General features: G+C 66.2%; 110 protein-coding genes (2 of these 110 only partly in view). 52 read left to right on the top strand and 58 right to left on the bottom strand.

Features of this window, described 5'->3' with window-relative positions; genetic code table 11:
* Nucleotides 1-1192, bottom strand: partial view of a DNA topoisomerase IV subunit A gene (gene parC, locus HNQ66_RS13080; protein ID WP_184144602.1) — the 5' portion only. 1061 nt of this gene lie to the left of the window's left edge; only the first 1192 of its 2253 coding nucleotides appear in the window; its start codon is at nucleotides 1190-1192; its stop codon lies off the left edge, out of view.
* A 210-nt stretch (nucleotides 1193-1402) separates the two neighbouring features.
* On the opposite strand from parC, the gene HNQ66_RS13085 reads away from it, so the two are divergent.
* Nucleotides 1403-2596: a hypothetical protein gene (locus tag HNQ66_RS13085; RefSeq protein WP_184144603.1), complete on the top strand. Its 1194-nt coding sequence runs from the start codon at nucleotides 1403-1405 to the stop codon at nucleotides 2594-2596.
* 106 nt (nucleotides 2597-2702) lie between these two features.
* Here HNQ66_RS13085 and aspS read toward each other — a convergent pair whose 3' ends face one another.
* From aspS to HNQ66_RS13100, 3 genes are all read right to left on the bottom strand, one after another.
* Entirely contained in the window at nucleotides 2703-4490 is a 1788-nt protein-coding gene (gene aspS, locus HNQ66_RS13090; protein WP_184144604.1) for an aspartate--tRNA ligase, read from the bottom strand.
* 312 nt (nucleotides 4491-4802) lie between these two features.
* The gene (locus HNQ66_RS13095) at nucleotides 4803-5399 is read right to left on the bottom strand and encodes an NUDIX domain-containing protein (protein WP_184144605.1); all 597 of its coding nucleotides are present in this window, start codon (nucleotides 5397-5399) and stop codon (nucleotides 4803-4805) included.
* A gap of 9 nt (nucleotides 5400-5408) precedes the next feature.
* Nucleotides 5409-7523, bottom strand: coding sequence for a molybdopterin-containing oxidoreductase family protein (locus HNQ66_RS13100; protein ID WP_184144606.1), 2115 nt, complete (start codon nucleotides 7521-7523; stop codon nucleotides 5409-5411).
* Between the two features lie 92 nt (nucleotides 7524-7615).
* Between HNQ66_RS13100 and HNQ66_RS13105 the strand changes: the two genes are divergently transcribed.
* Genes HNQ66_RS13105 through HNQ66_RS13115 form a run of 3 tightly spaced genes read left to right on the top strand, consistent with a single transcriptional unit; the run spans nucleotide 7616 to nucleotide 9854 of the window.
* The gene (locus HNQ66_RS13105; protein WP_184144607.1) at nucleotides 7616-8476 is read left to right on the top strand and encodes a 23S rRNA (adenine(2030)-N(6))-methyltransferase RlmJ; all 861 of its coding nucleotides are present in this window, start codon (nucleotides 7616-7618) and stop codon (nucleotides 8474-8476) included.
* Between the two features lie 50 nt (nucleotides 8477-8526).
* A complete protein-coding gene (locus HNQ66_RS13110; protein WP_184144608.1) occupies nucleotides 8527-9240 on the top strand; it encodes a ribonuclease T2 family protein in 714 nt (237 codons plus the stop codon).
* A gap of 23 nt (nucleotides 9241-9263) precedes the next feature.
* Complete coding sequence (locus HNQ66_RS13115; RefSeq protein WP_184144609.1) at nucleotides 9264-9854, top strand: glutathione S-transferase family protein; 591 nt, start codon at nucleotides 9264-9266, stop codon at nucleotides 9852-9854.
* 61 nt (nucleotides 9855-9915) lie between these two features.
* Here the strand turns inward: HNQ66_RS13115 and HNQ66_RS13120 are convergent, their stop codons facing one another.
* Complete coding sequence (locus tag HNQ66_RS13120) at nucleotides 9916-10551, bottom strand: outer membrane protein (protein ID WP_184144610.1); 636 nt, start codon at nucleotides 10549-10551, stop codon at nucleotides 9916-9918.
* 358 nt (nucleotides 10552-10909) lie between these two features.
* On the opposite strand from HNQ66_RS13120, the gene HNQ66_RS13125 reads away from it, so the two are divergent.
* The 6 genes from HNQ66_RS13125 (at nucleotide 10910) to HNQ66_RS13150 (ending at nucleotide 15722) form a co-directional block, all read left to right on the top strand.
* A complete protein-coding gene (locus HNQ66_RS13125) occupies nucleotides 10910-11674 on the top strand; it encodes an SDR family oxidoreductase (RefSeq protein ID WP_184144611.1) in 765 nt (254 codons plus the stop codon).
* Nucleotides 11671-13719 carry an excinuclease ABC subunit UvrC gene (uvrC, locus tag HNQ66_RS13130; protein ID WP_184144612.1) on the top strand — a complete coding sequence of 683 codons (2049 nt, stop codon included), beginning with the start codon at nucleotides 11671-11673 and terminating at the stop codon, nucleotides 13717-13719. The genes HNQ66_RS13125 and uvrC overlap by 4 nt, the downstream gene beginning before the upstream one ends.
* Nucleotides 13720-13779: 60 nt before the next feature.
* Nucleotides 13780-14256, top strand: coding sequence for a hypothetical protein (locus HNQ66_RS13135; RefSeq protein WP_184144613.1), 477 nt, complete (start codon nucleotides 13780-13782; stop codon nucleotides 14254-14256).
* 149 nt (nucleotides 14257-14405) lie between these two features.
* On the top strand, nucleotides 14406-14990 hold the full coding sequence (gene pgsA / locus HNQ66_RS13140; RefSeq protein WP_184144614.1) for a CDP-diacylglycerol--glycerol-3-phosphate 3-phosphatidyltransferase: 585 nt from the start codon (nucleotides 14406-14408) through the stop codon (nucleotides 14988-14990).
* A gap of 1 nt (nucleotide 14991) precedes the next feature.
* Nucleotides 14992-15246: a molybdopterin converting factor subunit 1 gene (moaD, locus tag HNQ66_RS13145; protein ID WP_184144615.1), complete on the top strand. Its 255-nt coding sequence runs from the start codon at nucleotides 14992-14994 to the stop codon at nucleotides 15244-15246.
* Nucleotides 15247-15248: 2 nt separating this feature from the next.
* Nucleotides 15249-15722, top strand: coding sequence for a molybdenum cofactor biosynthesis protein MoaE (locus HNQ66_RS13150; protein ID WP_184144616.1), 474 nt, complete (start codon nucleotides 15249-15251; stop codon nucleotides 15720-15722).
* Nucleotides 15723-15903: 181 nt separating this feature from the next.
* On the opposite strand, the gene HNQ66_RS13155 is transcribed toward HNQ66_RS13150, so the two are convergent.
* Nucleotides 15904-16800 (bottom strand): branched-chain amino acid ABC transporter permease, encoded by an 897-nt coding sequence (locus HNQ66_RS13155; RefSeq protein ID WP_184144617.1) that lies wholly within the window; start codon nucleotides 16798-16800, stop codon nucleotides 15904-15906.
* A gap of 71 nt (nucleotides 16801-16871) precedes the next feature.
* Between HNQ66_RS13155 and HNQ66_RS13160 the strand changes: the two genes are divergently transcribed.
* Nucleotides 16872-17426: a CGNR zinc finger domain-containing protein gene (locus tag HNQ66_RS13160; RefSeq protein WP_184144618.1), complete on the top strand. Its 555-nt coding sequence runs from the start codon at nucleotides 16872-16874 to the stop codon at nucleotides 17424-17426.
* The gene (locus tag HNQ66_RS13165) at nucleotides 17423-17923 is read left to right on the top strand and encodes a hypothetical protein (RefSeq protein ID WP_184144619.1); all 501 of its coding nucleotides are present in this window, start codon (nucleotides 17423-17425) and stop codon (nucleotides 17921-17923) included. The genes HNQ66_RS13160 and HNQ66_RS13165 overlap by 4 nt, the downstream gene beginning before the upstream one ends.
* 229 nt (nucleotides 17924-18152) lie before the next feature.
* On the opposite strand, the gene ndk is transcribed toward HNQ66_RS13165, so the two are convergent.
* Together ndk and HNQ66_RS13175 are read right to left on the bottom strand one after the other, a co-directional pair.
* Nucleotides 18153-18575: a nucleoside-diphosphate kinase gene (gene ndk / locus HNQ66_RS13170; protein ID WP_184144620.1), complete on the bottom strand. Its 423-nt coding sequence runs from the start codon at nucleotides 18573-18575 to the stop codon at nucleotides 18153-18155.
* Between the two features lie 104 nt (nucleotides 18576-18679).
* The gene (locus tag HNQ66_RS13175) at nucleotides 18680-19369 is read right to left on the bottom strand and encodes a glutathione S-transferase family protein (protein ID WP_184144621.1); all 690 of its coding nucleotides are present in this window, start codon (nucleotides 19367-19369) and stop codon (nucleotides 18680-18682) included.
* Between the two features lie 132 nt (nucleotides 19370-19501).
* On the opposite strand from HNQ66_RS13175, the gene HNQ66_RS13180 reads away from it, so the two are divergent.
* The 5 genes from HNQ66_RS13180 to HNQ66_RS13200 all read left to right on the top strand — a co-directional run bounded on the left by HNQ66_RS13180 (nucleotide 19502) and on the right by HNQ66_RS13200 (nucleotide 25023).
* Complete coding sequence (locus HNQ66_RS13180) at nucleotides 19502-20017, top strand: DinB family protein (protein WP_246434297.1); 516 nt, start codon at nucleotides 19502-19504, stop codon at nucleotides 20015-20017.
* Nucleotides 20018-20208: 191 nt separating this feature from the next.
* The gene (locus tag HNQ66_RS13185; RefSeq protein ID WP_184144623.1) at nucleotides 20209-20493 is read left to right on the top strand and encodes a hypothetical protein; all 285 of its coding nucleotides are present in this window, start codon (nucleotides 20209-20211) and stop codon (nucleotides 20491-20493) included.
* A gap of 137 nt (nucleotides 20494-20630) precedes the next feature.
* Entirely contained in the window at nucleotides 20631-21713 is a 1083-nt protein-coding gene (locus HNQ66_RS13190; protein ID WP_184144624.1) for a GGDEF domain-containing protein, read from the top strand.
* Between the two features lie 117 nt (nucleotides 21714-21830).
* Nucleotides 21831-23717: a ribosomal protection-like ABC-F family protein gene (abc-f, locus tag HNQ66_RS13195; protein ID WP_184144625.1), complete on the top strand. Its 1887-nt coding sequence runs from the start codon at nucleotides 21831-21833 to the stop codon at nucleotides 23715-23717.
* A 199-nt stretch (nucleotides 23718-23916) separates the two neighbouring features.
* The gene (locus HNQ66_RS13200; protein WP_184144626.1) at nucleotides 23917-25023 is read left to right on the top strand and encodes a TRAP transporter substrate-binding protein; all 1107 of its coding nucleotides are present in this window, start codon (nucleotides 23917-23919) and stop codon (nucleotides 25021-25023) included.
* 354 nt (nucleotides 25024-25377) lie between these two features.
* Here HNQ66_RS13200 and HNQ66_RS13205 read toward each other — a convergent pair whose 3' ends face one another.
* Both HNQ66_RS13205 and HNQ66_RS13210 read right to left on the bottom strand, forming a co-directional pair.
* The gene (locus HNQ66_RS13205; RefSeq protein WP_184144627.1) at nucleotides 25378-27153 is read right to left on the bottom strand and encodes a TRAP transporter large permease; all 1776 of its coding nucleotides are present in this window, start codon (nucleotides 27151-27153) and stop codon (nucleotides 25378-25380) included.
* Nucleotides 27150-27725 carry a TRAP transporter small permease subunit gene (locus tag HNQ66_RS13210; protein ID WP_184144628.1) on the bottom strand — a complete coding sequence of 192 codons (576 nt, stop codon included), beginning with the start codon at nucleotides 27723-27725 and terminating at the stop codon, nucleotides 27150-27152. Before HNQ66_RS13210 ends, HNQ66_RS13205 begins: the two co-directional genes overlap by 4 nt.
* A 248-nt stretch (nucleotides 27726-27973) precedes the next feature.
* On the opposite strand from HNQ66_RS13210, the gene HNQ66_RS13215 reads away from it, so the two are divergent.
* The 3 genes from HNQ66_RS13215 (at nucleotide 27974) to HNQ66_RS13225 (ending at nucleotide 29994) form a co-directional block, all read left to right on the top strand.
* Entirely contained in the window at nucleotides 27974-28900 is a 927-nt protein-coding gene (locus HNQ66_RS13215; RefSeq protein ID WP_184144629.1) for a Gfo/Idh/MocA family protein, read from the top strand.
* Between the two features lie 184 nt (nucleotides 28901-29084).
* Complete coding sequence (locus tag HNQ66_RS13220) at nucleotides 29085-29291, top strand: hypothetical protein (protein WP_184144630.1); 207 nt, start codon at nucleotides 29085-29087, stop codon at nucleotides 29289-29291.
* Nucleotides 29284-29994: a Fic family protein gene (locus HNQ66_RS13225; RefSeq protein WP_184144631.1), complete on the top strand. Its 711-nt coding sequence runs from the start codon at nucleotides 29284-29286 to the stop codon at nucleotides 29992-29994. Before HNQ66_RS13220 ends, HNQ66_RS13225 begins: the two co-directional genes overlap by 8 nt.
* Before the next feature lie 37 nt (nucleotides 29995-30031).
* Here HNQ66_RS13225 and HNQ66_RS13230 read toward each other — a convergent pair whose 3' ends face one another.
* From HNQ66_RS13230 to HNQ66_RS23715, 3 genes are read right to left on the bottom strand one after another with little or no spacing between them, the layout of a single operon-like run.
* Entirely contained in the window at nucleotides 30032-30481 is a 450-nt protein-coding gene (locus tag HNQ66_RS13230) for a DNA polymerase III subunit chi (RefSeq protein WP_184144632.1), read from the bottom strand.
* 7 nt (nucleotides 30482-30488) lie between these two features.
* Nucleotides 30489-31979 carry a leucyl aminopeptidase gene (locus HNQ66_RS13235; RefSeq protein ID WP_184144633.1) on the bottom strand — a complete coding sequence of 497 codons (1491 nt, stop codon included), beginning with the start codon at nucleotides 31977-31979 and terminating at the stop codon, nucleotides 30489-30491.
* A 3-nt stretch (nucleotides 31980-31982) separates the two neighbouring features.
* Nucleotides 31983-32117 (bottom strand): hypothetical protein, encoded by a 135-nt coding sequence (locus HNQ66_RS23715; RefSeq protein WP_281396984.1) that lies wholly within the window; start codon nucleotides 32115-32117, stop codon nucleotides 31983-31985.
* Between the two features lie 132 nt (nucleotides 32118-32249).
* On the opposite strand from HNQ66_RS23715, the gene lptF reads away from it, so the two are divergent.
* The 6 genes from lptF (at nucleotide 32250) to rsmA (ending at nucleotide 39819) form a co-directional block, all read left to right on the top strand.
* On the top strand, nucleotides 32250-33425 hold the full coding sequence (gene lptF, locus HNQ66_RS13240; protein WP_184144752.1) for an LPS export ABC transporter permease LptF: 1176 nt from the start codon (nucleotides 32250-32252) through the stop codon (nucleotides 33423-33425).
* Complete coding sequence (lptG, locus tag HNQ66_RS13245; RefSeq protein ID WP_184144634.1) at nucleotides 33422-34504, top strand: LPS export ABC transporter permease LptG; 1083 nt, start codon at nucleotides 33422-33424, stop codon at nucleotides 34502-34504. The genes lptF and lptG overlap by 4 nt, the downstream gene beginning before the upstream one ends.
* The gene (locus HNQ66_RS13250) at nucleotides 34504-36840 is read left to right on the top strand and encodes an LPS assembly protein LptD (protein WP_184144635.1); all 2337 of its coding nucleotides are present in this window, start codon (nucleotides 34504-34506) and stop codon (nucleotides 36838-36840) included. Before lptG ends, HNQ66_RS13250 begins: the two co-directional genes overlap by 1 nt.
* Before the next feature lie 126 nt (nucleotides 36841-36966).
* Nucleotides 36967-37902: a SurA N-terminal domain-containing protein gene (locus HNQ66_RS13255; protein ID WP_184144636.1), complete on the top strand. Its 936-nt coding sequence runs from the start codon at nucleotides 36967-36969 to the stop codon at nucleotides 37900-37902.
* Nucleotides 37903-37954: 52 nt separating this feature from the next.
* Nucleotides 37955-38992 (top strand): 4-hydroxythreonine-4-phosphate dehydrogenase PdxA, encoded by a 1038-nt coding sequence (gene pdxA / locus HNQ66_RS13260; protein ID WP_184144637.1) that lies wholly within the window; start codon nucleotides 37955-37957, stop codon nucleotides 38990-38992.
* The gene (gene rsmA / locus HNQ66_RS13265; RefSeq protein ID WP_184144638.1) at nucleotides 38992-39819 is read left to right on the top strand and encodes a 16S rRNA (adenine(1518)-N(6)/adenine(1519)-N(6))-dimethyltransferase RsmA; all 828 of its coding nucleotides are present in this window, start codon (nucleotides 38992-38994) and stop codon (nucleotides 39817-39819) included. The genes pdxA and rsmA overlap by 1 nt, the downstream gene beginning before the upstream one ends.
* 90 nt (nucleotides 39820-39909) lie before the next feature.
* On the opposite strand, the gene gmk is transcribed toward rsmA, so the two are convergent.
* The 7 genes from gmk to fabD all read right to left on the bottom strand — a co-directional run bounded on the left by gmk (nucleotide 39910) and on the right by fabD (nucleotide 46630).
* Nucleotides 39910-40572, bottom strand: coding sequence for a guanylate kinase (gene gmk, locus HNQ66_RS13270; RefSeq protein WP_184144639.1), 663 nt, complete (start codon nucleotides 40570-40572; stop codon nucleotides 39910-39912).
* 3 nt (nucleotides 40573-40575) lie between these two features.
* Complete coding sequence (locus HNQ66_RS13275; protein WP_184144640.1) at nucleotides 40576-41463, bottom strand: YicC/YloC family endoribonuclease; 888 nt, start codon at nucleotides 41461-41463, stop codon at nucleotides 40576-40578.
* 191 nt (nucleotides 41464-41654) lie between these two features.
* Nucleotides 41655-42836: an endolytic transglycosylase MltG gene (gene mltG, locus HNQ66_RS13280; RefSeq protein WP_184144641.1), complete on the bottom strand. Its 1182-nt coding sequence runs from the start codon at nucleotides 42834-42836 to the stop codon at nucleotides 41655-41657.
* 183 nt (nucleotides 42837-43019) lie between these two features.
* Nucleotides 43020-44279 (bottom strand): beta-ketoacyl-ACP synthase II, encoded by a 1260-nt coding sequence (fabF, locus tag HNQ66_RS13285; protein ID WP_184144642.1) that lies wholly within the window; start codon nucleotides 44277-44279, stop codon nucleotides 43020-43022.
* Between the two features lie 115 nt (nucleotides 44280-44394).
* Nucleotides 44395-44631 carry an acyl carrier protein gene (locus HNQ66_RS13290; RefSeq protein ID WP_003531676.1) on the bottom strand — a complete coding sequence of 79 codons (237 nt, stop codon included), beginning with the start codon at nucleotides 44629-44631 and terminating at the stop codon, nucleotides 44395-44397.
* A gap of 293 nt (nucleotides 44632-44924) precedes the next feature.
* Entirely contained in the window at nucleotides 44925-45662 is a 738-nt protein-coding gene (gene fabG, locus HNQ66_RS13295) for a 3-oxoacyl-[acyl-carrier-protein] reductase (protein WP_184144643.1), read from the bottom strand.
* Between the two features lie 23 nt (nucleotides 45663-45685).
* A complete protein-coding gene (gene fabD, locus HNQ66_RS13300) occupies nucleotides 45686-46630 on the bottom strand; it encodes an ACP S-malonyltransferase (RefSeq protein WP_184144644.1) in 945 nt (314 codons plus the stop codon).
* 195 nt (nucleotides 46631-46825) lie between these two features.
* On the opposite strand from fabD, the gene HNQ66_RS13305 reads away from it, so the two are divergent.
* Nucleotides 46826-47869, top strand: a complete 1044-nt coding sequence (locus tag HNQ66_RS13305) for an aldo/keto reductase (protein ID WP_184144645.1) — start codon at nucleotides 46826-46828, stop codon at nucleotides 47867-47869.
* A 414-nt stretch (nucleotides 47870-48283) separates the two neighbouring features.
* Here HNQ66_RS13305 and HNQ66_RS13310 read toward each other — a convergent pair whose 3' ends face one another.
* Complete coding sequence (locus HNQ66_RS13310) at nucleotides 48284-48643, bottom strand: hypothetical protein (RefSeq protein ID WP_184144646.1); 360 nt, start codon at nucleotides 48641-48643, stop codon at nucleotides 48284-48286.
* Nucleotides 48644-48993: 350 nt separating this feature from the next.
* Here HNQ66_RS13310 and rpsF point away from each other — a divergent pair, with 350 nt between their 5' ends.
* The 6 genes from rpsF to HNQ66_RS13340 all read left to right on the top strand — a co-directional run bounded on the left by rpsF (nucleotide 48994) and on the right by HNQ66_RS13340 (nucleotide 54735).
* Nucleotides 48994-49449: a 30S ribosomal protein S6 gene (gene rpsF, locus HNQ66_RS13315; RefSeq protein ID WP_184144647.1), complete on the top strand. Its 456-nt coding sequence runs from the start codon at nucleotides 48994-48996 to the stop codon at nucleotides 49447-49449.
* A gap of 24 nt (nucleotides 49450-49473) precedes the next feature.
* On the top strand, nucleotides 49474-49722 hold the full coding sequence (rpsR, locus tag HNQ66_RS13320) for a 30S ribosomal protein S18 (RefSeq protein WP_097139135.1): 249 nt from the start codon (nucleotides 49474-49476) through the stop codon (nucleotides 49720-49722).
* A 210-nt stretch (nucleotides 49723-49932) separates the two neighbouring features.
* A complete protein-coding gene (locus tag HNQ66_RS13325) occupies nucleotides 49933-50907 on the top strand; it encodes a DUF2232 domain-containing protein (RefSeq protein WP_184144648.1) in 975 nt (324 codons plus the stop codon).
* A gap of 21 nt (nucleotides 50908-50928) precedes the next feature.
* The gene (gene rplI / locus HNQ66_RS13330; RefSeq protein ID WP_184144649.1) at nucleotides 50929-51507 is read left to right on the top strand and encodes a 50S ribosomal protein L9; all 579 of its coding nucleotides are present in this window, start codon (nucleotides 50929-50931) and stop codon (nucleotides 51505-51507) included.
* A 256-nt stretch (nucleotides 51508-51763) separates the two neighbouring features.
* Entirely contained in the window at nucleotides 51764-53050 is a 1287-nt protein-coding gene (locus HNQ66_RS13335; RefSeq protein WP_184144650.1) for a cyclopropane fatty acid synthase, read from the top strand.
* Between the two features lie 185 nt (nucleotides 53051-53235).
* Nucleotides 53236-54735: a replicative DNA helicase gene (locus HNQ66_RS13340; RefSeq protein WP_184144651.1), complete on the top strand. Its 1500-nt coding sequence runs from the start codon at nucleotides 53236-53238 to the stop codon at nucleotides 54733-54735.
* A gap of 80 nt (nucleotides 54736-54815) precedes the next feature.
* Here HNQ66_RS13340 and HNQ66_RS13345 read toward each other — a convergent pair whose 3' ends face one another.
* Nucleotides 54816-55394, bottom strand: coding sequence for a hypothetical protein (locus tag HNQ66_RS13345; RefSeq protein ID WP_184144652.1), 579 nt, complete (start codon nucleotides 55392-55394; stop codon nucleotides 54816-54818).
* Nucleotides 55395-55516: 122 nt separating this feature from the next.
* On the opposite strand from HNQ66_RS13345, the gene alr reads away from it, so the two are divergent.
* The 5 genes from alr to HNQ66_RS13370 all read left to right on the top strand — a co-directional run bounded on the left by alr (nucleotide 55517) and on the right by HNQ66_RS13370 (nucleotide 61311).
* On the top strand, nucleotides 55517-56686 hold the full coding sequence (gene alr / locus HNQ66_RS13350; protein WP_184144653.1) for an alanine racemase: 1170 nt from the start codon (nucleotides 55517-55519) through the stop codon (nucleotides 56684-56686).
* Nucleotides 56687-56754: 68 nt separating this feature from the next.
* On the top strand, nucleotides 56755-58158 hold the full coding sequence (gene radA, locus HNQ66_RS13355) for a DNA repair protein RadA (protein ID WP_184144654.1): 1404 nt from the start codon (nucleotides 56755-56757) through the stop codon (nucleotides 58156-58158).
* Between the two features lie 107 nt (nucleotides 58159-58265).
* Nucleotides 58266-58874 carry a CvpA family protein gene (locus tag HNQ66_RS13360; protein ID WP_184144655.1) on the top strand — a complete coding sequence of 203 codons (609 nt, stop codon included), beginning with the start codon at nucleotides 58266-58268 and terminating at the stop codon, nucleotides 58872-58874.
* Between the two features lie 190 nt (nucleotides 58875-59064).
* Nucleotides 59065-60558 (top strand): amidophosphoribosyltransferase, encoded by a 1494-nt coding sequence (gene purF / locus HNQ66_RS13365; protein ID WP_184144656.1) that lies wholly within the window; start codon nucleotides 59065-59067, stop codon nucleotides 60556-60558.
* A gap of 12 nt (nucleotides 60559-60570) precedes the next feature.
* Nucleotides 60571-61311 (top strand): SDR family NAD(P)-dependent oxidoreductase, encoded by a 741-nt coding sequence (locus HNQ66_RS13370; protein ID WP_184144657.1) that lies wholly within the window; start codon nucleotides 60571-60573, stop codon nucleotides 61309-61311.
* Nucleotides 61312-61505: 194 nt separating this feature from the next.
* Here the strand turns inward: HNQ66_RS13370 and HNQ66_RS13375 are convergent, their stop codons facing one another.
* The 7 genes from HNQ66_RS13375 to HNQ66_RS13405 all read right to left on the bottom strand — a co-directional run bounded on the left by HNQ66_RS13375 (nucleotide 61506) and on the right by HNQ66_RS13405 (nucleotide 71100).
* Nucleotides 61506-62543: an HlyD family secretion protein gene (locus tag HNQ66_RS13375; protein WP_184144658.1), complete on the bottom strand. Its 1038-nt coding sequence runs from the start codon at nucleotides 62541-62543 to the stop codon at nucleotides 61506-61508.
* A gap of 5 nt (nucleotides 62544-62548) precedes the next feature.
* Nucleotides 62549-64210: an MFS transporter gene (locus HNQ66_RS13380; protein ID WP_184144659.1), complete on the bottom strand. Its 1662-nt coding sequence runs from the start codon at nucleotides 64208-64210 to the stop codon at nucleotides 62549-62551.
* The gene (locus tag HNQ66_RS13385) at nucleotides 64207-64662 is read right to left on the bottom strand and encodes a MarR family winged helix-turn-helix transcriptional regulator (RefSeq protein WP_184144660.1); all 456 of its coding nucleotides are present in this window, start codon (nucleotides 64660-64662) and stop codon (nucleotides 64207-64209) included. Before HNQ66_RS13385 ends, HNQ66_RS13380 begins: the two co-directional genes overlap by 4 nt.
* A gap of 147 nt (nucleotides 64663-64809) precedes the next feature.
* A complete protein-coding gene (gene pssA, locus HNQ66_RS13390; protein ID WP_184144661.1) occupies nucleotides 64810-65661 on the bottom strand; it encodes a CDP-diacylglycerol--serine O-phosphatidyltransferase in 852 nt (283 codons plus the stop codon).
* A gap of 10 nt (nucleotides 65662-65671) precedes the next feature.
* Entirely contained in the window at nucleotides 65672-66370 is a 699-nt protein-coding gene (locus HNQ66_RS13395; protein WP_184144662.1) for a phosphatidylserine decarboxylase, read from the bottom strand.
* A gap of 327 nt (nucleotides 66371-66697) precedes the next feature.
* Entirely contained in the window at nucleotides 66698-68593 is a 1896-nt protein-coding gene (locus tag HNQ66_RS13400) for an ATP-binding cassette domain-containing protein (RefSeq protein WP_184144663.1), read from the bottom strand.
* Between the two features lie 134 nt (nucleotides 68594-68727).
* The gene (locus HNQ66_RS13405; RefSeq protein WP_246434298.1) at nucleotides 68728-71100 is read right to left on the bottom strand and encodes a LysM peptidoglycan-binding domain-containing protein; all 2373 of its coding nucleotides are present in this window, start codon (nucleotides 71098-71100) and stop codon (nucleotides 68728-68730) included.
* A 162-nt stretch (nucleotides 71101-71262) separates the two neighbouring features.
* Between HNQ66_RS13405 and HNQ66_RS13410 the strand changes: the two genes are divergently transcribed.
* Complete coding sequence (locus HNQ66_RS13410; protein WP_184144664.1) at nucleotides 71263-71883, top strand: LOG family protein; 621 nt, start codon at nucleotides 71263-71265, stop codon at nucleotides 71881-71883.
* 238 nt (nucleotides 71884-72121) lie between these two features.
* Here the strand turns inward: HNQ66_RS13410 and rarD are convergent, their stop codons facing one another.
* The 9 genes from rarD to cysS all read right to left on the bottom strand — a co-directional run bounded on the left by rarD (nucleotide 72122) and on the right by cysS (nucleotide 79612).
* Nucleotides 72122-73051 (bottom strand): EamA family transporter RarD, encoded by a 930-nt coding sequence (rarD, locus tag HNQ66_RS13415; protein WP_184144665.1) that lies wholly within the window; start codon nucleotides 73049-73051, stop codon nucleotides 72122-72124.
* Between the two features lie 106 nt (nucleotides 73052-73157).
* Nucleotides 73158-73583, bottom strand: coding sequence for a type II toxin-antitoxin system VapC family toxin (locus HNQ66_RS13420; protein ID WP_184144666.1), 426 nt, complete (start codon nucleotides 73581-73583; stop codon nucleotides 73158-73160).
* The gene (locus tag HNQ66_RS13425; RefSeq protein WP_184144667.1) at nucleotides 73583-73822 is read right to left on the bottom strand and encodes a type II toxin-antitoxin system VapB family antitoxin; all 240 of its coding nucleotides are present in this window, start codon (nucleotides 73820-73822) and stop codon (nucleotides 73583-73585) included. Before HNQ66_RS13425 ends, HNQ66_RS13420 begins: the two co-directional genes overlap by 1 nt.
* A gap of 61 nt (nucleotides 73823-73883) precedes the next feature.
* Complete coding sequence (gene cimA, locus HNQ66_RS13430; RefSeq protein ID WP_184144668.1) at nucleotides 73884-75500, bottom strand: citramalate synthase; 1617 nt, start codon at nucleotides 75498-75500, stop codon at nucleotides 73884-73886.
* A gap of 219 nt (nucleotides 75501-75719) precedes the next feature.
* Nucleotides 75720-76679, bottom strand: coding sequence for a prolyl aminopeptidase (gene pip / locus HNQ66_RS13435; protein WP_184144669.1), 960 nt, complete (start codon nucleotides 76677-76679; stop codon nucleotides 75720-75722).
* Nucleotides 76676-77149: a GFA family protein gene (locus HNQ66_RS13440; RefSeq protein WP_184144670.1), complete on the bottom strand. Its 474-nt coding sequence runs from the start codon at nucleotides 77147-77149 to the stop codon at nucleotides 76676-76678. Before HNQ66_RS13440 ends, pip begins: the two co-directional genes overlap by 4 nt.
* On the bottom strand, nucleotides 77146-77628 hold the full coding sequence (locus tag HNQ66_RS13445) for a GFA family protein (RefSeq protein ID WP_184144671.1): 483 nt from the start codon (nucleotides 77626-77628) through the stop codon (nucleotides 77146-77148). Before HNQ66_RS13445 ends, HNQ66_RS13440 begins: the two co-directional genes overlap by 4 nt.
* Nucleotides 77625-78002: an endonuclease domain-containing protein gene (locus tag HNQ66_RS13450; RefSeq protein WP_184144672.1), complete on the bottom strand. Its 378-nt coding sequence runs from the start codon at nucleotides 78000-78002 to the stop codon at nucleotides 77625-77627. Before HNQ66_RS13450 ends, HNQ66_RS13445 begins: the two co-directional genes overlap by 4 nt.
* Before the next feature lie 176 nt (nucleotides 78003-78178).
* On the bottom strand, nucleotides 78179-79612 hold the full coding sequence (cysS, locus tag HNQ66_RS13455) for a cysteine--tRNA ligase (RefSeq protein WP_184144673.1): 1434 nt from the start codon (nucleotides 79610-79612) through the stop codon (nucleotides 78179-78181).
* 407 nt (nucleotides 79613-80019) lie between these two features.
* Here cysS and HNQ66_RS13460 point away from each other — a divergent pair, with 407 nt between their 5' ends.
* On the top strand, nucleotides 80020-80199 hold the full coding sequence (locus tag HNQ66_RS13460; protein ID WP_184144674.1) for a hypothetical protein: 180 nt from the start codon (nucleotides 80020-80022) through the stop codon (nucleotides 80197-80199).
* Between the two features lie 5 nt (nucleotides 80200-80204).
* Here the strand turns inward: HNQ66_RS13460 and HNQ66_RS13465 are convergent, their stop codons facing one another.
* Complete coding sequence (locus tag HNQ66_RS13465) at nucleotides 80205-80984, bottom strand: SOS response-associated peptidase (protein ID WP_184144675.1); 780 nt, start codon at nucleotides 80982-80984, stop codon at nucleotides 80205-80207.
* A 59-nt stretch (nucleotides 80985-81043) separates the two neighbouring features.
* Here HNQ66_RS13465 and HNQ66_RS13470 point away from each other — a divergent pair, with 59 nt between their 5' ends.
* The 8 genes from HNQ66_RS13470 (at nucleotide 81044) to HNQ66_RS13505 (ending at nucleotide 86550) form a co-directional block, all read left to right on the top strand.
* Nucleotides 81044-81478 (top strand): NUDIX hydrolase, encoded by a 435-nt coding sequence (locus HNQ66_RS13470; RefSeq protein ID WP_184144676.1) that lies wholly within the window; start codon nucleotides 81044-81046, stop codon nucleotides 81476-81478.
* Complete coding sequence (locus tag HNQ66_RS13475) at nucleotides 81475-81891, top strand: TIGR02301 family protein (protein WP_184144677.1); 417 nt, start codon at nucleotides 81475-81477, stop codon at nucleotides 81889-81891. The genes HNQ66_RS13470 and HNQ66_RS13475 overlap by 4 nt, the downstream gene beginning before the upstream one ends.
* Nucleotides 81892-81983: 92 nt before the next feature.
* Nucleotides 81984-82253: a hypothetical protein gene (locus tag HNQ66_RS13480; RefSeq protein ID WP_184144678.1), complete on the top strand. Its 270-nt coding sequence runs from the start codon at nucleotides 81984-81986 to the stop codon at nucleotides 82251-82253.
* A 16-nt stretch (nucleotides 82254-82269) separates the two neighbouring features.
* Nucleotides 82270-83043, top strand: a complete 774-nt coding sequence (locus tag HNQ66_RS13485) for a hypothetical protein (RefSeq protein ID WP_184144679.1) — start codon at nucleotides 82270-82272, stop codon at nucleotides 83041-83043.
* A gap of 340 nt (nucleotides 83044-83383) precedes the next feature.
* Nucleotides 83384-84229: a CAF17-like 4Fe-4S cluster assembly/insertion protein YgfZ gene (ygfZ, locus tag HNQ66_RS13490; RefSeq protein ID WP_184144680.1), complete on the top strand. Its 846-nt coding sequence runs from the start codon at nucleotides 83384-83386 to the stop codon at nucleotides 84227-84229.
* 184 nt (nucleotides 84230-84413) lie between these two features.
* Nucleotides 84414-85040, top strand: coding sequence for a YfbR-like 5'-deoxynucleotidase (locus HNQ66_RS13495; protein ID WP_184144681.1), 627 nt, complete (start codon nucleotides 84414-84416; stop codon nucleotides 85038-85040).
* A 2-nt stretch (nucleotides 85041-85042) separates the two neighbouring features.
* Nucleotides 85043-85576 carry a tyrosine phosphatase family protein gene (locus tag HNQ66_RS13500; RefSeq protein WP_184144682.1) on the top strand — a complete coding sequence of 178 codons (534 nt, stop codon included), beginning with the start codon at nucleotides 85043-85045 and terminating at the stop codon, nucleotides 85574-85576.
* Nucleotides 85573-86550 carry an NUDIX hydrolase gene (locus HNQ66_RS13505; RefSeq protein WP_184144683.1) on the top strand — a complete coding sequence of 326 codons (978 nt, stop codon included), beginning with the start codon at nucleotides 85573-85575 and terminating at the stop codon, nucleotides 86548-86550. The genes HNQ66_RS13500 and HNQ66_RS13505 overlap by 4 nt, the downstream gene beginning before the upstream one ends.
* 6 nt (nucleotides 86551-86556) lie before the next feature.
* On the opposite strand, the gene HNQ66_RS13510 is transcribed toward HNQ66_RS13505, so the two are convergent.
* The 6 genes from HNQ66_RS13510 to HNQ66_RS13535 all read right to left on the bottom strand — a co-directional run bounded on the left by HNQ66_RS13510 (nucleotide 86557) and on the right by HNQ66_RS13535 (nucleotide 92908).
* Entirely contained in the window at nucleotides 86557-87069 is a 513-nt protein-coding gene (locus HNQ66_RS13510; RefSeq protein ID WP_184144684.1) for a superoxide dismutase family protein, read from the bottom strand.
* Between the two features lie 60 nt (nucleotides 87070-87129).
* Entirely contained in the window at nucleotides 87130-88035 is a 906-nt protein-coding gene (nadC, locus tag HNQ66_RS13515; RefSeq protein WP_184144685.1) for a carboxylating nicotinate-nucleotide diphosphorylase, read from the bottom strand.
* Nucleotides 88032-88436: an endonuclease domain-containing protein gene (locus HNQ66_RS13520; protein ID WP_184144686.1), complete on the bottom strand. Its 405-nt coding sequence runs from the start codon at nucleotides 88434-88436 to the stop codon at nucleotides 88032-88034. The genes nadC and HNQ66_RS13520 overlap by 4 nt, the downstream gene beginning before the upstream one ends.
* A gap of 211 nt (nucleotides 88437-88647) precedes the next feature.
* Entirely contained in the window at nucleotides 88648-90246 is a 1599-nt protein-coding gene (locus HNQ66_RS13525; protein WP_184144687.1) for an L-aspartate oxidase, read from the bottom strand.
* A gap of 198 nt (nucleotides 90247-90444) precedes the next feature.
* The gene (gene nadA, locus HNQ66_RS13530; protein WP_184144688.1) at nucleotides 90445-91521 is read right to left on the bottom strand and encodes a quinolinate synthase NadA; all 1077 of its coding nucleotides are present in this window, start codon (nucleotides 91519-91521) and stop codon (nucleotides 90445-90447) included.
* Nucleotides 91522-91672: 151 nt separating this feature from the next.
* On the bottom strand, nucleotides 91673-92908 hold the full coding sequence (locus tag HNQ66_RS13535) for an MFS transporter (RefSeq protein WP_184144689.1): 1236 nt from the start codon (nucleotides 92906-92908) through the stop codon (nucleotides 91673-91675).
* A gap of 299 nt (nucleotides 92909-93207) precedes the next feature.
* On the opposite strand from HNQ66_RS13535, the gene corA reads away from it, so the two are divergent.
* Entirely contained in the window at nucleotides 93208-94203 is a 996-nt protein-coding gene (corA, locus tag HNQ66_RS13540; RefSeq protein ID WP_184144690.1) for a magnesium/cobalt transporter CorA, read from the top strand.
* 47 nt (nucleotides 94204-94250) lie between these two features.
* On the opposite strand, the gene HNQ66_RS13545 is transcribed toward corA, so the two are convergent.
* The 6 genes from HNQ66_RS13545 to HNQ66_RS13570 form a co-directional block, all read right to left on the bottom strand.
* Nucleotides 94251-95096 carry an MOSC domain-containing protein gene (locus HNQ66_RS13545; protein ID WP_184144691.1) on the bottom strand — a complete coding sequence of 282 codons (846 nt, stop codon included), beginning with the start codon at nucleotides 95094-95096 and terminating at the stop codon, nucleotides 94251-94253.
* 79 nt (nucleotides 95097-95175) lie between these two features.
* The gene (locus HNQ66_RS13550; protein ID WP_184144692.1) at nucleotides 95176-95829 is read right to left on the bottom strand and encodes an HD domain-containing protein; all 654 of its coding nucleotides are present in this window, start codon (nucleotides 95827-95829) and stop codon (nucleotides 95176-95178) included.
* A gap of 16 nt (nucleotides 95830-95845) precedes the next feature.
* Nucleotides 95846-98596: a DUF2339 domain-containing protein gene (locus HNQ66_RS13555; RefSeq protein WP_184144693.1), complete on the bottom strand. Its 2751-nt coding sequence runs from the start codon at nucleotides 98594-98596 to the stop codon at nucleotides 95846-95848.
* A 93-nt stretch (nucleotides 98597-98689) separates the two neighbouring features.
* Nucleotides 98690-99199 carry a PaaI family thioesterase gene (locus HNQ66_RS13560; RefSeq protein ID WP_184144694.1) on the bottom strand — a complete coding sequence of 170 codons (510 nt, stop codon included), beginning with the start codon at nucleotides 99197-99199 and terminating at the stop codon, nucleotides 98690-98692.
* Nucleotides 99196-99960 carry a DNA repair protein RecO gene (gene recO, locus HNQ66_RS13565; protein WP_184144695.1) on the bottom strand — a complete coding sequence of 255 codons (765 nt, stop codon included), beginning with the start codon at nucleotides 99958-99960 and terminating at the stop codon, nucleotides 99196-99198. Before recO ends, HNQ66_RS13560 begins: the two co-directional genes overlap by 4 nt.
* Nucleotides 99961-100006: 46 nt before the next feature.
* A complete protein-coding gene (locus tag HNQ66_RS13570; RefSeq protein WP_184144696.1) occupies nucleotides 100007-100495 on the bottom strand; it encodes an SRPBCC domain-containing protein in 489 nt (162 codons plus the stop codon).
* Nucleotides 100496-100561: 66 nt separating this feature from the next.
* Between HNQ66_RS13570 and HNQ66_RS13575 the strand changes: the two genes are divergently transcribed.
* On the top strand, nucleotides 100562-100885 hold the full coding sequence (locus HNQ66_RS13575; protein WP_184144697.1) for an ArsR/SmtB family transcription factor: 324 nt from the start codon (nucleotides 100562-100564) through the stop codon (nucleotides 100883-100885).
* 29 nt (nucleotides 100886-100914) lie between these two features.
* Here the strand turns inward: HNQ66_RS13575 and bla are convergent, their stop codons facing one another.
* Both bla and HNQ66_RS13585 read right to left on the bottom strand, forming a co-directional pair.
* Nucleotides 100915-101805: a class A beta-lactamase gene (gene bla / locus HNQ66_RS13580; RefSeq protein ID WP_184144698.1), complete on the bottom strand. Its 891-nt coding sequence runs from the start codon at nucleotides 101803-101805 to the stop codon at nucleotides 100915-100917.
* A gap of 141 nt (nucleotides 101806-101946) precedes the next feature.
* Nucleotides 101947-104256 (bottom strand): Tex family protein, encoded by a 2310-nt coding sequence (locus tag HNQ66_RS13585; RefSeq protein WP_184144699.1) that lies wholly within the window; start codon nucleotides 104254-104256, stop codon nucleotides 101947-101949.
* A 245-nt stretch (nucleotides 104257-104501) separates the two neighbouring features.
* Here HNQ66_RS13585 and HNQ66_RS13590 point away from each other — a divergent pair, with 245 nt between their 5' ends.
* Together HNQ66_RS13590 and HNQ66_RS13595 are read left to right on the top strand one after the other, a co-directional pair.
* Nucleotides 104502-105551, top strand: a complete 1050-nt coding sequence (locus HNQ66_RS13590) for a polyamine ABC transporter substrate-binding protein (protein ID WP_184144700.1) — start codon at nucleotides 104502-104504, stop codon at nucleotides 105549-105551.
* Nucleotides 105538-107898, top strand: coding sequence for an EAL domain-containing protein (locus tag HNQ66_RS13595; protein WP_184144701.1), 2361 nt, complete (start codon nucleotides 105538-105540; stop codon nucleotides 107896-107898). The genes HNQ66_RS13590 and HNQ66_RS13595 overlap by 14 nt, the downstream gene beginning before the upstream one ends.
* A 190-nt stretch (nucleotides 107899-108088) precedes the next feature.
* Here HNQ66_RS13595 and era read toward each other — a convergent pair whose 3' ends face one another.
* The 5 genes from era to HNQ66_RS13620 all read right to left on the bottom strand — a co-directional run.
* Nucleotides 108089-109033: a GTPase Era gene (gene era, locus HNQ66_RS13600; protein WP_184144702.1), complete on the bottom strand. Its 945-nt coding sequence runs from the start codon at nucleotides 109031-109033 to the stop codon at nucleotides 108089-108091.
* An 8-nt stretch (nucleotides 109034-109041) separates the two neighbouring features.
* Nucleotides 109042-109761: a ribonuclease III gene (rnc, locus tag HNQ66_RS13605; protein ID WP_184144703.1), complete on the bottom strand. Its 720-nt coding sequence runs from the start codon at nucleotides 109759-109761 to the stop codon at nucleotides 109042-109044.
* Nucleotides 109758-110501, bottom strand: a complete 744-nt coding sequence (lepB, locus tag HNQ66_RS13610; RefSeq protein ID WP_425503357.1) for a signal peptidase I — start codon at nucleotides 110499-110501, stop codon at nucleotides 109758-109760. The genes rnc and lepB overlap by 4 nt, the downstream gene beginning before the upstream one ends.
* 93 nt (nucleotides 110502-110594) lie before the next feature.
* Complete coding sequence (gene acpS / locus HNQ66_RS13615) at nucleotides 110595-111005, bottom strand: holo-ACP synthase (protein ID WP_184144705.1); 411 nt, start codon at nucleotides 111003-111005, stop codon at nucleotides 110595-110597.
* Nucleotides 111002-111184, bottom strand: the final stretch of a protein-coding gene (locus tag HNQ66_RS13620) for a DUF2062 domain-containing protein (protein WP_184144706.1). The gene runs 387 nt beyond the window's last position; only the last 183 of its 570 coding nucleotides appear in the window; the start codon falls outside the window, past its right edge — the gene reads right to left on this strand; its stop codon occupies nucleotides 111002-111004. Before HNQ66_RS13620 ends, acpS begins: the two co-directional genes overlap by 4 nt.

The following is a 111184-nucleotide window of genomic DNA, read 5'->3' on the forward strand; positions in this document are numbered from 1 at the left end:
GGTTGAGATAGGCGACGAGGTAGCCGCCGAGGATTTCAAGACGCCGGTCGATGGCGGCAAGCCGGTGGCGCGAGCGGCGCTGGAGCACTTCGCGCCGGTGGGCGAGCCATTCGACGAGAACGTCCTTGAGGCCCATGACCTTCGGCACGCGCCCCATGGAGAGCACGTTCATGTTGAGCGGGATGCGGCTTTCGAGTTCGGAGAGCTTGAAGAGCGATTCCATCAGGATCGTCGGATCGACCGTGCGGCTCTTCGGCACCAGCACGATGCGCACGTCCTCGGCCGATTCGTCCCGGATGTCCTCCAGCAGCGGCAGCTTGCGGGCGATCAGCAGCTCAGCGATCTTCTCGATCAGGCGCGACTTCTGCACCTGGTAGGGGATTTCGGTGACGACGATCTGGTAGCCGCCGCGGCCGAGGTCCTCGGTCACCCATTTCGAGCGCACGCGAAAACCGCCGCGGCCCGTCTTGTAGGCCTCGATGATGCTTTCGCGGCTGTCGATGATGATGCCGCCGGTCGGAAGGTCGGGGCCCTGCACGAATTCGACGAGCTTTTCGACATCCGCCTCCGGGTTGCGGATGAGATGGAGCGCCGCGTCGCACAGTTCATGCGCGTTGTGCGAGGGAATGGACGTCGCCATGCCGACGGCAATGCCGGAGGAACCGTTCGCCAGCAGGTTCGGGAAGGCACCCGGCAGGACGACCGGCTCCTCGTCCTCCTCGTTGTAGGTCGGGCGGAAATCGACCGCGTCCTCGCCGATGCCTTCCAGCAGCAGCGAGGCGACCTCGGTCATGCGCGCCTCGGTGTATCGGTAGGCGGCCGCATTGTCGCCATCGATATTGCCGAAGTTGCCCTGCCCGTCGACGATGGGATAGCGCTGCGAGAAATCCTGCGCGAGGCGCACCAGCGCGTCGTAGACCGACTGGTCGCCGTGCGGGTGGAACTTACCGATGACGTCGCCGACGATACGCGCGCATTTCTTGAAGGAGGAATTGGACCGAAGGCCCATTTCGCTCATCGCGTGGATGATGCGGCGGTGCACCGGCTTCAGGCCGTCGCGAACGTCCGGAAGGGCGCGCTGGGTGATCGTCGACAGCGCATAGGCAAGGTAGCGCTCTTCCAGCGCCGCCTTGAGATCGACGGGTTGAATGTGGTCGTCTCCGCCATCGGGCGGCAAAGTGTTTTGTCCCATGGGTCTTGACTAGACCTCCTGCCGATTCGCGGCAAGGAATCGGGGCGATCGGGCTGTGGATAGCGGTTTATAAAGGCTGTTCGAAAACTGTCGCGGCGGGCAGAGAATCCCGTGGAAAGTCCATGCGGCATGAATATATTTGCCGCACCGCCCGTCTAGGAGCGGTAACGGCAAGGCAGCCGTCCAAGAAATCAGAAAGAGAGCCTATCCATGATGCGCACCTCCCACTTCCGCACCCTTCTTGCGGGCGCCGCGCTCGCCACCCTGGCAAGCCCCGCCTTCGCACTCGACGGTGCGGACCTGCTGGCCAAGCTGAATGCGACCTATGCCACGAGCGGCGTCACCCTCACCTCCTCGAACGTCGCCGTCGATGGCTCGACCGTCACGCTGGAAGGCGCAGAGCTGAAGGCCACGGGCTCCGAGGCGCCGCTCAAGCTCGGCACCGTCACCATGGAAGGCGTCGAGGAAGCCGACGACGGCGGCTACACGATCGAGACGGTCTCCTTCGAGGACATCAACGTGACGGAACCCGACACGACGGTTTCGGCGAAGGATATCTCGGTAAGCGGCGTTTCCATTCCCGGCAAGGTCGTTCCCGGCACGCTCGATTCGCTGATGATGTACGAATCGGCCACCACCGGCCCGGTCAGCGTCACCGCCAAGGGCAAGGAAGTCTTCTCCATGTCCGGCGTGGAAGCGAACCTCTCGCGCATGGACGATGATGCCGGCCTCGAATTCGACGCCACGCTCTCCGACCTCAAGGCCGACCTGTCGACGGTCGAGGACCCCAAGACCAAGGACGCGCTGGACACGCTCGGCATCCATTCGCTGGAAGGCGAAGTCACCATGTCGGGGAGCTGGGAACTGGCGAGCGGCAAGCTGGCCGTGGACGAATACGCCTTCGACTTCAAGGATATCGGCCGCCTGAACCTCAGCCTTGCCTTCTCCGGCTACACGCTCGACTTCCTGAAGAACGTGCAGGAAGCGCTGAAGACCGCCGAGGCCAACCCGAACAAGGACGAGGCGAACGCCGCCATGGGCATGGCCATGATGGGCCTCGTCCAGCAGCTCACCTTCAACAACGCCTCCATCACCTTCGAGGACGCCTCCATCACCAAGAAGCTGCTCGACTATGCCGGCAAGGAACAGGGCGTGACGGGCGACCAGCTCGCGCAGTCGCTGAAGGGCATGGTGCCGCTGATGATCGCCCAGCTCAACATGCCCGACCTGCAGAACCAGATCTCGGCCGCCGTGAACACCTATCTCGACGACCCGAAGAGCCTGAAGATCAGCGCCGAGCCGAAGGAGCCGGTGCCGTTCCCGATGATCATGGGCGCCGCCATGGGCGCGCCGCAGACCATTCCGCAGGTCCTCGGTGTCTCCGTCACGGCCAACGCCGAATAAGCCTTCCGGCACCCCACGAAAACACGAAAGCCCGGAGCGTCGCCGCTCCGGGCTTTTTCCTGTCTTGCCGGGGCATGAGGCCGGGCAAGCCCGGCCTTTCGCGGGCTCAGTCCTTCTTGGACGGAACGACGCGGAGCGCGAGTTCCCGAAGCTGCGTCGGCGTTGCCGGCGACGGCGCGTTCATCAGGAGGTCCTGCGCCTGCTGGTTCATCGGGAAGAGCGAGATCTCGCGGAGATTCTTCGCACCGACGAGCAGCATGACCACGCGGTCGATGCCGAAGGCGCAGCCGCCGTGCGGCGGGGCGCCGTACTGGAAGGCGCGGTAGAGGCCGCCGAAGCGCTCTTCCACATCGGCCTGCGAGAGGCCGACCTTCTCGAAGGCCTTGACCATCAGTTCCGGCGACTGGTTACGGATCGAGCCGGAGGCGATCTCGAAGCCGTTGCAGACGGCGTCGTACTGGTAGGCCTTGAGCTCCAGCGGATCCTTGCTGTCGAAGGCTTCAAGGCCCCCCTGCGGCATGGAGAAGGGGTTGTGCGCGAAGTCGATCTTCTTTTCGTCCTCGTTCCATTCGTAGAACGGGAAATCGACGATCCAGCACATTTCGAAGCGGTCGCGGTCGACGAGGTTCAGTTCCTCGCCGGCGCGGGTGCGCGCTTCGCCTGCGAACTTGTAGAACTTGGCCGGATCGCCGGCGACGAAGAAGCAGGCATCGCCGTCATCGAGGCCAAGCTGGGTGCGGATCGCCTCCGTGCGCTCCTCGCCGATGTTCTTGGCAAGGGGACCTGCGCCTTCCAGCTTCTCGCCTTCCTTGCGCCAGAAGATGTAGCCGAGGCCCGGCTGGCCGGTCGACTGCGCCCAGGCGTTCATGCGGTCGCAGAAGGCGCGGGAGCCGCCGGTCCTGGCCGGGATCGCCCAGACTTCCACCTTCGGGTTCGACGCGATCATGTTCGCGAAGACCTTGAAGCCGGAGCCGGCGAAGTGGTCGGTAACGGCCTGCATGACGATCGGGTTGCGCAGGTCCGGCTTGTCGGAGCCGTATTTGCGGATCGCCTCGTCGTAGGGAATACGCGGCCAGTTCTTCGTGACGGGCTTGCCTTCGGCAAACTCCTCGAACACGGCCGTCATCATCGGCTCCATCGTCTCCCAGACGTCTTCCTGGGTGACGAAGCTCATCTCGACGTCGAGCTGGTAGAACTCGCCCGGCAGGCGGTCGGCGCGCGGGTCCTCGTCGCGGAAGCACGGCGCGATCTGGAAATAGCGGTCGAAGCCGGCGACCATCAGGAGCTGCTTGTACTGCTGCGGGGCCTGCGGCAGGGCGAAGAACTTGCCCTCGTGGATGCGGGACGGCACGAGGAAGTCGCGCGCGCCTTCCGGCGAGGAGGCCGTCAGGATCGGCGTCGTGTATTCGGCAAAGCCGGCCTCGCCCATGCCGCGGCGCATGGCGGAGATGATCTGCGTGCGCTTGACGATGTTCCGGTGCAGCGTCTCGCGGCGGAGGTCGATGAAGCGATACTTCAGGCGCACGTCTTCGGGATAGTCCGGCTCGCCGAAGACCGGCAGCGGCAGTTCCTTTGCGGCGGACAGCACCTCGATCTCATGGGCGTAAAGCTCGATCTCGCCGGTCGGCATGGCCTTGTTGACCGTCTCCTCGGTGCGCGCCTTGACGAGGCCGTCGATGCGGATGACCCATTCGCCGCGCACGGCCTCGGCCAGCTTGAACGCCTTCGAATCGGGGTCGGCGACGACCTGGGTGATGCCGTAATGGTCGCGCAGGTCGATGAAGAGCACGCCGCCATGGTCGCGGACGCGGTGGACCCAGCCGGAAAGGCGGACGGTCTCGCCGACATCCGACTTGCGAAGGGCGGCGCAGGTGTGGCTGCGGTAACGGTGCATCGTGGTATCCTGAAATGCTGACGGGCCGCGCGGGAGGAACCCGGCGCAGCTACCCAAGAAAATCGCGCGGAAAAGCGCATGGCCGGGCTCGTTTGTCAAGGCTTGAGGGGTATTCGCCTGCGGAAGCAAAGCGCGTCGTCGCGGATTTACCCCCCTCTGGCCTGCCGGCCATCTCCCCCACAAGGAGGGAGATCGGCTAGAAGCGAAGACGGCAATCAATAACAGCGTCAAAGTTTGGCGAAACGCCCCTACATCCAATCTCCCCCCTTGTGGGGGAGATGGCCGGCAGGCCAGAGGGGGGTGCTACAGCACTCAGCCGGCAAACTCCCGATTGAGCATCAGCCATTGCAGCATCATCATCGTCTTGGCGTCGACGATGCCGCCGGAGGGAACGAGGGTGCAGGCCTCGTCGATCGGCATCTCGACGATCTCGATGTCCTCCCCCTCGCCGTCGACGCCGCCGCCCCGGCCCTCGCGCTTAGCGCTGTCGATATGCGCGGCGAAGCACGAGACGCGCTCCGTCAGCGTGCCGGGGCTCGAATAGGTGTCGAAGAGGTGGATGAGGTCGGAGACGGCGTAGCCGGTCTCCTCCATCGCCTCGCGGGCGATGGCGTCTTCCGGGCTGTCGTCGTCGAGAAGGCCGGCCGGCACCTCCAGGAGGAAGCCGTCCGGGTGGCCGCCGAAGAAAGCGCCGGGGCGGAACTGGCGCACGAGGACGACCGACCGGCGCACGGGATCGACCAGCAGGATCGCCGCGGCCGCACCGTGGTCATGCACCTCGCGGTCGAGCCATTCGACGCGTCCGTCCTTGCGGGTCTGTTCCAGAACGAGCGTGCGCAGGTGAATGAAGCGCTTCCACACCGTGTTCTGCTCGACGATGCGGATGGGCGAAACGGTTTCGGCCGGCATGAAAACTCCTCAGGCCTTGCGCAGCCAGACGCGGTTGTCGTGGAAGGCCGCGCCGCCATAGGGCGCGATGGGATCGGACCCCGTCAGCACGTTGATGCCCTCGCCGTCGAGATGGGCGGAGTTCGGCCAGATGCCCTCGGCGATCAGCACGCCGGGCTTGGCCTCGCCCGTGATGCGGGCATGGAGGCGGATATCCCCGCGCGTGTTGCCGAGGCGCACGACCGCGCCGTCCTCGATGCCGTTGGCCGCCGCATCCTCGGGATGGATCATCACCTCCGGCCGGCCCTCGCGCTCACGCGAAACCTTCGTCTCGCTGAAGGTGGAATTGAGGAAGGAGCGGTTCGGCGAGGTGGCGAGGCGGAAGGGATGCTCTTCGTCCGCCGCCTCGATGACCTCGACATAATCCGGAAGGACCGGCAGCGCCGCGTGCGGGCCGAAGGCGCCGAGCACCTTGGGCGGCTTGTTGGGCGCGGGCGTTCCCGTCCAGTCCGGGCGGAAGCGGAATTTTCCGTCCAGGAAGCCGAAGCCCTTGAGGAAATGCGAGGCCTCGAAATCCGGCTGGCAGTCGATCCACCTTTCTTCCTTCAACCCGTCGAAGTCCGTTTCGTAATAGGGCAGCATGCGCGTGATGTGCTCGCGCTCGGAAAGGCCGAAGCCCGGCATGTCGGCGACGCCGAGGCGTTTTGCCAGTTCCTCGATGACGAAGAGATTGGTGCGCACCGTCGCGGGCGGCTCGACGAGCTTCGGCCCGAGCAGGATATGCTGGTGGCCGCCGCCGCGATAGATGTCGTCATGCTCGACGAACATGGTGGCGGGCAGCACGATATCGGCGAGTTTCGCCGTATCGGTCATGAACTGCTCGTGGACGGCGACGAAAATATCCTCGCGCAGGAAGCCCCGCTTCACGAGGCGCTGTTCGGGTGCGACATTCGCGGGATTGGTGTTCTGGATGAGCATCGCCGTCACGGGCCCTCGACCGCGCAGCGCCACGGGATCCCCCGTCAGGATGGGACCGATCTGCGACTGGTCGAGCACGCGGATATCCGGGTCGACGAGCTTCAGGCCCATCAGCTCGGACCGGCGCAGGTGGAAGATGCCGGAATTGCTGTGGAAGGCGCCGCCGCCCTCATATTGCCAGGAGCCGAGCACGGTGGCGATGGAAAGCGCCGCGTGCATGGAGACCGCGCCGTTGCGCCCGCGCGAAAAGCCGTAGCCCAGGCGGAAGAAGCTGCGCTTCGTGCGCCCGACCAATGCGGCGAAGGCCTCGATCTCCTCCACCGAGAGGCCGGTGATCGCCGCCGCCCAGACGGGATCGCGGCTTGCAAGATGGGCCTCGAGGCCGGCCGGGTCGTCGGCGAACTTTTCCATGTAGGCGCGGTCGGCATGGCCGTCGCGGAAGGCGACGTGCATGACGGCGCAGGCGAGCGCCGCGTCCGTGCCGGGGCGCAGCTTCAGCGCGAGGTCGGCCTGCTTCATCGTCGGGTTGTCATAGACGTCGACGACGACGATCTTCGCACCCCGCTCCTTGCGCGCCTTTACGGCGTGGGTCATCACGTTGACCTGCGTGGAGACGGCGTTCGTGCCCCAAATCACCACGCAATCGGACTTCGCCATCTCGCGCGGATCGGGCCCGCGCAGCGTGCCGGCGCCCATGGTGAAGCCGGTCCAGGCGGGATTGGTGCAGATGGAATCGAAGAAGCCGGAATAGCGCTTGGCATGACGCAGGCGCTCGATGGAATCGCGCTGCACGAGCCCCATCGTGCCGGCGTAGAAATAAGGCCAGACGGCCTCGCTGCCGTGTTTCTGCTCGGCCTTGACGAAGTTCTCGGCGATGGCGTCGAGCGCGGCCTCCCAGGAGATGTCGGCCCAGTCGCCGCTGCCCTTCTCGCCCCGGCGCACCAACGGCTTCATCAGCCGGTCGGGATGGTAGAGGCGGTCGGCATAGCGGGCGACCTTGGCGCAGATGACGCCGGCCGTGTAGCTGTTGTCGGCGCTGCCCTTGACGCGGCCCATGCGGCCGTCCGCGCTGATCTCGACATCGAGCGCGCAGGTGGAGGGACAGTCGTGCGGACAGGCCGAATGGCCGATGCGCGGTTTTCCGAGATTGGGGGTCGCAACGTTCATGGCTTTTCTATAGGACAGAGCCGGAACGGCCAAAAGGCAAAACGTTCGGCCATCGCAACAATTCATCGTCGCATCAGGGCGCGTTATCCCGCATGAACTATCGCCACATCTACCATGCCGGCAATTTCGCGGACGTGCTGAAACATGCCGTCCTCGCCCGCCTCGTCCTCTACATGCAGGGCAAGGACAAGGCCTTCCGCGTGCTCGACACCCATGCCGGCATCGGCCTCTACGACCTTTCCAGCCAGGAGGCGCAGAAGACCGGCGAATGGAAGGACGGGATCGGCCGGCTGCTGGACGGCGACATGCCGGCCGAGGCGGCCGCGATCCTTGCACCATATCTTGAAGCCGTTCGCACATTGAATCCGCAAGGCGGGCTAACCCTTTATCCCGGCTCGCCGAAACTTGCCCGCATGCTCTTCCGCCCGCAGGACCGGCTCTCCGCCATGGAGCTGCATCCGGACGACTACGAGACGCTGCACCGGCTCTTCGACGGCGACTTCCAGAGCCGCATCACCCGTCTCGACGGCTGGCTCTCGCTCGGTGCGCACCTGCCGCCGAAGGAAAAGCGCGGCATCGTGCTGGTCGATCCGCCCTTCGAGGTCGAGGGCGAGTACGAGCGGCTGGTGGACGGGCTCGAAAAAGCCGTTCGCCGCTTTGCCGGCGGGGTCTATTGCCTGTGGTATCCCTTGAAGAAGGGAGCGCCCGTCGCCGCCTTCCACAAGGCGCTGAAGGAGACGGGCATTCCCAAGATGCTCTGCGCCGAGCTTGTCGTGCGGAGCGACCGCGAGACGACGGGGCTCACGGGCTCCGGCCTCATCGTCGTCAACCCGCCCTATACGCTCAAGCAGGAACTCGACGTGCTGCTGCCCTTCCTCAAGGAGCGGCTGGCGCAGGACCGTTTCGCCTCGGCGCGCAGCTTCTGGATCGCCGGCGAGGCGAAGGCCCCTTGACCTTTGCCCGGCGGCGGCAACAATCGCCCGCCGAACCGGAGACCCTGACGATGCCCCTTTCCGCCCGCCTCTTCTGCCTGCTCGCCGCCGGCCTTGCCGCGCTGGCCGCCTGCAGCGAGGAGAAGCCGGCGGAAAAGCCGAAGACGGAGGCAAGCCGCAAGGCGCCGCTGGCAAAGACGGAGGTTCCACGCGGAAAAGGCTTCGACTTCTACGTCCTCTCGCTTTCCTGGTCGCCGACCTGGTGCGCGGAAAACGATGCCGGCGGCCGCACGCAGCAATGCCGGCGCGGCGAGGATCACGGCTTCATCCTGCACGGGCTCTGGCCGCAGAACGACCGGGGCTACCCCGAATATTGCGCGACGCGCGAACCGGACCGCGTGCCCGAAAGCCTCGGCCGCACGCTGCTCGACATCATCCCCTCGATGGGCCTGATCGGCCACGAATGGCGCAAGCACGGCAGTTGTTCCGGCCTTTCGCAGAAGGAATATTTCACCGTCGCCCGCGCGGCCTTCGAGCGCGTCCGCGTCCCGGCGGAGCTCGATGCCGCGCACAAGGCCGCGCGCCTTTCGCCCGATGCGGTGGAAGAGGCCTTCACCGCCGCCAATCCGGGCCTTGCGCGCAACGGCATCGCCGTCACCTGCGCGGGCGGGCGGCTGGAGGAGGTACGCATCTGCATGACGGCCGACCTTGCCTTCCGCCCCTGCCCCGCCGTCGACCGGGCCGGCTGCCGCGCCGGGTCCATCCAGCAGCCGCCCATCCGCTAGCCGCCTCTTTCAGGAGCCGAACCATGAAGATCTTCTATTCCGACGCCTCGCCCTACTCCACCAAGGTGCGCATGGCCGCGCTCTATGCGGGGCTTCCCGCCGAGGCCGTCGCCGTCGACACCTCGACGACCCCGCCGGAGCTTGCCGCCGTCAACCCGCTCGGCAAGATCCCGGTGCTCGTCACCGACGAGGGCCTTTCGGTCTACGACAGCCGGGCGATCATGAACTACATCGACCGCCAGACGCGCGGCGCGCTCTATCCGCGCAATGCCGCAAAGCGCACGGAAGCGGACATCCTGGAAGCGACGGCCGACGGCATCTGCGACTGTCTGCTCTCCATCGTCTACGAGCGGCGCATGCGCCCGGAGGAAAAGATCCACCAGGGCTGGATCGACCGGCAGTGGCAGAAGGTGGAACGGGCGCTCGATCACCTGGAGGCCAACATGCCGCGCCTCGGCAAGAAGCCGAACGGCGGCCATTTCGCGCTTGCCGCCATGCTGCGCTACATCGAGCTGCGCTTTGCCGGCCAGTGGCAGCGCGGCCGGCCGAAGCTGAAGCGCTATCTCTCGCGCTTCGAGGCCGTCTTCCCGGACTACGCCAAATTCAAGGCCTGAGCCCGAACGAAAAAAGGCCCTCCTCGCGGAGGGCCTTTCCTGTCGTGCGGAGCCGTTCGGCTTAGAACTTGACGCCGAGACCGACGCGGACGGCGTGGTCCTTGTCATCGGCGCGAACCGTGGTGGCGCCGAGGTCGTAGTTCTTCTTCTGGTAGTCGCTGTAGCGGTATTCGACGCGAGCCGTGATGTTGTTGGTCACGAAGGCTTCCGCACCGACACCGGCCGTCCAGCCGAGAGCCGTGTGGTCGTCGCTGGCGCCGGCAGCGTTCTTCACTTCGACGTTGGAGGCCGCAAGACCGGCCGTGCCGTAGAGAAGGACCGGGTTGAGGTCGATACCGACGCGGCCGCGCAGCGAACCGTTGAGGCCCTGCTGGGTGGTGATGCCGCCGTTATGGGTGTCGACGCCCGAGTAGTTCAGGTCGGTTTCACCGCCGTAGACGATCTGGCCGCTCTGCATGTTGTAGCCGCCGTAGACGCCGCCGCCGATGGCATTGCCCTTGGCGTCGTTCATCTTGGCGCGCTGCCAGCTTGCCGTACCACCGACATAGGCACCGGCCCAGTTGCCGCTTGCGACCGGCTCGGAATAGTCGGCGGCCGGAGCCTGCGGAACTTCGTCGATGGCGTCGGCAGCCTGTGCGACCTGGAAGGCGGCCAGGGAAACGGTCGAAGCGATGAGGGTTGCGATGAGTGTACGCATGATATTCTCCTTTACTGAACGACGCCCTTTTCTGGGAGGCGATCGGGCATCGTCATTCCAATTCAGTCCCGCCCGGTTGAGGGGAAATTGAATAAAGATTGAGGAAATGGAAGAGCCAAATTGTGATATGATTGTGGCAGCGAGGCGGCACAAATTGGATGTGACTTTTCCACAACATGGAATTTGTTAACCATAATTCAAATATTGAAGGAAACCGGCAGAATATACTTAAATCTACTTCTTCCATGGCTTTGAGGTTAAATTTTCCGAAACCTTTTCTCCGGGGGAGTTTAAGCCTGCGCGCGAATGTCTATATCTTTGGCCGGTCAACCAAGTGAATCGGCAGGACGGACTTTTCTTGAAGCAGCCCCTAAAGACGGCCCTCGTGACGGGCGGCGCGAAGCGGATCGGCAAGGCCATCGTGGACGATCTCGCCGCGCATGGTTTCTCGCTCGCCATCCATGCGAACACGTCGCTCGAAGAGGCGGAAGCCCTCGCCCGTTCGCTGCGGGAGCAAGGCGTGAAAGCGGCCGCCCTTTCCTGCGACCTTGCGGACGAGGCGGCGACCGCCGGGCTGATCGAGGCGGCGGTGGCCGCCGTCGGCCCGCTCGACCTTCTCGTCAACAACGCCTCCCTCTTCAAGCCGGATACGGTCGAGACCTTCGACGCAGCCCTGCTCGACCGGCATGTGGCGGTGCATGTGAAGGCGCCGTCCGTCCTTGCGCGCGATTTCGTGCGGCAGCTTCCCGCAGGCACGGCGGGCTCCATCGTCAACATCATCGACCAGCGCGTCTGGAACCCGACGCCGCGCTATTATTCCTACACGCTCTCCAAGGCGGCGCTCTGGATGGCGACGCGCACCATGGCGCAGACCTTTGCCCCGCAGGTGCGCGTCAACGCCATCGGCCCCGGCCCGTCGCTGCCTAACGAGCGGCAGAGCGACACCGATTTCCAGGCCCAGCTCGACGGATTGATCCTGCGCCGCGGCCCCGATCTTGCGGAATTCGGCCGCACGGTTCGCTTTTTGTTCGACACGCCGTCCATTACGGGGCAAATGATAGCGCTCGACGGCGGGCAGCATCTCGCCTGGGAAACCCCCGACGTCGCGGAGATCACGGAATGAACAGCCGGAAGGTGGAGGATGGCGGCATCCTCTATGACGAGAACGAGACGGACGACGAGGACGAGCTTGTCGAAAGCCCGGCCGAAGGCGGGCCCGCATCCGGCCTCGCCACGCCCGGCATCGACTGGAACGAAGGCGGCGACGTGCCGCAGGGCCTCATCGGCGCCGAGCTGATCCAGCTCTTCGTCAAGCGCCTGCCGAACAGCCCCGGCGTCTACCGCATGTTCAATGCCGACGGCGACGTGCTCTATGTCGGCAAGGCGCGCAGCCTCAAGAAGCGCGTGACGAACTATGCGCAGGGCCGCGGCCATTCCAACCGCATCACGCAGATGATCCGGCAGACGGCGAACATGGAGTTCGTCACCACGCGCACCGAGACCGAGGCGCTGCTGCTGGAAGCGAACCTCATCAAGCGCCTGCGGCCGCGCTTCAACGTGCTTTTGCGCGACGACAAGTCGTTCCCCTATATCCTCGTGACCGGCGACAGCCGCGCGCCGGCCATCTTCAAGCATCGCGGCGCGCGCAGCCGCAAGGGCGACTATTTCGGCCCCTTCGCCTCGGCGGGGGCCGTGGGCCGCACGATCAACTCGCTGCAGCGCGCCTTCCTGCTGCGCACCTGCACGGACAGCGTCTTCGAGACGCGCACGCGCCCGTGCCTGCTCTACCAGATCAAGCGCTGTTCGGCCCCCTGCACGCACGAGATCAGCGACGAAGGCTATGCCGACCTGGTGCAGGAGGCGAAGGACTTCCTGTCCGGCAAGAGCCAGAAGGTGAAGGCGCAGATGGCCGAGGCCATGAACGCCGCCGCCGAGGACCTCGATTTCGAGCGCGCCGCCGTCTATCGCGACCGGCTGGCCGCGCTCTCGCATGTCCAGAGCCACCAGGGCATCAATCCGGCGGGCGTGGAGGAGGCGGACGTCTTCGCCATCCACCACGAGGGCGGCATTTCCTGCATCCAGGTCTTCTTCTTCCGCACCGGGCAGAACTGGGGCAACCGCGCCTATTTCCCGAAGGCCGACCCGCAGCTTACGGGCGCCGAGGTGCTCAACGCCTTCCTCGCCCAGTTCTACGACGACAAGCCCTGTCCCCGGCAGATCTTCCTTTCCGAAACCGTCGAGGAGATGGATCTTCTCTCGCAGGCGCTCACCGAACGCTCCGGCCACAAGGTCGCGATCTCCGTGCCCCAGCGCGGCGAGAAGAAGGACCTCGTCGACCATGTGGTGGCCAATGCCCGCGAGGCGCACGGCCGCAAGCTCGCCGAGACGGCCTCGCAGTCGCGCCTGCTCGAAGGCTTCGCCGCGACCTTCAAGCTGCCTTACGTGCCGCGCCGCATCGAGATCTACGACAACTCGCACATCATGGGCACCAATGCCGTGGGCGGCATGGTGGTGGCGGGGCCGGAAGGCTTCGTGAAGGGGCAGTACCGCAAGTTCAACATCAAATCGACCGAAATCACCCCCGGCGACGACTTCGGCATGATGAAGGAAGTGATGACCCGGCGCTTCTCGCGCCTCATCAAGGAAGAGGGCCTGCCGGACCGCAAGGCCGATCAGGGTGCGGAGGCGGCGGACCTGCCCTTCCCCGCCTGGCCGGACGTCATCCTCATCGACGGCGGCCAGGGGCAGATGACGGCGGTGCGCGCCATCCTCGAAGAGCTCGGCATCACCGACCAGGTGATCGCCATCGGTGTCGCCAAAGGCGCCGACCGCGAGGCGGGACGCGAGCGCTTCTTCATGAAGGGCATTGCCGACTTCTCGCTGCCGCCGCGCGATCCCGTGCTCTATTTCGTGCAGCGCCTGCGCGACGAGGCGCACCGCTTCGCCATCGGCTCGCACCGGGCGCGGCGCAAGAAGGAGATGGTCAGGAACCCGCTCGACGAGATCGCCGGCATCGGCCCGACGCGAAAGCGCGCGCTGCTCCAGCATTTCGGCACGGCGAAGGCCGTCTCGCGCGCGGCGATGGCCGACCTCATGGCCGTCGCCGGCATTTCCGAAAGCGTCGCCCGCCTCGTCTACAACCATTTTCACGAGGATGCGGCGGGTTAGCTGGCCCGGACCCGGGGCGGGTGCTAGCATGGCGGCGGACGTCCTCACCGGGAGAAGCCGATGACCGCCTGCCCCTACCAGACACCTGCCCTTGCCGCCGGCCTTCTCCTCCTGGCAGCGCCCGCCGACGCACAGACCAGGGTGGGCGACGCGCAGATGGTAAGCGTGAGCGGCCGTTGCGGCAAACTCGTCGTCGGCAAAAGGACGCTGACCGATACCTGCACGGGCAAGCTCCTCAACGTCACCTATCCCGATGGCCGCACCGGCTTCTACTTCGTGCTGGCGGACGGGCGCATCGTCACCTTCAGCGGCATGGACGGCGACAATCCGACGCCGGACACCGACGTGGTCGATCTCGACAAGGTGATCATGACCCGCAAGGATACGCCGGACAAGCCGGACGTCCTGTCCGCGACGGGCACCTGCCGCTTCGGCAATCCCATGCAGGGGCCGATGACCGTTTCCTGCGAGGGCAGGCTTTCCAGCGGCGGCGCCTTCTCGGCCACCTTCACCACAGACGGCAAGCCGCCGACCTGACCCGGGCGGTCCGTTTCGGACAAAAGACGGCGGGAAACCGCGACAATACGCGCGGCTCCGTAAATTCGCCAAGAATTGCCGGAAACAAAGGTTGACGGCACAGTCACAAAGACCTCATCTAACCCAAAATCGTAGAGACTGAAGATTCCATGGCTTCCCGCGCATACAGCATCCCGAATCTCCTCACCTATGGCCGGATCATCGCCGTTCCGCTGATCGTCCTGTGCTTCTTCATCGAGGGGCGGCTGGAATCGTCGGATTTCGCCCGCTGGACGGCCTTCTGGCTCTTCGTCGCCGCCTCGGTGACGGATTACCTCGACGGCTATCTCGCCCGCATCTGGAACCAGACGTCGAACATCGGCCGCATGCTCGACCCGATCGCCGACAAGCTGCTGGTCGCCTCGGTGCTGCTGCTGATGGCCGCCGACGGCACCATTGCCGGCTGGTCGATCTGGGCGGCCATCATCATCCTGTGCCGCGAGATCCTCGTCTCGGGCCTTCGCGAATATCTCGCCGACCTCAAGGTCTCCGTGCCGGTGACGCGCATCGCCAAGTGGAAGACGACGATCCAGATGTTCGCCATCGCCTTCCTGCTGGCCGGCCCCGCCGGTGACAAGGTTCTGCCCTATACGACCGAGATCGGCATCGGCCTGCTCTGGGTCGCCGCGCTCATCACCATGTATACCGGCTACGACTATTTCCGCGTGGGCCTGAAGCATATCGTGGACGAATAGCATGACGAAGCTCGTCTATTTCGCCTGGGTCCGCGAGCGCATCGGCAAGGGCGAGGAGGAGATCGACCTTCCCGCCGCGGTGAAGACCGGGGCCGACCTCCTGCGCCACCTCAAGACGCGCGGCGAGGAATATGCCCACGCGCTGGAGCATGAGAAGGTCATCTGCATCGCCGTCGACCAGGAACATGTCGAGCACGACGAGACGATAGCCGGCGCACGCGAGATCGCCCTCTTCCCGCCGATGACGGGAGGCTGACCATGGCCGGCGGCGTTCCGGCTCCGGTCGTCGTGCGCGTCCAGCGCGAGGATTTCGACGCGGCCGCCGAGACCGCGCGGCTGACGGCCGGAAGCGCGGCCGCCGGCGCCGTCGTCACCTTCACCGGCCTTTGCCGCGACGAGGGCGGCCGGCTTTCCGCGCTGGAACTGGAGCATTATCCCGGCATGGCCGAGGCCGAGATCGGCCGCATCTGCCGTACGGCGGTGGAGCGTTTCTCGCTCCTCGGCATCGCCGCCATCCACCGGGTCGGCAAGATCGCGCCGGGCGGGAACATCGTCCTCGTCGTCGCCCTCGCCCCGCACCGCCACGCCGCCTTCGACGGCGCGTCCTTCGTCATGGACTACCTCAAGACCTCCGCCCCCTTCTGGAAGAAGGAACACTTCGCCGACGGTTCCCAAGGCGGCTGGGTCGACGCCAAGGACAGCGACGACCGGGCGCGGGAGAAGTGGTCTTAGACCTCGTTCGCGTTGTGCCGTGTCGGTGGATCCTCGGGTCAAGCCCGAGGATGACGGAGGGGAGGAGAGATTGCCTGCCTCTTGAACGGTTCGGCATGCGGAGCCGCCGCTTTGGTCGCCCCCCTCTCTTCTTCCGTCATCCTCGGGCTTGACCCGAGGATCCATGCCACACGGAACGCCGCTACGGCACCGGCCGCTCCCGGCGGAAGATCACCAGCAGCAGCACCAGCGCGGAAAAGATCACGAGGTCGCGCCAGAGGAAATCGCCGTAGGCGCTCCAGAGCGTTTCGGCGAGCCCCATCGCCGCGCCGCCGAGGGCGGAGAGGAGCGGCGCCCCTGCCCCGCCGATGGCGGCGATGAACAGCACCTTCACGCCGAAGACGAGACCAGCACCGAAATCCATGTTGCCGTAGTAGGAAACGGCGAGGATGCCGGTGATGCTGGCGATGAGCGCGGCAAGCACATAGGCGCCGAGATAGACGCCCGCCGCATCCACTCCGCACAGTTCCGCCGCCTGCCGGTCCTGCGACACCGCGCGCCAGCGCCGCCCCCATGCGGAGCGGACGAGGAAGAGATGGCCGGCGGCGACGAGCGCGACCATCGCCGCCGTGTTGAGGAGCTGCAGCACCGTCAGCACGATCGGAAAGGCCGGATCGCCCCACAGCCGCACCGGCGTGCCGAGCAGCGGCGGCAGCCAGAGGCTGCGCGTTTCGGAGGCAAGCCGCGCGGTCTCCATCAGCACCAGCACGACGCCGAGCGCGGCCACCACCACCGTATTGTCCGAGGAAAAGGCGAGCGGGCGCATGACGTGGCGCCCGACGACCAGGCCGGCACCGACGCCGTAGACCAGCGCCATCGCCGCACCGAGGACGAGCGCGGCCGGCAGCACCAGCCAAAGCCTGTTCCAGCCGTAGCCGGCGAAGAGCACGAACATCTGCGCGGCGAAGGCGAAGAGCGCGCCATAGGCGACATCGGCCCGGCGCGTCACGGCGAAGGCGATCGAATAGCCGAAGGCGAGCGCCGCATAGAGCGCGGCGACAGGCAGGGCATTGGCGATCTGCTGGAGGAAATAGGCCATGGCGCTTTCCGGCGGCGTTTCGTGTGTGAAATTATAACTGGCAAAATTGCTTTTACCAGTTAGAATATCGCATGACCTTTTCCTGGACCCGACATCGCTTCTCCGGCGGGGCGCTTGCGCTGGACGTCGCCAATTCCGTGGTGCTGCGCGCCGATCCCGAACGCCGGGTCGACCGCTTCGCCGACCCGGCGACGCTCGACGCCTTCCCGGCAGGCGCTGCCCGGCACGGCGCGGAACACGGCCTGTTCGGGGCATTGGAGCCGGTGCGAAAGGACGCGCGGGAAGATTTCCTTGCGCTGCGCGAGGCCATCGACCGGCATTTTCGCGCGGAAATCCTCGGTGCGGGCAAGCCGGCCCTGCTCGCCGACCTCCTCGACGCCATCTCGGCGACGCTCAGGCACTCCGGCGAGCGGCCGCAGGCGCTGGATACGGCGACGGCCCGTTCTGCCCTCCTGCTCCTGTCCCGGCCGGAGCCGGAACGGCTGAAGATCTGCCCGAACTGCCACTGGCTCTTCCTCGACCGCAGCCGCAACCGCTCGCGCGCCTGGTGCGACATGGCCGTCTGCGGCAACCGGGTGAAGGCGAGCCGCCATTATCGCCGCACGAGGGAGGAGCCCCGGCCATGAAGCGCGTCCTGTTGTCGATCCTGCTGCCGCTTGCCCTTTCCGCCTGCCAGCGCGAGAGCGGGCCGGACCCGTTGAAGCTGACGGGCCGCATGTTCGTCTTCAACTACCGCCTCGCCTACGCGACCTATATCGTGACGCTCGACAAGGTGCAGCCGCTGCCGGACGGGTCCGTCGTGAAGGTGGAGTTCGAGAACCCGGCGGGCGGCGACCCGCTGCTGCTGGAGCGGAAGGTCTTTGCGAACCAGACGCGCGTCGTGCTGGAAAGCCCGGACATAACCTGCGTGAAGAAGGACCGGCCCTATTCCGTCGCCATCGCCGTGATCGGCCCGGACGGCGCGCGCCTGCAATCGCTGGAGACGAAGGTGACCTCGAACGCCGACCAGGACATCCTGCCGGCAAAGCCCCTGATCGTCGGCCCGGGCTACGACAAGAACCCGGAGGTCTTCAAGGACGGCAAGCCCCCCGCGCATTTCGAAACGGCGAAGTGCCCCATCTGAGGCAGGGCCGAGAGGCATGGATGGTCGGGTCAAGCCCGGCCATGACGAAGGAGAGGTTGGCGGAACGACGGTTCCGGTTTGATAGCCGGCATCGCCGCCTGCACGCCGTCATCCTCGGCCCTGAGCCGAGGATCCACGGCCGCGGATGGGGCGTGGATGGACGGGGCAGCCCGGTCAAAAGCAAGACGGGGCCTTTCGGCCCCGTCTTTTCATGTCGAAGGCGTGCGGATCAGCCGACGATTTCGGTGTCGGAGAACCAGTACTTGATTTCCTGGGCAGCCGTTTCCGGGGCGTCGGAGCCGTGGACGGAGTTCTCGCCGATCGAGAGCGCGTGGGTCTTGCGGATGGTGCCTTCGTCGGCGTTCGCCGGGTTGGTGGCGCCCATGACTTCGCGGTTCTTCAGGATGGCGTTCTCGCCCTCGAGAACCTGGACGACCGTCGGGCCGGAGGTCATGCCTTCGACCAGCTCGCCGAAGAACGGACGTTCCTTGTGGACGGCGTAGAAGCCTTCGGCTTCGCGGCGGCTCATCCAGACGCGCTTGGAAGCAACGACGCGCAGGCCCGCGTCTTCCAGCATCTTGGTGATGGCGCCGGTCAGGTTGCGCTTCGTCGCGTCCGGCTTGATCATCGAAAAGGTGCGTTCAATCGCCATTTTCCCGTTTCCCTTGGTTTTCCGGTGAAAGTGGCGGTTCAATAGCCGCCAACGCCCGGCAAAACAAGGGGGTGGCGGCGTTTGGCGACTTCAGCGGCAAAGTTTCATGCCGCCGTCACGCGATGGCCGATGCCGCCGTGGAGATCGAGGCAACGGGCGAACCAGCCGGCGACCGGGTCGTCCTCCGCCAGCACCTTCGTGCCCGCGGTCGTGCGCAGCCATTGCAGCGCGCCGAAGACGATGTAATCCGGAAAGAGCGGGCCTTCCCCGCCGATGAAGGGCTGCGCCTTCAGCATGTTGCGCAGCGGCTGGAGCCTCTTGGCAAACCCCTCGACCTCGGCCCGCCCGGCCGCCGCGATCTCCTCCAGCGAGGCGCCGAGGCGTTCCTCCCGGCTGCGGCGGAAATAGGCCTGGTCCTTCGGCGCGAGCATGTCGTGGATATCGAGGATGGCGATGCGGGTGACGGCCATGTGCAGCGCCGATTGCGACCAGTTCTCGATGAAGCGGGCCATGGCCTTGCCGCCCTCCCCGCCGAACAGCGAGGGCCGGTCGGGATAGGCCTCGTCGAGATAGAGCGCGATGTCGAAGCTGTCGCGCACCAGCCTCTCGCCGTCGCGCAGGAGCGGCACCGTCGCCGTGCAACCGCCCTCGATGGCCGGGATGTCGGTGAAGGGAACCGGCACCGTCTCGTAGTCGAGACCCTTGTGGGCGAGCGACATGACCGTCTTCCAGACATGGGGCGAGAACTGGCGCGCCGGATCGGCGGCGCAAAGGGCATAGAGCAGTCGCGTCATGAAGGCCTCGTTTGCTGATGTGCCGCATTGGACCGCAGCATTGCGCGCGTGGCAAATCAGATAATTTCATGGATGGCATTCACGCCGCTGACGAAGCCCCGTTCTATAGTCCGGATGAATCAGGAGGCCACGATGCTCGATCAATACCGCATGTTCACCGCCTACAATGCCTGGGCCAACCGCACGCTCTACGAGGCGGTCGGCGCCCTTTCGGACGAGGCACGGCGCAAGGACCTCGGCGCCTTCTTCGGCTCGCTGCACCGCACGCTGAACCATCTGCTGGTGGCCGACCGCATCTGGATGAAGCGCTTCACGGGCGCCGGGGATGCGCCGACGCGCCTCGACACCATCCTTTTCGAGGATTTCGCCGGCCTTCGCCAGGCGCGGCAGGAGGAGGACGCGCGCCTTGCCGCCTTCGTCGATTCGCTGACCGAGGAGAAGATCGCGGCTAACTTCACCTATAGCCCGATCACCAATCCGGGCAGCATCACCCATCCCCTCGGCCCGGCGCTCGCCCATATCTTCAACCACCAGACCCATCACCGCGGCCAGTGCCACGCCATGCTGACGGCGCTCGGCGGCCCGAGCCTTGCGCTCGACCTTCTCTTTTTCCTGCGCAGCGAGAGGCCGGATTTCCTGGCGATTTAGCGGCGAGCGGCCGCTTCGATTCCTGCAATAGCGGTGATACACTCTTCTGCTACGGGAGTATCCGGCATCGGGGCGCGGGGGCGGCTCCGCCTGTCACCCAGGTGACAGGCAGGAAAGGCCGATGCTGGGATAGTCGCTGCCATCGAGGCCGGCGCCGAAGGGCGCCGCCTTGCCCGGAGAGAGGACGAACAATGGCAAGAACGACCGAGGAATGGGCCGCCCTGCTCGGCAGCACCCTTTGCAAGATGGCGCGCGTCCACGGCACCGACGCCCCCGATGCCTACCTGCCGGAGGAGTGCTATCCGGTAATCGAGAAGACCTTCGACGTGGCGCTGGCCGAGGCACGCGCCGAGGGCTATGCCGCCGCCATGCGCGACCTGCAGCACAACCGGCCGGTTCGCGAAGAGAGCCCTCGCCGGCTGGCGGTGATCGGACAGGTCATGCGTGCAATCCCACTCGCCCGCCGTATGGCCTGAGGCGGCCAGAATTGCCGTTCGTCAATTTGTCTCGATTTTTTCTTCAGCACACGTAAAATTAACCGCGCAATCCGATAGTTACGCCAATCGATCCGACCCCGCGCAGGCGTTCCGCCGCGCTCATCCAATGGCGTTTCATGAGCAGCAAAGCCACCTCCGCCCCCAGGGACATACAACCGGCGGTTCCGCCGATCATGGCGCGCATCGCCCATGCCATGGCCAGCCTCGGCATTGCCGCGCTGCCGCGCAACTACGAACTCCTGTTCGAGGCGCTGAACGGCAATGCGGGCGTCGCGCGCGAGATCGCGACGCTCGGCAAGGCGCCCGACCAGGCGATGCTCGATTCGATCGCCCTCAGGCATTCCCTGCCGAGCCATAACGTGCTCGCCGCCGGGCAGGCCGCGGGCGAAGCGGTGCGCGTGCTTTCCGAAATCTCCCGCACGGCGGAGGAGAACCAGCGCCAGCGCGCCGCCGCGGTGCAGGAACTGGAGGAGATCGCCGGGCGGATGAAGGACGACCCGGTGCTCGGCATTTCCGACTTTTCGACCGACACGGGCCGCCTGCTCTCGCTCGTGCGCGGCATTCTCGGCGCCGACCGGGCCACGGCTGCGAAGATGGGCGACCTCCAGGCCCATCTCGACGGCCTGCGCTCGGGCCTTGCCGTCAGCCGCGAGGCGCTGACCCACGACCCGGTCACCGGGCTTGCCAACCAGGCGGCGCTCATCGGCCGCCTGAAGCGCTTCTTCCAGGAGGAGGCCGAGGGCAATACCGCCGCCCTCCTCCTCTTCCGGGTCGAGCAGCTCAAGGAATTCGCCGAGACGCATCCGGCAGGGGCGGCGGAAAAGACGCTGAAGCGCCTTGCCGCGATCTTCCGCCAGTCGGTCAAGAAGAACGATTTCGTCGCGCGGACGGGACCGGACCTCTTCTGCCTGCTGCTCTGCGACGTCAACCGCGAGATCGCCGTCACCATTGCAAGACGTGTCGCCGGGCGCGTGGCCGAACGGCCCTTCCCCTTCCTCGACCGCGAGCTGCCGGCCGGCTTCCTCACGCTGACCGCCGGCGTCTCGCTGACGGATTCGGCCGAAACGCCGATGGCGCTCTACGAGCAGGCCGACCGGGCGCTCGCCTATGCCGCCGACAGCGGCATTGCGCTGCGCATCTATTCGGCCGAGGTCGCCGAACGGTCGGGCCGGCTCTATCGTTCGGGCAACGCGGCCTGACGATCCTCGCCGCAAAGCCGCTTTACACTTTTGCTGGAATTGCCCCCTCTTCGTCCGGCGCAATTCCGGACGCAAAACCGCTTCGCACTTTTGCTGGAATTGCTCTATAGAGCCGGCATGATCACCATTTCCGGCCTCACCGCCCGCGTCGCGGGGCGTCTCCTCATCGACAATGCTTCCGTTTCGCTGCCGGCGGGCACGAAGGCGGGCCTCGTCGGCCGCAACGGCACCGGCAAGTCCACGCTGTTCCGCATCATCACCGGCGACCTTGCGCCCGAGGCCGGCACGATCTCGCTGCCGAAGAACGCGCGCATCGGCCAGGTGGCGCAGGAAGCGCCCGGCACGGACGATCCGCTCATCGAGATCGTGCTTGCCGCCGACAAGGAGCGCGCCGCCCTCGTCAGGGAGGCGGAAACGGCGAGCGATCCGCATCGCATCGCCGAGATCCAGACCCGCCTCACCGATATCGGCGCCCATTCGGCCGAAGCGCGCGCGGCAAGCATCCTTGCCGGCCTCGGCTTCGACCACGAGGCGCAGCAGCGGCCGGCCAAGAGCTTTTCCGGCGGCTGGCGCATGCGCGTGGCGCTCGCGGCCGTGCTCTTCTCCGAGCCGGACCTCCTGCTCCTCGACGAGCCGACCAACTATCTCGACCTCGAAGGCACGCTGTGGCTGGAGGAATACGTGCGTCGCTATCCGCACACGGTCATCGTCATCAGCCACGACCGCGACCTTCTTAACACCGCCGTCAATTCGATCGTCCATCTCGACCAGCAGAAGCTGACCTTCTACCGCGGCTCCTACGACCAGTTCGAGCGCCAGAAGGCCGAGGCCGACGAATTGCAGATGAAGGCGAAGGCCAAGAACGAGGCGGCGCGAAAGCATCTCCAGAGCTTCATCGACCGCTTCCGCGCCAAGGCGACGAAGGCCCGGCAGGCGCAGAGCCGCATCAAGGCGCTGGAGCGCATGGGCACGGTCGCCGCCGTCGTGGAAAGCCATGTGCAGCCGATCACCTTCCCCGAGCCGGAAAAGCAGCCGGCCTCGCCCATCGTCGCCGTCGAGGGCGGGGCGGTCGGCTATGTGCCCGGCAAGCCGATCCTCAGGCAGATCAACCTTCGCATCGACAACGACGACCGCATCGCCCTCCTCGGCTCGAACGGCAACGGCAAGTCGACCTTCGCGAAATTCATCTCCGGCCGACTGGAGGCGGAGGCAGGCGCCGTCAAGCGTGCGCCGGGCCTCAAGATCGGCTTCTTCGCGCAGCACCAGCTCGACGATCTCATCCCCGACCAGTCGCCCGTCGAGCATGTGCGCCGGCTGATGCCGGAGGCCCCGGAAGCCAAGGTCCGCGCCCGCGTCGCCCAGATGGGCCTTGCCACGGAAAAGATGTCGACCGCCGCCAAGGACCTTTCCGGCGGCGAGAAGGCGCGCCTTCTCATGGGCCTTGCCGCCTTCGACGCGCCGAACCTGCTCATCCTCGACGAGCCGACGAACCATCTCGACATCGACAGCCGCCGTGCGCTGATCGAGGCGCTGAACGACTACGAGGGCGCCGTCATCCTCATCTCGCACGACCGCCACCTCATCGAGGCGACCGTCGACCGGCTGTGGCTCGTCAACAACGGCACGGTGAAGAGTTTCGACGGCGACATGGAGGAATACCGCAGCCTCATCGTGCAGTCCGCCCGCAGGGACGACAGGGACAAGCCGGCCGCGGCCGGCGGCGAGGCGAGCAAGGCGGACCTGCGCAAGGCGAATGCCGACCGGCGCGCCCAGCTCGCCCCACTCCGCAAAAAGATCAACGAAATCGAATCGCTGACGGGAAAACTGCAGAAGCAGATTCAGCTCCTTGATGCGGAGCTTGCAGACCCCGCGCTCTACGAGAAGAGCCCGGCCAAGGCCGCCGAGAAGGCGAAGCTGCGGGCGGCGGCGGCCGGAAAGCTCGGCGAGGCCGAGGAGGAATGGCTGGAGCTTTCCGCGCAATACGAAGAGGCGATGGCCGGGTGACCGGCCGGCGCCGGACGATGCTTTTTGCAAGAATCGCACAGAAAACAGGCAGATAGCCGGGTATTCCCCTCTACGACGAAAGTCGTAGTGGGCCTTTCCGGCGATATCCCCTTCCCGGCTTGAAAGCCTCTTCCCGACATGGTTAGGTTTCCGCGATGATACCAGGACGGGCAAGCCGTCCGCCATTGGGAGGAAAAATATGGATCGTCGTTCATTCATCAAGAAGGCCGGTGTCGCCGGCATCGGCGGCGCGGCCGCCTCGGTGCTCGCCGCCCCGGCGCTCGCGCAGAGCAACCCGAAGATCAACTGGCGCCTCGCCTCCTCGTTCCCCAAGTCGCTCGACACGATCTACGGCGGTGCCGAGGTACTGTCGAAATACGTGTCCGAGGCGACGGACGGCAATTTCCAGATCCAGGTCTTCGCGGCCGGTGAACTCGTTCCGGGCCTCCAGGCCGCCGACGCCGCCGCGGCCGGCACCGTGGAAGCCGCCCACACCGTTTCCTATTACTACTGGGGCAAGGACCCGGTCTGGGCGCTCGGCGCGGCCGTGCCCTTCGCGCTCAATGCGCGCGGCATGAACGCCTGGCAGTATCACGGCGGCGGCATCGACCTCTTCAACGAATTCCTCGCCACCCAGGGCCTCGTCGGCTTCCCCGGCGGCAATACCGGCGTGCAGATGGGCGGCTGGTTCCGCAAGGAGATCAAGACCGTCGCCGACATGGCGGGCCTGAAGATGCGCATCGGCGGCTTTGCCGGCAAGGTCGTCGAGAAACTCGGCGTCGTGCCGCAGCAGATCGCCGGCGGCGACATCTATCCCTCGCTCGAAAAGGGCACGATCGACGCGGCCGAATGGGTCGGCCCCTATGACGACGAGAAGCTCGGCTTCTACAAGGTCGCGCCCTATTACTACTATCCCGGCTGGTGGGAAGGCGGCCCGACGGTCCACGCCATGTTCAACAAGGCGGCCTATGACGGCCTGCCGAAAGCCTACCAGTCGCTGCTGCGCACGGCCTGCCAGGCGACCGACGCCGACATGCTGCAGAAGTACGACTACCTGAACCCCTCGGCCATCAAGCGCCTCGTCGCCGCCGGCGCGAAGCTGAGCCCGTTCAGCCAGGAGATCCTGTCGGCCTGCTTCGACGCCTCCAACGAGGTCTATGCCGAGATGGAAGCCTCCAACCCGACCTTCAAGAAGATCTGGGACTCCATCAAGGCCTTCCGCGGCGAGTTCTACCTCAATGCGCAGATCGCCGAATACAACTACGACACCTTCATGATGATCCAGCAGCGCAGCAACAAGCTGTAAGCGCCGGCTGAGACGGAAACGGAAAACCCCGGGGCGGCAGCGCCCCGGGGTTTTTGTTTGGGCGGCGCGGATGCCCGGCTCGGCACTCTGCCCTCGCCCTCGCCCTCGCCTTCGCCGTCTCCCCCTTTACCGCTCCCTCGCCTTGGCTTTCGCTTTTGCTCCTTCTTTCCTCATACCTCCCACCTCTCCGCCGTCATCCTCGGGCTTGACCCGAGGATCCACGCCACAAAGCAAAGCCGTTCCGTTGGGGTGGATCCTCGGGTCAAGCCCGAGGATGACGACGGAGAGCATTGGTATTCCCCAACGAGAAAGGGCCGGCTTTCGCCGGCCCTTCATGGTTCATTCCGTTACCCGTCAATTGAACGACGGCGGTGCGGAAAGGTCCGTCGCCGGCTTCTCGCCGCCGCCTTCGGCGGGCTTCTCGCCGCCGCTGCCGTCCAGCGGGTTGCCGGCGGGCAGTTGCAGGCCGCTGGGAAGGCCGAGGCCCCCGCCGTTGTCGGGCAGGCCCAGGCCGCCGCCGAAGCCGGGGACCTCGATCTTGATGGTCGCCGGGTCGATGCCGGTGCCCTCGCCCTTGTAGTGCATGACCATGCTCGGGAAGAAGATGGTGAGCGCCACCATGAGGATCTGGATGCCGACGAAGGGCACGGCGCCCCAATAGATCTGCCCCGTCGTCACCGGCTGGGTCATCTTGCCCGTCACGCGGTCGAGATAGGGCACCTTGGCCGCGACCGAGCGCAGGTAGAAGAGCGCGAAGCCGAAGGGCGGATGCATGAAGCTCGTCTGCATGTTGATGCCGAGGAGGACGCCGAACCAGATGAGGTCGATGCCGAGCTTGTCGGCGGCGGGCGCCAGCAGCGGCACGATGATGAAGGCCAGCTCGAAGAAATCGAGGAAGAAGGCCAGGAAGAAGACGAGCAGGTTCACGACGATCAGGAAGCCCACCTCCCCGCCCGGCAGCGAGACCAGCAGGTGCTCGACCCACAGGTGCCCGTTCACGCCGTAGAAGGTGAGCGAGAAGACGCGGGCACCGATGAGGATGAACAGCACGAAGGACGAAAGCCGCGTGGTGGCGGTCAGCGCGGACCGCACCACATCCATGCTGAGCCGGCCCTTGGCGAGCGCCATGGCGAGCGCGCCGACCGCGCCCATGGCGCCGCCTTCCGTCGGCGTGGCGATGCCGAGGAAGATCGTGCCGAGCACGAGGAAGATCAGCGCCAGCGGCGGGATCAGCACGATGATGACCTGCTGGGCAAGCCGCGACATCATGTTGATGTTGAGGCCCTTGTCGGCCAGCGCCACGATGTAGATGAAGATGACGCCGACCGTCGCGCCGAGGATATCGGCATTCTCGCCATAGGTCGGGGCGAGATAGATATGGGCGGCATAGGCGAAGCCGGCCGCGGCTGCGAGCGCGATGAAAAGCGACGTCACGCCCGAGCCGAGCGAACGCGCCTCCAGCGGCAGCGCCGGCATCGAATCCGGCCGGATGATCGTCATGATCAGCACGTAGCCCATGTAGAGGGCGGTGAGCACGAGGCCCGGAATGAGCGCGCCGGCATACATGTCGCCGACCGAGCGGCCGAGCTGGTCGGCAAGCACGATCAGCACGAGCGAGGGCGGGATGATCTGGGCGAGCGTGCCGGAGGCGGCGATGACGCCCGAGGCGATCGACCGGTCATAGCCGTAGCGCAGCATGATCGGCAGCGAGATGAGGCCCATGGCGATGACCGAGGCCGCGACGACGCCGGTGGTGGCCGCCAGCAGCGCGCCGACGAAGATGACCGCATAGGCAAGGCCGCCGCGGATCGGCCCGAAGAGCTGGCCGATCGTGTCGAGCAGGTCCTCGGCCATGCCGGAGCGCTCCAGCACGATCCCCATGAAGGTGAAGAACGGAATGGCCAGCAGCGTGTCGTTCGACATCACTCCCCAGAGCCGTTCGGGCATGGCGTTGAGCAGCGGCCAGGACAGGTTGATCGAATCGGACAGCGGCGCGAGCTCCACGCCGACGACGAAGAAGAGCAGGCCGTTCGCCGCGAGCGCGAACGCCACCGGATAGCCCAGCAGCAGGAACACGATCAGCGATGCGAACATGATCGGCGCAAGGTTCTGTGCGATGAACTCGATCATGCGCCCTTCTCCCCGGTAACGGCTTCATCGAGCGGGGCATGGGTCGGCACGTAGGGCGTCGGGTCCTCCATGTCGCCGCGCATGATGGCGATCTTCTTGATGATCTCGGATACGCCCTGGAAGGCCAGCAGCACGAAGCCGGCGAGCAGGATCGCCTTGGCGGGCCAGACGATGAGGCCGCCGGCGCTGGACGACATTTCCTTCGAATGGAAGGACATGACGACATAGGGCACGAGGTAGTAGACCATCAGCAGCACGAAGGGCATCAGGAAGAGGCAATGGCCGAAAAGGTCGATCCAGTGCTGCACCCGGCGCGAGAACTTGCCGTAGACGATGTCGATGCGGATATGCTCGTTCTGCGCCAGCGTATAGGCGGCGGCGAGCATGAAGGCGCCGCCGAACAGATACCATTGCGCCTCGAGCCAGGCGTTGGACGATGTGTTGAAAACCTTGCGAACGACGGCATTGCCGGCACTGACGAGAACGGCCACGAGGATCAGCCAGCCGACGGCCTTTCCGATATTTTCCGTGATCGCGTCAATGAGCCGGCTGAAAACCAGCAGCATCTTCATGAAAGCTCCTCCCCGCTTGGCGTGTTATTGGTTTGTTGCCAAGCACAGGCACAGTGCCGATTTCAAGAGCCGATTCAAGCCCGCAGCCCGGTTTTCCCGGCCTGAGAGGCGGCATTAGACGAAAGGCGAATACGCGCGCTGCGCCTTTGCACAAAGGATAGGCAGGCTTGCCCGCACGGCGGCTCTTGCCGCCGGCGAAGGTTCTGCTAAAACAGCGGCGAAATCATCATACAAATAAGGACCGAGCCATGTCCCCGATCAATCTCGCAATCGTCGGCGTCGGCAAGATCGTGCGCGACCAGCATCTTCCGGCCGTCGCGAAGAATGCCGACTACCGGCTGATCGCCGCGGCGAGCCGCCACGGCACGGTGGACGGCATCGACAATTTCAAGTCCATCGACGAGATGCTGGCGGCCGTTCCCGCCATCGAGGCCGTCTCGCTGTGCATGCCGCCGCAGTATCGCTACGAGGCGGCCGAGAAGGCGCTTTCGGCCGGCAAGCACGTCTTCCTCGAAAAGCCGCCGGGCGCGACGCTTTCGGAAGTGGCCGACCTCGAAGCGCTCGCCGCCGCCAGGGGCGTTTCGCTCTTTGCAAGCTGGCACTCGCGTTATGCGCCGGCCGTCGAGGCCGCGAAGAGCTTCCTTGCCGGCACGACGATCCGCTCCATGCGCGTGATCTGGAAGGAGGACGTGCGCCACTGGCACCCGAACCAGGAATGGATCTGGCAGGCCGGCGGCCTCGGCGTCTTCGATCCGGGTATCAATGCGCTCTCCATCGTCACGCATATCCTGCCGCGCCCGGTCTTCATCACCGCCGCGACGCTGGAATTCCCGGAAAACCGCGACGCGCCGATCGCCGCGACCATGACCTTCTCGGATGCCAAGGGCCTCGACCTTGCCGCCGAGTTCGACTGGCGCCAGACCGGCAAGCAGAGCTGGGACATCGTCGCCGAGACGGATGCCGGCACGATGGTGCTGTCGGAGGGCGGCGCAAAGCTCTCCATCGACGGCAAGCTCGTGCACGAGGAGCCCGAGCAGGAATATCCGATGCTCTACAGGCGCTTCGCCGAGATCGTGAAGGCCGGCAAATCCGACGTCGACCTCGCACCGCTGCGCCACGTCGCGGATGCTTTCATGCTGGGCAGGCGGAAGTTCGTCGAAGCGTTTCACGACTGAGCGACACTGCAAGTTTGCAGGAGCAACGGACGCTTTCCTGCGTACGAGATGGCAGCTCCCCAATCGCTACCCTATATGTTGCAGTTACGTCCCATCAGGCTCGCGCAATGGCGCCCCTGGTACAAACGTCATTGCCATGAAGCGCGAATGTGTTTCTATGGGGCCACATTGAAAGGACACTGACATGAACGAACCCCTTAGAACTCTCATCGAGGCCGCCCGAAAAGCTCCCCGGACGAAGAGTGATCTGGAAGTTCAGCGTCGCAGCTTCGCGTATGGCAATACGCATTTCGAAAATGAAAAAATAACCCGCGAGATGGTGAACAGGATCGCCGATGAAATGCCGTTTGCCGAAAACGTGAATCTCAACGCGAATCGTGTCGATGAGTGAGGAAGAGCGCCGTCATAGCGTAGCAAGTGACGCGCACCTGATTCAGGACGAACAGTTACGCGCGGAAGCGGAAGCTCGTAACGGTCTGCTTCAGTTCGACCGTGCGTGCAGCATGATCGTAGAAGCAATCGAAAGAGGCAAAAGCTGGAAGCTCCGTCCTTCAACCATTCTCACGTTGCATCGCGCGGCTCTTGAAGGCATCAGCAGCTACGCGGGAAATTTTCGACCCTCAAGCGTTGCCATATCGGGCAGCGAGCACAAACCTGTTGAAGCACATCTGGTCCCGGAGCTCATCGAAGATCTCTGCGATTATGTAAATGAGCACTGGGAAGACAAAACTGCCGTTCATTTGGCATCATATGTCATGTGGCGCCTCAATTGGATTCATCCTTTCAGTGACGGAAACGGGCGCACGTCACGAATGGTTTCCTATCTTGTCCTGTCCGTCAGGTTGGGCATGCTCCTTCCGGGCCGCGATACGATCCCGGATCAGATCGTTGATAACCGCCAACCATATTTCGATGCTCTCGAAGCGGCCGATCGAGCCTTGATGAAGGGCGAGATCAATTTGGCCAAGATGGAAGAATTGATCGAAAGCATGCTTGCTAAACAGCTTATGGGCGTAATGGAATCCGCCACCGGTAAACACTTCAGCTCCCACGATGAGGACGCTGATTTAAACGTTGAGCGCGACGGGAATTGAGTGACATCATCGGCTCAAAGGCGCGCTGGCTATATTCTCAAGCCTTCTTCACCCAGCGACCGTCGTTGTTCTGCTGCCAGTAGGTGAGCTGGTGTCCCTCGCCTTTCAGGCGTTTCCAGTGGCCGCGGGCCGCTTCCACTTCGGCCTGGTCATAACCGTCGAACATGAAGATAACGCGGTCGTAGGCATCGAGCGGAGGCGGCTGCGCGCCGGCGACGAGGAAGCGGACGGTCGCGGCGTTGGCATTGTCGGGCGTGGTCGTCAGCAGCACCGGCTGTTCGGCGGGAAAGGCCTGCTCGTCGGTACCGTGCGGCAGGAAGCTGTCCTCGCGGAAGGTCCACAGATGCGTGTCGAGCGCATCGCGCCGGGCTTCGTCGCCCGCCTGGACGACGACGCGCCAGCCGCGCTCGAGGCTCTTGTCGAGGAGCGGCGGCAGCGCGTCCTCCAGCTTCGATTCGGTCAGGTGGTAGAAGAGGACCTCGCTCACCGTCCCCTCACCCCTCGTAGTTCGCGCGCACCAGCTCGTCGAGCAGGCGCACGCCGAAGCCGGAGGCCCAGGACTGGTTGATCTCATCGGTCGGCGAGCCCATGGCCGTGCCGGCGATGTCGAGGTGCGCCCAGGGCGTGTCCTTGACGAAGCGGTGCAGGAACTGCGCGGCGGTGATCGAGCCGGCATAGCGTCCGCCGGTGTTCTTCATGTCGGCGAACCGGCTGTCGATCATCTTGTCGTATTCGCGCCCGAGCGGCATGCGCCACAGGCGCTCGTTGGTGGCAAGGCCGGCGGCCGTGAGCCGCGCGGCGAGCGTGTCGTCGTTGGAGAAGAGGCCGGCATGGTGGCTGCCGAGCGCGACCATGATCGCCCCGGTCAGCGTCGCGAGGTTCACCATGAACTGCGGCTTGAAGGTCTCGTTGCAGTACCAGAGCGCATCGCACAGCACGAGGCGGCCTTCGGCATCCGTGTTGATCACCTCGATGGTCTGGCCGGACATGGATTTGACGATGTCGCCCGGGCGCTGGGCGTTGCCGTCGGGCATGTTTTCCACAAGGCCGAGGATGCCGACGACGTTCGCCTTCGCCTTGCGGCTCGCAAGCGTGTGCATGAGGCCGATGACGGCGGCAGCGCCGCCCATGTCGCCCTTCATGTCCTCCATGCCGGCGGCCGGCTTGATGGAGATGCCGCCGGTGTCGAAGACGACGCCCTTGCCGATGAAGGCGATGGGGCGGTCCTTGTCCTTGCCGCCCTTCCACTGCATGACGGCAAGGCGCGGCGGGCGCACGGAGCCCTGTGCGACGCCGAGGAGCGCCGCCATGCCGAGGCGCTTCATCTCCCGCTCGGTGAGGATATCGACCTCGACGCCGAGCTTTTCGAGCGCCTTGGCCTTTTCGGCGAATTCGACCGGGCCGAGCACGTTCGCGGGCTCGTTGACGAGGTTGCGGGCAAGGATCACGCCCTCGGCGATGGCGTCGGAAACGTCGTTCGCCTTCTTTGCGGCAGCGGCGTTGGCGGTGACGATCGTCACCTTGACGGTCCTGGCGGGCTTCGTCTCCTCGTCCTCGCCCTTCTTCGTCTTGTAGGCATCGAAGCTGTAGGCGCCGAGCTGCATACCGAGCGCGAAGTCGGCGGCGTTCTTCGCCGTCACCGTGGCGCCGGGCGCATCGATATAGATCGCCACCTTCTCGGCGCCGCCGGTCTTCGCCGCGGCCGCACCGCCCGCCTTCAGCCAGTCATGGGCGACGAGCTTGTCGGCTTCGCCGAGGCCGAGAACGCGGATACGGTCCACCGGCGCGCCGTGAGGGGCAATGATGTCGAGGCTTTTCAGCGCCTTGCCGGTGAATTTCGCCACGCCGGCAGCGCGCGCGACGACGCCTTCCGGATCGACCTCGCCGAGCCCCGCCGCCGGCTGGCCGGCGGCCTGGAGGAGGATCGCAAGGCCGCCCGAAGCGCGTGCCGTCTTTGCGAAACCGATGTCGAACGTGGAAGCCATGATTTACTCCGATGCCTGTCCTGCGGCCTTCAATGCGGCCGGAAAGGCCGCCAATGGCACCAATTCCTTGTCGCTTTTGCGGCGCTTGGCAAGATGCGGCGCCTCGTTTAGAGATCGTTGACCATGCTTGTTCGCCATAAATTTTCCATCCGCGCGGAGACTCTCCGCTATGGCGTCAGCCTGAAGAAAGTTTATATGCCCATAGGGGTTTCCATGGGCCTTCCCGGCGCAAGAGCGGAACCGCCTGTCGAACGTGCGGACTGAATGAAGATGAAGCTGATCGAGCGCTATATCCTGCGGCGGGCGTCGCTCATGTTCGTCGCCACGCTGCTCCCCCTGCTCGGCATCGTCTGGGTGACGCAGGCCCTCAGCAGCATCAACCTCGTCACCGACAGCGGCCAGTCGATCTTCGCCTTCCTCAAGCTCGCCACGCTCATCCTGCCCTCCGTCATCCCGATCATCCTGCCCTTCGCGCTGGTCATCGGCGTATCGCAGACGCTGACCGTGATGAACGGCGATTCGGAGCTGACGGTGCTTGCCTCGGCCGGCAGCTCGCGCACGACGATCATCCGGCCGATCATGATCCTGGCGGTGGCGATGAGCGTTGCGTCCTTCGCCGTCGACAATTTCGTCGAGCCCTATTCCCGCATGGCCGTGCGCAAGATGATCGCGACGGCCCATGCCGACATGCTGTCCGCCGTCGTGCAGGAAAACACCTTCCGCAAGGTCACGGACGGGCTTTACGTGCAGGTCGCCAAACGGCGCAACGGCGGGGTCCTGGAAGGACTCTTCGTCGCCGACACCCGCGATCCGCGATTCGAGATGGTCTATTATGCCCGCGAGGGCGCCGTGGACGAGAGCAGCTCCGCCCTCGTGATGAAGGACGGCGAGGTGCACCGCAAGCTGCCGGACGGCAACGTCTCCATCATCAAGTTCGATTCCTACGCCTTCGACCTTGCCGACCTCACCCAGACCACTGGCGGCTCGAACATCCGCGCCAAGGACCGCGACCTTCCCTTCCTGCTCAATCCCGATCCGGACGATCCATATTACAAGAAGGATCCCGGCTCCTTCACCGCCGAGCTGCATCGCCGCTTCTCGGAATGGCTCTTTCCCGCCGTCTTCGGCCTGATCGCACTCGTCGTCAGCGGCGACGCGCGCTCGCATCGCGAGGCCCGCATGCATCCGATGATCACCGCGCTTCTGACGGCGCTCTTCGTGCGCTGGCTCAGCTTCTACGCCTCCAACAGCGCGGAGGAATCGGCCTATTTCATTCCGGTCATGTATCTCATCCCGCTGCTCACGGCCGCGCTTGCCATCCGCTACCTCGCGCGCAACAAGAGCCTCGACATCCCCATGACCTTCGGCGAGCGTATCGGGGAGCTCCGTGGCCGGCTGCTGTCGCGGCTCACCGGGCGCGGTTCGGTCGGGAGCGGCGCGCCATGATCCGCACCCTCGGCCTCTATTTCTTCCGCCGCTACGTCGTCACCACAATCTGGTTCCTGCTCGGCATCTTCTCGCTGATCTTCATCATCGATTTCAGCGAGATGTCCAACCGGGTCGGCGGGCTCCCCGGCTACACGATCACCACGGGTCTCCTGGTGACGGGGCTGCGCATTCCGATGATCCTCATGCAGACGGTGCCTTTCGTCGCGCTCTTTTCCGGCATGGCGGCGCTCATCTCGCTCAACCGGCGCTACGAGCTCGTGGTGACGCGCGCGGCGGGCATCTCGGTCTGGCAGTTCCTGCGACCCTTCGTCATCGGCGCCTTCCTCTTCGGGCTGCTCGCCGTGCTGACGCTCAATCCGCTCGCGGCCTGGGGCAGCAAGAAGGCGCAGGAGGTCGAGGCCGCCTGGGGCGCGACCAACTCGGCCCGCGCCGAAACCTCCGTCCCGTGGCTGCGGCAGGTCTACGGAAAGGACGAGGCGATCATCGGCGCCAAGGCCGTCCTCGACGACGGAACGCGGCTCCTCAACGTCTCGGTCATCCACTTCGACGACGACAATCGCATATCGCTGCGACAGGACGCCGATTCGGCCACTTTGAAAGATGGTTACTGGCTTCTTAAGAACGTGCGCGAAACGCGCATCGGCGAATTGCCCGTGCATCTCGATGAGGTACAGCTTCGTACCAACCTGAAACAGGAATTCGTCCAGGAGAGCCTGGAAAAGCCTGAAAGCATTGCCTTTTTCGAGCTTGGCCGGAAGATCGCGGCGGCTAGGTCCTTCGGTTTCCCCACGAACGCGATGGAAACCCAGTTCCAGTCCATGCTGGCCCTGCCGCTCCTGCTCGTTGCGATGACGCTGATCGCCGCCTGCGTCTCGTTAAAATTTAGCAGGTTTAATCAATCGCGTGCGGTGATTCTGGGTGGAATCCTTTCAGGCTTCATGCTTTATGTCGTCACCGTGCTTGTGAAGGCATTCGGAAGCAGCGGTGTTGTTCCTCCGTTCGTTGCGGCCTGGCTCCCAGTGGTCGTCGCAATGTCCTTGGGTGCGACGATTCTTCTGCATCAGGAGGACGGCTAGTGGCGGCAGGCGACCGCAAAACGTATCGGTGGTTGAAAGCCGCCCTGCTTGCAGGTGCGGCCATGTGCGCCCTCATGCCCGCTTCCGCCCTTCCCGTTCGCGCCCAGATGTCGGACGTCGCCGCGTCCGATCCGAAGGTTCCGGAAGGCAGCAAGCTGCTCCTCGCCTCCAACGAACTCATCTATAACAAAGACAACGAAACGGTGATCGCCCGCGGCGCCGTGCAGATCAATTACGGCGGCTACAAGCTCGTCGCCCGCGAGGTCGAATACGACCAGAAGACGGGCCGGCTGAAGGCGCGCGGCAATATCGAACTGATCGAGCCCACCGGCAACCGCGTCTACGGCGACGAGATGGACCTGTCGGACGATTTCGCCAACGGCTTCATGAATGCGCTGCGCATCGAGACCACCGACCTGACGAAGCTGGCCGCCACCAGCGGCGAGCGCGTCAACGACGAGGAGATGATCCTCAACCACGCCGTCTACACCGCCTGCACGCCCTGCGCGACCGATCCGACGCATCGCGGCCTGTGGGAAGTCAAGGCGGAGCGCATCGTGCAGAACGGGCGCACCAAGACCATCCGCCTCGAACATGCGCGCTTCGAGCTGTTCGGCAAGCCGGTCGCCTATATTCCGGTGCTCGAAGTGCCGGACCAGACGGTCAAGCGCAAGACGGGCTTCCTGTTCCCGCAATTCCGTTACGCCCAGAAGCTCGGGTTCGGCGTGACGACCCCCTACTATATCGCGATCGCGCCGGACATGGACGCGACGCTCTTCCCGACGGCGCTCACCAGCCAGGGCTTCCTGCTGGAAGGGGAGTTCCGCAAGCGCTTCCACAATGGCCAGATCACACTCCGCGCGGCCGGCATCAACCAGATGAACGCCGACGTCTTCACGGCGAATACGAGCGACTGGGAAGAGGACGGCTTCCGCGGCATGGTCGCCTCGACGGGCAGCTTCACGATCAATCCCCGCTGGACGTTCGGCTGGGATGTCATGGCGCAGAGCGACAACAACTTCTCGCGCACCTACGAAATCCAGGGCTACGAGGGCACCGTCACGAACCAGGGTTATCTGACGGGCTTCAGCCGCCGCAACAGCTTTGACCTGCGCGCCTTCTATTTCGACGTGCAGGACGCCGATTCGACCGACACGGCCGAGCGTCAGCAGGCGATCGCCCAGGTTCTCGACCACAAGTATTTCGTGCCGGAATCCGTCTTCGGCGGCGAGCTCTCGATCACGACGAACCTCACCAATCTCGACCGGGACATCGCCGACACCTACACCGTGAACGGCACGAACCGCTACCGCGGCCTCGAAGGCGGCATGACGCGCCTGACCAGCGAGGTGGAGTGGAAGCGGCAGATCGTCGTGCCGGGCGGCCTGGTGCTGACGCCGCTTCTGGCTGCGCGCGGCGATGCCTACCGCCTCGACATGCGCCCGCCGGGCGGCGCCTATGCCGGCAGCTTCACCTCCGACGACAGCGCGACGCGCTCGATGCTGACAGCCGGCCTCGAGGCCCGCTACCCGATCCTGGCGACGACGGACTACAGCACGCATCTCTTCGAACCCATCGCGCAGATCTACGTGCGGCCGGACGAGGACCTTGCCGGCGGACTGCCGAACGAGGATGCGCAGAGCTTCGTCTTCGATGCCACCAATCTTTTCGAGCGCGACAAGTTCTCCGGCTTCGACCGCGTCGAGGGCGGCACGCGCGCCAATCTCGGCATGCGCTATACCGGCACCTTCGACAACGGCGTGACGCTGCGCAGCATCATCGGCCAGTCGTTCCAGCTCGGCGGCCTCAATTCCTTCGCCACGGCCGACCTCGTGAATGCCGGCGCCGATTCGGGCCTGGAAACCGACCGTTCCGACTATGTCGGCATGGCGGGCCTCGACCTGCCGGGCGGCATCTCCTTCTCGACCAGCACGCGTCTCGACAAGGACGACTTCTCGCTGCGCCGCATGGATACCGCGCTGCGCTTCGAGGGCATGCGTTTTTCGACCGACCTCACCTATACGCGCATCGCCGCGCAGCCCGATTACGGGCTGACCGAGACCGCAAGCGAAATCCAGGCCGCCGGCGCGTTCCGGTTCCGCGACTACTGGTCGGTCTTCGGCTCGGTGACCTACGACATCGGCAACCATGTCGTCTCGCGCAACGGCATCGGCCTGTCCTATGACGACCGCGACACGATCTTCTCGATCGTCTACGAGCAGGAACGCGACAAATCGAGCAGCGTGGCCAACGACTGGTCGATCGGCGCACGCCTGATGTTCCGCACGATCGGCGACATCCGGGTCGGCGACGCCGCCTTCACCGGCCTCGAATAGGCCGCGCGGCGGCTCTTGTCATCGTTTGGCCGCATGTATTATGCACATCCGGGACGCTTGCGATGACGCCCATGCCGCCCCAGGGCAGCGGGGCGGGCACGGAACGGGTTTGGGAAAGGGACTGGCATGAACGGCAGACAATCTCTTGTGCGCTCCATGATGATGGGCGTCGCGCTGGTCGCGGCGGTCACGCTTGCCGTGCCGGCCGGCACGGCCTTGGCCGCAAGCACGGTCGTCGCCGTCGTCAACAACACGGCCATCACGACGGGCGATATCGAGCGCCGCGTCGCGTTCCTGCGCCTGCAGCACGCCAAGGGCAACCTCAGGAGCATGGCCCGCGAGCAGTTGATCGACGACACGCTGAAGCGCGAGGAGATCCTGCGCACGCGCTCGTCCGTCAGCATGACCGAGGTGGACGCCGCCTATGCGCGCTTTGCCGCCTCCAACAAGATGAACGTCGACCAGCTCGGCCAGATCCTCGACCGCGCCGGCGTCGGCACGGAACATTTCAAGCAGTTCATCGCCCTGCAGATGAGCTGGCCGCGCGTGGTCAACGCCCGCTTCGGCAAGGCAAACGGCAAGACGCTCGCCGAGCGCATGCAGGAGAACGGCGGCAAGAAGCCGGTCACCACCGAATATTTCCTCAAGCAGGTCATCTTCGTCGTGCCGGAAAAGCGCCGCAACGCCATCCTCGGCAAGCGCAAGGCGGAAGCCGAAGCCTCCCGCGCGAAATTCCCCGGCTGCGACCAGGCGAAGGCCTTTGCCGCGACCATGCACGACGTCTCGATCCGCGACCTCGGCCGCGTCCTCGCACCGGAAATGCCGGAGGACTGGAAGCCGCTGGTGGAGAAGGCCAAGGGCCAGACGACCGGCACGCGCGTCACCGAGAAGGGCGTCGAGTACCTTGCGATCTGCAAGCAGCGCGAGGTGAACGACGACATGGCCGCCGAAATGGTCTTCCGCGCCGAGGACCTTGCCAAGGCGAAGAATGGCGAGAGCGACGAGAACAGCAAGAAATATGTCGCTGAGCTTCGCAAGAAGGCGACGATCACCGAACGCTGATGCCGCGCTCCGCCCGCCGGAGCGCTCCTTCCTCGAATTGTGACGGGGCCGCATGACCACGACGACGCCTCCTCCGCTGGCGCTCACGATGGGCGATCCGGCAGGGATCGGCCCTGATCTCACGCTTGCCCTCTGGACGGCCCGCAAGGCCCTTTCGCTGCCGCCCTTCCTCTTCATCGGCGACGGCGACGTGCTCAGGCAGCGGGCGCGGGCGCTCGGCCTCGACGTCGCCGTGGCCGCCGCCGAGCCGGAGACGGCCGCCCGCCTCTTCCCGGAGGCCATTCCCGTCCTTGCCTCCGATTGCACGGTGCCTGCCGTGCCGGGCATGCCGGATTCCCGCAATGCGGCCGCCGTCACCGGCGCCATCGAGACGGCCGTGGCGCTGACGCTTGCCGGCCGCACCTCGGCCGTCGTGACGAACCCGATCGCCAAGGCCGTGCTCTACGAGGCCGGCTTCGGCTTTCCCGGCCATACGGAATTCCTCGCCGACCTCTCGGCGGAGGCGGCGGGTGGACGCGTGCCCCTTCCCGTCATGCTGCTGGCCGGCCCGAAGCTGCGCGCCGTGCCGGTGACGATCCACATCCCGCTGAAGGACGTGCCGGCGGCGCTCACGGAAGACCTGATCGTCGAGACCGCGGCCATCACCGAGCGGGACCTTCGCCTCCGCTTCGGCATTGCCCGCCCGCGCCTCGCCGTTGCCGGCCTCAACCCGCATGCCGGCGAAGGCGGCGCGCTGGGGCTGGAGGACGACGCGATCGTGCGGCCTGCCGTCGAGCGCCTGAAGGCCGCCGGCATCGATGCCGTCGGCCCGCTTCCGGCGGACACGATGTTCCACGACGCGGCGCGCGCGACCTATGACGTGGCGCTCTGCATGTATCACGACCAGGCGCTGATCCCGGCCAAGGCGCTCGGCTTCGACACATCCGTCAACGCCACGCTCGGCCTTCCCTTCATCCGCACCTCGCCGGACCACGGCACGGCCTTCGCGCTCGCGGGCAAGGGCGTCGCGCGGCCGGACAGCCTGCTGGCGGCCCTTCGGCTCGCCGAAGAGCTGGCCCGCAACGGGCAAGCCATGAAGGAGGCCCGGTAATGGCGGCACTCGACGGACTTCCGCCGCTTCGCGAGGTCATCCAGCGGCACGGGCTCGACGCGAAGAAGGCGCTCGGCCAGAACTTCCTGCTCGACCTCAACCTGACGCAGAAGATCGCCCGCACCGCCGGCCCCATCGAGGATCATACGGTGATCGAGGTCGGCCCCGGCCCCGGCGGCCTGACGCGCGCCATCCTGGCGCTCGGCGCCAGGCGCGTGATCGCCATCGAGCGCGACGCGCGCTGCCTGCCGGCGCTCGCCGAGATTTCCGCGCACTATCCGGGGCGGCTGACGGTCATCGAGGGCGATGCGCTGAAGACGGACTTCGAGGCGCTGGCGCCCGGCGAGCCGGTGCGCATCATCGCCAACCTGCCCTACAATGTCGGCACGCAGCTTCTCGTCAACTGGCTGCTGCCGAAGTCCTGGCCGCCCTTCTGGCAATCGCTGACGCTGATGTTCCAGCGCGAGGTGGGCCTTCGCATCGTGGCAGAGGAGAACGACGACCATTACGGCCGGCTCGGCGTGCTCTGCGGCTGGCGCACCCATGCCCGCATGGCCTTCGACGTGCCGCCGCAGGCCTTCACGCCGCCGCCGAAGGTGACGTCATCGGTCGTGCATCTGGAGCCTGTCGCCAATCCGCTGCCGTGCGACGTGACCGCCCTGGAGCGCGTCACCCACGCCGCCTTCGGCCAGCGCCGCAAGATGCTGCGCCAGAGCGTGAAATCCCTCGGCGGCGAGGCGCTGCTGGCACGGGCGGAGATCGATCCGCAGCGGCGGGCGGAGACGCTGAGCGTGGAAGAATTCGTGCGGCTGGCGAACGCGCTGTAAGCTGAATATCCCGGCTGCGAAGTACGCGGCCTTGGCTTACCCCCCTTTCTGCCCGGCAGGGCAGAGGGGTGCGGTTTGCTACAATGCCGCCTAGCCGAGAACCGGCTTCTCCGTCACCAGCCCCGTCACGAACTCGAACAGGCCATGGCGGCGGTCGCGGCGCAGGCGCTCGGCTTTCACGATGCTCTGCACCGCGTCGAAGGCGACGGAGAGGTCGTCGTTGAGGATGACGTAGTCGTATTCCCGCCAATGCTCGATCTCGGCGCGGGAATTGGCAAGGCGCGTCTGGATGACCTCCTCGGTATCCTCCGCGCGGCGATGCAGGCGCGATTGCAGCTCGCTCATCGAGGGGGGCAGGATGAAGATGGAGACGACGTCGGCGGGCATCTTCTCCTGAAGCTGCTGGGCGCCCTGCCAGTCGATGTCGAACAGCATATCGCGGCCGGCGGACATCGCCTCCTCCACCGGCTCGCGCGGCGTGCCGTAGAAATTGCCGTGCACCTCGGCCCATTCGAGCAGCGCGTCGGAATCGCGCAGCCGCTCGAATTCCTTCTGGTTGATGAAGTGGTAGTGGCGGCCGGCGATCTCGCTGGCGCGGCGCGGACGCGTCGTCACGCTGACCGAGAGGCTGAGGCCGGGATCGGCCTCCAGAAGATTGCGCGCGATGGTCGACTTTCCGGCGCCGGACGGCGAGGAGATGACGAGCATGAGCCCGCGGCGTTCGATGTGGATCTGCTTCGACGGCTCGGCCATGGCCTACTCCAGATTCTGGACCTGTTCGCGGAACTGGTCGATGACGACCTTCAGTTCGATCCCTGCAGCTGTTACTTGAGCCGCATTCGACTTGGAACAGATGGTATTCGATTCCCGGTTAAATTCCTGTGCGAGAAAATCGAGCTTGCGGCCGATCGGCCCGCCCGCGGCGATCAGCTCGCGCGCGGCGGCCACATGCGCGGTCAGCCGGTCGATCTCCTCGCGCAGGTCCGCCTTGGTGGCAAGCAGCGCCGCCTCCTGGTGCAGCCGGTCGCGGTCGAGCGCGGACGCGCCCTGCAGGAGCGCGGCGACCTGCCCGGAAAGCCGCTCGGCAATCGCCGAGACGCTGCGCGAGGGATCGGCATCCACGATGGCGGTCAGCGCCTCGATGCGCGCCACCTGGCCGAGGAGGACGTCCGCAAGCGCCGATCCCTCCTTGCGGCGCATGTCGCCGAGGCGGCGGACCGCCTCGGCGAAGCCGGCACGGATATCGGCATCGCGCGCGGCGCGCTCCGCCTCGCTTTCCTCCGCCTCGCGGAAGTCGACGACGCCGCGCACGGACAGCAGCGTATCGAGCTTGACCGGGGCCGGGTCGATCATGCCGGCAAGCTGGTCGCGCAGCGCCAGAACGGCGGCAAGCGCGCGCTGGTTCACCACCGGCTCCACCTCCGCCTCGCTGATGCTGGCGGCAAGGCCGGCCTGGATGTTGCCGCGCGAGAAGGCTTCGCCCGCAAGGCGCCGCACATCCACCTCCAGCGCCTCGAAACCGGGCGGCAGGCGCAGGCGCAGGTCGAGCCCCTTGCCGTTGACTGAACGCAGTTCCCAGGCCCAGCGGGTGCGCCCGCTCGTCCCCTCGACCCGCGCAAAGCCGGTCATCGATTGCAATGTCATGTCAGCCTCCAGTGGCGGCGCGGGAAGCAGGCCGCCGGTGCGCGTATGGCGCACGAAATATTCCCCCAAAGTGAAACAGATCGACGGGCTTGGAAACCATCCAGCGCATGGATTGGCCGGCGATCCACATCAAAGGTGACGGAACGAAAAGGCCCCGGGCAAAGCCGGGGCCGGATCGTCGGGAAAGAGGATCACTCGGCGCCGGCCGCGCCCGCTTCCTTGGCGGCCTCGGCCGCCTTCTCCGCTTCCATCTTGCGCCAGCGGCGGACGTTCTGGTTGTGCTCATCCAGCGTCTCGGCGAAGACGTGGCCGCCCGTGCCGTCGGCGACGAAATAGAGGTCCCCCGTGCGGGACGGGTTGGCAACCGCCTCCAGCGCCGCGCGGCCGGGATTGGCGATGGGCGTCGGCGGCAGGCCCTTGATGATGTAGGTGTTGTAGGGCGTCTGCTTTTCGAGGTCCGACTGAAAGATCGGGCGATCCGAGGGCTTTCCGTCACCGCCGAAGAGGCCGTAGACGATGGTGGGGTCGGACTGCAGGCGCATGCCCTTCTCAAGCCGGTTGAGGAAGACCGAGGCGACGCGCGGGCGCTCGTCCGCCTTGCCGGTCTCCTTCTCGACGATGGAGGCGAGCGTCACGAATTCCTCGCGCGTCTCGATCGGCAGGTTGTCGTCGCGCCGCTCCCAGATCTGGTCGATGAGCGCCTTCTGCGCCGCCGCCATCTGCTGGAGGATATCGGCGCGCTTGGTGCCGCGCGAGAACTTGTAGGTATCGGGCATCAGCGAGCCCTCGGCGGGAAGCTCCGCCGGCAGGTCGCCTTCCAGCACCGGATCGTCGGAAAGGCGCTTGAAGACCTGCTTGACCGTCAGCCCTTCCGGCACCGAGACGCTGTAGAGGATCGACTTGCCGGATTTCAGCAGCTCGACGATCTCGCGCATGGAGGCGCCGGCCTTGATCTCGTATTCGCCGGCCTTCAGCGTCTCGCCGTCGAGATAGATGCGCGAAAGCAGGCGGAAGACGCGGCTGTCGCTGATGATGTCGTTGCGCTCGAGGTTCGCCGCGATCTCGTTGGTGCCCGCGCCGCTCCTCACGATGAAGTTCGTGTTGGCCGCAAGCGGACCCGGCTCCTCGTAGCTCTTCACGCCGTAATAGAAGATGCCGATGCCGATGATCGTGGCGAAGACGACCACGGTCATGACGAAATTCAGGAAGATGACGATCTGGCTGCGGGCCTTTCGCGAGCGGCGGCGGCTCGGCGGCTCGGGCACCTGCTCGGGGCGCAGCGCCTCGTTGGCGGACTTGGGAATGATGCGCGGCTGGCCGGATGCCTCGCCGCGGCCGAAATGCGTCTCGCCGGAATCGTTCGTGTCGCTCACGGACTGTCCTCGTGGATTGGGTATTGCTCGACGTCTTCCAACAGAGCAATACGGCAAAAGCGGGATGAACCGCTTGATAGTCGATAAGCCGGGGCGGGCAAAGCCCTCTTCCCGGTCTTCGGATCGCCCTCCCCCGGGAAAGGCGATTCCGGCAGGCGTATGGGCCTGCCGGCGACGGGATGATCAGGCGTAGCGCTTGAGGACGAGCGAAGCGTTCGTCCCGCCGAAGCCGAACGAGTTGGACAGCGCCACGTTGATCTCGCGCTTGCGGGCCTTGTGCGGCACGAGGTCGATCGCCGTCTCGACATCGGGATTGTCGAGGTTCAGCGTCGGCGGAGCGATGTTGTCGCGGATCGCAAGGGCGGCGAAGATCGCCTCTACCGCGCCGGCCGCGCCGAGCAGGTGGCCGATGGCCGACTTGGTCGACGACATGGAGATCCGCGGGGCCGCATCGCCGACGAGGCGCTCGACCGCGCCGAGCTCGATCGTGTCGGCCATGGTGGAGGTGCCGTGCGCGTTGATGTAGTCGACGTCGCTTGCCGAGATGCCGGCGCGCTTCAGCGCCATAGTCATGCAGCGGTAGGCGCCGTCGCCGTCCTCGGAGGGCGCGGTGATGTGGAAGGCGTCGCCCGAAAGGCCGTAGCCGACGACTTCGGCATAAATCTTCGCGCCGCGCGCCTTGGCGTGTTCCAGCTCTTCCAGCACCACGACGCCGGCGCCCTCGCCCATGACGAAGCCGTCGCGGTCGCGGTCATAGGGACGGGAAGCGGCGGTCGGATCGTCGTTGCGGGCGGTCGACAGCGCCTTGCAGGCGGCAAAGCCGGCCAGCGCGATGCGGCAGATCGGGGATTCGGCGCCGCCCGCCACCATGACGTCGGCATCGCCGAGCGCGATCAGGCGGCTGGCATCGCCGATGGCGTGCGCGCCCGTCGAGCAGGCCGTGACGACCGAATGGTTCGGGCCGCGCAGCTTGTGCTTGATCGAGACATGGCCGGAGGCAAGGTTGATCAGCCGGCCGGGAATGAAGAAGGGCGAAATGCGGCGGGGGCCCTTGTCGCGCAGCGTATAGCCGCCCTCGACGATGCCCTCGAGGCCGCCGATGCCCGAGCCGATGAGCACGCCGGTCGCGGTCTGGTCCTCGTCGGTCTTGGGATGCCAGCCGGCGTCGGCCAGCGCCATGTCGGCGGCGGCGACCGCGTAGACGATGAAGGGATCGACCTTGCGCTGTTCCTTGGGTTCCATCCACTGGTCGGCATTGTAGGTGCCGTCGGAACCGTCGCCGAGGGGAATGGAACAGGCGATCTTGGCGGGAAGATCCTCGACCTCGAAGGCCGTTACCCTGGCAGCGCCGCTGCGGCCTTCGAGAAGCCGGCTCCAGGTGATTTCGGTGCCACAGCCAAGCGGGGATACCATGCCGGTACCCGTGATAACGACACGCCTCATCGTCCGTGATCCACCCTGTAGAATTCTATGTTCGTTGCCTCAATAGAGGGGCGCGGCCTCTTTGCGAGACCTGAACGGGCCGCCTTTCGGGCGGCCCGCCGGAAATCGATGCGGATCAGGCCTGGGCCTTCTCGATGAACTTGACGGCGTCGCCGACCGTCAGGATCGAGTCGGCTGCATCGTCCGGGATCTCGACGCCGAATTCTTCTTCGAACGCCATGACCAGTTCGACGGTGTCGAGCGAGTCCGCGCCAAGATCATCGATGAAGCTTGCGCCTTCGCTGACCTTTTCGGCGTCAACGCCCAGATGATCAATGACAATTTTCTTTACGCGTTCTGCGATATCGCTCATGTCGGATTCCTCGACCTTTGTTTTTGATCGGCACCTCACGGCGCCGGGCACTCAACACGCCCGATGTGCCTCAAGAACACATCCGGCAATCCCTGCAACCGGCAAGAGGGCATCGGCGATACTGCTCTGCACCGCCCGATCGCTCAGGCTTTTACCGGTCGACTGCTGGCAGTCATGGCCCGATTAACACGGTTTAAGCCTGCCGCAAAGTCCGAAAATAGCCGGTGCGCCAGCGGTCAACATGCAATTTATGCTGCATCGCCGGGCATTTGGGGCCCTTGCCGGATCATCGTTCAGATCATCGCCATGCCGCCGTTCACATGCAGCGTCTGGCCCGTCATGTAGGCGGCTTCCGACGAGGCGAGGTAAGCGACGGCGGACGCGACCTCCGCGCCGGTGCCCATGCGCTTCATGGGAATGGCGCCCATGATGGCTTCCTTCTGCTTGTCGTTCAGCTTGCCGGTCATGGCGCTCTCGATGAAGCCGGGGGCGACGCAGTTGACCGTGACGTTGCGCGTGGCGATCTCCTGGGCGAGCGACTTGGTGAAGCCGATCATGCCGGCCTTGGCGGCGCAGTAGTTCGCCTGGCCCGGGTTTCCGGTGACGCCGACGACGGAGGTGATGTTGATGATGCGGCCGTAGCGGCGGCGCATCATGGGATGGGTGAGCTCGCGCGTCAGGCGGAAGACGGCGGTGAGGTTCACTTCGAGCACGGCATCCCAGTCCTCGTCGCTCATGCGCACGAAGAGGCCGTCCTTGGTGATGCCGGCATTGTTGACGAGGATGTCGACGCCGCCGAGCTCGGCTTCGGCCTTCTCGCCGAGCGCCTTGACTTCGGCGCGGTCGGAAAGGTTCGCCGGGAAGATCTGGACGCGCTCGCCGAGGTCGTTCGCCAGCGCCTCCAGCTTTTCGACGCGCGTGCCGTGCAGGCCGACGAGCGCTCCCTGAGCGTGGAGGATGCGGGCGATCTCCTCGCCGATGCCGCCGGATGCGCCGGTAACGAGAGCCTTGCGGCCGGAAAGATCAAACATGGTTCCGTTCCTTTGAAGAAAGATCAGCCGATGAGGGTGGCGAGCGCGTTGTCGATATCGGCGGGGGTGTTGATGGCGATGCCGGTGACGGCCTTGTCGATGCGGCGGGCGAGACCCGTCAGCACCTTGCCGGAGCCGACCTCGTAGAGCGTGGTGACGCCGTTGGCGCCGAACCATTCCACCGTCTCGCGCCAGCGAACCTGGCCGGTGACCTGCTCGACGAGGAGGCGGACGATCTCCTGCGGGTCGCTGACCGGCGCGGCGCCGACATTGGCGATGAGCGGCACGACGGGGGCCTTCGCCTCGACGGCGGCCAGCGCCTCGCGCATGGCGTCGGCAGCCGGGGCCATCAGGGCGGAATGGAAGGGGGCGGAGACGGCGAGCATCAGCGCGCGCTTGGCGCCCTTGTCCGTCGCGAGCCGCGCGGCGATCTCGACCGCCGGCCTGGAGCCGGAGATGACGAGCTGTCCGCCGCCGTTGTCGTTGGCGATCTGGCAGGAGCCGCCGGCGGAGGCTTCCTTGCAGATGGCTTCGACATCGGCCTGTTCGAGGCCGATGATGGCGGCCATGGCGCCCTCGCCCACCGGCACGGCCGACTGCATGGCGTTGCCGCGGATGCGCAGGAGCCGTGCCGTATCGGCCAGCGAGAAGGTACCGGCGGCACAGAGCGCGGAATATTCGCCGAGCGAGTGGCCGGCGACATAGGAGACCTTGTCCTTCAGCGTCAGGCCGCGCGCTTCCAGAACGCGCATGACGGCGATGGAGACGGCCATCAGCGCCGGCTGGGCGTTCGCCGTCAGCGTCAGCGTTTCTTCAGGCCCTTCGAACATGACGGCCGAGAGCTTCTGGCCGAGGGCGTCGTCGACTTCCGCGAAAACGGCGCGCGCCTCCGGGAAGGCTTCGGCCAGGTCCTTGCCCATGCCGACGGCCTGGCTGCCCTGTCCGGGGAAGGTGAATGCTACGCTCATAGGGGTTTCTCCCGTCTTCCGTTTTCCTTTCCATTCACATTCCGCCCCCGCAAGTCAAGGCGCGGGTGGATACCGCCCCGCGCCAAAAGCCTCATTTCCGGGCGCTTCACACAGGGAATTGCGGCTCGCGTCTTGCACTTCGCGGCCGGCGGCTTACATTCGCGCCGTTTTCCCACCAAAGGATTTTCCCCACTCATGAAATACAATCCGCTCGGCCGGACCGGCATAAGCGTGTCGGAAATCTGCCTCGGCACGATGACCTGGGGCTCGCAGAACAGCGAGCAGGACGCTCACGACCAACTGGACTATGCCGTCGCCCAGGGCATCAACTTTATCGATACCGCCGAACTCTACCCCACCACGCCGCTCTCGCCGGAAACCTACGGCGACACCGAGCGCTTCATCGGCAACTGGATGAAGGCGCGCGGCAATCGCGACAAGGTCGTTCTCGCCACCAAGGTCGCCGGCTCCGGCCGTCCCTATATCCGCGGCGGCGCGCCGATGAGCCGGGCGGGCATCCTCGAAGCCATCGACAACAGCCTCTCGCGCCTGAAGACCGACTATGTCGACCTCTACCAGCTTCACTGGCCGAACCGCGGGCACTACCACTTCCGCAACGCCTGGAGCTATGATCCCTCCAGGCAGGACCGGGCGAAGGTCGCCGCCGAGCTCGAGGAAATCCTCCAAACCGTCGGCGATCTCGTCAAGGCCGGCAAGGTGCGCGCGCTCGGCCTTTCCAACGACACGGCCTGGGGCGTCATGCAGATGCTGAAGGTTTCGGAAGAAAGGGGCCTGCCGCGCGTCGCCTCCATCCAGAACGAGTACAACCTCCTCTATAGGCCCTACGACCTCGACCTTGCCGAGGTCTCGCATCACGAGGAGGTGGGCCTGCTCGCCTATTCGCCGCTCGCCGCGGGCCTTCTCACCGGCAAGTATCTCGACGGGGCCAAGCCCGACGGCTCGCGCCTGACGAAGAACGGCGACCTCGGCGGCCGCTACCAGCCGCTCCAGGAGCCGGCCGTGCGCGCCTATGTCGAGCTTGCGCGGGAAAACGGCATCGACCCCGCCCAGATGGCCCTCGCCTTCTGCCTGACGCGCCCCTTCATGGCCTCCGTCATTATCGGCGCGACCTCGATGGAGCAGTTGAAGACCGACATCGCGGCCAAGGACCTTACCCTTTCGCCCGACGTGATGAACGGCATCCGCCGCATCCACCGCCTCTACCCGGCACCGATGTAAGCGGCGTCGGGTAGAGGGGGCGAAAGAAGAGAGACCGGCAGCAGAAAGACCGTCTGCAAGAAAGACCGCGCCGCGAGCCGTGTCATTCGATATGCGGGCCGCACCTCCCTCCCCTCCGTCATCCTCGGGCTTGACCCGAGGATCCACGCCACAAACTCAACGCGTACCGTGGGGATGGATCCTCGGGTCAAGCCCGAGGATGACGGAGGAGTGAGAGGGTAAGGTGTGAAGGAGCATGAAGGCAAAGCGGCGGCAAAGGGGGTGAAGAGAGGCAAGGCTTGTCGCAAACAAACCCGCTCACGCCTCCATCAAAAATAAAACCGCCTCAACAAAGACCGCTTCACCACCCCTTACAAACGAAAAACCCGCCGTCGCCGGCGGGTTTTCCTTTGCGTGTGCCCCATGCGGGTGACGTTACGGCGTGGTCGGGGTCGCGCCGCCGCCTTCGGCCGGCTGGCTGCCGCCGGGCTGGGCGTCCATCGGCTGGGTGCCGGTCGCACCGCCCGTCTGGCCGTCGGTTGCCGTGCCGCCGGCCGGCGCGCTGTCCTGCGTGATGGCCGAGGTGTTGGCGTTGGTGTCGACGCCGTCACCCGGCGTTCCGCTGCCGACGAAATAGAAGATGCCGACCGCGACGAGGACGGCGAGGATCACGGCCACCGCCCAGCCGCCCGTCCCGCTGCCGTTGCGGGCGTTGACGACGGTCGGGCCGCGGTCTTCCACGGGACGGTCGTAGCGATCTTCGGGGGGACGATTGACAAGGTTGGGGTCTTGCATGTCTGTCACTCCATCTGGTTGGGTTGCCGGAACAACGCGACATTCCTGCTTTGGTTCCCGCACCGTTCCGCAATGGCACAGCCGATTTGCCCCGCAGGCCTTGCTTTCGGCCGAAAAATCCGTATAAGCGCGCTGTTCAAAACACCCGGGTCACCGGCTGGTGGCTGAACGGAGGGCCGGCAAATCCTCGGATTTGCCGTTTGGGGCCAAGGGCTCCAGCCTCCCGTGTCTCCGCTCTCGACCGTCTGGATGATACGCTTTTCTTGCTTCGGGCCCTGGCCCTTGAGAACTGTCGTTGAGGCTTGGCGCCGGTTTCGGGTGTGGATCAAACGCAAGAAAGGCAAAGCCACATGGCTCTCTACGAACATGTATTCCTGGCCCGCCAGGACGTGTCCGCCCAGCAGGTCGACGCTCTCGTCGAACAGTACAAGGGCGTGATCGAAGCACACGGCGGCAAGGTCGGCCGGGTCGAAAACTGGGGCCTCAAGTCCCTGACCTACCGCATCAAGAAGAACCGCAAGGCACACTACGCGCTGATGGACATCGACGCTCCGGCCGCCGCCATCCACGAGATGGAACGCCAGATGCGCATCAACGAAGACGTCCTTCGTTACATGACCATCGCCGTCGAAGCCCACGAAGAAGGCCCGTCCGCGATGATGCAGAAGCGCGACCGCGACGACCGCCCGCGCCGTGACGGCGACGACCGCGGCCCGCGCCGCGACTTCGGCGATCGTGGCCCGCGCCGCGATTTCGGCGACCGTCCGCCGCGCGGCGACCGCCCGGCCCGCGAAGACCGCGCGTAATCGAAGCAGAAGGAGACTAAGACAATGGCTGATATTTCTTCCGCTCCGGCACGCCGTCCGTTCCACCGCCGCCGCAAGACCTGCCCCTTCTCGGGCGCGAACGCTCCGAAGATCGACTACAAGGACGTCCGTCTCCTGTCGCGTTACATCTCCGAGCGCGGCAAGATCGTTCCGTCCCGCATCACGGCCGTTTCCCAGAAGAAGCAGCGCGAACTCGCCAAGGCGATCAAGCGCGCCCGCTTCCTCGGCCTGCTGCCCTACGTCGTAGCGTAAGGACGTGACACCGCGGCCTGACTCAGCGTCGGGCCGGGGCACATGACTCAAGGGGAAGACGGCTCGCCGCCTTCCCCGTTTCCCTTCCGCGGTGGGCGCGGATCGGAGCCGCCGGCTTTGTAAAGCCAAAAATCCCATGTTGGGGAGACGGTCCTGAATCAGATTGTCAGGAAACTCCTCTAACTGTCTCATCGGACAGGACAGCGAAACGTGAAGACCCTGACGCCGACCTCGATTGCGACCGGCCTGATCGCAGGCCTGACCGCCGCTCTGCTTTCGCTGAGCGCGAACGCGCAGTCGTCGCTCGCCATCGTGCTTTACGCAGCGTCCGCCCTTCCCATCCTGATCGCCGGCCTCGGCTGGGGCAATGCCAGCGCCTTCATCGCCGTTATCGCCGGCGGCGCCATCGCCTCCGTGCTGGTCTCGTCCTATTTCGCCGCGCTCATCGTCATCATCACGCTGATCCCGGCCGGCTGGCTGAGCAACCTCGCCAACCTCGCCCGCCCCGCCTCCGAGCTCGGCGGCCCGGACGATGCGCTCGCCTGGTATCCGCTCTCCTCCATCCTCGTGCACCTCGCCGTCATGGTCACGCTCGGCATGATCGCGGTCGGCGCCATCGTCGGCTACGACAGCGCCATGGCCGGCAAGCTCGTCGACATCGTCATCGAGACGCTGAAGGAACAGGAACCGCTCTACAACCCCGATGCCGCCTCCATCGCGCAGCTCAAGTCGATCTTCGCGCTGGCGCTGCCGCTCGTGCAGGGCGCGCTGTGGGTGTTCCTGCTGTTCCTGGCCTACTACGTCGCCACCTTCATCGTGCGCGTCTCGGGCAAGGGGCTTCGCCCGCGCGAGGACATGCCCTCCTCGCTGCGCATGCCCCGCAATGCGATCTTCCTCTTTCTCGCCGGTCTCGTGCTCGCCTTCGCGGGCGGCGTGCCGGCGATCGTCGGCGCGCTCGTGTGCGGCACCTTCGGGGCCGGCTTCGTGCTCGCCGGCTTCGCGAGCCTGCATTTCAGGACGCGCGGCAAGCCGTGGCGGCCTCTCGCCCTGTGGTTCGCCTATGCCTCGGTATTGCTCTTCACCTTACCGATCTTCGCCATCCTCGTCCTCGGCCTTTCGGACACGCGGCGCTCCATCGCGCTCACGCCCGCCGGCCCGGCCAGGAAAGACAACCGGAATACCTGAACTCTAGAAAGGAACTTGAAAATGGACGTCATTCTTCTCGAACGCATCGCCAAGCTCGGCCAGATGGGCGAAACCGTAAAGGTTCGCGACGGCTTTGCCCGTAACTACCTGCTGCCGCTCGGCAAGGCGCTGCGCGCCAACGAAGCCAACAAGAAGCGCTTCGAATCCGAGCGTGCGACGCTGGAAGCCCGCAACCTCGAGCGCAAGTCGGAAGCCCAGAAGGTCGCCGAACAGCTCGACGGCAAGTCGTTCATCGTCGTTCGCTCCGCCGGCGAAACCGGCCAGCTCTACGGCTCGGTCGCTGCCCGCGACATCATCGAGGCGCTGGCTGCCGAAGGCTTCAACATCGGCCGCAACCAGGTCGAACTCAACACCCCGATCAAGTCGATCGGCCTGCACAAGGTCGTCCTGCACCTGCATTCGGAAGTCGAGATCGCGATCGAACTCAACGTCGCCCGTTCGGCCGACGAAGCGGAACGCCAGGCCAAGGGCGAAAGCCTGACCTCGGCCGACGCCATCTACGGCGTCGACGAAGACGCCCTGACGGCCGCCGACTTCTTCGATCCGGAAGCCGACCTCGAAGGCGAAGACGAAGCCTGAGACAGACGGTGAGCCGGCCCTGCCGGCTCATTCGTTTCGGGGCGCCTTGCTCCAATCTTCCCTCTGCAGTGATTCCGGGCCGGCTTTGCCGGCCCGTTCGCTTTTGTCAAAGGCCAAAAAATACGGGTTGAAATCCCGGCCAGCGCGTTAATATTTATACTTCGTTAGACTGGATTGGCGGTCGGGCCGCTTCTACAGGCCGGTTTCCGACCAGACCCGTTCCGCCAGATTTTTTAAGCGTGACGGAGTTTACCGAATGAAATTCATTGTACAGACGCTCGTTTCCCGCCTTGTCGAGACCGGAAACCTGAAGATTACCTACCCCGACGGCACCAGCCAGACCTATGGCGACGGCACCGGCAATCCCGTCCACCTGCGCCTCAACACCCGCAAGGCCCTGTGGGGCATCGCGTTCGATCCGGCCTACTATCTCGGCCATTACTACGGCACCGGCGATATCGACATCGTCGAGGGCGACATGTATGGCCTCCTCAAGGCCGTCTTCACCGGCAATCCCGATTTCAAATATTACGACACCGGCTGGAACCGCACGCTGGAGCGGGTCCGCTTCCTTTTCCGCTGGCTACGCCAGAAGAACAGCGTCGTGCGCTCGCGCCGCAACGTCCAGCACCATTACGACCTGACCGGCGCGCTCTACGACCTCTTCCTCGACGAGGACCGGCAATATTCCTGCGCCTATTTCGAGCGGCCGGACCTGTCGCTGGACGATGCGCAGCTCGCCAAGAAGCGCCACATCGCCGCCAAGCTCAACATCAACCGCCCGGGCCAGAGCGTGCTCGACATCGGCTGCGGCTGGGGCGGCATGGCGCTCTACCTTGCCCGCCAGCTCGGCGCGAAGGTGACGGGCGTGACGCTCTCCGACGAGCAGCACGCGCTCGCCGTCAAGCGGGCGAGCGATGCCGGGCTCTCCGACGAGGTGAAGTTCCTGCTGCAGGACTACCGCAACACCGAAGGCCCGTTCGACCGCATCGTCTCCGTCGGCATGTTCGAGCATGTCGGCCGGCCGAACTACCTCACCTATTTCAAGAAGAGCGCCGCGCTGATGAAGCGCGACGGGGTGATGCTGCTGCACACGATCGGCCGCACCGACCGGCCGACGGCCAACAACCCGTTCATCGAGAAGTACATCTTTCCGGGCGGCTACATCCCCGCCCTTTCGGAGGTGATGCAGGCGGTGGAGAAGAGCGGGCTTGCCATCACCGACATCGAGATCCTGCGGCTGCACTATGCCGAGACGCTGCGCCACTGGCGCGAGCGCTTCATGGCGCGGCGCGAGGAGGCGAAGGCCCTCTACGACGAAAAATTCTGCCGCATCTGGGAGTTCTATCTCGCAGCCTCGGAAAGCGCCTTCCGCTGGCAGAATCTCGTGGTCTTCCAGATCCAGCTCGTGCACGACCAGCAGGCCGTGCCGCTGACGCGCGACTATATCGGGCGCGGCGAGGACTGCCTGCGGGCGCATGAGGGCGATGCGAAGGGCGCCCAGCGCGGCGCGCGGCAGTTCCCGAAGGAGGCCTCGCTCTGAGATTCGGGGCCTGTCAACACGGAAGAGGCGGGCGCGGGCAAATCCGCGCTTGCCGCATCCCCGGGGCCTGTGGAAAAGTCTAACAGCGGGCCTAAAGCGCCGACCGGGCGGGAAGCGCTTGACCCCCGGCCCGAAAGACCGGAAACCACCGGCCTTCGCAAACAGCAACGGGGAGATTCGCAGCGATGAACGACGCGGTGCGCAAGCTGAACCAGGCCGGCCGGGAGCCGGCGGAAGCCCATCATCGCGAGGCGCCGAACAACGTCGAGGCCGAACAGGCGCTCCTCGGCGCCATCCTCGTCAACAACGATGCCTATTACCGCGTCTCGGATTTCCTCAAGCCCATCCATTTCTACGAGCCGCTGCACCGCAAGATCTACGAGCTTGCCGGCGACACGATCCGCATGGGCAAGATCGCGACCACCATCACGCTGAAGACCCACCTGCCGGCCGACGGCAAGGTCGGCGACCTGACGATCCCGCAATACCTCGCGCGCCTCGCCTCCGAAGCCGTGACGATCATCAACGCGGAAGACTACGGCCGGGCGATCTACGACCTGGCGCTCCGCCGCTCGCTGATCACCATCGGCGAGGACATGGTCAACATCGCCTATGACGCGCCGCTCGACATGCCGCCGCAGAACCAGATCGAGGACGCCGAACGCCGCCTGTTCGAGCTGGCCGAGACCGGCCGCTACGACGGCGGCTTCCAGTCGTTCAACGACGCGGTAGCGCAGGCGATCGACATGGCGGGCGCCGCCTTCGAGCGCGACGGCTCGCTTTCGGGCATTTCCACCGGCATCCACTCGCTCGACGCCCGCATGGGCGGCCTGCAGCGCTCGGATCTGATCGTGCTCGCCGGACGCCCCGGCATGGGCAAGACCTCGCTTGCCACCAACATCGCCTACAACATCGCCGCGTCCTACGAACCGGAGGTGCAGGCGGACGGCTCGTTCAAGGCGCGCAACGGCGGCGTCGTCGGCTTCTACTCGCTCGAAATGTCCTCCGAACAGCTCGCCACGCGTATCATCTCCGAACAGACGGAAGTGTCGTCGTCAAAAATCCGCCGCGGCGACATTTCCGAGGCCGATTTCGAAAAGCTCGTCGCCTGCAGCCAGATGATGCAGAAGGTGCCGCTCTATATCGACCAGACCGGCGGTATCTCGATTGCGCAGCTTTCCGCCCGCGCGCGGCGCTTGAAGCGCCAGCGCGGCCTCGATTGCCTGGTGGTGGACTATATCCAGCTCATGACCGGCTCGGGCAAATCCAGCGACAACCGCGTGCAGGAAATCACCCAGATCACCACGGGCCTGAAGGCGCTCGGCAAGGAGCTGAACGTGCCGATCATCGCGCTCTCGCAGCTCTCCCGACAAGTGGAAAGCCGCGAGGACAAGCGCCCGCAGCTCTCCGACCTTCGCGAATCCGGCTCCATCGAGCAGGACGCCGACGTGGTGCTCTTCGTGTTCCGCGAAGAATACTATGTGAAGAACCTCGAGCCGCGCGACGAGTTCGACCCGAAATACGAAGAATGGAAGATGCAGTTCGAGAAGGTGAAGGGCACGGCGGACGTCATCATCGCCAAGCAGCGCCACGGGCCGACAGGCACGGTGAAACTCGCCTTCCAGTCGGAATACACCCGCTTCACCGACCTCGCGGACCCGTCGTTCACGCAGTACGAGCATTGAGGCGGAAGGGGTGCCGGGCGGAGGTTGCCTCCCTTCGGCGCTCCTTCACCACCGTCGACGCATCGCGTTTACCCGCCCCCTCACCTCCTGCGAAACCCCGGGGCCTTGCAGAAATCCGCGACGATGGCGAGGGCGCGGCGGGCGCGGGCTTTTTGCTCGGCGTCCATCATCGGCAGGTCGAGGCGGTCGGAGCAGGTCTCGCCGGTCGCCGCCTCGCCTGAGAGCGACATGCGGCTGGAACAGTAGAGCCCCTCGCCCGCAAGCACGACCTGCACGGCCGCCTCCGAATCGAGCGGCACGGGGTTGGTCTCGGCGATCATGTCCTCCACCGAGGCATAGGCGGTGACGGAGGTGATGCGGGCGAGGTCGACGAGGCCGAGCGTCAGGGTTGCCCACTTGTCGGGGAATTGCAGGGCCGAGATCGTGCGGGCGCGGCAGGGGGCGCCGGACACTTCGAGCCGCGTCGCCAGCCGCGGCGCGTCGGGGTTCTCCACGACGGAATAGTAGATGTCGCCGCTGTTGTCGCGTTCCGGCAGGGCGCCGTCCTGGGCAAGGCCGAGCAGCACGGCATGCGTCTGGCGCATCTCGGCATCGGTCGGCGTTTCCTGCGCCGCCGCCGGCATCCGGCAGGCGAGCGCGATGGCCGCCGCCCAAAACATCGTTCCCGCCGTGCGCCGCATGGTTCCCCCGTTTCGGCCGGCACCATAGAGGCCGCTCCCGCCGGCGGCAATGCGGCCGGCGGGCATATTGCCGCCATGGTCCACAGGCTGTATTCAAAGCCATGAGCACGCAGCACACGCCCGCCCGTTCCAGCCTTCCCGTTGCCGGCGAGGACCATGCCCGCCTGACCGTCGACCTTTCCGCGCTCGCCGACAACTGGCGCGCCATGGCGCGCCGCTCGGGCGCGGCCCGCGCCGCCGCCGTCCTGAAGGCGGATGCCTACGGCATCGGGCTGGAACCGGCGGCAAGGACCTTCCACCAGGCGGGCGCGCGCGATTTCTTCGTCGCCACCCCGGCGGAAGGCGCGGCGCTGCGGGCCATCCTGCCCGAGGTGCGCATCTACGTGCTGTCCGGCATGTGGGCCGGCTCGGAGCGGCTGTTCTTCGAATTCGACCTCGTGCCCGTCATCGCCTCGGAAGAACAGCTCGTCGTCTTCATGGCGGCGATCGCCGAGGGAGGTGACCTTCCCTGCGTGCTGCATGTCGATACCGGCATGAGCCGCCTTGGCCTGCGGGTCGAGGACGCGCTGGCGCTCGCGGACGACCCGGCGCGGCCGGCGAGCTTCTCGCCGATCATGCTCCTCAGCCACCTCGCCTGCGCGGACGATCCCGGGCATATCCTCAACCGCCAGCAATTGCAGCGCTTCCGCAGCGTCGTCTCGGCCTATGACGATATCGATGCGAGCCTTGCCAATTCGGCCGGCATCTTCCTCGGCGAGGACTATCACTTCACTCTCACCCGCCCGGGCATTTCGCTCTATGGCGGGGCGGCGGTCAATGGTGTCGCCAATCCCATGAAGCCGGTCGTCACCGCCGAGGCGCGCATTCTGCAGGTGCGCGAGGCCAAGGCCGGCGAGAGCGTGAGCTACGGCGCCACCGCCGTCGTTTCGCGCGACACGCGCATCGCCGTCGCCGCCATCGGCTATGCGGACGGCTACATGCGCAGCCTTTCCGGCTCCGGCGTGCCGGTGCGGCAGGCGAACATTCCGGGCGCGCAGGGCGTCGTGCATGGCCATGCCGTGCCGGTCATCGGCCGCGTCACCATGGACCTCACCCATTTCGACGTGACGGACCTGCCGGCCGGCAGCGTGCGGGCCGGCGACTTCATCGAGCTCTTCGGCCGCTCCATGCCGGTTAGCGACGTCGCGCGCGCCGGCGGCACCATCGACTACGAATTGCTGACGAGCCTCGGCCGCCGCTACGAACGGCGCTACGAGCTGGCGAAAAAATAGGACACGTTCCCGTTTTGTGCTAAGGGCTGCCGAAGCGATTCCACCGACGCTCCGGAAAGCGAGACCTGATGGCGAAAGCCCGCACCCAATTCGTCTGCCAGAACTGCGGCACCGTGCATTCCCGCTGGGTCGGGAAATGCGAGGGCTGCGGCGAATGGAACACCGTGGTCGAGGAAGACCCGATGGGCGGCATCGGCGCCGGCCCCGGCAAGGTGCCGAAGAAGGGCCGGCCCGTCGCGCTCACCACGCTTTCCGGCGAGACGGAGGAAGCCCCGCGCATCCACACCGGCATCGCCGAGCTCGACCGGGCGACCGGCGGCGGCTTCGTGCGCGGCTCGGCGGTGCTGATCGGCGGCGATCCCGGCATCGGCAAGTCGACGCTGCTCATGCAGTCCGCCGCTGCCCTCTCCCGCCGCGGCCACCGCATCATCTACGTCTCGGGCGAGGAAGCGGTGGCGCAGGTGCGTCTTCGCGCCCAGCGCCTCGGTGCGCACGAGACCGACGTGCTGCTCGCCGCCGAAACCAATGTCGAGGACATCCTTGCCACCGTCGGCGAAGGCAAGCGGCCGGACCTCGTGATCATCGATTCGATCCAGACGCTGTGGAGCGACACGGCGGAGGCCGCGCCGGGCACGGTCACGCAGGTGCGCACCGGCGTGCAGGCGATGATCCGCTTCGCCAAGCAGACGGGCGCGGCCATGGTGCTCGTCGGCCACGTCACCAAGGAGGGCCAGATCGCCGGCCCCCGCGTCGTCGAGCACATGGTCGACGCCGTCCTCTATTTCGAGGGCGACCGCGGCCACCACTACCGGATTCTCCGCACCGTGAAGAACCGCTTCGGCCCGACGGACGAGATCGGCGTCTTCGAAATGTCCGACATGGGCCTGCGCGAAGTCTCCAACCCGTCCGAGCTCTTCCTCGGCGAGCGTAATGCGAAAGCCCCGGGCGCGGCGGTCTTCGCCGGCATGGAGGGCACGCGCCCGGTGCTGGTGGAGGTGCAGGCGCTCGTCGCCCCCACCTCGCTCGGCACGCCGCGGCGCGCGGTCGTCGGCTGGGATTCGGCGCGGCTGTCGATGATCCTCGCGGTGCTGGAGGCCCATTGCGGCGTCCGGCTCGGCCAGCACGACGTCTACCTCAACGTGGCGGGCGGCTACCGCATCTCGGAACCGGCGGCCGACCTTGCCGTCGCCTCCGCGCTCGTTTCCTCGCTTGCCGGTCTTGCCCTTCCGTCCGATTGCGTCTATTTCGGCGAAGTCAGCCTGTCGGGTGCCGTTCGCCCGGTGGCGCACACCGCCCAGCGCCTCAAGGAGGCGGAAAAGCTGGGTTTCTCGCAGGCCGTTCTGCCCGCCGGTTCCGCCGATCTGCCCAAGGGCACGGGCGGACGCTGGAACGAGATCGAGGGCCTGCCGGATCTGGTGGCGCGCATTGCCGGTTCGAAGAACGCCCTCACGCGGCAAGACGAGGACGTCTGACGCCCTCCGGCAGCGCAAAGCCCCTGTGGGAAACGCGTGCCGAACTGAGACGGCGAAGGCGCCTTCCGCTAATGTGCGCTCCGCACAGGGTTTGGAGTAGGACGAACATGCCCATCACAATTCTCGACGGTATCGTCATCGGCGTCGCGCTGTTCTCCGCCGTGCTGGCGATGGTGCGCGGCTTCTCGCGTGAAGTACTTTCCGTCGCAAGCTGGGTGGGTGCCGCGGCAGCCGCCTATTTCCTCTATCCGGTGCTGCTGCCTTACGCGAAGGACTATACGACCAGCGACACGGTCGCCATGGTCGGCTCGGCCGGCGCCGTCTTCCTCGTCGCGCTCATCGTGATCTCCTTCATCACCATGCGCATCGCCGACTTCATCATCGACAGCCGTATCGGCGCGCTGGACCGCACGCTCGGCTTCCTGTTCGGCGCGGCCCGCGGCATCCTGCTCGTCGTCGTCGCCATGCTGTTCTTCAATTGGCTGGTGGCCCCGCAGCAGCAGCCGACCTGGGTGACGACCGCAAAGTCCAAGCCGCTGCTCGACAATCTCGGCTCGCGCCTCGTGGCGCTGCTGCCGGAGGATGCGGACGCGACGATCCTCGACCGCCTGCGCGGCAAGCCCGCCGGCGGCGAAGGCACCACGGAAGACCCGGACGCGGCGACCGGCGGCACGAACCAGGCGCCCGCCGAAGATACGCCCGCCACCAACGGATGATCGACCGGGGGAGCCGCCGCTCGCGAAAAATGACGAAGGCGGGCTCCCCGGTTTTTTGATAGGATGAGACATCGCCACTGACGCTCCCGGGCCTCGGTGGCAAATGCTTTCGGTAATACCCATATGGGCATGGCCGAGGACGACGAAGACCCCGTGCAACCTCCTAGGTCCCGAGCAAAGGCTTGCAGCAATGAGCGATTTCCTGTTCCCCGGCCGCCACGACGACGATCTCGACGGCGACACGCTTCATGAGGAGTGCGGCGTCTTCGGCATTCTCGGCCATCCGGATGCCGCAACGCTGACGGCGCTCGGCCTGCACGCGCTCCAGCATCGCGGACAGGAAGCGGCAGGCATCGTCTCCTTCGACGGCAAGCAGTTCCACACCGAAAAGCACATGGGCCTCGTCGGCGACCACTACACGAACCCGGCGACGCTGGCGAAACTGCCGGGCAACATGGCGATCGGCCACACGCGCTATTCCACCACCGGGGAAGTGGCGCTGCGCAACGTGCAGCCGCTCTTCGCCGAGCTCGAAGTCGGCGGCATCGCCGTCGCGCACAACGGCAACTTCACCAACGGCCTCACGCTGCGCCGCCAGCTCATCGCCGGCGGGGCGATCTGTCAGTCGACCTCCGACACGGAAGTCGTCCTGCATCTCATCGCCCGCTCGCGCTACACCTCCACGACGGACCGCTTCATCGACGCCATCCGCCAGATGGAAGGCGGCTATTCGATGCTCGGCATCACCCGTACGAAGCTCATCGCCGCGCGCGACCCCACGGGCATCCGCCCCCTCGTCATGGGCGAACTCGACGGCAAGCCGATCTTCGCTTCGGAAACCTGCGCGCTCGACATCATCGGCGCCAAATACATCCGCGACGTGGAGAACGGCGAGATCGTCGTCTGCGAGATCCAGCCGGACGGCTCGATCACCATCGAGGCGAAGAAATCCGGCAATCCGCAGCCCGAGCGCCTCTGCCTCTTCGAATATGTCTATTTCGCCCGGCCGGATTCGGTCGTCGGCGGGCGCAGCGTCTATGTGGCGCGCAAGAACATGGGCATCAACCTTGCCAAGGAGCATCCGGTCGAGGGCGACGTCGTCGTGCCCGTGCCGGACGGCGGCACGCCCGCCGCGCTCGGCTATGCGCAGGAAAGCGGCATCCCGTTCGAATACGGCATCATCCGCAACCACTATGTCGGGCGCACCTTCATCGAGCCGACGCAGCAGATCCGCGCCTTCGGCGTGAAGCTCAAGCACTCGGCCAACCGCGCGATGATCGACGGCAAGCGCGTCATCCTCGTCGACGATTCCATCGTGCGCGGCACGACCTCGCTGAAGATCGTGCAGATGATCCGCGATGCCGGGGCCAGGGAAGTGCATATCCGCGTCGCCAGCCCGATGATCTTCTACCCGGACTTCTACGGCATCGACACGCCGGACCGCGACAAGCTGCTCGCCAACCAGTACAACGACGTGAAAGCCATGGCGAAACATATCGGCGCGGATTCGCTGGAGTTCATCTCCATCGACGGCCTCTACCGCGCCGTGGGCGGCGAGGACCGCAATCCCGCCCGCCCGCAGTTCACCGACCACTACTTCACCGGCGACTATCCGACGCGCCTCCTTGACAAGGAAGGCGAGACGATGGGACGGAAGCTCTCGGTTCTGGCAAGCAACGGATAATTGAAGACAATCATGAGCATCGACCTGAAAGGCCGCCTCGCGCTGGTCACCGGCGCGTCGCGCGGCATCGGCTATTTCACCGCCCTGGAACTGGCGAAAGCCGGCGCGCATGTCATCGCCTGCGCCCGCACCGTCGGGGGGCTGGAAGAACTCGACGATGCAATCAAGGAACTCGGCGGCAGCGCGACGCTGGTGCCCTTCGACCTTGCCGACATGGCGGCCATCGACAAGCTCGGCGGCTCGATCTTCGAGCGCTGGGGCAGGCTCGACATCCTCGTCGCCAATGCCGGCGTGCTCGGCACGATCTCGCCGATCGACCATGTCGAGGCGAAGGTCTTCGAGAAGGTCATGACGATCAACGTCACCGCGACGTGGCGGCTCATCCGCTCCCTCGCGCCGCTGCTGCTGAAGTCAGATGCCGGCCGCGCCGTGCTCCTCTCCTCCAGCGCCGCGCACAAATGCAAGCCCTTCTGGGGGCCCTACTCCGCTTCCAAGGCCGCCGTGGAAGCCCTTGCCCGCACCTGGGCCGGCGAGACGCAGCGCACGGCGCTGCGCATCACCTCGCTCGACCCCGGCGCCACCCGCACCGCCATGCGCGCGCAGGCCGTGCCCGGCGAGGACCCGGCGACGGTGCAGCACCCCTCCGAAGTGGCCAAGGCCATCCTGCCGCTGGTCTCGCCGGACTATGCCGAGACGGGCAAGCTCTTCGACATGCGCAAGGGACGGCTGGTGGAGTATCGCCTGCCGGAGTGACGGCGGGCTTCTTTTTGAGAGGCGGGTGCCGCGTGGATCCTCGGGTCTAGCCCGAGGATGACGGTGGGGAAGAGAGGCTACCCATCCGTCGAACGGTGCGGCATGCGGAAGCGCCGCTTTTGCCGCCATACTTCCCGTTTGTCGTCATCCTCGGGCTTGCCCCGAGGATCCACGTCCCACTATTCAGGCCCAGCCTAGTCCCCCACCACCGTCCGCACCTCCACCGAAAGCCCTGGCGCAAGGTACTGCGCAAGGTCCTGCCCCTCGTCGATGGTGATGCGCACGGGAATGCGCTGGGCGATCTTGGTGAAGTTGCCGGTGGCGTTGTCGGGCCGGATAACGCTGAATTCCGAGCCGGCGGCGGGGGAGAAGCGTTCGACATGGCCCTTCAGCACGGCGTGCTTGAAGGCGTCCACCGTCAGTTCCACCGCCTGCCCCGGCTTGATGTAGGCAAGCTGCGTCTCCTTGAAGTTGGCGATCACCCAGGTATCGCGCGGCACGACGGCCATGAGCTGCGTGCCGGCGGCGACATACTGGCCCAGCTTGACGCCCACCTCGCCCACCGCGCCGTCGCGCGGGGCCGTGATGACCGTGTTGGAGAGGTCGATCTTCGCCAGTTCCACGGAGGCCTCCGCCCCCGCGACGGCCGCACGCAGGGAATCGCGGGCGACGATGATCGTCTGCAGGTCCTGCTTCGTCACCTCGAGGTTGGCTGCGGCCTGCGTGACGGCGGCTTCCGCCTGGTCGAAGGCGGTGCGGCTCTGCTCGCGGTCGCTCTCGGTGGCGATGCCCTTGTCGGAGAGCTCCTCGATGCGGTTGCGGTTCTCCTCCGCCCGGCGCTTGGCATAGCTGGCGCTGGCAAGCGCCGCCTCGCTCGCGCCGATGCGCGCGTTGGCCGCCTTTTCCTGCTGCTCGGAATTGGCGAGCGCCGCCTTCTGGCTGGCGAGCGTGGCGTTGGCCTGCTCCACCTTCTGGCGATAGATGCGGTCGTCGAGCCGGGCGAGCACCTGGCCGGCCTTCACCGTCTCGTAGTCCTTCACCGCCACCTCCGTGACGTAGCCGGCGAGCTGCGGGCTGATCAGGGTGACGTAGCCGCGCACATAGGCGTTGTCCGTCGTCTGCACATCACTGGAAAAGGGCGGAAGCTGCCAGGCGTAGAGCACGGCGCCGATGCCGGCGAGGCCGAGGATGAGGGCGAGCGTGGTGGCGGTGTTGCGGATATATGTCTTCATGGCTCTCAACCTTCTGCGGCCGCCGGAACGGCAGGCCGGGCGTCGCGGATGCGGACGTAGAGAATGTGGATGGCAAGCGCGGCCGCGGCACAGACCGCCAGCAGCGCGATGACGAGGAAGGCGTCGTTGTGGGCGAGTACGTTCGCCTCGCGCGTCACCTGCTGGCCGAGCAGCGCCACGCCCTCGGCCTTCAGCACGGCGGGATCGGTGATCGTGCGGCCATAGGCGGCGGAAAGCTGCGAGACGCGGGCGGCGACCAGCGGATCGGCGAGCGTCATCGACTGGGCGAGCACATTGGAATGGAATTTTTCGCGCAGCGTGATGAAGGAACCGAAGATCGCCGAGCCGGCGAGCCCCCCAAGGCTCTGCGTGACGAGGAAGACGACGATGAAGCTGAGGATGTATTGCGGCCCCTTCTTCAGCGCCATGGTGAAGCCGGCGGCGATGGCGGGCGGCAGGAACAGGCTGCCGCCGGCCGCGATCAGCCCCTGGCTCAGATACATTTCGGCGGGCCGCGTGAGGTTCGTCGCGCGGCTGTCGAGGAAGGCGCCGACGCCGATCAGGAGCAGCGCGACCATGTGAAGGCCGGGCTCGCGCCCGGGCTTCAGCACCGCCGCGCAGATGAGCCCGCCGGCGGCCGTCGCCAGCGCCACGATGGCGTAGAGATGCATGAGCTGGCCGTTCTGCAGGCCGATCACCTGGAAGAAATTGCCGGCGACGGCCGTCTGCTCGGCGAGCATCAGGCGGAAGAGCACCAGCACCGCGCCGAAATGCACCATCTCGCGGCTGACGAGCCAGCGCAGGTCGATCAGCGGCTTCTCGCGGTTGAGCTCGATGACGGCGGCAAGCGTCAGCGCGGCGATCATGACCACCAGCAGCTCGCCGATCCAGCGGGCTTCGAACCACCAGTAGGTGCGGCCGGTCAGGAGGATGACCGCGCCCGAGCCGAAGCCGACGGCGATGAGGAGGTAGCTGACGATATCGAGCTTCTCGATGACCTTCGCCCGCGGTATCGGCGTCAGCGGCAGGAGGTAGATCGCCGCGAAGGACAGCATGGCGAGCGCCAGCTCGAGCCGCAGCAGGGCGCGGATGTTGCCGATATCGATCAGCAGCGGCGAGATGAGCCGGGTCAGCGGCGGGGCAAGGCCGATATTGGTGAGCGCCAGCGAGATGCCGATCGTCAGCTTGCGCGCCGGCGTGAAGGCCTCCAGCATGTAGAGGAAGCCGAGCGAGGAAAGCGGCGCGGCGGCGATGCCGGCGAAGAAGCGCAGCACCAGCGCGGAACGAAGGTCCGTGATGAAGATGTGCAGCACCGCGACGACGAGGAAGACGGCGATGCCGAGCTCGGCGAAATGGCGCAGGCCGTACTGGTTGCGGATCTTAATGAGGGCGATGGACAGCGAGGCGTTCGGCGCCATGTAGGCGGCCATCAGCCAGACGGCCTCCGTGCTCGTCGCGCCGAGCGGGCCCTGCATCTGCGGGATATTGGCGGCGACGAGGTTCATGCCGAAGCCCTGCGTCATCGCAAGCAGGGTGGAAGCGGCGATGCAGGCGGCGGCGCGGGAGGGGGCTATGGGCGCGGGCGCCGGGGGAACGGTCCCCTGCCCCGCCGATCGTGCCGGCTCGTCCTCCGGCCCGCTCGCGTCGGTGGCGGGAACGGTGCTCATGCCTCGACGCTCTCCCGACAGCTCTTGGCGATGTTGTCGGCCATGGCGGCGAAGACCTTGACGGTGGTCGACATGTCGGTGGCCGAAATGCTCTCCAGCACGTCGGCGCGCAGCGAGCGGGCGAGGTCGAGCACCTCGTCGGCCACCTTTGCGCCGTGTGGCGTCATGACGATCTGCTTGGCGCGGCGGTCGCCCTCCACCGACTGGCGTTCGATGAAGCCCTGCTTCTCCATGCCGTCGAGCAGGCGCACGAGCGTCGGCGTCTCGATATCGAGCTCGTCGGCAAGTTCGCGCTGGTTGAGCTGGGCGCCGCGGCCGAGGATCAGCAACGCGCGGGCGCGCGGCAGGGTCAGCCCCCGCTCCTTCACGCGAGCGTCGAACAGGGCGCGCATCTTGCGCTGCACGCGGGAAAGGTCGTCGAGGATGCGTTCGCGGGGGTCTGTGGCAGTCATCTTGGTAGTCCAAATACTATTAGCTTGCTATCTATTTGCCCACCAATTAATCGACCTGCAATTAAAAAGCAAGCCCCGCCGCGGGCGCCGCGGCGGGGCTTTTGCAATTCTCACACGGACGTGATGGCAGGGCGGCGTGCGCGCCCGTCAATGGCCGTCGGTTTCCTCGGGGAATTCCGTCGCGCCGTGAACCTGCGGCGTGCTCCAGCCGCCGTATTTGCGCTGCCAGGAGCGCGCGCCGAACGGCAGCGTCGCAAGATAGGCGACGACCGTCACCACCATGGTCTCCCAGGTGAAGCTCATCAGCGTGGCGACATAGACGACAACGAGAAGGATCGCCGGCAGCACGAGGTCGCGACGGATTCGGCTGCCCTCCGACTTGCCGGACCAGACCGGCAGGCGGCAGACGAGAAGGAAGCCGATCAGCACCGTGTAACCGGAGGCGAGGAAGCCGAAGAGCGGGCTCGGCGCGACGCCGAGGAAGCCGATATAGACCGGCAGCAGCACCAGCATGGCGCCGGCCGGCGCCGGCACGCCGACGAAATATTCGCTCTGCCATTGCGCCTTGGTCTCGCGCTCGGCCATGACGTTGAAGCGGGCAAGGCGAAGGCCCGCCGCGATCGTGTAGATCAGCGCCGCGATCCAGCCGAAGGAGCGCGCCTGGTCGAGGATGAAGACATAGAGCACCAGCGCCGGCGCCACGCCGAAATTGACGATGTCGGCAAGCGAATCCATCTGCCCGCCGAATTTCGACGTCGCCTTGAGGAGCCGCGCGACGCGCCCGTCGATGCCGTCGAGGAAGGCGGCGAGCAGCACCATGCCGACGGCGAGTTCGTAGCGGTTCTCGAAGGCAAGGCGGATGCCCGTCAGCCCCGCGCAGATGGCCAGAACCGTGATGACATTGGGAATGATGATGCGCAGCGGGATCTCGCGCAGGCGCGGGCCGCGGGCCTCGTCGTTCGGGCCATTGGGTTCATAGGGCGGAAACGGCGTGTCCATGAGCGAGGTCCTAACCGCGCCGGCTGATGACCGGCCCCTTGGCGGAACCGAATTCGGCCAGCACCGTCTCGCCGGCAATCGCCGTCTGGCCGAGGCTGACGCGCGGCTCGGCGCCGGCCGGCAGGAAGACGTCGAGGCGCGAGCCGAAGCGGATGAGGCCGAAGCGCTCGCCCGTTTCCAGGCTGTCGTTCATCTCGGTCCAGCAGAGAATGCGGCGGGCGACGAGGCCGGCGATCTGCACGACGCCGATGGGCCCGTGCGCGCTCTCGATGACGAGGCCGTTGCGCTCGTTCTCCTGGCTCGCCTTGTCGAGGTCGGCATTGAGGAATTTTCCGGCGCGATAGGCGACGCGCGTCACGCGGCCGCGCATCGGCGCGCGGTTCACATGGCAGTTGAAGACGTTCATGAAGACGGAGATGCGCATCATCGGCTGGTCGCCGAGCTCCAGTTCGGCCGGCGGCGTCACCATGGCGATGGCCGAGACACGGCCGTCCGCCGGGCTGATGACGAGGTCGTCGTCCTGCGGCGTCATGCGCTCGGGATCGCGGAAGAAATAGGCGCACCACGCCGTCAGCACGAAGCCGATCCACATCAGCGGCTGCCAGAGCGCGCCAAGGACGAGCGAGGCGACAAAGAAGCCGGCCACGAACTTCCAGCCTTCCCGATGGATCGGCACCAGGGTGCTGCGTATCGTATCGACCAAACTCATCTTCCGACATCTCCTGATGATTTCACGCCATCGACCTAGCGTGAAATGGCGATGGGGGCAATGCGGCGCGGCGATTAGCCCACCGGTGGCGGCGGCTTCGGCAAGGCGTGCCGCTCCGCTATCCCCCTCCTCGACGGGAAGCAAGCGCATATGAAGGCCCTCTCTGCCTGCCGGCATCTCCCCCACAAGGGGGGAGAAAGGCTGGCAGCCTGCGTTTCCTTCAATCCTGGGCGTCGAGAGTGCCGAGCGTTAAGTCCCTCCCCCTTGTGGGGAGGGATTTAGGGAGGGGTCTTCAATCCATAGGCGATTGCCCTGCTCCCCGGCCGGTCACTCCGCCGCCGGCGCGCCGCGCAGGACGATGCCGAGCTCGTCGCTCTCGCGCACCTGCTTCAGCCGCTCCTCGACCTCGACGGCCTCGCGCTGGCGGTTCCACATGGAGGCGTAGAGGCCGTCCTCGCGGTCCATCAGTTCGCCATGCGTGCCGCGCTCGGCGATCACGCCGTCTTTCAGCACGATGATCTCGTCCGCCGAGATGACGGTGGACAGGCGATGGGCGATGACGAGCGTGGTGCGGTTCTTCGAGACCACGTCGAGAGCGGCCTGGATTTCCTGCTCCGTGCGCGTGTCGAGCGCCGAGGTCGCCTCGTCGAGGATGAGGATCGGCGGGCTCTTCAGGATCGTGCGGGCGATGGCGACGCGCTGCTTCTCGCCGCCGGAGAGCTTCAGCCCGCGCTCGCCCACCATCGCCTTGAAGCCTTCCGGCAGGTGGCGGATGAAGGGGCCGATCTGCGCGGCCTCGGCGGCGGCGGCCACCTCCTCGTCGGTCGCACCCGGGCGGCCGTAGCGGATGTTGTAGGCGATGGTGTCGTTGAAGAGCACGGTATCCTGCGGCACCATGCCGATGACCTTGCGCAGGCTCTTCTGCGTGACGTCGCGCACGTCCTGCCCGTCGATGGTGATCGTCCCTTCCTGCACGTCGTAGAAGCGGTAGAGCAGGCGCGAGAGCGTCGACTTGCCGGCACCGGACGGGCCGACGACCGCGACGGTCTTGCCCGCCGGCACGTCGAAGGTGATACCTTTCAGGATCGGCCGGGCCGGATCGTAGGCGAAGTGCACGTCCTTGAAGGAGATCGCGCCGTCGGTGACGACGAGTTCGCGGGCATCCGGCTTGTCCTGCACCTCCGCCTCCACTTCGAGGAGCTCGAACATCTGCTCGATATCCGTGAGGCCCTGGCGGATTTCGCGGTAGACGAAGCCGATGAAGTTGAGCGGGATGGCGAGCTGGATCAGCATCGCATTGATGAAGACGAAGTCGCCGACCGACTGGTCGCCGCGCTGCACGGCCATCGCCGACATCGCCATCATCACCGCCATGCCGAGGCCGAAGATCAACGCCTGGCCGAAGTTCAGCCAGCCGAGCGAGGTCCACACCTGCGTCGCCGCCTTCTCGTAGCGCTCCATCGACTGGTCGAAGCGGCGGGCCTCCATCTCCTCGTTGCCGAAATACTTCACGGTCTCGAAGTTGAGGAGCGAATCGATGGCCTTGGTGTTCGCCTCGGTGTCGCTGTCGTTCATCGAGCGGCGGATGGAGATGCGCCAGTCGCTCGCCTTGACCGTGAACCAGATATAGAGCCAGACCGTTGCGGCGGTGACGAGGAGATATTGCAGGCCGTAGCCGCGCCAGAAGACGACGGCGGTCAGAAGGAACTCGATGAAGGTCGGCACGGAGTTGAGGATCGTGAAGCGCACGATGGTCTCGATGCCCTTGGTGCCCCGCTCGATGACGCGCGAAAGGCCGCCCGTGCGCCGCTCCAGATGGAAGCGCAGCGACAGCCGGTGCAGGTGCACGAAGGTGCGGTAGGCGAGCTGGCGCACCGCATATTGCCCGACGCTGGCAAAGAGCGCGTCGCGAAGCTGGTTGAGCCCCGCCTGCACGATGCGCGCGCCGTTATAGGCGAAGACCAGCATGACCGCGCCGAGAAGGAACGTCGGCAGCAGGCTGACGGCATCCGGCTTGTCGTTCAGCGCGTCAGTCGCCCATTTGAAGAAATAGGGAACGAGCAGCAGCACGATCTTGGAGGCGAGCAGGAAGACCGAGGCCCAGACGACGCGCATCTTCAGGTCCGGCCGGCCAGAGGGCCACATATAGGGCCAGAGGTTCACGAGGGTGTGGAACGGATTGCTGCTGTCGGCCGAAATCGTCTTCTTCGTCGTCGTCGCCACGCTGGCCTCCGCCGGGTGTTGCCCGGCTCACGTCTGGTTACCCGAATGAAAATGCGGCGCCCGACGGGGCGCCGCAGGATGCAGATAGGACCTCGCCGGCCACTTCGCAACGGCCGGCGGGAAATTGATGGGCGTCAATCGCCGTGGACGTGCTTGCGGTGCATCTCTTCCGCCTCGGCGTCGCTTTCCATCGTCTTGTCCGGAATGCCGAAGACCTGGCCGGGGATGATGCGGTCCGGATCGCTGATCTGGTCCTCGTTGGCGAGGTAGATCGTCGTGTAGCGCACGCCCTTGCCGTAGATGCGGCGGGAGATCTGCCAAAGCGTATCGCCGCGGCGGATGATCACCGACGTCTTGCTCGCCTGGAGCGGCGCCTGCTCGACGGTCTGCGGCTCGTCGGCCGCCGCCTCGCCCCCGGTCTTGTCTTCCGCCGTCGCGGCGCTCTCGCTGCCGGCCGTCGCCGCACCGGCTGCGGTGCCGCTTTCGGTCCTGGCCGCGCCGTTGTCGGCGGTCACGGCCGTGGCGGCGTCCTGCGTTACCGTCGCAACAGCCTCGGCGGCGGCCGTCAGCGACGGCATGCCTTCGAGCGCGGCGAGCGCCTGCTGGTAGGCCTCGCGGCCCGCGCCGGCCGGAACGGCGGCAAGGCGGTCGAGCGCCGTCGAGGCCCAGCCCTTCAGCCCTTCGATGGCCGCGGCGACATCGCTTGCGGTGCCGGCCGGCGGCGCGAAGCCGACGATGCGCTTCAGCACGCCTTCGAGCGCGCTGCGGGCCGTCTCTATCTCGCCGGACGTCGCGTTGCGGCCGTCGGCGAAGAGGCCGGCGAACTGCTGACGCAGCGTGGTCGCCCGGCCCGTCAGCGCCTCGATCGTGTCGTCGGTCGCGGCCGAGACGTCGCCGGCGGCGACATGGGCCTTCTCGATGGCGGGTGCCAATGCGTCGGCCACGGCCGTCTCGATGGAGCCGAGGGCCGCGCCGACCGCCGAGGCATCCGCCGGCAGCGCCTGAAGGCGGGCGAGCGCCGCCGCGGCCGCGGCGGAGGCCTTGGCGGCCATCTGGCGGGCCGAGGCGCCCTCTTCGTCGCCCGGCCGGAACTCGGCGAGCGATTTCAGCGCGATTTCCGTCGCCGAGCGGGCCGCGGCCAGCTCCTCGGCCCCCGGCACGCGGCCGTTGGCGTAGAGCCCCTTGAGAAGGGCGAGCGCCTTGTCCGCCTCGCCGCGCAGCTTGTCGAACGTGCCGCCGCCGATGAGGCCGAGCGCCGTATCGGTATCGGGAGCCGCGGCATGGTCGTCCTGCGCCACGACGGCGACCTGCTCGCCCTCCGGCCGGTCGAAGGGCACGGAGGCGCGCAGGTCCACCTTGCTGCCGTCCGCGCTCATCACGTCGGCGCGAACCGCATGGCGGCCGACGGAAAGCGTGATGGCGCCGTCGACGACATAGCGTCCGGCCTCGTCCGCCTTTGCTTCGCCCACCAGCTTGTCGTCGGCATAGATGCGCACGAGCGCGCCCGGCTTCGTCGTGCCGGCGACGAACATGTGGTCGCCTTCGAGCTCCACCGCCGAAACGCGGATCTGCGCCTTGGCGTCGCCTGCCGGCGTCGCGGCATCGCTCGTCGTTGCGGCAGCCTCCGGCGTCGCAGCCGCCGTTTCGGTGCCTGCGGCTTCGGTGCCGGCCTTCGTATCGGTCGCGTCCGCCAGCGCCTCGCCGGCAGCCTTCGCCGCCTCGCCCGTCGCTTCCGCGACATCACCGGCAACCGACTTCGCCGCCTCGGCGACGTCGTCCGTGGCAGCCTTGGCCGCTTCCACGGTCTCGGCGACGGCCTTCTTGCCGCCGACATCGGGAACCGTGATCAGGCGGCTCGCCTCGCCGGGCTTGGACACCATGGCGAGCAGTTCGCCGCTACCGTCCTTCGGCACGGAAACCGTCGCGACCTCCTCGGAGGCCTTGGAGTCACCCTTGTCGTCCTTGGTGTTCAGCGTGAGCTCGTAGTCGCCCGCGGCGAGCGGCTGGTCGAAAACTGCAGCGAAATCGCCGCTGGGGCCGATATCGGCCGTGGCGACGACCGTGTCGCCGTTGCGGATCTCCAGCGTCGTGTTCGGCTGGCCGCGGCCGGCGATGACGGTCGAACCGTCCGGCTCGACGCGCAGCACGTCGAAGCCCGGCGTCACCCAGCCCGCGGTCGGGTCGGCGGGCGCCGCCTCGGTTTTCTCCGTTTCCGCCTTCGCCGTGTCGGTGGCCGCGGTCTCCGCGCCCGTCGTGCTTTCGGCCGGCTTTTCCTGCGTGGCGGTCGCCTCGGCCCCCGTTACGGCCTCGCCTGCCGCGTTCGTGCGGGCCTGCTTGCCGCCGGCCGTCGTCGTCTCGCCGCCGGTCTCGGCCGGCTTGTCGGTCAGGGTCGCGACGGGCGTTTGCGCCGGCTTGTCCTTGTTCACATTGGGCAGCACGAAGAAAACCATGAGCAGCGTCGCCGCCGCCAGCACGATCAGGGCCACGAGGCCAGTCCTGTTCTTCATCTTCAACTCTCTATCTATCCCGGTTTTCCGGGGAGTCCCTGCCGAAATTGCTATCGATTTCCAGTGTCTTGCACAAGGTTGCCGGGCCGTTCGGCGGCCCTCGCCGCCGCTTTTCCCGTCATTATCCTTGACGGGCTGCCGGCCGGGTGGCTGAATCCAGCCATGAGCGAACATACCCTACCGATTCGATCCGTCTGCGTTTACTGCGGTTCCCAGCCGGGACGCGATTCCGCCTATGTCGACGCCGGCCGGCGCCTCGGCAAGGCGATGGCCGAAAACCACCTGCGCCTCGTCTACGGCGGCGGCACGAAGGGCCTGATGGGCGCGGTCGCCAGCGGCGTGCTTTCCAACGGCGGGCGCGTCACCGGCATCATACCGCAATTCCTCATGGAGAAGGAGGCCACCCGGCACTCCCTCGGCCAGCTCAGCGAACTCATCGTCACGCCCGACATGCACGAGCGCAAGCACAAGATGTTCGACCGCGCGGACGCCTTCATCGCGCTTCCGGGCGGCATCGGCACGCTGGAGGAAATCGTCGAGGTGATGACCTGGGCGCAGCTCGGCCGCCACCGCAAGCCGATGGTCTTCGCCAATACCGGCGGTTTCTGGGACCCGATGCTGAAACTCATCCGCCACATGGCCGACGAGGGCTTCATCCACACCGCCCATCTCGTCCAGCCGATGGTCATCGACGAGCCGGAAGAGATCGTCAGCGCCCTCCTCGACCACTGGGCCAGCCAGGTCGACCGCGAGGGCGAAGCCGAGATCATCGCCCGGCTTTAGGCGCGCACCAAGCTTCGCAACCCAGCGCTGATGGCCTTGCGCCCAGCGCCTAGCGGCCTCGCGCATCCCTCTCTTCCGTCATCCTTACACACCTCTCCATCGTCATCCTCGGGCTCGACCCGGGGATCCACACGGCACCCGCGGCATGGATGGTCGGGTCAAGCCCGACCATGACGACGGTAAGGGATGCGAGCACGGACAAGCACATCCAAGCCGGATACCCACACTCCCGCCTCACTCACTCCGCCGGAGCAAGCCGCTTTGCGCGCGCCATGCGCAGCATCGATCCCGAATAGAGGAAGAGCGCCGCCCAGATGAAGGCGAAGGCAACGAGCTTGGTGGTGCCGAAGGGCTCGCCGAAGGCGAAGACGGCGATGATGAAGATCATCGTCGGGGCGATGTACTGCATGATACCGATGGTGGAGAGCTTCAGGAGCTTGGCGCCGTTGGCATAGATCATCAGCGGGATGGCGGTGACGATGCCGCAGGACAGCAGCCACAGGACGTCGGCCGTGCCGGTGTCGCCAAAATGCCCGCGCCCCGTCACCTCCAGCCACACGACATAGCCGAGCGCCGGAACGCTGAGCAGCAGCACCTCCAGGAAGAAGCCCTGGTTCGGCCCGATCGGCAGCGTCTTGCGGAAGAAGGCGTAGAAGCCCCAGGAAAAGCAGAGGCCGAGCGACACCCACGGCAGGCCGCCCGCATCGAAGGCGAGGATCGCCACGGCGCAGGCCGCAAGGCCGATCGCCACCATCTGCGCCGGGCTCGGCTTTTCCTTGAGCAGCACCGCGCCGAGGAAGATCGAGAAGAGCGGATTGATGTAATAGCCGAGCGCCGTCTCGATCGCCCTGCCCGCGCCGATCGCCCAGACATAGATGCCCCAGTTGACGGTGATCAGCACGGCCGTCAGCGTCGCCATGGCGATCATGCGCGGCGAGCGCAGCGCCGCCTTCACCTCCGACGTGCGGCCGAGCCAGACGAGCACGAGGCCGGCAAGCGGCACCGACCAGATGATACGGTGCGCCACCACTTCGGGCGCGGGAATATGCGCGACGGCCTTCATGAAGAAGGGCAGGAAGCCCCAGAGCAGATAGGCCACCAGCGCGAACATGAAACCACGCGGCGAATCGCCGGTCTGGGTGGCGCCGGAGGCGTTTTCATCGGCCATCGTGTCGTTTCCCGTCAAAACATCGGATTTGCGCCGGAATACTCCAACACCCGTGAATGCACCAATTCATTCCGGTGAAGGGAGGATGAACCGCGCTGAACCGCAGCTACTGCGCCGAGAGGCCGAGAACGACGAGGCCGGTCGAAAGGAAGCCTGCATCCGTCGTGAGGATCGGCACGCCCTGGCGCCTTGCGACAGCGTAATGGAAACAATCGGCCATGTTGAGGGCGCGGTTGCGCTCGGCGTCGCTGACGGTATGGCGACCGTTCGTCTCGAAGATCGCCAGTGCCAGCGCCTCGTCCTCCGGCTCGACCGGCAGGACATCGATGCCGGCGACCTCGACGAACTCCCGGACGACGGCCCTTGCCTCGCTCATCGACAGCCCGGTCTTGCGGAAGAGGCCGACCGACGCCTCCCACGTGGCCATGACGGAGGTAACCCTGCGCCGGGCGTCCTCGATGAGGCCTGCATGGATTTCGCCGCCGTCTTCGCCGGTCAGGATGGCGATCATCACCGAGGCGTCGACGACCATCAGTATTCGCCGCTCAGTTCGTCGAAAAAAGCCTTGTCCGCTGCAAGGCCAGTCGGCTGCCCGCCTGCCACGCGGCCACGGAGCGGCCCGAGCCTCTCCCACAGGGAAGGCTGGCCTTCGGAACGGCGCAACTCGTTCTCAAGGGCGATGCGCACCGCCTCGGTCTTGGTGACACGCTGGCGCGTTGCCAGCTTTTCGGCCAGCACGTTCACCTGCCGGTTGCGGATATTGAGCGCCATGGCGTTCTCCCTGTGTAGACAATATGGCATCGTCTACACGGGAAATCACCCCCCCCCTCGCCTATTCCGCCGCCGCCCGGCCCGCCTCGCCGCGGTTCTTCAGGAGCTTGTAGACGATCGAGTCCATCAGGGCCTGGAAGGAGGCGTCGATGATGTTGTCGGAGACGCCGACCGTCCACCAGCGGGCGCCGGTGGCGTCGGCGGATTCGATGAGGACGCGGGTGATGGCCTCCGTGCCGCCGTTGAGGATGCGCACCTTGTAGTCGGCAAGCTCGAGGTCGGCGATCTCGCTCTGGTACTTGCCGAGGTCCTTGCGCAGCGCAAGGTCGAGCGCGTTGACCGGGCCGTGGCCTTCGGCGACGGACATCATGGTCTCGCCGTCGACGATCAGCCGCACCACCGCCTCCGAGACGGTCTTGAGCTGGCCGTTGACGTCATAGCGGCGCTCCACCATCACGCGAAAGCTCTCGACGTGGAAGAAATCCGGCACCGAGCCTAGCGTGCGGTAGGCGAGCAGCGCGAAGCTCGCATCCGCTCCCTCATAGGCATAGCCGGTCGCCTCGCGCTCCTTGACGATCTGGATGAGGCGGTCGAGCTTCGGATCGTCCTTGGCGACGGCGATGCCGCGCAGCTTGAGGGCATTGATGAAATTCGCCTTGCCGCCCTGGTCCGACACCATGACCTTGCGCAGGTTGCCGACGCTTTCGGGCGTCACATGCTCGTAGGTGCGCGGGTCCTTGAGGAGCGCCGAGGCATGGATGCCCGCCTTGGTGGCGAAGGCCGAGGCACCGACATAGGGCGCCTGCTGCTCCGGCGAGCGGTTCAGCAACTCGTCGAAGGTATGGGCGAGCTTGGTGAGGCCGGCGAGCTTTTCCGTGTCGATGCCGATCTCGAAGCGGCCGCTGTAGGCCTCCTTCAGCGCGAGCGTCGGGATGAGGGTCACGAGATTGGCGTTGCCGCAGCGCTCGCCGATGCCGTTCAGCGTGCCCTGGATCTGGCGCACGCCGGCCTCGACGGCGGCGAGCGAATTGGCGACGGCCTGCCCCGTATCGTTATGGGCATGGATGCCGAGGTTTTCGCCCGGCACGCCGGCCGCGATCACCGCCGCGACGATGTCGCGGATTTCGGAGGGCTGCGTGCCGCCGTTGGTGTCGCACAGGACGACCCAGCGCGCGCCGGCGGAAAACGCCGTCTTCGCGCAGGCGAGCGCATAGGCGGGATTGGCCTTGTAGCCGTCGAAGAAATGCTCGCAGTCCACCATGGATTCGCGGCCGGAGGCGACGACGGCCTTCACGGATTCGGCGATGCTCTCGAGGTTCTCCTCGTTGGAACAGCCGAGCGCCACGCGCACATGATAGTCCCAGCTCTTGGCGACGAGACAGATCGCATCGCTCTTCGAATCGAGGAGCGCGGCAAGGCCGGGATCGTTGGAGGCGGACACGCCGGCGCGCTTCGTCATGCCGAAGGCGACGAATTTCGCGCGGCCCGTGCGTTTCTTCGCGAAGAAAGCCGTATCCGTCGGGTTGGCACCCGGATAGCCGCCCTCGACATAGTCCAGCCCGAACTCGTCCAGCATGGCGGCGATGGCGATCTTGTCCTCGACGGAAAAATCGATGCCCGGTGTCTGCTGGCCGTCGCGAAGCGTGGTGTCGAAGAGGTGGATACGGTCTTTTCTCATGGGTTCCCTCCCGGGAGGCAATCTTTCAGGTATGCGGATGCAATACCCCCCTCTGGCCTGCCGGCCATCTCCCCCTCAAGGGGGGAGATCGGCAGGTGGGGCCAGCATTGCTCCATCCTCATCGTTCGAGATGGGCGAGACGTGGCAACGGGTCGATCTCCCCCCTTGAGGGGGAGATGGCCGGCAGGCCAGAGGGGGGTGAACGCGGCACGCACGGCGCTAGATCTTTCCCGCGAACATGTCGGTCGCGTAGATCAGGCGGTCGAGGATGCCGGGTTCGGAATAGGCGTGGCCGGCGCCCTCGATGAGGTAAAATTCGGCGTCCGGCCAGGCCTTGTGCAGCGCCCAGGCGTATTTCGCCGGGCACGGCATGTCGTAGCGGCCATGCACGATCACGCCGGGAATGCCGGCGAGCTTGTGCGCCTCGCGCAGGAGCTGCCCTTCCTCCAGCCAGCCGGCATTGACGAAGAAATGGTTCTCGATGCGGGCGAAGGCGTGGGCGTAGTCCTCCTCGGCGAAGGGATCGCTCGTCGCCGGCTCCGGCAGAAGCGTGATCGTCTCGCCTTCCCAGAGGCTCCAGGCCTTGGCGGCGGCGAGGCGCGTCGCCCTGTCCTCGCTCGTCAGGCGGCGGTGATAGGCCAGCATCATCTCGTGGCGCTCTTCCGGCGGGATGGGCTCCACGAAACGCTCCCACTTGTCCGGGAACATTTCCGAGACGCCGAACTGGTAGTACCAGTCGAGCTCGGCCTTCGTCAGCATGTAGATGCCGCGCACGACGAGCTCGCTGACGCGTTCCGGATGTTTCTGCGCATAGGCGAGCGCCAGCGTCGAGCCCCAGGAGCCGCCGAAGACCAGCCACTTTTCCGCACCCGCCATCTCGCGCAGCCGCTCGATGTCGGAAACGAGGTGCCAGGTCGTGTTGGCTTCAAGCTCCGCATGCGGCGTGGACTTGCCGCAGCCGCGCTGGTCGAACAGCGTCACGTCGTAGAGCTTCGGGTCGAACAGGCGGCGATGGTTCGGCGAGATGGTGCCGCCCGGCCCACCGTGCAGGAAGACGGCGGGCTTTGCGCCGGGCGTGCCGACGCGCTCCCAGTAGATGGTGTGCCCGTCGCCGACGTCGAGATGGCCCGAGGCATAGGGTTCGATCCCGGGATAGAGGGTGCGCAATGTTTCGCTCATAGTTTCAGTCCGTGGGCCGGCCAGTTTTCCGTCTCGTGGTCGGGATGCTGGAAGGAGATGATCTTCTCCTGCTGGCTGTAGAAATCCGGGTCGTCATGCACGGGCGCGGAAAAGATCGTCTCCACCCAGGGCAGGCGCGCGGAATAATTGACCTGGATCTGCGGGGCGAGGTCGTCGCGCTCGTCGAAGGCGCCGATGGCGATCTCGATGCCGCCCGGATGCCTGTAGGTCAGCGGCGTGCCGCAATGCCTGCAGAAGCCGCGGGCGATATTGATCGAGGACTGGAAATAGGCCGGCTCCTCGCGCGTCCATTCCACCTCGCCCTTGGCGGTGACGAGCGGGCCGAAGAAGCCGCCGAACTGCTTCTGGCACATGCGGCAATGGCAGATCGACGGGCGGCCGAGCTCGCCCCGGATGCGGAAGCGGACGGCGCCGCATTGGCAGCCCCCGGTACGGAAGGTCTCGGTCATCTCTGTTCCTCCGGTGGCCATTTGTCGGTGTCGTGGTCGGGGTGCTGATAGGAAACGAGGTCGGCGAGGAAGGACGCCGCCTCCGCATCCGCCATGGTGTCCTCGCCCGGCAGGGCGGCGATGGTGTCGACATAGGGCAGCTTCGCCTCGATGCCCCACTGGATGCGCGGGGCGATCTCCGCCGGATCGTCGAACGTGGCGATGGTCAGCGCCACGCCGTCCGGCGCCTCGTAGGTCAGCGGCGTGCCGCAATCGGCGCAGAAGCCGCGATAGCCGTGGTTCGACGAGCGAAACCGCTTCGGCGCGCCCCGCGTCCAGGTCAGCTTCGCGCCGCGCACGGAAACGAGCGGCAGATAGAAATTGCCGGCCGCCTTCTGGCACATGCGGCAATGGCAGACCGACGCATCCCCAAGCGCGCCCTCGACATGAAAGCGCACCGCACCGCACTGGCATCCGCCGGTGTAGAAGGGTGTGGTCATGATTGCAGTTCCTTGCGAGTTTCGATCGTCGCGAGGATATGACGGCAAACGCCGTCGATATCCTTCAGAACCTCGTCATTCCAGAAACGCAGGACGGTCCAGCCATCCTGCTCCAGACGGACGGTTCTGTCGGCATCATAGTGCAGCGCTGCATCCAGCGCGTGCTGGGAACCGTCCAGTTCGATGATGATACGGCTTTCCGGGCAGGCAAAATCAACGATGTAGCCAGCAATCGGCATCTGCCGGCGGAATCCAAGCCCCATCAGGCGATGGGCACGCAGCTCGTTCCACAAGGCAAGTTCGGCATCCGTCAAAGCCCTGCGCATGCGGCGTGCGCGGACGCGGTTGAGCTTCGAAACCTTCCCGTGCGGCAAGATACCCCCCTCTGTCACTTCGTGACATCTCCCCCACAAGGGGGGAGATTGGGAGCCAGCATAAACGTTCACCTCATATTCAACCAGTAATTGATTCCCAAGGATCGAGCCACGAGTCCTCGATCTCCCCCCTTGTGGGGGAGATGTCACGAAGTGACAGAGGGGGGTGGCTCTGCTCACCGTTTGACCTCCCAGGTCGTCACGCGCTCGCCGGTGGACGGGTCCTTGCCGTCCTTGAGCTGGATGCCCCTGGCGGCGAGGTCGTCGCGAATCTTGTCGGCTTCGGTGAAGTTCTTCGCCTTCAGCATTTCGAGGCGGAGCTGGATGACGGCGTCGATGCTGTCTTCCAGCGCCTTGGAGACCTCGGCCTTCTTCGGCAGGACGCCGAGGAGGGCGGCGCTGGCGGCGAAGACGGGCAGCATCAAGGGGTCGGCGTTGGCGCATTGGGCAAGCGCGTGCAGCGCCTGCACCGCGCCGACGGTGTTGAGGTCGTCGAGAAGGGGCGCAAGGACGGTGCCGTCGACGCGGCCTTCGGCGGGGTTGCCGCCGGCCGGCCACTTGGCGAGGAGGCGCTCGGCCTCCTCCAGCCGCTTGACGGAGAAGTCGATCGGCTCGCGGTAATGCGTCATGAGCATGGCAAGGCGCAGCACCTCGCCCGGCCACTTGCGCCCGCCGAACTTCTCCTCGTGCAGCAATTCGTAGATCGTGACGAAATTGCCCTCCGACTTCGACATCTTGCGGCCTTCGACCTGCACGAAGCCGTTGTGCATCCAGACATTCGCCATGACCTTCGTGCCGTGGGCGCAGCGCGACTGGGCGATCTCGTTCTCGTGGTGCGGGAAGATGAGGTCGAGCCCGCCGCCGTGGATGTCGAACGTCTCGCCGAGATAGGCCGCCGACATGGCCGAGCACTCGATATGCCAACCCGGCCGGCCCCTACCCCAAGGAGACTGCCAGCCCGGTTCCTCCGGCGAGGAGAGCTTCCAGAGCACGAAGTCGCCGGGGTTCTTCTTGTGCACGTCGACGGCGACGCGGGCGCCGGCCTGCTGCTCGTCGAGATTGCGCTTCGAAAGCTGGCCGTAGTCGGCCATCGAGCCGGTGTCGAACAGCACTTCGCCATTGGTTTCATAGGCATGGCCGCGTTCGACGAGACGTTGAATCAACGTGATCATGTCCGCCTTGCCGTCCTCGCGCGGCTGGACGAACTCGGTGGCGCGCGGCTCGTTCGTCGGGGCGATCGCGCCGAGCATCTCGATATCCGAATGGAACTGGTTCGCCGTCTTCTCCGTCACGCGGCGGATCGCCTCGTTCAGCGACAGCGAGCCGTCCGCGATCTGCGAGCCGAAGTCGCGCAGCGCCCGCGCGTTGATCTTGTCGTCGACGTCGGTGATGTTGCGGGCATAGGTGACGTGGCTTTCGCCGTAGAGATGGCGCAGCAGCCGGAACAGCACGTCGAAGACGATGACCGGGCGGGCATTGCCGATATGGGCGAAGTCGTAGACCGTCGGGCCGCAGACATACATGCGCACATTGTCGGGATCGATCGGAGCGAAGGGCTCCTTCGACCGCGTCAGCGTGTTGTACAGCGACAGGACCGGCTTTTCGGCCATGAGAATCTCCCAAAATGCGTAAACCCGGCTGGCCGGGTCGTTGTCATCCGGGGATTTTGAGGGACGAAAACGGCCAGGCCAGCGCGTGCGCTAGCGAATAATGCTCCGGCGAATGCAGAGTACCGTTTTCATGGCCTGCTTTATCGCGCCCTCCACGCGCCCGGTCAAGCGGGCGGGCGCGAAAATCCCGCTCCTCCCGGCCGGCCAGACAGGCCCCGAAGGCGGGCGGCGGGAAACCATTGTTAGCCGCCGTCACAATTCTTGACCGCCAATCCCGCCGTTTGCCGCAGAGCGATCAAGATTTGAGCAGAATTTGGCCGAATGGGCCGCATAATCACATCGCTCGTCAGGGCGGCGCCTGGGGAATCAAAGGCGCCTGCTCAATGAGCCATCATCAGGAGAGTGACATGTCGACCGCAAGGAAACCCGCCCAACCCGCCGCCAGCGAGACGCTGCAGGCGCGCTACAAGCCGCTCGGCCTGCCGGCCGTCGTCGCGGCGACCCGGTGCAAGGCGGAGAGCAAGGCCAAGGACGAGCAGCGCACGCCGCGCGAAATCCCCGCCGTCCTCCAGCCGCTTTACGAATAAGCGGTTCAGAACAGCGAAAGCTGGTCGGGCTTTTGCCCGGCCTTCGGGGGCGCGTCTGCGCCCTTCTTCGTTTCCGGTTCCGCGATCTCCTCCACCGGCTCCAGGATGTCCGGCCCCATGTTGGAGACCTTGCCCACCTTGTCGGACACCGGGATCGCCTCGAAGAAGCCTTCCTCGATGGGCCGCATCAGGTCTTCCACCTCGCGCGGTTCCTGCGTCCTGCAATCGAGCCAGCGAGAAAAATCCTCCGGGCGGATGACGACGGGCATGCGGTCGTGGATGCGGGCGATATCGGCATTGGCGGCCGTCGTCAGGATGGCGCCGGTATCGACTTCCGAACCGTCCGCGGACGACCATGTCTCCATGAGGCCGGCGAAGGCGACGATCTCGCCCTTCCTCGGGCGGATGAAATAGGCCTGCGCCTTCGCGCCCTTGTCCGCCGGCCGTCGCCACTCGAAGAAGCCCGAGGCCGGCACGAGGATGCGCCGATGCCGCATGGCGGCGCGGAACGAGGCCTTGCCGATCGCCGTTTCGGCGCGCGCGTTGATCAGCAGCGGAAAATCCTGCGGGTCCTTCACCCAGCCGGGCATGAAGCCCCAGCGCACCAGAAGCGCCTTGCGCTCCGGCAGGTTGCTGCCGGGCGCCTGCCTGTCGCCGGCCACGACGACGAGGATCGGCTGCGTCGGGGCGATGTTGTAGCGCGCCGGCGGCTCCTCCAGGTTCACGAGATTGAGGAACTCGCGGAGAAGATCGGCCCTGGCCAGCAATGCGAAGCGTCCACACATGGCGTCGTCATCGCACTTTGCCTATAAGGGGTCAACGACCCACCCGAACCGGACCCGCGATGAAGACGTCGAAGATGCCCCAGCCCGCCTCCTCCGCCATCGTCGAGCGCGACGGGCGCTACCTGCTCGTGCTGCGCACCAAGCCGCCGTCGGATGCGATGTACGCCTTTCCGGGCGGGCGGGGCGAGCCGGGCGAGAGCCCGGCCGAGACCGCGCTGCGCGAACTCTTCGAGGAAACGGGCCTGCGCGCCGAAAAGCCGGTGCTTTTCGCCACCTACGACCTGCCCGGCCACGAGGACGGCCCCGGCAGCCAGTCGTTCTTCCTCTCCGTCTTCAAGGTGAAGGCGGACGAGAACGCGGTCGCCGTCGCCGCGGACGATGCGGCAAGCGTCGGCTGGTACACGGCGGGCGAGATCGAGAAGATGCCGGCGCCCGACAGCGTGCGCGAATGCATCCGCCGCCTGGAAGCCGAGCGCGCGGAGCTTTCCGCATGAGGCTCCGCCCCGCGCTCCTGCTTCTCCTCGCCCTTGCCGCCCCCGCCTTCGCTCAACCGGCGAAGGACGAGAAGGCCGCGCAGACCCCCGAGGCGGCCGTGGAAAAGCCGGCGCCCTATGACGAGCGGCTGGAGCGGCTGTCGGAAATCCTCGGGGCGGTGAGTTACCTGCGCAATCTCTGCACGGACAAGGCGGAGGACGAGTGGCGCGGCTCCATGCAGCGCCTCATCGACCTCGAAGCGGCAGGCGAGCCGAAGCGGCAGGAACGGCTGACGGCGGCATTCAACCGTGGATACCGCTCCTTTGCGGCCATCTATACGGCTTGCACCGACTCGGCCGTTGTCGCAGAAGGAAGATACCGTGCCGAAGGAGCAACACTTGCCACGGAAATTACCGCAAGGTTCGGGAATTAGCGATTAATTAACCTGTTTTTCCAGCAGCCAGTGCCGTTTTGGGAAAAGGCTGCTAAGGTCGTTAACAGTCAAGTAAGAACTGAATGCCTCGCATGGACCGATCTATGGAACCTACTCTCAACGATATCGACGAGATGATCGTGCACGAGAAGATGCAGGCCGCTCTGGAATACCAGAACGAGGCTTGGGCCGATGGCATGGCGGACGGCATCGAGGCGGAAATCATCGCCGATGCAGCCATCGCGCTCGCCTTGCGCGAGACGATCCGGGTCCATGGCGAGCGCGGCGCGGAAGCCTTGCTCGATTCGCTGCGCGAGCGCATGCTGGCCGGAGAATTCTCCCCCGAGCGCATCCTGCAATAGGCTGGAAAGACACATCATGCAGACGAAGGCTGACGGCAAGAAGCTGCTTCGCGGCAGCCTTATCGCGTTCACCGTACTCTTCGGCACGACGGCGCTCACCCTGCCCTTGCACCCCGCCTTCGCCCTCAGCGAGCTGAGGCACGAGCAGGGCGTGGCGCAGCAGAAGCCCGCCGAAGACGAGAAGGCCGCGCCGGTCGAGACGGAACAGGACGGGGAGGAAGCAAGCCCCCTCGAACTGCCGCTTCCCGATCCCATCGTCCGCAAGAACCAGGCCGTGACGGAACCCGCGGACGACGCGCCCGCCGAGGACGAGCCGCAGACGCCTGTCGAGGTGTTCTACGACATCGAGAAGGCGCCGGAGCCCGTGCGCCGCATGCGCCAGCTCATCGTCGAGGCGGCCGCCTCCGGCGATATCGAGCGCCTTCGCCCGCTGCTCGGCAAGGGCGTGACGCAGACGCAGGTCTCCATGGTCGAGAGCGAGGAGGGCCCGGTCGAGACGCTGAAAGGCCAGTCCGGCGATCCGGACGGCATCGAGGTGCTCGCCATCCTGCTCGACGTGCTCTCCACCGGCTTCGCCCATGTCGGCGCCGGCACGCCGGACGACATGTATGTCTGGCCCTATTTCGCCGAAAAGCCGCTCGCCAGCCTGACGCCGCCGGAAAAGGTGGATCTCCTGCGCCTCGTGACCGCTGGCGACTACGCCGACATGCAGGAATTCGGCAGCTACAATTTCTACCGCGTCGGCATCACGCCGGACGGGGAATGGAAGTTCTTCGTCACGGGTGAGTGAACCCGGCTTTTTTAGTTCGTACGACGGCGGCCCATTTTCCCTCACATCTGGAGCTTGCCCCTCACCCTAACCCTCTCCCCGCAAGCGGGGAGAGGGGACTTGCCCTACTAACCGCTTTTGTTTGAGGAAACCGGCGCGGCGTATCCCCTTCGCCCCGCTTGCGGGGAGAAGGTGGCCGGCAGGCCGGATGAGGGGCTGCCTTTCTACGCGTTGCCTATACGGGAGAAAAAGCCCCGCACCTTGCGAAAGCAGCCCTGCCGTTCTACCTCTGTTTCCAAAGGCGCAGCGATGCGCCGCCTGCCGCCGGCCCCTGCCGGCGCGCGCAAAACTGGATCGAAACATGCCTTCCGTCACGCTTTCCGGCCGCGCCTTTCTCCGCCTTTCCGGCAAGGATGCCGAGACTTTCCTGCAAGCCCTGATCACCACGGACCTGCCGTCCCTGCCCGAAGGCGAAATCCGCCCCGGCGCGCTTCTGACGCCGCAGGGCAAGATCCTGTTCGATTTCCTCATCCGCCGCGACGGTGCGGACGCCTTCCTCATCGAGACGGGCGAGGAGCAGCGCGACGGGCTCCTCAAGCGCCTTACCCTCTACAAGCTGCGCGCCGCCGTGGACCTTGCCGCCGTCGAGGGCGGTGCGGTGACCGTGGCATGGGACGCACCCGAGGCGGATGCGCCGCACGATGCGCGGTTCGCCGCCGCAGGCGTGACGGTCTCCCGCCGGCCGGGCGCGGGCGGCACCGATGCCCCTGCCCTCTACGACGGCCTTCGCATTGCCGCCGGCCTTCCTGAATCTGGCCGAGACTACGCGCTTTCCGACGCCTTCCCGCATGACGTGCTGCTCGACCGCAGCGGCGGCCTTTCCTTCCGCAAGGGCTGCTATGTCGGGCAGGAGGTCGTCTCCCGCATGCAGCATCGCGGCACGGCGCGCCGCCGCCCGGTCATCGTCAAGGCCGAAACCGCCCTTCCCGCGACCGGCACGGAGCTTCTTGCCGGTGGCAAGCCCATCGGCACGCTCGGCACCGTCTCCGGCCTCCTCGGCCTCGCCGTGGTGCGCCTCGACCGCGCGGCGGACGCCATGCGCACGGGCACGCCGATTACCGCGGGCGACGTGCCCGTGACGCTGGAGCTCCCCGCATGGACCGGGCTCGGCTTCCCCGAAGAGGCGACCGAGGTGCCGGCGCAATGAGGGCGCTTTTGCGGGAGAGGTGCGGTTGGGGGCTACCCCCCTCTGCCCTGCCGGGCATCTCCCCCACAGGGGGGGAGATCGGCAAGGAGCGAGGCGGCGCCACAATCAATCTCCCCCCTTGTGGGGGAGATGCCCGGCAGGGCAGAGGGGGGTGCCGCCCCAAAATGCCCAGCGGGATATCCCAATGACCGCCCCCCGCGCGAAAACCGAGCCGCGCGCGTGGCAGCGCATGCTGTCCGGCCGCCGGCTCGATCTTCTCAACCCCTCGCCGCTCGACATCGAGCTTTCCGACATCGCGCACGGGCTTGCCCGCGTCGCGCGCTGGAACGGGCAGACGCACGGAGACCATGCCTTTTCCGTCGCGCAGCATTCGCTCGTCGTGGAGGCGATCTTCCGGCGGCAGAACCGCTGCGATGCGGGCGAATGTCTCGTGGCGCTGCTGCACGACGCGCCGGAATACGTGATCGGCGACATGATCTCGCCCTTCAAGGCGGTCGTCGGCGGCGGTTACAAGACGGTGGAGAAGCGGCTGGAGGCCGCCGTCCACCTGCGCTTCGGCCTGCCGCCCGCAACGCCCGCCGCGCTGAAGGCGAAGATCAAGAAGGCCGACCAGGTCGCCGCCTTCTTCGAGGCGACGGAGCTTGCCGGCTTCTCCCATGCCGAGGCGACGAAATTCTTCGGCGCGCCGCGCGGCATCACGCGCGACATGCTCGACATCGCCCCCATGCCGGCAACGCAAGCGCAGGCGCGCTTCTGCGAGCGTTTCGCGGCGCTGGAAGAGGAGCGCGGCCTTCCCGCCGCTGCGGTGTGAGGATGGGCCGGATCGTCGTCGCCCCCCTTCCGAAGATCGCCGAGCTCGCCGTCCGGCACGGCTGCCGCGAAATGGTGAGCCTCGTCGCGCCGAGGCAGGATTTCCACCGCCCGGCCGTGATCTCCGCCGGCCGGCACCTCATCCTCGGCGTCAACGATATCGCCTTTGCCGGCACGGGCAAGCTCGTCGCGCCCGGCGAAGAGCATGTGGCGGCCATTCTCGCCTTCGCCCGCGGCTGGGACCGGCAGGCGCCGCTTCTCGTCCATTGCCAGATGGGCGTTTCCCGCTCGCCGGCCGCCGCCCTCCTCATCGCGCTCGCCGTGGAGCCGGATCAGGACGACCACGCGCTGGCGCTACGCCTGCGGCAGGCCTCCGTGCAGGCAACGCCGAATGCGCGGCTCGTCGAGATCGGCGACCGTGTGCTGGATCGCGGCGGGCGGCTCGTCGCCGCCGTCCGGGCCATCGGGCGCGGGGCGGACTATGTCGGCGACAGCCCCTTCGTCTTTTCCGCCGTACCGGAGCGGGCCGAACCATGACGGACGCCCTTACCCGCCCGCCTGTCGAGATCGGCCTCAATGCGGCGGTCGTCGCCATTTCCGGCCGCAGCCCGTCGATCCTCGCTGTCGCCGGCGAAGGCCCGGGTGCGCGCGACGCGCTGCCCTTCGGCCCCTTCGCCCCGCAGCAGCACCGCACCTTCGAGACGAGCCTGCGCGCCAGCGTTGAGGCGCAGACGGCGCTGAAGCTCGGCTATATCGAGCAGCTCTATACGTTCGGCGACCGCGGCCGCCAGAAGCTGCCCGACGAGGCCGGCACGCACATGGTCTCCGTCGGCTACCTGGCGCTCGCCCGCACGGACGACGAGGCGAACGAGCGGCTGGCCGAAGCGGGCGCGGCCTGGCGCGACTGGTACACCTATCTTCCCTGGGAGGACTGGCGGCAGGGCCGGCCGGCCATGCTCGACCAGGCCATCCTGCCGGCGCTGAAATGCTGGGCGGGCGATGCCCTGCGCGAAGAGCGGGCAGCCTCCACGCCCCCGCCGCTCACCCGCGTGCGCCTCGCCTTCGGCCTCGACGATTTCCCCTGGGACGAGGAGCGCGTGCTGGAGCGCTACGAACTGCTCTACGAGGCCGGCCTTGCCGAGGAGGCGGTGACGGACGGGCGTGCGCGCGCCGGCCAGCCTTCGCCGGGCGTCGCCATGCGGCACGACCATCGCCGCATCCTCGCCACCGCCATGGCGCGGCTGCGCGGCAAGATCAAATACCGTCCGGTGATCTTCGAGCTGATGGCGCCGGAATTCACCCTCACCGAACTGCAGGCGACCGTGGAGGCGATCTCCGGCCGGCACCTGCACAAGCAGAACTTCCGCCGCCTCGTGGAGGGCGCGGAGCTGGTCGAGCCGACGGGCGCCTCGACCTCGGCGACCGGCGGGCGGCCCGCCGCCCTCTTCCGCTTCCGCCGCCGTATCCTCGAGGAGCGCCCGGCGCCCGGCCTCAAGGTCGGAACGCGCTGAAAGCCTCTACTTGATCACCGCACAGGCGATCCGGTCGCCCGCCCCGCCGGCCGGGTCCGTGCGGTAGTCGTCGGAGCCGGCGTGGACGATCAGCGCGCGGCCGCGGATGCCGCGCTCGGCATCGTCGAGGCGTACCATGGTGGAATAGATCTGCGCGCGCAGGATGCCGTCGTCGCCGACATACTGGTTCGGCAGGTCGCCGGCATGCGGGCCGTCGGCGGAGGCGAAGCCGTGCTTCCTCTCATCCGGATTGAAATGGCCGCCTGCCGATTCGTGACCGCCCGTGGGATCGCAGGCCCCCTTCTCATGGATGTGCAGCGCCACCCATTTGCGCGGGGTGAGCCCGGAGACCTCCACCTCGAACAGCACGCCCTCGGGGCCCGCGGTCAGGTGCGCGCGGCCGGTCTCGGTGCCGGCGCGGTCGACGAAATTGGCCTCGGCCGTGTTCTTCGTCTGCTGGGCGAAAGCCGGTGCGGCCAGGATTACCGCTGCGGCGGCAAGCGCGACGATCTTCGACATGATGCGTCCTCCGTTCAGGTGCTCAAGGAGCCGGAACGCATCGCGCTGTATGGTGTTCCGCTATCGCAGGACGATGTCGAGGCCGATGTCCAGCGTCGGCGCGGCCATGGTGATCTTGGAGGTCGAGATGTAGTCGACGCCCGTTTCGGCGATGGCGCGGATGGTGGCGATGTTCACGTTGCCGGAGGCTTCGAGCTTCACCCGGCGCGGATCGGCGGCATAGGCCTCGTCGGAAAGGCCGGCGCAGTCGCGGTTGATCTCGACGGCGCGGCGCAGCAGTTCCGGCCCCATATTGTCGAGGAGGATCACGTCGGGCTGCGCCTCCAGCGCCTCCTCCAGCTCCTCCAGCGTGGTCACCTCCACCTCCACCTTGACGAGATGGCCGGCAAAGGCCCGCGCGGCGCGGATGGCGCCGGCAACACCGCCCGCGACGGCGATGTGGTTGTCCTTGATGAGGATGGCGTCGTCGAGGCCGTAGCGATGCGAGGAGCCGCCGCCCATGCGCACGGCATACTTTTCGAGCGCCCTGAGGCCGGGGATGGTCTTGCGCGTGCAGCAGACCTTCGCCTTCGTATGGGCGATCTCGCCGGCAAAGCGCGCCGTATAGGTCGCAACGCCGCAAAGGTGCATGAGGAAGTTCAGCGCCACCCGCTCGGCCGAGAGCACCGCCCGCGCCGGGCCGGAGATCGTCGCGATCACCGTGCCGGGGGAAAGCCGGTCACCGTCCTTCACGAAGGCCTCGAAGCGGATCGCCGGGTCCATCAGCCGGAAGGCGGCGCGCGCCAGATCGAGACCCGCGACGACCCCCTCCTCCCGCGCGTTCAGCTCCGCCGTCGCCGTCATCTCCGGCGCGATGGTCGCCTGGCTGGTGATGTCCCCGGCCCGGCCGAGATCCTCGACAAGCGCCGCACGCACCTGATCCTCCACCATCAGCGGGGAGAGGACGGGGAGATGGGGATGGGTCATGGGGATATCCTGTATTCCTGAGAAATTCTTTCTTCGAAGGCATCGAAACCGACAACGCGGAGAATGTGGGTGCACACGCCGTCGATGTCCTTCAGCACGTCGTCGTTCCAGAAGCGCAAATTCGTCCAGCCGAGCGCTTCGAGCCTATCATTGCGTTCCTCGTCCGACCTCAATGCGTCCGGTCTGGCATGCCCCGAACCGTCGATTTCGACGACGATCTTATGCTCGGGACAGGCGAAGTCGACAATGTAGCCTGCTATCGGCATTTGCCGACGGAAGCTCAGTCCCATGAGACGATGGGCACGAACCGCATTCCAGAACCGCAGCTCCGCATCCGTCATCGCCCGACGCATCCTGCGCGCGTTTCCGCGTGTTGTGGGGCGAACCTCGTGATGCGGCATTCGGTCCTCCTCTCATCGTCCTGCCGAGGCGCTACCCCCCTCTGCCCTGCCGGGCATCTCCCCCTCAAGGGGGGAGATCGGCTGGAAGCGAAAACACCCTTCAAACCGTAACGTCAAAGGAACGCGAAACGGTCCTCCAACCAATCTCCCCCCTTGAGGGGGAGATGCCCGGCAGGGCAGAGGGGGGTGAACCACCACGGGCCGCCTCACCTCACGCCGCCGCCGTTTCCGCGACCTCCGCCACCACCTTCTCGGCATCGGCGAGCGTCAGGAAGGTGCGGTGCTTCCAGGCGGCCTTCTGCTCGGGGAAATCGGAGCGGAAGTGGCCGCCGCGGCTTTCCTCGCGCAGATAGGCCCCGACGGCGATCAGCTTGGCGGTGGTGACGATGTTGTGGAAGCGCATGCGGCTGTTCCCGCGCTCCAGCGCCGCGATCTCGCGGATGGCCGTCTTCAGGCCCTCGCGCTCGCGGATGACGCCGACGCAGTCGCTCATGACGCGGCGCAGGCGCTTCAGCGCCGCGCTGTCCTCCACCGTCACGAGGTCGTCGCTCTCGCCGGCATTCTGGCCCCAGTCGTTGGTCTTCGGCTCCGGCAGCATGCCCTTGATGTTCTCCGCGATGCGCGCGGAAAAGACGACGGCTTCCAGCAGGGAGTTGGAGGCGAGGCGGTTGGCGCCGTGCACGCCCGTGGAAGTGACCTCGCCGGCTGCCCACAGGCCGTCGATGGAGGTGCGGCCTTCGCCGTCCGTCAGCACGCCGCCCATATGATAGTGGACGGCCGGCACGACGGGGATCGGCTGCGTCACCGGGTCGATGCCGGCCGCCTTGCAGGAGGCGTAGACGGTCGGGAACATATCCGGGAAATGTGCGCCGACGGCCCTGGTGCAATCGAGGAAGGCGCCTCGGCCGGCCTGCACCTCGGCATAGACGCCGCGCGAGACGATGTCGCGCGGGGCGAGCTCCCCGTCCTCGTGGATATCCAGCATGAAGCGGTGGCCGGCGGAATTGACGAGATGGGCTCCGTCGCCGCGCAGCGCCTCGGTGGCGAGCGGGGCGGGATCGCGGCCGATATTGATGGCGGTCGGATGGAACTGCACGAATTCCGGATCGGCGATGATGGCGCCGGCGCGCGCGGCCATGCCGACGCCCTGCCCGCAGGCCTGCCACGGATTGGTGGTGACGGCGAACAGATGGCCGACGCCGCCCGAGCACAGAACCACGGCGCGCGCCGGGAAATGCACGCGCTTCTTCGACTGGCCGGCATCCGGCCGCGCGACGACGCCGGCGATGAAGCGGCCCTCGCGCACCAGTTCCTCGACCACATAGCCTTCCAGAACGCGGATCGACGGCGTCTTGCGCACGGCGGATATCAACGCCTCCATGATGGCCTTGCCGGCCATGTCGCCCTTGACGCGCACGATGCGGCGCTCGGAATGGGCGGCCTCGCGGGAAAGCATCAGCCTGCCCTCGAGGTCCCGGTCGAAGGGCACGCCGTAGTCGAGCAGGTCATGGATGCGCGCGGGGCCTTCGGCCACCATGAAGCGCGCCATCTTCTCGTCGACGATGCCGGCACCGGCCTCCAGCGTGTCGGCGACGTGCTTGTCGAAGGTGTCGCCGGGGCTCATGGCCGCCGCGATGCCGCCCTGCGCCCAGGCCGAGGATGCGCCCTGCCCGATGGGCGCGGCGGCAAGGACGGTGACGGGGCGCGGCGCGAGTTTCAGCGCGCAGAAAAGGCCTGCAAGCCCGCCGCCGACGATGACGATATCGTCGATGCCGTTCCAGGATTGCGGACGGAAGCTGTCGATGGGCATGCTGTTTTCCTCCTGCGCGCACTGGACTGTTCTCCCCCCTTGTGGGGGAGATGTCACGAAGTGACAGAGGGGGTGGCGGCCCGCGCGGCGAGGAGGATCACCCCCCTCTGCCCTGCCGGGCATCTCCCCCACAAGGGGGGAGATCGAAACCCGTACCGCTTGCGTCTCTATCTCTTCGCGACCTCCAGCCGCGCTCCACTACTGTTTCAAATTCACCATCCGCTCGACGGCGAGGCGGGCGCGGTCGGCGATTGCCGGGTCGACCAGGACCTCCTCAGTCATGGACACCAGGCTGTCGAGGATCTTCGGCAGCGTGATGCGCTTCATGTGCGGACAGAGGTTGCACGGCTTGACGAAATCGACGTCCGGAAGCTCGGCCTGGATGTTGGAGGCCATGGAGCATTCGGTGACGAGCAGCACGCGCGAGGGGCGATGGTCCTTCACGTAGTTGATCATGCCCGAGGTCGAGCCGGCGAAATCGCACACCTCGATGACGTCCGGGTGGCACTCCGGATGGCCGATGATCTCGATGCCGGGATGGGCTTCCTTGTAGGAAAGGAGCTCGGCCGCGGTGAAGCGCTCGTGCACCTCGCAGTGGCCCTTCCAGGTAAGAATCTTCTTGTTCGTCTGGCGGGCGACGTTGAGGGCGAGATATTCGTCGGGAATGCACAGCACCGTGTCGCTCGCAAGGCTCTCCACCACGGCGAGCACGTTGGAGGACGTGCAGCAGATGTCCGTCTCCGCCTTCACGTCGGCCGAGGTGTTGACGTAGGTGACGACCGGAACGCCCGGATAGCGCTGTTTCAGGAGCCGCACATCCGCACCGGTGATCGAATCCGACAGCGAGCAGCCGGCGCGCGAATCCGGGATCAGCACGGTCTTTTCCGGGTTCAGCAGCTTGGAGGTCTCGGCCATGAAGTGCACGCCGCACTGGATGATGATCTCGGCATCGACCTTGGTGGCGTCGCGGGCGAGCTGGAGCGAATCGCCGACGATATCGGCAACGCAGTGAAAGATTTCCGGCGTCTGGTAGTTATGCGCGAGGATGACCGCGCCGCGCTCCTTCTTCAGCCGGTTGATGGCGGCGACATAGGGCGCATAGACCGGCCATTCGAAGGCGGGGATGAACTGCCTGACCTTCTCGTAGAGATGCTCCGTCTCGCGGGCGATCTCCGGCGTGAAGGCAAGATCCGGCTTGTCGACGACGCCGAAGCGCTCCGCGGCGGTGAGCGGGCGAGCGGCTTCGGCTGCCTGCGCATGGGCCAGAACGGTCATGGAACCCTCCTCTCAAGCTATTTTGCTCAAGTTGAGCATAATAGCCTTAAAACAAAACCGGCATTGCCGGTGGATCAGATTTAGAAACTTTCGTGACGCTTTGCAAGGCGCGCCGCCCGGAATCCTTTGCCGGGCGGCGCATTGTTTGCGATCAGGCCACGGCCGGGCGGGTAACGCCCTTCTCCTCGATCGGCCAATGGACGACGGCGGCGAAGAGGCCGAGCGCCACGCCCAGCCACCAGACCGGATCGTAGGTGCCGAAATGGTCGTAGAGGTAGCCGCCCATCCATACGCCGAGGAACGAGCCGACCTGGTGCGACAGGAAGACGATGCCGCCGAGAAGGCCGAGATGGCGCGTGCCGAACATGATGGCGACGAGGCCGTTGGTCGGCGGCACCGTGGAGAGCCACAGGAGGCCCATGACGACGGCGAAGACGATGACCGAGATGGGCGACTTCGGCAGCAGGATGAAGGCCGACACGGCGACGGACCGGGCAAGGTAGATATAGGCGAGGAAATAGGGCTTGGAGTAGCGCTGGCCGATGAAGCCGGCGGCCAGCGAGCCGATGATGTTGAAGAAGCCGATCAGCGCCAGCGAGATCACGGCATAGCGGGCATCGATGCCGATGTCGCTGAGATAGGCCGGGAAATGCGCGGTGATGAAGGCGACCTGATAGCCGCACACGAAGAAGCCGGCGACGAGCAGCAGGTAGCTGCGGTAGCCGAGCGCCTCGCGCAGCGCCTCGCCGATCGTCTGCTTGTATTCGCTCGCCGCGGTGATGCCGGAGGAGGAATTGCCGCGCAGCGGAATGGCGATGACCGGCACGGCGAGCATCAGGATGCCGAGATAGACGAGGCTGTCCGACCAACCGAAGGCGCTGATGAGGCCCTGCGAGAGCGGCGCGAAGAGGAACATGCCGGCCGAGCCCGCCGCCGTGCAGATGCCGAAGGCCATGGAGCGCTGCTCGGGCGTCACGTTGCGCGCGAAGGCGGAAAGCAGGATGCCGAAGGAGCCCGCCCCGACGCCGAGGCCGACCAGCACGCCGCCGCCGACATGCAGCCAGAGCGGCGATGTGCCGAGCGACATGAGGTAGAGGCCGAGCGCATAGACGAGGCCGGAGATCAGGAGCACGCGCCAGGTGCCGAACTTGTCGGCGATGGCGCCGAAGAAGGGCTGGCTGACGCCCCAGGCAAGGTTCTGCAACGCCATGGCGAGGCCGAAGGTCGTGCGGTCCCAGCCGGTATCCTGGAGCATCGGAAGCTGGAAGAAGCCCATCGCCGAGCGCGGGCCAAAGGTGAGCACGGCGATCAGCGAGCCGGCGAGGATGATGAGCCAGGGCATCGGCCGGGCCGCGGCGGAAGCGGTTTCAGGACGGGAAGCGGGCATGGAACTGTCTCCAAAATCGGAGGCGCAATCTAAGGCGAGCCATTGATAAATAGAAATGAATTTAATTGAGCGGGCGATCAGCCCGATTGATGAGATGAGGCGGTCCGGCAAACCCGCGGTTCGACTTGACGCGCCATCGATTTAGGCGCATTGCCACCGTCGGGCGTCACACGGCGCCAACCAAACCCGGATAGAAAAATGGACCCCGACAGTCGACGATCGAGAGCAATCGAGCGGCCCATCCGGTAAAGCCTTGCGGCTTCCTCCGGACGGCGAGAATGCCCTCAAAGGAGTGAAGCATGCTGCAAATCTATGCCCGCAGGGCGGACCGCTTCTGCCTGCGCGAAATTTCCAACCCGGCCATCGAGCAGGCGGTCTCCCCTGCCCTCTGGTATGACCTGCTCGATCCCGCGCCCGAGGAGGTGCGGGAGGTCGAAGCCGCGCTCCACATCACCGTCCCGAGCCGGGAGGAGATGGAGGACATCGAGCTTTCCGCCCGGCTCTACCAGGAGGACGGGGCGGAGTTCATGACCATGACGATGCTGACCAACCTCGACGGCGACGAGCCGGCCAAGACGCCGGCGACCTTCATCCTGCGCGGGGCGACGCTGGTGACGGTGCGCTACACCGACGCCAAGCCCTTCGCCACCTTCTGCGCCCGGGCGCTGCGCGGCAACGGCCACAGCTACCAGTCGGGCGGCGATGTCATGCTCGGCATCATCGAATCGGTGATCGACCGCATGGCGGACGTGCTGGAACGGCTCGGCAACGAGATCGACGCCATCTCCCGCGAGGTCTTCCGCAGCAAGACCGGCACTTCCTCCGGCAACAAGACGCGCGACCTCGAGGCGCTGATCGAGCAGCTCGGCCGCAAGGGCGATTTCCTCAGCGGCGTGCGCGAAAGCCTCGTCAGCACCTCGCGCCTCGTCGCCTTCCATGCGGCGATCGACAATCCGGCGCGCCGCCCCTCCAAGGAAATCCGCCAGGTGATGAAGCTCGTGCAGCGCGACGCCTCCTCGCTCGGCGACCACGCGGCCTTCCTCTCGGGCAAGATCAACTTCCTGCTCGACGCGACGCTCGGCCTCATCAACCTCGAGCAGAACCAGATCATCAAGATCTTCACCGTCGCCTCGGTCGTCTTCCTGCCGCCGACGCTCGTCGCCTCGGTCTACGGCATGAACTTCGAGCTGATGCCGGAGCTGCAATGGCACCTCGGCTATCCCTGGGCGATCGCCATCATGATCCTCTCGGCGCTCGTGCCCTTCCTCTACTTCCGCCGCCGAGGCTGGGTGTAGGACCGGCCGCTCTTCAGCCCATGCCGGCCTGAACGATCTGTCCGAGCTTATCCCCGCACCTTCAGCGGCCACCGTTCGGTGCGCGTCTTCACCACGCGCACCGGATCGCCGAGGCGGATTTCGCCGGTGGCGCGCGGCACCATGTTCCAGCCGAAGAGCACGCCGGGCACCCGGCGGTCGGCGGACATGCGCTTTTCGGCAAGGCCCTGGATGGGGTTGCCGCCGATCCGCTCGCCGGTCATCTGGTCCTGCGTGGTCATGATGCAGCGCGCGCAGGGCTTGACGAGGTCGAAGGCAATGCCGCCCACCTCGATCGTCTCCCAGAGGTCTTCCGCCCAGGGCTCGTCGTTCTCGACGAGGATGTTGGTGCGGAAGCGGTCCATGCCGACCGGCTCCTGCCCTTTTTCCACGAGCGTGCGGTTGAGGTCGGCCAGCGAGCCGGTGGTCGTCACGAGGGCGGGAAAACCGTCGACGAAGCCGACGGGCGTGGGGCTGCCTGCCCATTCCTCGCCCTCGGCGCGGTGCGAGAGCGCATCCATGTATACGAGCTTCACCGGCCGGGCGAACCAGTCCGACAGCACCTCGTTCACCGCCTCGTCGGCGACCGACGCGCTGACGGGGCTGTCCCACACGAGCACGTCGAGGCGGTCTTCGGGCTCGAAGCTCGCGAAGAGCTGGCGGCCCTCCATTCCCAGATGCAGGCTATCGCCTACCGCCGTCGCTTCCATGCGGGCGAGCGCCTGCAGTTCGCGCTGTGTGATGAAGCGGCCGTCCGGCTCGACGATCATGTAGCGCCGGTCGCCGGCAAGGCCGTCGAGGCGCACTTCCGCCGTTTCGAGCGGAATGGCCCGGGCGCTCTTCAGCGGGTGGATGTTGAGGCCCACGACCTTCATGGGACGACCCTTTCCTGACATTTCGATTCAACGCGCTGGCGAACCGATTCAATCCGGCAGCACAAAAGCATGTTTTTCCTCAGATTTCATCCAGAAGCATGGCGCGGATCGCCCTCAGGCGCTCCGTGCGCTCCTGCGCCATGCGCGCACCGGCCGCCGTCTGGAAGCCGTCTGCCAGCTTGAAGAGCTTCACCTCGAAATGGTCGATGGCGAAGACCTTGTCGTCGAGGGGGCGGTTTTCGGCGAGCGGGTCGAGCGGATCGTAGAGGCCGCTGCCCATGCGCCCGGCAATGTAGAAGCAGCGCGCCGCGCCGACCATGCCGATGGCGTCGAGCCGGTCGGCATCCTGCACGATCTTCGCTTCCAGCGTCTGCGGGGCAAGGTTTGCGGAAAAGCTGTGGGTGAGGATGGCATGGGCGACGGCGGCGACGTCTTCCGCGTTCCAGCCCTCGGCGGTAAGGAGGCCAGCAGCCTTTTGCGCGGCGAGGCGCGAAGCTTCGGCGCGCAGCGGCGAGTTCTTCTCCACCGCCACGCAATCGTGCAGCAGCACGGCGGCGGCGAGCAGCCGCAGGTCCCCGCCCTCCTCCGCCCGGATGCGCCGGGCGTTCTTCCACACGCGGATGAGATGGGCGGCGTCGTGCGAGCCGTCGTCGGCCGAAAAAGCCTGTGGCAGCAGGCGTTCGGCAAGGCCGTCGAGCGGCGAGAAGGCGGCGGCAAGGCAAGTGAAGGACATGGGCGTTCCTAGCCGGTCACGCCTTGCCGTTCAATTCCGCCTTTTCGCCCGTCCCGGACTTTCCGGAGAGGATCTTCTGGTAGAACAGGCCGATGCCGATCAGCACCGCGCCGAGCCCGATGAAGGAGAGCGCGCGCAGGATGCCTTCGAGATTGGACATGTCGATGAGGAAGACCTTCACCACCGCGATCAGCACGAGGCCGGCCGAGGCGAGGCGGATGGCCTTGGAATCGGCCTTCGAGCCGACCGCCAGAAGCAGCACGCCGAGCAGCAGCCAGACGACGGAATAGGTATAGGTCTCCGGCTGGAGGAAGCCCTTCCAGCCGGCGATGCTCTCGCCGTGCCAGTAGCGGCGCACCGAGAGCGTCACCCAGGCGAAGACGAGCGCGACGCCGGTGAGCGCCAGCGCCATCACATAGGGCGCCGGCCGGCGGCCGCGCGCATAGTAGGCAAGGCCGCCATAGGCGATGCCCGGCAGCAGGTAGCCGACGAGAAGGAGGTCGAGCACCGGCCACTTTCCGAGGAGTTCCCCGGTGAAATAGGGATTGAGGCCGATGAAATGGGCGCTCAGCACCGAGAGCATCGAGAGGCCGCCGACGACCATCGAGCCGTAGCGGAAGACCGGGCTCGGCGATTTCAGGTCCAGCGACATCATGATCGCCGAGGCGCCGATGACCAGCAGCGTGTAGATCGCCTGCTCGCCGAGCGTCGGCACGGCGCTGTCGAGCACGCCGCCGTTCATGCCGTGGCGCACGAGGATCGCCGCCGTCAGCAGGAGGAAGAGGCTGGCGAGCGCCTGCAGGAGATTGCGGATGCGTTCGCCCGGCCAGCGGCGCAGCTCGAAGGCGGAAAGCGCCAGCAGCAGGGCGGGAATGCCGTAGCCGGCGAGAAGCTGGTTGAAGACCGGCGTTTTCGAGAGGTTCGCCGCACCGACGATGGTGGGCTCCCATGCGATGCGGCCGGCGATGACCGCCGCCGCGCCCGCCATCAGCCAGGGCAGGACCGGCCAGGGGCGAAGGCGTGTCGAAAAGACCGCGGCCGCGCCGAGCAGCGCGACGCCGAGCGTCGTCGCAAGCCCACTCGTCATGGCGTGCAGCGCCAGCACGAGGAAGGCGAAGCCGCCGGCGGGAAGCGCCCATTGCGGGATGAAGAGGCCGTCCGTCTCCTGCCGTTCACGGGAAAAGACCTCCGCCATGACGAAGAAGACGAGGCCAAAGACCAGCGCGAAGAGGCCGTGCTTGAGGTCGAAGCCGAGATCGCCGAAGCAGAGGAAGCTGATCGTGGCGATAACGAAGGGAACGGCCGGCGCCAGCACGCTCCACACCGTCGCAAGCGCCTCTCCCATGCGCTGCCGCACGCCGGCAAGGCCGACGGCGGCGAAAAGCGCGGCGAAGGAAAGGAGCAGGTTGACCGGCACGGGCCCAACCAGCAACGCGGCGCCGTCGAATGTCGGCGACGTAAGGGAGCCGAGGGCATCGACCAGACCGTTCGGCAGCACCGCCATCGCGGCGGTGCCGGCAACGGCTGCAAAGGCCGAAAGCAGCGCCGGGTAGATCGCCCAGCCGCGCAGAGCGCCGAGGGCGGCGAGCGCCAGCACGACGGCGGCGAAGCCGTAGTCCGCATGGGAAATCGACGGCATGCCGCCGGCCAGCACCAGCGCCGGGAAGGCCATGGCGAGCGCGCCCGTCAGCGAGACGGCGACGGCCGGCGGGGCGAAGAGGCGGCCGAGCAGGTCCGCGGAGGCCGCGCCCTGCGGCATCTCTTCGGCAGCAACGTTGCCCGGCCAGACGAGGCCGTGGCCTAGGGCGAGCACCAGCATGGCCATCAGCACCGGCAGGGCATCCGGGGCGGCGGCCTGCGAGAGGTAGAGCAGCGCCCAGAGCAGCATGCCGGCATTGGCGAGCGCCGGCACGACCTGCCAGCGGCCGATGCGCGCGGCGGCGAAGGTGGCGAGCCACGCGACGCAAAGGAAACCGAAGAGCGTCCAGGCGCTCGGCCTGTCGGTCGCCACCAGCGCCGGCGTCATCATGGAGGCGAGGAGGCCGAGGCCGGCGAGCGCCTGCCCATGCAGCAGCGACAGGCCGATGGTCGCGAAGGCGACGGCGGCGAGCAGCACGAAGGCGGCAAGCGGCCCGATATAGGCATAGACGCCATAGGCGACATAGGCGACGGCAAAGAGCGTGATGGCGCCCGCCGCCGTCAGCACGCCGGGGATCATGGCATTGCGGAAGGCATTGGCGATGAGCGGCTGAGTCCGCCGGCGCACGGCCTCGCCCGCCACCATCAGCACAAGGCCGAAGACCGCGGCGAGCGACAGGCGCACCGCCGGGCTCAAAAGCCCCGCCTCGATGGAGTATTTCACCATGAAGATGCCGCCGAGCGCGAGCGCGATGCCGCCCACCCAGACGGCCCAGCGCGCACCGATGCGGCTTTCGAAGCTTTCCTTCGGTTGCACCGGAGCGGCGGCAGCGTCTTCCGCAGTCTCGCTCGCCGCAAGAGCCTCCGCCGGCACGGCGGGTTCGCCGCCGACGATCGCCCCGCCCTTTTCCGCTTCGTCCACCGGGCCTGCGGCCCATGGACCGGCGACTTCCGTCTCCGGTTCTTCCGGCTCCGTTTCGGCCTCTTTCACCACGCCGCCGGCCTTCAGGGCCTCCACCTCCTGCCGGAGGCGGTCGACCTCTTCGCCGAGGGTCCGTGCGCTGCCGCGCGCGATGTTGAGGGCGTAGATGGCAAGGCCGAGGGCGACCAGGGGCAGGATTTCGAACATGAAGACTCCAACGCGGCACGAACGGCGCGCAGACTACCCGGTTTCGCCCAAACGCCAAACCGGGGACGTTTCAGCCCCGCGATCTCTTCGCGGTCAGCGTGTCAGGTTGTCGATGGGGAAGATCGCGCAGGTTTCCGTACCGTGAGCGAGCAGCTTGCCGTTCGCATCGCGAAGCCACGCCTCGGAGGTGGCGATGGTGCGGCCGCGATGGACGATCTTCCCCTCGCAGAAGACCTCGCCCATGCCGGGCAGGACGGGGCGCACGAGGTTCACCTTGAACTCGATGGTCGTATAGGCCTCGCCCGGCCTGATAACGGAGAAGACGGCGCAGCCGAGGGCCGAATCCATCACCGTCGCCGTCCAGCCGCCATGCACCGTGCCGAGCGGATTGAGGTGATCGGCGGACGGCAGGCCGGCGAAGACCACGCGCCCCTCCTCCACCTCCGTCATGCTGAAGGCGAGCGTCTTCGCCATCGGCGGGGCGGGAAGTGTGCCGGCCAGCATGGCTTCCAGCACCTTCAGGCCGCCGTCGCGCTTCACCACGTCGAGCGGCAGCGTGCCGACGCCGCCGACCGTCAGCCCCGGATAGATCTCGACCGTCATGCATGTGCCTTTCGGGATTGATCGTTCTGCGGCGTGCCGAGCGCCTTCAGCGCCGCCTGCACGAAGCCCTCGCGGGCGCTGGCAAGCTCCAGCCCGCGCGGCTCGCAGACATGCCGGTTGAGGAAGAAAGCCGTGAGGCGGAAACCGTCCGCAAGCGCCACGGCATCGGCCGCATGCCGGCTCTCGTCGCGCAGGAACGTGGGCAGCGCCAGCATCTTGTCCGCCCAGGGCGCGCCCGCCCCGCGCGAGACGGCGCGGCCGGATTTCGGCGAGACGTAGCAGAGGTCGTCCCGCGTGCCCGTCGCCGCGCATTCGAGAAGGTCGAGGCCGAAGCCGAGATCGTTGAGCACGGCAAGCTCGAAGCGGATGAAGAGCTCGCCGGCATCGGCCGGCTCGTGCAGGTGGTCGAGGATAACGGAAAGCGCCTCGAAGAGATGGGGGTGCGGATCGCGCTCGGGCAGGAAGCGCAGAAGAGCGGCCATGGCCTGCACGCCGTAGACGGCCGTCGCCGTCTCCATGAGCCGACCGGCGCGCAGCGTCATCGGCTCGATTCGGAACTCGCCGAGATGCTCGTCGAGCCGCGCCCGCCAGGTGACCTCCACCGAATTGCCCGGCTGGAGAACCGGCTGCATGGTGCGCGAGCGCCCGCCGCGCACCATGCCGAGATGCCGCCCGCGCCCGCGCGTCATCACCTCGGCGATCACCGACGTCTCGCCGTGGCGCCGCACGCCCAGCACGATGGCCTCGTCACTCCATTGCATGGCGAAAGCCTTACGCCCTCGCCCTGCCGGGAGCAAGCCGGCGGCGTCAAACGAAATCCTGCTGCTCGGCGGTGACGACGCCCTGCATCTCGCTCGGATAGTAGCCCTCGCGCAGGTTGATGCCGTATTCCAGGTAGGCCTTCATGCAGGCGAGCATCTGCGACCAGCCCTCGCAGTTCATATAGGAGGATTTCTGGCCGCGCGCATTGTCCCTCCATCCGGTCTCGGCGATGGTGACCATCGTGCCGCCGTCCTCCAGCGGCTGGAAGCGCATCTCGACGCGGGTCTTGTAAGGCGCCTCGCCCTCCTCGACCATCGCATCCCAGCGCAGGACGATCAGCGCGTCCTTCTCCACCTTCTCGACGACGACCGGGGCCATGCCCCACCAGGTCACCGTCGTGCCCTCGGCGAGCGGCGCGCTCGCCCCGCCGACGGTGGTGAAATAGCCGCTCAGCTTTGCCGGATTGACCACGGCGTCGAAGACCTCGGCGACCGGCTTGCCGATACGCCCGTTCACGCGAAATTCCAGCGTCATGCCGTCCTCCTCCGGGCGTACCGCCCCTGCCTTGTGAAGTGTCACAATATGTTATAAAAACATAACATGTCAAGCGAATCGCAACAGGATGCCGTCTTCAAGGCGCTCGCCAATGCACGGCGGCGGCAGATGCTGGATGCGATGAAGGACGCGCCGCTGACGACGGGCGCACTCTGCGAAAAGTTTTCCGACATGGACCGCTGCACGGTCATGCAGCACCTGAAGGTGCTTGAGGAAGCGGACCTTGTCATCCCCCGCCGCGAGGGCCGCGAGCGCTGGAACCATCTCAACGCCCTGCCGATCAAGGCGATCCACGACCGCTGGATCAGCCAGTATGCCGGCCACGCGATGAACGTGCTGTCGGCATTGCAGGGCGAAGCGGAGGCGTGAGGCGCCGCGCTTCGGCGGCGCCCTCCGTGTCAGGCCTCGGCGGCGATGCGGCCGATCTCGGCGATGACGGCGTTGCGCTCGTCGCCGGAAATGCCTGGAATCTCGCAGAAGGCGGTGACGACGACAGCGCCACGGTCCGGCGTCCAGGCCACGGCGACGTCGTTGGCATTGCCGGCCTTGTCGCCGTTGGTGCCCGTCTTGTCGCCGGTCAGCCATGTCGCCGGGAAACCGGCGCGCAGGCGCGTGTCGCCGGTCTTGTTCATCACCAGCCAGGCGGCAAGCTGGGCGCGCGAGGGCCCGGAAAGAACAGCCTCGAACAGCAGCTTGCGCAGCGTCCCGGTCATGGCCGCGGGCGTCGTCGTGTCGCGCTCGTCACCCGCCTTGTCGTGATAGTTGAGCGCCGGTTCCGTTCGGTCGAGCCGGGTGACGGTATCGCCGAAGCCGCGCAGGAAGGCGGTGACGGCCTCCGGGCCGCCCGAGGCGCCCAGCAGCAGGTTGGCGGCGGCGTTGTCGCTGAGGGTGATGGCGGCCTCGCAGAGTTCGGCAACGGACATGCCCTCGCCGACACGCTTTTCCACTGCCGGCGCCCAGTCGATGATATCGGATTTCTTCACGACGATCCGCCGGTCGAGCGCTTCCTGCTTGCCGTCCACGCGGGCAAGGACATGGGCCGCCAGCAGCGCCTTGAAGGTGCTGCACATCAGGAAGCGCTCACCGGTGCGATGGCCGATCTGCACGCCCGTTGCGAGATTATGTATGGCAACGCCGATGCGGCCCCTGTGGCGCGCCTCGAGCGCGGCAAGCCGCTGCTCCAGCGCGCCGCCCGAGGCCGCCGCCGCCGGTACCGCCAATGCGGAAACCGCGGGAACGGCAAGAAGGGCACCGGCGATTGCCTGCCGGCGTGAAATCGTGATCGTCATATGTCTTTTTCCTGCCTGTCGCGCACCGGGGCGCACCGCGCCGCCGGCCCCGTTTGAGCCCGCCCATGCCGCGACTATGCGCAAGGCCATGGGCCGGGACAAACGACGATTTCTGCCGGCAGCCATTAGGAAAACTAGGGCTTACTTCCGCTTCATCGCCTCGGCCAGCGCCGCGCCGAAGGCGCCCTGCGCGGGGGCCTCGCGCTTCGGGGCGGCCTGGCTGAACTTCGGCTTCATGCCCACGTTGCGGTCGTTCCGCGGGGCATTGTCGCGCCCGGCGGGAGCGGCGCCGTCCTTGCGCATGGAAAGGCCGATGCGTTTGCGGGGCACATCCACCTCGGTGACGCGCACCTTCACGACGTCGCCGGCCTTCACCACCTCGTGCGGGTCCTTGACGAAGCGGTCGGCGAGCTGGGAGACGTGCACGAGGCCATCCTGATGCACGCCGATATCGACGAAGGCGCCGAAGGCGGCGACGTTCGTCACCGTGCCTTCGAGCAGCATGCCGACCTTGAGGTCCTTGATGTCGTCGATACCGTCGGCGAAGGTCGCCGTCCTGAATTCCGGACGCGGGTCGCGGCCGGGCTTTTCCAGCTCGGCGAGGATGTCCTTCACGGTCGGCAGGCCGAAGCGCTCGTCGACGAAGACCTTCGGATCGAGCGTCTTCAGCGCCGCGCTGTCGCCCATCAGGGCGCGCACGTCGCGCCCGCAGGCCGTGACGATCTTCTTGGCGACGCCATAGGCTTCCGGGTGCACGGAGGAGGCATCGAGCGGCTCCCTGCCGTTCGGGATGCGCAGGAACCCGGCGCATTGCTCGAAGGTGCGCGCGCCGAGGCGCGAGACCTTCATCAGCTCCTTGCGGCTTTCGAACGGGCCGTTCGCGTCGCGATGGGCGACGATGGCTTCGGCCGAGGATTTGCCGAGGCCCGAGACGCGGGCGAGCAGCGGGGCCGAGGCCGTGTTGAGGTCCACGCCGACGGCGTTCACCGCGTCTTCCACCACGGCGTCCAGCGAGCGCGAGAGCTTCCCCTGGTCGACGTCGTGCTGGTACTGGCCGACGCCGATGGATTTCGGCTCGATCTTGACGAGCTCGGCGAGCGGGTCCTGCAGGCGACGGGCGATGGAGACCGCGCCGCGCAGCGAGACGTCGAGGTTCGGGAATTCGGCGGCAGCCGCCTCCGAGGCGGAATAAACCGAGGCGCCGGCCTCCGAGACGATGACCTTCGTCGGCTTGGGCGCGGGAAGCTCTGCCAGCATATCGGCGACCAGCTTTTCCGTCTCGCGGCTGCCGGTGCCGTTGCCGATGGCGATCAGCTCGACCCTGTGCTTGCGCACGAGGCTCGCAAGCGCGGCCTGCGTGCCGCGCACGTCGTTCTTCGGCGGGAAGGGATAGACGGTCGTCGTCTCGACCAGCTTGCCGGTATTGTCGACCACGGCGACCTTGACGCCCGTGCGGATGCCCGGGTCGAGCCCCATCGTGGCGCGCGTGCCGGCGGGGGCGGCGAGCAGCAGGTCCTTGAGGTTGCGGGCGAAGACGCGGATCGCCTCCTCCTCCGAGCGCTCGCGCATCTCCCGCATCAGGTCGAGCGAGAGCGACATGGAGAGCTTGACGCGCCAGGTCCAGCCGATCACCTCGGAAAGCCACCTGTCGCCCGGCTTCGTGCCGACCGCATAGAAGGAGGCGACGATGCGCTCGGCCGGCTTGACCGGCTCGGTGCTGTCCTGGTCGACGACGATATCGACCGACAGCACTTCCTCGTTCCAGCCGCGCAGCATGGCGAGCGCCCGGTGGCCGGGCACCGTTGCCCAGCGCTCGGTATGGTCGAAATAGTCGGAGAACTTCGCGCCCGCCTCCTGCTTGCCCTCCACCACGCGCGAGCGCAGGAAGGCGTTGTCCTTCATGTAGTCGCGCAGGCGCTTGAGAAGATCGGCGTTCTCCGTGATCTGCTCGGCGACGATATCCCGCGCGCCTTCCAGCGCCGTCTTCACGTCCGGCACTTCGGCAGAGAGGAACTTTTCGGCAAGCTCGGCCGGCACCAGCGCGCGGTCGGCAAGGATTTCATCCGCCAGCGGGCCGAGGCCGCGTTCGCGGGCGATCTCCGCCTTGGTGCGGCGCTTGGGCTTGTAGGGAAGATAGATGTCCTCCAGCTCGGCCTTGGTCGAAACGGCGGCGATCTTGGCGGTAAGCTCGTCGGTCAACTTGCCCTGCCCCGCGATGGTTTCGAGGATGGAGGCGCGGCGGGCCTCCAGTTCGCGCAGGTAGGTGAGCCGTTCGGAGAGCGTGCGAAGCTGCGTGTCGTCGAGGCCGCCGGTCACCTCCTTGCGGTAGCGGGCGATGAAGGGCACCGTCGCGCCCTCGTCGATGAGGCCGACGGCGGCGGAGACCTGCGCGGCGCTCGCCTTGATCTCGGCGGCGATGAGGTTCGCGATCTTGAGCGGGGTCGGGGCCATGTCGAACTCCTCTGGTTGCGGCCGGCGCAGGCGGGCGCGCATCGTGTGAACCTGCTCATAGAGCGCGTCCGGCGGCAGGCCAACCGCAAGGCGGCCGGCGCCTCGGCACGTCCACAATATATCACGGGACGAAGCGGGGATGCCGTATCCCGGTTGAAGAGGAGCGGCAAAGGGCTTAGCGGTTGTAACGCTTCATAAATCCTTCGCCCCTATCCTGCCCGACGTAACGGCAATGGGGCCTTGGCATGCGCGGCGCACTTCTTGCAGCAGTCTCTCTGACGGCCCTCGCCGCGGCCGGTCCCGCCGGGGCGACCACGCTCAACCTCCTCATATGGGAAGCCTATATCGACGAGCAGATCCTTGCCGATTTCACGGCCGAGACCGGCATCGAGGTGCGGCAGACCTTCTACGACAGCGGCGATGCGCGCGACGAGATCCTCGCCGACCCCAACAGCAATGTCGACGCGGTCGTGACCAACGAGAACGGCGCCAAGCTCTACGGCAACCGCGGCATCATCATGGCGCTGGATGCGGCCAACGTGCCGGCTTTGAAGGACTATGCCGAAAGCTGGACGAAGCGCTGCGGCGGCTATGGCGTGCCCTATCTGTGGGGCACGATGGGCATCCTCTACCGCTCCGACAAGGTGACGACGGCGCCCGCCTCCTGGGCCGACCTCATGAAGCCGGCCGAAAGCCTGCGCGGCCATATCGCCATGTACGACGACCATGCGGAGGCCTTCGTCGCCCCATTGGTGCTGCTCGGCAAGTCGGTGAACGCCAACGACAACGAATCGCTGAAGGCCGCCTACGCGCTGATGAAGGCGCAGGCGCCCTACGTGCTGACCTACGACTACGTCATCACCTCCGTGCAGAGCCCGGACAAGGGCCCGAACATCTACATGGCGCTCGGCTACAGCGGCGACCAGTACACGCTGAACGACAAGGTGAACGCGCCGGGCCTCTGGCGCTACGTCGTGCCGAGGGAAGGCACGCTCTCCTGGCTCGACTGCATCACCGTCAGCGAGCGCTCGGGCAACAAGGAACTCGCGCTCAAGCTCGTCGACTACATCAGCAACGCGAAGAACGGCGCGCGCAACGCCCTCAAACTCAACATGCCGACCGCAAGCACCGCTGCGCTGGCGCTGCTTCCGCCGGACGTCCAGTCCAATCCCGAAATCTATGCCGCACCGGAAATCCTGGCCAAGAGCCAGCTTCAGGAGGAACTGACCGTCGAATCGGTCCAGGCCCGCCGCCGCATCATCAGCAGTCTGGCCCAACGCAGTGACGCTCGGTAAACGCGCCCTCGCCCTCATCTTCCCGGTCATTCTTTCAGGCTACGTGCTCGCGGCCTCCCTGATCTACTACGTGCAGAGCTCGTCGATCCTCGGGCTGGAGCGTGCGCGCCTGTGGCAGCAGATGGGCCTCCTCACCGCCGTCTTCCAGAACGACGTGACGCAGAACCGCAGCTTCATCTATTCGCTCGTCGAGGGCGGCGCGGTGCGCCTCTTCATCAACGAGCGCGACCCGGCCTACCGCAGCACGGCGCTCGGCGTCCGGCTGCAGCAGTCCATCACCTCCCTTTCGGACGACCAGAGGCGCTTCATCTCGGTCGCCATCATCCGTCCGCCGCTGACGGTCGATTACTATTTCGAGGACAGCGACGACCCGTTCGCGCAGATCACGCCCCAGCAGCTCGATCATGCCCGTCAGGTAATCGCCAGCCCCCGGCTCTCCTCCTGGTCCTATCTGGACGAGCCCGGGCTCGATCCGCTCATCGTGCATTCGGAATTCATCGATCCCCTGACCTTCAACCGGCCGGTGGCGAGCGCCAAGGGCGGCGCCATCCTCGTGCAGACCGCCGTGCGGCCGCGCGCCTTCCTCGACATGAAGCGCGGGCTCGAAAAGGAATACGGCGCGGCGATCGAGATCAGCCGCCACCAGTTCCTCTCGCAGGGCGCGCTTTCGGCCACGGCAACGCTCGGCCCGTCGCTGTTCGCGCGGCTGACGCCCGATACCGTCTTCCTCGAAAACCGGCTCCGCACGCTGAAGACCCTGCTCGCCGTCGGCGCCATCGCCCTCAGCCTGTGCACCATCGGCCTCGTGCTGCTGCTCGTGCGCCGCTACATCACCAATCCCATCGCCCGCCTCGACCGCCAGCTCACCGACGTCATGACCGGCAGCCGCAGCGCCCTGCCGGACATGCACGAGGCCGGCGAGATCGGCCGCCTCTCGGTCAACGTCAAGCGGCTGCACGACCATTCGATGAAGTCCTTCGACCTCGTGCAGAACGCCTCCTGGACGGATACGCTGACGGGCATCTCCAACCGCGAATATTTCAACATCCGCTCCACGCAGATCCTTGAAGAGGCCGAGGCCGAGGATCTCGGCTGCACGCTGCTCTTCATCGACGTCGACAACTTCAAGTTCGTCAACGACAAGCACGGCCACAAGATCGGCGACGAGCTTTTGAAGACGCTTGCTGCGCGCATCTCGGCCATCGTCACCCGCATCACGGCCGCAAACGGCCTGCCGGAAGGGCTTTTCGCGCGGCTTTCGGGCGACGAGTTCGCCATCATGCTGCGCTGCCAGCCGGGTTGCGGCACGATCACGCAGATATCGAACGAGATCCTTTCGCTCTTCGCCGAAGGCTTCGAGGTGCTGGACAAGGCCTATCCGGTCACCGCCAGCATCGGCATCGCCGTCTATCCGGAAGACGCCCATACGCTTGCCGAGCTCATCGCCAATGCGGACGCGGCCATGTACCAGGCGAAATCCCAGGGCAAGAACGGCTCGGCCCGCTACTCCCGCTCGCTGCACGAGAAGCGCAACCGCCAGCGCCGCATCGAGGAGGAACTGCGCGTCCTCAACCCCGACGAGGAATTCCACCTCGTCTACATGCCCATCGTCGACGGACACGGCAAGGTGACGGGCTGCGAGGCCCTTCTGCGCTGGACCTCTCCCCTTCTCGGCCGCGTGACGCCGGACGAATTCATCCCCATTGCCGAGACGACCGGCCTCTTCAGCAAGATCGACTGGTGGGTGATCGACCGCGCGATGGCCGAATACGGCCATATCCGCAAGCTCTTCGGCGCCGAGACGATCCTGTGCATCAACATCTCGTCCGCCGAGCTCTACACCAAGTCGATCAGCGACCATTTCTGCGACTGCGCCGACCGCCACGGCGTCGATGCGCGCATGATCGAGATCGAGCTGACGGAGACCTTCGCGGTAAAACTCGGCGAGCAGTCACGCCGCAACATCGACATCCTGCGCGCACGCGGCTTCCGCATCTCCATCGACGATTTCGGCGCGGGCTACACGTCCGTGCAGCAGATCATCGAATACCCGGCGGAGACCATCAAGCTCGATCGCGAACTGGTCGAGAGCCTGACCCGCTCGGCGGCGCTGCCGACGCTGCGCGCGCTCGTGGCGCTCTGTCATGCGCAGGACATGTCGGTGATCGCCGAGGGCGTCGATACGACGGAGAAGATGACGCTGCTCGCCGCCGCCGGCTGCGACTTCTACCAGGGCTACCTCATCAGCCGCCCCCTCACCCTCGAGGAAATCGGCGTCTGGGCCATGCAGCGGATGATGGAAAAGGCTCGCGAGACGATCAGCGCGGGGCAGCGGGCGCGGGCTTGAGAGGGGAGGCCCCTCCCCAACCCCTCCCCACAAGGGGGAGGGACTTACGATGCCGCCCCGACATGCATTCCTCATGACGCTCCGACTAGCAGAAACGTTGCAAAGAGCATGCGGCGGCACGGCAGGTTAAGTCCCTCCCCCTTGTGGGGAGGGATTAGGGAGGGGTTTTTCTGAAAAGGCCCTCAGCCGGTCACGACGTCGGGAAATCGAGCCCCATCTCGCGGAAGCGGGCGGGGTCGTCGCCCCAGTTCTCGCGCACCTTGACGAAGAGGAAGAGGTGCACGGGCTGTTCGAGGATTTCCGACAGCTCCTTGCGCGAGGCCATGGAGATGGCCTTGATCGCCTCGCCGTTCTTGCCAAGGGCGATCTTCTTCTGGCTGTCGCGCTCGACATAGATGACCTGCTCGATGCGCACGGAGCCGTCCTTGCGCTCCTCCCACTTCTCCGTCTCGACATGCGAGGAATAGGGCAGCTCCTGGTGCAGGCGCAGGAAGAGCTTTTCGCGGGTGATCTCGGCGGCGAGCTGGCGCATCGGCAGGTCGGAGATCTGGTCTTCCGGATAGTACCACGGGCCTTCCGGCAGGGCGGCCGCGAGGTAGTCCATCAGGTCCGTGCAGCCCGAGCCGGTGAGCGCGGAGACCATGAAGGTGCGCTCGAACGTCACCGCCTCGTTCGCCGCGGCGGCGAGCTTCAGGAGGTCTTCGGGCCGGACCCGGTCGATCTTGTTGAGGACGAGGATCTTCGGCTGGCGGACCTCCTTCAGGCCCTCCAGGATCGTCTCGGCATCGCCCTTCAGACCGCGCTCGCTGTCGATCAGGAGCATGATGACGTCGGCGTCCTTCGCCCCGCCCCAGGCGGTCGTCACCATGGCGCGGTCGAGACGGCGGCGCGGCTTGAAGATGCCGGGCGTGTCCATGAAGACGATCTGCGCGTTGTCGTGGATGGCGATGCCGCGCACGATGGCGCGCGTCGTCTGCACCTTGTGGCTGACGATCGTCACCTTGGCGCCGACGAGGCGGTTGACGAGCGTGGACTTGCCGGCATTGGTCGCGCCGATGAGCGCCACGAAGCCCGAGCGGGTCGCGCCCTCACCGTTCGTATGCGTCTCGGCGGGGGTGTTGTGTTCTTCGGTCATGATATCCGTCAATCCGCGGCGTGGCTCTTGGGCCAGACGCCTTCGCGTTCCAGAATTTTCGTCGCGGCCGCCTGTTCGGCGGCCCGTTTCGAGCGGTCGATGCCGGTTTCCGGCGCAACGCCCCGGATCTCCACCGTCACGGTGAAGCGCGGGTCGTGGTCCGGTCCCGAACGCTCGTCCACCCGGTAGCTCGGCGTCACGCCGAAGCGGGCATGGGCCCATTCCTGCAATTCGGTCTTGGCGTCGCGCCGCGCGCCTTCCGCACGGGCGGCCCTGCCCTCCCAGTTGGAAAGGATGAAGCTGCGCGCCGCTTCCAGCCCGCCGTCGAGATAGATGGCGGCGATCAGCGATTCTACCACATCCGCCCGCACATTCAGCATGGCTTTTCCGGTGAGCTTCTTGACGTCCGCCCCGGTGCGGATGAAGCGGTGCAGGCCGAGGTCATCCGAGACGGCCGCGCAGCTTTCCGCGCTGACGAGCTGGTTGAGGCGAACGGAAAGCTCGCCCTCCTTCGCCTCGCGGAAGGTGCGGAACAGCATCTCGGCGACGCAGAGCCCGAGCACGCGGTCGCCGAGGAATTCCAGCCGCTCGTAGTTCACGCCCTTGCCGGGGCGGGCGCTGGCATGCGTGATCGCCCGGTCGAGGCGGTCCTTGTCGGTGAAGACGTAGCCGATCAGGTCCTCGAGGGCCTTGCGGTTCACGTCGTTCAGCGGGATGGCGCCCTTCATTCAACGACCTTGAAGAGCCGGTCCCACCTGAGGTTCGTCGGCCACTTCCAGATTTCGCTGAAGGAGGTGTCGTGGCCGAGCGAGAAGAAGATCAGGCTTGCACGGCCGATGAGGTTTTCGGCGGGCACGAAACCGACGTCGAAACGGCTGTCGGCCGAGTTGTCGCGGTTGTCGCCCATCATGAAGTAATGGCCTTCCGGCACGATGAATTCGCGCGTGTTGTCGCCGACCGTGCCGGGGCGCGAATCGAGCGTGTCGAAGCTGACGCCGGTGTCGAAGGTCTCGCGGAAGACAGGCACGTCCTCGCCGGTGTCGTACTGGTCGTCGGCGCGGAAGAAGCCGTCATGCGCGCGCGGCACGGGCTGGCCGTTGATGTAGAGGATGCTGTCCTTGACCTGCACATGGTCGCCCGGCAGGCCGACGAGGCGCTTGATGTAGTCGATCTCCGGGTTCGGCGGGAAGCGGAAGACGACGATATCGCCGCGCTTCGGCTCGCTCGCGAAGATGCGGCCGGAGAACAGGTTCGGCGAGAACGGCAGCGAATACTTCGAATAGCCATAGGAGAACTTGTTGACGAAGAGATAGTCGCCGACGAGCAGCGTCGGCATCATCGAGCCCGAGGGGATCGTGAACGGCTGGAACAGCAGCGTGCGGATCACCACGGCGAGCAGAAGCGCCTGAATGATGACCTTGACGTTTTCCCACAGGCCGCCCTGGGCCTTCTCGGTCTTCTCTGCCACGGCGGACTTGTCCTTATTTGCAAACATGGGGCCCTCTATAGAGGAAAGGTTGTCTATTGGAAATCATGCCGGCCAAAAAGTCGCCGGGACCGGTCATCCCGGCGTTCCGGCCGGCAGCGCCTCGATGATCACGAAGGCCTGCGCCAGCGGGAAGTCGTCGGTGATGGTGATGTGGATGCGCGCCTCGTGGCCTTCCGGCAGGAGCTGCTTCAGCCGTTCGAGCGCGCCGCCCGTCAGCCGCATGGTGGGCTTTCCGCCCGGCAGGTTGACGACGCCCATGTCCTTCCAGAACACGCCCTGCGCCAGCCCCGTGCCGAGCGCCTTGGAACAGGCCTCCTTGGCGGCGAAGCGCTTGGCGTAGGAGGCCGCGCGGTTCTTGCGCCCGTCGGATTTGGCCTGCTCGATCTCGGTGAAGCAGCGTCCGGTGAAGCGCGCGCCGAAACGCTCCAGCGATTTCTCCACCCGGCGGATGTCGATGAGGTCGCTGCCGATGCCGATGATCATGAAGGTTCTCCGGGGAAAGGGACGGCCTGGGCGGCGAGCCGCGCCCGGCGCCGCGCCTTGAAGGAACGCACGGCAAGCTGCGTGGCGGCATAGGCGAGGAAGGCCGTGAGGCCGCCGAGGAAGCCGGCGCCGATGAGCATCGGCTTCAGCACCGGCTGCCAGAGTTCGGTAAGCTGCAG

Origin of the sequence: Shinella fusca, from assembly GCF_014203155.1 — a bacterium.
Classification (GTDB): domain Bacteria; phylum Pseudomonadota; class Alphaproteobacteria; order Rhizobiales; family Rhizobiaceae; genus Shinella; species Shinella fusca.

Coding starts and splice junctions, on each gene's coding strand:
- HNQ66_RS13085 (WP_184144603.1), top strand. CDS start 1,403: ATGATGCGCACCTCCCACTTCCGCACCCTTCTTGCGGGCGCCGCGCTC.
- aspS (WP_184144604.1), bottom strand. CDS start 4,490: ATGCACCGTTACCGCAGCCACACCTGCGCCGCCCTTCGCAAGTCGGAT.
- HNQ66_RS13095 (WP_184144605.1), bottom strand. CDS start 5,399: ATGCCGGCCGAAACCGTTTCGCCCATCCGCATCGTCGAGCAGAACACG.
- HNQ66_RS13100 (WP_184144606.1), bottom strand. CDS start 7,523: ATGAACGTTGCGACCCCCAATCTCGGAAAACCGCGCATCGGCCATTCG.
- HNQ66_RS13105 (WP_184144607.1), top strand. CDS start 7,616: ATGAACTATCGCCACATCTACCATGCCGGCAATTTCGCGGACGTGCTG.
- HNQ66_RS13110 (WP_184144608.1), top strand. CDS start 8,527: ATGCCCCTTTCCGCCCGCCTCTTCTGCCTGCTCGCCGCCGGCCTTGCC.
- HNQ66_RS13115 (WP_184144609.1), top strand. CDS start 9,264: ATGAAGATCTTCTATTCCGACGCCTCGCCCTACTCCACCAAGGTGCGC.
- HNQ66_RS13120 (WP_184144610.1), bottom strand. CDS start 10,551: ATGCGTACACTCATCGCAACCCTCATCGCTTCGACCGTTTCCCTGGCC.
- uvrC (WP_184144612.1), top strand. CDS start 11,671: ATGAACAGCCGGAAGGTGGAGGATGGCGGCATCCTCTATGACGAGAAC.
- HNQ66_RS13135 (WP_184144613.1), top strand. CDS start 13,780: ATGACCGCCTGCCCCTACCAGACACCTGCCCTTGCCGCCGGCCTTCTC.
- pgsA (WP_184144614.1), top strand. CDS start 14,406: ATGGCTTCCCGCGCATACAGCATCCCGAATCTCCTCACCTATGGCCGG.
- moaD (WP_184144615.1), top strand. CDS start 14,992: ATGACGAAGCTCGTCTATTTCGCCTGGGTCCGCGAGCGCATCGGCAAG.
- HNQ66_RS13150 (WP_184144616.1), top strand. CDS start 15,249: ATGGCCGGCGGCGTTCCGGCTCCGGTCGTCGTGCGCGTCCAGCGCGAG.
- HNQ66_RS13155 (WP_184144617.1), bottom strand. CDS start 16,800: ATGGCCTATTTCCTCCAGCAGATCGCCAATGCCCTGCCTGTCGCCGCG.
- HNQ66_RS13160 (WP_184144618.1), top strand. CDS start 16,872: ATGACCTTTTCCTGGACCCGACATCGCTTCTCCGGCGGGGCGCTTGCG.
- HNQ66_RS13165 (WP_184144619.1), top strand. CDS start 17,423: ATGAAGCGCGTCCTGTTGTCGATCCTGCTGCCGCTTGCCCTTTCCGCC.
- ndk (WP_184144620.1), bottom strand. CDS start 18,575: ATGGCGATTGAACGCACCTTTTCGATGATCAAGCCGGACGCGACGAAG.
- HNQ66_RS13175 (WP_184144621.1), bottom strand. CDS start 19,369: ATGACGCGACTGCTCTATGCCCTTTGCGCCGCCGATCCGGCGCGCCAG.
- HNQ66_RS13180 (WP_246434297.1), top strand. CDS start 19,502: ATGCTCGATCAATACCGCATGTTCACCGCCTACAATGCCTGGGCCAAC.
- HNQ66_RS13185 (WP_184144623.1), top strand. CDS start 20,209: ATGGCAAGAACGACCGAGGAATGGGCCGCCCTGCTCGGCAGCACCCTT.
- HNQ66_RS13190 (WP_184144624.1), top strand. CDS start 20,631: ATGAGCAGCAAAGCCACCTCCGCCCCCAGGGACATACAACCGGCGGTT.
- abc-f (WP_184144625.1), top strand. CDS start 21,831: ATGATCACCATTTCCGGCCTCACCGCCCGCGTCGCGGGGCGTCTCCTC.
- HNQ66_RS13200 (WP_184144626.1), top strand. CDS start 23,917: ATGGATCGTCGTTCATTCATCAAGAAGGCCGGTGTCGCCGGCATCGGC.
- HNQ66_RS13205 (WP_184144627.1), bottom strand. CDS start 27,153: ATGATCGAGTTCATCGCACAGAACCTTGCGCCGATCATGTTCGCATCG.
- HNQ66_RS13210 (WP_184144628.1), bottom strand. CDS start 27,725: ATGAAGATGCTGCTGGTTTTCAGCCGGCTCATTGACGCGATCACGGAA.
- HNQ66_RS13215 (WP_184144629.1), top strand. CDS start 27,974: ATGTCCCCGATCAATCTCGCAATCGTCGGCGTCGGCAAGATCGTGCGC.
- HNQ66_RS13220 (WP_184144630.1), top strand. CDS start 29,085: ATGAACGAACCCCTTAGAACTCTCATCGAGGCCGCCCGAAAAGCTCCC.
- HNQ66_RS13225 (WP_184144631.1), top strand. CDS start 29,284: ATGAGTGAGGAAGAGCGCCGTCATAGCGTAGCAAGTGACGCGCACCTG.
- HNQ66_RS13235 (WP_184144633.1), bottom strand. CDS start 31,979: ATGGCTTCCACGTTCGACATCGGTTTCGCAAAGACGGCACGCGCTTCG.
- HNQ66_RS23715 (WP_281396984.1), bottom strand. CDS start 32,117: ATGGCGAACAAGCATGGTCAACGATCTCTAAACGAGGCGCCGCATCTT.
- lptF (WP_184144752.1), top strand. CDS start 32,250: ATGAAGCTGATCGAGCGCTATATCCTGCGGCGGGCGTCGCTCATGTTC.
- lptG (WP_184144634.1), top strand. CDS start 33,422: ATGATCCGCACCCTCGGCCTCTATTTCTTCCGCCGCTACGTCGTCACC.
- HNQ66_RS13255 (WP_184144636.1), top strand. CDS start 36,967: ATGAACGGCAGACAATCTCTTGTGCGCTCCATGATGATGGGCGTCGCG.
- pdxA (WP_184144637.1), top strand. CDS start 37,955: ATGACCACGACGACGCCTCCTCCGCTGGCGCTCACGATGGGCGATCCG.
- rsmA (WP_184144638.1), top strand. CDS start 38,992: ATGGCGGCACTCGACGGACTTCCGCCGCTTCGCGAGGTCATCCAGCGG.
- gmk (WP_184144639.1), bottom strand. CDS start 40,572: ATGGCCGAGCCGTCGAAGCAGATCCACATCGAACGCCGCGGGCTCATG.
- HNQ66_RS13275 (WP_184144640.1), bottom strand. CDS start 41,463: ATGACATTGCAATCGATGACCGGCTTTGCGCGGGTCGAGGGGACGAGC.
- fabF (WP_184144642.1), bottom strand. CDS start 44,279: ATGAGGCGTGTCGTTATCACGGGTACCGGCATGGTATCCCCGCTTGGC.
- HNQ66_RS13290 (WP_003531676.1), bottom strand. CDS start 44,631: ATGAGCGATATCGCAGAACGCGTAAAGAAAATTGTCATTGATCATCTG.
- fabG (WP_184144643.1), bottom strand. CDS start 45,662: ATGTTTGATCTTTCCGGCCGCAAGGCTCTCGTTACCGGCGCATCCGGC.
- fabD (WP_184144644.1), bottom strand. CDS start 46,630: ATGAGCGTAGCATTCACCTTCCCCGGACAGGGCAGCCAGGCCGTCGGC.
- HNQ66_RS13305 (WP_184144645.1), top strand. CDS start 46,826: ATGAAATACAATCCGCTCGGCCGGACCGGCATAAGCGTGTCGGAAATC.
- HNQ66_RS13310 (WP_184144646.1), bottom strand. CDS start 48,643: ATGCAAGACCCCAACCTTGTCAATCGTCCCCCCGAAGATCGCTACGAC.
- rpsF (WP_184144647.1), top strand. CDS start 48,994: ATGGCTCTCTACGAACATGTATTCCTGGCCCGCCAGGACGTGTCCGCC.
- rpsR (WP_097139135.1), top strand. CDS start 49,474: ATGGCTGATATTTCTTCCGCTCCGGCACGCCGTCCGTTCCACCGCCGC.
- rplI (WP_184144649.1), top strand. CDS start 50,929: ATGGACGTCATTCTTCTCGAACGCATCGCCAAGCTCGGCCAGATGGGC.
- HNQ66_RS13335 (WP_184144650.1), top strand. CDS start 51,764: ATGAAATTCATTGTACAGACGCTCGTTTCCCGCCTTGTCGAGACCGGA.
- HNQ66_RS13340 (WP_184144651.1), top strand. CDS start 53,236: ATGAACGACGCGGTGCGCAAGCTGAACCAGGCCGGCCGGGAGCCGGCG.
- HNQ66_RS13345 (WP_184144652.1), bottom strand. CDS start 55,394: ATGTTTTGGGCGGCGGCCATCGCGCTCGCCTGCCGGATGCCGGCGGCG.
- alr (WP_184144653.1), top strand. CDS start 55,517: ATGAGCACGCAGCACACGCCCGCCCGTTCCAGCCTTCCCGTTGCCGGC.
- radA (WP_184144654.1), top strand. CDS start 56,755: ATGGCGAAAGCCCGCACCCAATTCGTCTGCCAGAACTGCGGCACCGTG.
- HNQ66_RS13360 (WP_184144655.1), top strand. CDS start 58,266: ATGCCCATCACAATTCTCGACGGTATCGTCATCGGCGTCGCGCTGTTC.
- purF (WP_184144656.1), top strand. CDS start 59,065: ATGAGCGATTTCCTGTTCCCCGGCCGCCACGACGACGATCTCGACGGC.
- HNQ66_RS13370 (WP_184144657.1), top strand. CDS start 60,571: ATGAGCATCGACCTGAAAGGCCGCCTCGCGCTGGTCACCGGCGCGTCG.
- HNQ66_RS13375 (WP_184144658.1), bottom strand. CDS start 62,543: ATGAAGACATATATCCGCAACACCGCCACCACGCTCGCCCTCATCCTC.
- HNQ66_RS13380 (WP_184144659.1), bottom strand. CDS start 64,210: ATGAGCACCGTTCCCGCCACCGACGCGAGCGGGCCGGAGGACGAGCCG.
- HNQ66_RS13385 (WP_184144660.1), bottom strand. CDS start 64,662: ATGACTGCCACAGACCCCCGCGAACGCATCCTCGACGACCTTTCCCGC.
- pssA (WP_184144661.1), bottom strand. CDS start 65,661: ATGGACACGCCGTTTCCGCCCTATGAACCCAATGGCCCGAACGACGAG.
- HNQ66_RS13395 (WP_184144662.1), bottom strand. CDS start 66,370: ATGAGTTTGGTCGATACGATACGCAGCACCCTGGTGCCGATCCATCGG.
- HNQ66_RS13405 (WP_246434298.1), bottom strand. CDS start 71,100: ATGAAGAACAGGACTGGCCTCGTGGCCCTGATCGTGCTGGCGGCGGCG.
- HNQ66_RS13410 (WP_184144664.1), top strand. CDS start 71,263: ATGAGCGAACATACCCTACCGATTCGATCCGTCTGCGTTTACTGCGGT.
- rarD (WP_184144665.1), bottom strand. CDS start 73,051: ATGGCCGATGAAAACGCCTCCGGCGCCACCCAGACCGGCGATTCGCCG.
- HNQ66_RS13420 (WP_184144666.1), bottom strand. CDS start 73,583: ATGGTCGTCGACGCCTCGGTGATGATCGCCATCCTGACCGGCGAAGAC.
- HNQ66_RS13425 (WP_184144667.1), bottom strand. CDS start 73,822: ATGGCGCTCAATATCCGCAACCGGCAGGTGAACGTGCTGGCCGAAAAG.
- cimA (WP_184144668.1), bottom strand. CDS start 75,500: ATGAGAAAAGACCGTATCCACCTCTTCGACACCACGCTTCGCGACGGC.
- pip (WP_184144669.1), bottom strand. CDS start 76,679: ATGAGCGAAACATTGCGCACCCTCTATCCCGGGATCGAACCCTATGCC.
- HNQ66_RS13440 (WP_184144670.1), bottom strand. CDS start 77,149: ATGACCGAGACCTTCCGTACCGGGGGCTGCCAATGCGGCGCCGTCCGC.
- HNQ66_RS13445 (WP_184144671.1), bottom strand. CDS start 77,628: ATGACCACACCCTTCTACACCGGCGGATGCCAGTGCGGTGCGGTGCGC.
- cysS (WP_184144673.1), bottom strand. CDS start 79,612: ATGGCCGAAAAGCCGGTCCTGTCGCTGTACAACACGCTGACGCGGTCG.
- HNQ66_RS13460 (WP_184144674.1), top strand. CDS start 80,020: ATGTCGACCGCAAGGAAACCCGCCCAACCCGCCGCCAGCGAGACGCTG.
- HNQ66_RS13465 (WP_184144675.1), bottom strand. CDS start 80,984: ATGTGTGGACGCTTCGCATTGCTGGCCAGGGCCGATCTTCTCCGCGAG.
- HNQ66_RS13470 (WP_184144676.1), top strand. CDS start 81,044: ATGAAGACGTCGAAGATGCCCCAGCCCGCCTCCTCCGCCATCGTCGAG.
- HNQ66_RS13475 (WP_184144677.1), top strand. CDS start 81,475: ATGAGGCTCCGCCCCGCGCTCCTGCTTCTCCTCGCCCTTGCCGCCCCC.
- HNQ66_RS13480 (WP_184144678.1), top strand. CDS start 81,984: ATGGACCGATCTATGGAACCTACTCTCAACGATATCGACGAGATGATC.
- HNQ66_RS13485 (WP_184144679.1), top strand. CDS start 82,270: ATGCAGACGAAGGCTGACGGCAAGAAGCTGCTTCGCGGCAGCCTTATC.
- ygfZ (WP_184144680.1), top strand. CDS start 83,384: ATGCCTTCCGTCACGCTTTCCGGCCGCGCCTTTCTCCGCCTTTCCGGC.
- HNQ66_RS13495 (WP_184144681.1), top strand. CDS start 84,414: ATGACCGCCCCCCGCGCGAAAACCGAGCCGCGCGCGTGGCAGCGCATG.
- HNQ66_RS13500 (WP_184144682.1), top strand. CDS start 85,043: ATGGGCCGGATCGTCGTCGCCCCCCTTCCGAAGATCGCCGAGCTCGCC.
- HNQ66_RS13505 (WP_184144683.1), top strand. CDS start 85,573: ATGACGGACGCCCTTACCCGCCCGCCTGTCGAGATCGGCCTCAATGCG.
- HNQ66_RS13510 (WP_184144684.1), bottom strand. CDS start 87,069: ATGTCGAAGATCGTCGCGCTTGCCGCCGCAGCGGTAATCCTGGCCGCA.
- nadC (WP_184144685.1), bottom strand. CDS start 88,035: ATGACCCATCCCCATCTCCCCGTCCTCTCCCCGCTGATGGTGGAGGAT.
- HNQ66_RS13520 (WP_184144686.1), bottom strand. CDS start 88,436: ATGCCGCATCACGAGGTTCGCCCCACAACACGCGGAAACGCGCGCAGG.
- HNQ66_RS13525 (WP_184144687.1), bottom strand. CDS start 90,246: ATGCCCATCGACAGCTTCCGTCCGCAATCCTGGAACGGCATCGACGAT.
- nadA (WP_184144688.1), bottom strand. CDS start 91,521: ATGACCGTTCTGGCCCATGCGCAGGCAGCCGAAGCCGCTCGCCCGCTC.
- HNQ66_RS13535 (WP_184144689.1), bottom strand. CDS start 92,908: ATGCCCGCTTCCCGTCCTGAAACCGCTTCCGCCGCGGCCCGGCCGATG.
- corA (WP_184144690.1), top strand. CDS start 93,208: ATGCTGCAAATCTATGCCCGCAGGGCGGACCGCTTCTGCCTGCGCGAA.
- HNQ66_RS13545 (WP_184144691.1), bottom strand. CDS start 95,096: ATGAAGGTCGTGGGCCTCAACATCCACCCGCTGAAGAGCGCCCGGGCC.
- HNQ66_RS13550 (WP_184144692.1), bottom strand. CDS start 95,829: ATGTCCTTCACTTGCCTTGCCGCCGCCTTCTCGCCGCTCGACGGCCTT.
- HNQ66_RS13555 (WP_184144693.1), bottom strand. CDS start 98,596: ATGTTCGAAATCCTGCCCCTGGTCGCCCTCGGCCTTGCCATCTACGCC.
- HNQ66_RS13560 (WP_184144694.1), bottom strand. CDS start 99,199: ATGACGGTCGAGATCTATCCGGGGCTGACGGTCGGCGGCGTCGGCACG.
- recO (WP_184144695.1), bottom strand. CDS start 99,960: ATGCAATGGAGTGACGAGGCCATCGTGCTGGGCGTGCGGCGCCACGGC.
- HNQ66_RS13570 (WP_184144696.1), bottom strand. CDS start 100,495: ATGACGCTGGAATTTCGCGTGAACGGGCGTATCGGCAAGCCGGTCGCC.
- HNQ66_RS13575 (WP_184144697.1), top strand. CDS start 100,562: ATGTCAAGCGAATCGCAACAGGATGCCGTCTTCAAGGCGCTCGCCAAT.
- bla (WP_184144698.1), bottom strand. CDS start 101,805: ATGACGATCACGATTTCACGCCGGCAGGCAATCGCCGGTGCCCTTCTT.
- HNQ66_RS13585 (WP_184144699.1), bottom strand. CDS start 104,256: ATGGCCCCGACCCCGCTCAAGATCGCGAACCTCATCGCCGCCGAGATC.
- HNQ66_RS13590 (WP_184144700.1), top strand. CDS start 104,502: ATGCGCGGCGCACTTCTTGCAGCAGTCTCTCTGACGGCCCTCGCCGCG.
- era (WP_184144702.1), bottom strand. CDS start 109,033: ATGACCGAAGAACACAACACCCCCGCCGAGACGCATACGAACGGTGAG.
- rnc (WP_184144703.1), bottom strand. CDS start 109,761: ATGAAGGGCGCCATCCCGCTGAACGACGTGAACCGCAAGGCCCTCGAG.
- acpS (WP_184144705.1), bottom strand. CDS start 111,005: ATGATCATCGGCATCGGCAGCGACCTCATCGACATCCGCCGGGTGGAG.